This window comes from Thermogutta hypogea (assembly GCF_055386265.1).
The window spans coordinates 1153431-1268773 of sequence record NZ_AP042425.1; the positions used below are offsets into that span (position 1 = coordinate 1153431).

91 protein-coding genes, 5 tRNA genes and 1 pseudogene (2 of these 97 cut by a window edge) are annotated in these 115343 nt (G+C 60.1%); 70 read left to right on the forward strand and 27 right to left on the reverse strand.

The window, feature by feature from the left end; translation table 11 throughout:
- On the reverse strand, positions 1–492 hold the start of the coding sequence (locus ACZ5B4_RS03985) for a glycoside hydrolase family 140 protein (RefSeq protein WP_464913144.1). It extends 1428 nt beyond the left edge of the window; 492 of the gene's 1920 nt are visible here — the first part of the coding sequence; its start codon is at positions 490–492; its stop codon lies beyond the left edge, outside the window.
- Positions 493–1194: 702 nt separating this feature from the next.
- On the opposite strand from ACZ5B4_RS03985, the gene ACZ5B4_RS03990 reads away from it, so the two are divergent.
- The 5 genes from ACZ5B4_RS03990 to ACZ5B4_RS04010 all read left to right on the forward strand — a co-directional run bounded on the left by ACZ5B4_RS03990 (position 1195) and on the right by ACZ5B4_RS04010 (position 6083).
- On the forward strand, positions 1195–1629 hold the full coding sequence (locus tag ACZ5B4_RS03990; RefSeq protein ID WP_464913145.1) for a hypothetical protein: 435 nt from the start codon (positions 1195–1197) through the stop codon (positions 1627–1629).
- A 176-nt stretch (positions 1630–1805) separates the two neighbouring features.
- Positions 1806–2873, forward strand: a complete 1068-nt coding sequence (locus ACZ5B4_RS03995; RefSeq protein WP_464913146.1) for a hypothetical protein — start codon at positions 1806–1808, stop codon at positions 2871–2873.
- A 368-nt stretch (positions 2874–3241) separates the two neighbouring features.
- Positions 3242–3877, forward strand: coding sequence for a hypothetical protein (locus ACZ5B4_RS04000; RefSeq protein WP_464913147.1), 636 nt, complete (start codon positions 3242–3244; stop codon positions 3875–3877).
- On the forward strand, positions 3817–5079 hold the full coding sequence (locus tag ACZ5B4_RS04005; RefSeq protein ID WP_464913148.1) for a hypothetical protein: 1263 nt from the start codon (positions 3817–3819) through the stop codon (positions 5077–5079). The genes ACZ5B4_RS04000 and ACZ5B4_RS04005 overlap by 61 nt, the downstream gene beginning before the upstream one ends.
- Positions 5080–5447: 368 nt before the next feature.
- Complete coding sequence (locus ACZ5B4_RS04010) at positions 5448–6083, forward strand: HEAT repeat domain-containing protein (RefSeq protein ID WP_464913149.1); 636 nt, start codon at positions 5448–5450, stop codon at positions 6081–6083.
- Between the two features lie 588 nt (positions 6084–6671).
- Here ACZ5B4_RS04010 and ACZ5B4_RS04015 read toward each other — a convergent pair.
- Positions 6672–6745 (reverse strand) — tRNA-Ile (locus tag ACZ5B4_RS04015).
- Between the two features lie 517 nt (positions 6746–7262).
- Between ACZ5B4_RS04015 and ACZ5B4_RS04020 the strand changes: the two genes are divergently transcribed.
- Together ACZ5B4_RS04020 and ACZ5B4_RS04025 are read left to right on the forward strand one after the other, a co-directional pair.
- On the forward strand, positions 7263–9155 hold the full coding sequence (locus ACZ5B4_RS04020; RefSeq protein ID WP_464913150.1) for a redoxin domain-containing protein: 1893 nt from the start codon (positions 7263–7265) through the stop codon (positions 9153–9155).
- 639 nt (positions 9156–9794) lie between these two features.
- Positions 9795–10886, forward strand: a complete 1092-nt coding sequence (locus ACZ5B4_RS04025) for a ThuA domain-containing protein (protein WP_464913151.1) — start codon at positions 9795–9797, stop codon at positions 10884–10886.
- A gap of 134 nt (positions 10887–11020) precedes the next feature.
- Here the strand turns inward: ACZ5B4_RS04025 and nrdR are convergent, their stop codons facing one another.
- Positions 11021–11506, reverse strand: coding sequence for a transcriptional regulator NrdR (gene nrdR / locus ACZ5B4_RS04030; RefSeq protein WP_464913152.1), 486 nt, complete (start codon positions 11504–11506; stop codon positions 11021–11023).
- A 103-nt stretch (positions 11507–11609) separates the two neighbouring features.
- Positions 11610–12020, reverse strand: coding sequence for a DUF309 domain-containing protein (locus ACZ5B4_RS04035; protein WP_464913153.1), 411 nt, complete (start codon positions 12018–12020; stop codon positions 11610–11612).
- 276 nt (positions 12021–12296) lie between these two features.
- On the opposite strand from ACZ5B4_RS04035, the gene nth reads away from it, so the two are divergent.
- The 5 genes from nth (at position 12297) to ACZ5B4_RS04060 (ending at position 18626) form a co-directional block, all read left to right on the forward strand.
- A complete protein-coding gene (nth, locus tag ACZ5B4_RS04040) occupies positions 12297–13064 on the forward strand; it encodes an endonuclease III (RefSeq protein ID WP_464913154.1) in 768 nt (255 codons plus the stop codon).
- A gap of 109 nt (positions 13065–13173) precedes the next feature.
- Positions 13174–13752 (forward strand): dCTP deaminase, encoded by a 579-nt coding sequence (gene dcd, locus ACZ5B4_RS04045; RefSeq protein ID WP_464913155.1) that lies wholly within the window; start codon positions 13174–13176, stop codon positions 13750–13752.
- Between the two features lie 42 nt (positions 13753–13794).
- Complete coding sequence (locus ACZ5B4_RS04050; protein ID WP_464913156.1) at positions 13795–15471, forward strand: glycosyltransferase family 39 protein; 1677 nt, start codon at positions 13795–13797, stop codon at positions 15469–15471.
- Between the two features lie 168 nt (positions 15472–15639).
- Positions 15640–16980, forward strand: a complete 1341-nt coding sequence (locus ACZ5B4_RS04055; protein WP_464913157.1) for a Gfo/Idh/MocA family protein — start codon at positions 15640–15642, stop codon at positions 16978–16980.
- Between the two features lie 161 nt (positions 16981–17141).
- Positions 17142–18626, forward strand: coding sequence for a hypothetical protein (locus ACZ5B4_RS04060; RefSeq protein ID WP_464913158.1), 1485 nt, complete (start codon positions 17142–17144; stop codon positions 18624–18626).
- 30 nt (positions 18627–18656) lie between these two features.
- Here the strand turns inward: ACZ5B4_RS04060 and ACZ5B4_RS04065 are convergent, their stop codons facing one another.
- A complete protein-coding gene (locus ACZ5B4_RS04065) occupies positions 18657–19481 on the reverse strand; it encodes a hypothetical protein (RefSeq protein WP_464913159.1) in 825 nt (274 codons plus the stop codon).
- A 224-nt stretch (positions 19482–19705) separates the two neighbouring features.
- Between ACZ5B4_RS04065 and ACZ5B4_RS04070 the strand changes: the two genes are divergently transcribed.
- The 4 genes from ACZ5B4_RS04070 to ACZ5B4_RS04085 all read left to right on the forward strand — a co-directional run bounded on the left by ACZ5B4_RS04070 (position 19706) and on the right by ACZ5B4_RS04085 (position 25275).
- A complete protein-coding gene (locus tag ACZ5B4_RS04070) occupies positions 19706–20647 on the forward strand; it encodes a sugar phosphate isomerase/epimerase family protein (RefSeq protein ID WP_464913160.1) in 942 nt (313 codons plus the stop codon).
- A 537-nt stretch (positions 20648–21184) separates the two neighbouring features.
- Positions 21185–21907 carry an NAD(P)H-hydrate epimerase gene (locus ACZ5B4_RS04075; protein WP_464913161.1) on the forward strand — a complete coding sequence of 241 codons (723 nt, stop codon included), beginning with the start codon at positions 21185–21187 and terminating at the stop codon, positions 21905–21907.
- A gap of 12 nt (positions 21908–21919) precedes the next feature.
- Positions 21920–22867: a GNAT family N-acetyltransferase gene (locus ACZ5B4_RS04080; protein WP_464913162.1), complete on the forward strand. Its 948-nt coding sequence runs from the start codon at positions 21920–21922 to the stop codon at positions 22865–22867.
- Between the two features lie 467 nt (positions 22868–23334).
- Positions 23335–25275: a DnaA ATPase domain-containing protein gene (locus ACZ5B4_RS04085; RefSeq protein ID WP_464913163.1), complete on the forward strand. Its 1941-nt coding sequence runs from the start codon at positions 23335–23337 to the stop codon at positions 25273–25275.
- 145 nt (positions 25276–25420) lie between these two features.
- Here the strand turns inward: ACZ5B4_RS04085 and ACZ5B4_RS04090 are convergent, their stop codons facing one another.
- From ACZ5B4_RS04090 to ACZ5B4_RS04105, 4 genes are all read right to left on the reverse strand, one after another.
- Positions 25421–26773: a Gfo/Idh/MocA family oxidoreductase gene (locus ACZ5B4_RS04090; RefSeq protein ID WP_464913164.1), complete on the reverse strand. Its 1353-nt coding sequence runs from the start codon at positions 26771–26773 to the stop codon at positions 25421–25423.
- A gap of 170 nt (positions 26774–26943) precedes the next feature.
- Positions 26944–28002 (reverse strand): DUF1570 domain-containing protein, encoded by a 1059-nt coding sequence (locus ACZ5B4_RS04095; protein WP_464913165.1) that lies wholly within the window; start codon positions 28000–28002, stop codon positions 26944–26946.
- A 174-nt stretch (positions 28003–28176) separates the two neighbouring features.
- Complete coding sequence (locus ACZ5B4_RS04100) at positions 28177–29568, reverse strand: SPFH domain-containing protein (RefSeq protein ID WP_464913166.1); 1392 nt, start codon at positions 29566–29568, stop codon at positions 28177–28179.
- Between the two features lie 126 nt (positions 29569–29694).
- Complete coding sequence (locus tag ACZ5B4_RS04105; protein WP_464913167.1) at positions 29695–30204, reverse strand: hypothetical protein; 510 nt, start codon at positions 30202–30204, stop codon at positions 29695–29697.
- Between the two features lie 270 nt (positions 30205–30474).
- Here ACZ5B4_RS04105 and ACZ5B4_RS04110 point away from each other — a divergent pair.
- Both ACZ5B4_RS04110 and ACZ5B4_RS04115 read left to right on the forward strand, forming a co-directional pair.
- Positions 30475–30546, forward strand: a tRNA-Gly gene (locus ACZ5B4_RS04110).
- 54 nt (positions 30547–30600) lie between these two features.
- Positions 30601–30673: transfer RNA gene (locus ACZ5B4_RS04115), tRNA-Ala, on the forward strand.
- 67 nt (positions 30674–30740) lie between these two features.
- Here the strand turns inward: ACZ5B4_RS04115 and ACZ5B4_RS04120 are convergent.
- The 6 genes from ACZ5B4_RS04120 to ACZ5B4_RS04145 all read right to left on the reverse strand — a co-directional run bounded on the left by ACZ5B4_RS04120 (position 30741) and on the right by ACZ5B4_RS04145 (position 36415).
- Positions 30741–31937, reverse strand: coding sequence for a tyrosine-type recombinase/integrase (locus ACZ5B4_RS04120; protein ID WP_464913168.1), 1197 nt, complete (start codon positions 31935–31937; stop codon positions 30741–30743).
- A gap of 98 nt (positions 31938–32035) precedes the next feature.
- On the reverse strand, positions 32036–32452 hold the full coding sequence (locus tag ACZ5B4_RS04125; protein ID WP_464913169.1) for a hypothetical protein: 417 nt from the start codon (positions 32450–32452) through the stop codon (positions 32036–32038).
- Positions 32449–34995, reverse strand: a complete 2547-nt coding sequence (locus ACZ5B4_RS04130; RefSeq protein WP_464913170.1) for a DUF3987 domain-containing protein — start codon at positions 34993–34995, stop codon at positions 32449–32451. Before ACZ5B4_RS04130 ends, ACZ5B4_RS04125 begins: the two co-directional genes overlap by 4 nt.
- A complete protein-coding gene (locus ACZ5B4_RS04135) occupies positions 34992–35243 on the reverse strand; it encodes a helix-turn-helix domain-containing protein (protein WP_464913171.1) in 252 nt (83 codons plus the stop codon). The genes ACZ5B4_RS04130 and ACZ5B4_RS04135 overlap by 4 nt, the downstream gene beginning before the upstream one ends.
- A gap of 162 nt (positions 35244–35405) precedes the next feature.
- Positions 35406–36017 carry a hypothetical protein gene (locus ACZ5B4_RS04140; protein WP_464913172.1) on the reverse strand — a complete coding sequence of 204 codons (612 nt, stop codon included), beginning with the start codon at positions 36015–36017 and terminating at the stop codon, positions 35406–35408.
- A gap of 164 nt (positions 36018–36181) precedes the next feature.
- On the reverse strand, positions 36182–36415 hold the full coding sequence (locus ACZ5B4_RS04145) for a hypothetical protein (RefSeq protein ID WP_464913173.1): 234 nt from the start codon (positions 36413–36415) through the stop codon (positions 36182–36184).
- 580 nt (positions 36416–36995) lie between these two features.
- Between ACZ5B4_RS04145 and ACZ5B4_RS04150 the strand changes: the two genes are divergently transcribed.
- The 7 genes from ACZ5B4_RS04150 (at position 36996) to ACZ5B4_RS04180 (ending at position 45169) form a co-directional block, all read left to right on the forward strand.
- Positions 36996–37130: a hypothetical protein gene (locus ACZ5B4_RS04150; RefSeq protein WP_464913174.1), complete on the forward strand. Its 135-nt coding sequence runs from the start codon at positions 36996–36998 to the stop codon at positions 37128–37130.
- Positions 37131–37145: 15 nt separating this feature from the next.
- Positions 37146–37739 carry a LemA family protein gene (locus ACZ5B4_RS04155; RefSeq protein ID WP_464913175.1) on the forward strand — a complete coding sequence of 198 codons (594 nt, stop codon included), beginning with the start codon at positions 37146–37148 and terminating at the stop codon, positions 37737–37739.
- A gap of 138 nt (positions 37740–37877) precedes the next feature.
- Positions 37878–38963, forward strand: a complete 1086-nt coding sequence (locus ACZ5B4_RS04160; RefSeq protein ID WP_464911496.1) for an IS630 family transposase — start codon at positions 37878–37880, stop codon at positions 38961–38963.
- A 122-nt stretch (positions 38964–39085) separates the two neighbouring features.
- Positions 39086–41122: a M48 family metallopeptidase gene (locus tag ACZ5B4_RS04165; RefSeq protein ID WP_464913176.1), complete on the forward strand. Its 2037-nt coding sequence runs from the start codon at positions 39086–39088 to the stop codon at positions 41120–41122.
- Positions 41123–41409: 287 nt separating this feature from the next.
- The gene (gene ndk, locus ACZ5B4_RS04170; protein ID WP_464913177.1) at positions 41410–41868 is read left to right on the forward strand and encodes a nucleoside-diphosphate kinase; all 459 of its coding nucleotides are present in this window, start codon (positions 41410–41412) and stop codon (positions 41866–41868) included.
- Between the two features lie 165 nt (positions 41869–42033).
- Positions 42034–43257 carry an outer membrane protein assembly factor BamB family protein gene (locus tag ACZ5B4_RS04175; RefSeq protein WP_464913178.1) on the forward strand — a complete coding sequence of 408 codons (1224 nt, stop codon included), beginning with the start codon at positions 42034–42036 and terminating at the stop codon, positions 43255–43257.
- A gap of 412 nt (positions 43258–43669) precedes the next feature.
- On the forward strand, positions 43670–45169 hold the full coding sequence (locus tag ACZ5B4_RS04180) for a hypothetical protein (protein WP_464913179.1): 1500 nt from the start codon (positions 43670–43672) through the stop codon (positions 45167–45169).
- A gap of 21 nt (positions 45170–45190) precedes the next feature.
- Here ACZ5B4_RS04180 and rpsR read toward each other — a convergent pair whose 3' ends face one another.
- Both rpsR and ACZ5B4_RS04190 read right to left on the reverse strand, forming a co-directional pair.
- Positions 45191–45433, reverse strand: coding sequence for a 30S ribosomal protein S18 (gene rpsR, locus ACZ5B4_RS04185; protein WP_464913180.1), 243 nt, complete (start codon positions 45431–45433; stop codon positions 45191–45193).
- A 295-nt stretch (positions 45434–45728) separates the two neighbouring features.
- Complete coding sequence (locus ACZ5B4_RS04190; RefSeq protein ID WP_464913181.1) at positions 45729–46406, reverse strand: O-methyltransferase; 678 nt, start codon at positions 46404–46406, stop codon at positions 45729–45731.
- Between the two features lie 227 nt (positions 46407–46633).
- On the opposite strand from ACZ5B4_RS04190, the gene ACZ5B4_RS04195 reads away from it, so the two are divergent.
- Both ACZ5B4_RS04195 and purB read left to right on the forward strand, forming a co-directional pair.
- On the forward strand, positions 46634–48058 hold the full coding sequence (locus ACZ5B4_RS04195; RefSeq protein WP_464913182.1) for an HD domain-containing protein: 1425 nt from the start codon (positions 46634–46636) through the stop codon (positions 48056–48058).
- An 86-nt stretch (positions 48059–48144) separates the two neighbouring features.
- Entirely contained in the window at positions 48145–49584 is a 1440-nt protein-coding gene (gene purB, locus ACZ5B4_RS04200; protein WP_464913183.1) for an adenylosuccinate lyase, read from the forward strand.
- A 65-nt stretch (positions 49585–49649) separates the two neighbouring features.
- Here the strand turns inward: purB and ACZ5B4_RS04205 are convergent, their stop codons facing one another.
- The gene (locus ACZ5B4_RS04205) at positions 49650–50699 is read right to left on the reverse strand and encodes a protein arginine kinase (RefSeq protein WP_464913184.1); all 1050 of its coding nucleotides are present in this window, start codon (positions 50697–50699) and stop codon (positions 49650–49652) included.
- A gap of 82 nt (positions 50700–50781) precedes the next feature.
- On the reverse strand, positions 50782–51300 hold the full coding sequence (locus tag ACZ5B4_RS04210) for a UvrB/UvrC motif-containing protein (protein WP_464913185.1): 519 nt from the start codon (positions 51298–51300) through the stop codon (positions 50782–50784).
- A 370-nt stretch (positions 51301–51670) separates the two neighbouring features.
- Here ACZ5B4_RS04210 and trpE point away from each other — a divergent pair, with 370 nt between their 5' ends.
- The 3 genes from trpE (at position 51671) to ACZ5B4_RS04225 (ending at position 56873) form a co-directional block, all read left to right on the forward strand.
- On the forward strand, positions 51671–53206 hold the full coding sequence (gene trpE, locus ACZ5B4_RS04215; RefSeq protein ID WP_464913186.1) for an anthranilate synthase component I: 1536 nt from the start codon (positions 51671–51673) through the stop codon (positions 53204–53206).
- 111 nt (positions 53207–53317) lie between these two features.
- Positions 53318–54598: a Gfo/Idh/MocA family protein gene (locus ACZ5B4_RS04220; RefSeq protein ID WP_464913187.1), complete on the forward strand. Its 1281-nt coding sequence runs from the start codon at positions 53318–53320 to the stop codon at positions 54596–54598.
- A gap of 61 nt (positions 54599–54659) precedes the next feature.
- The gene (locus ACZ5B4_RS04225) at positions 54660–56873 is read left to right on the forward strand and encodes a HEAT repeat domain-containing protein (protein ID WP_464913188.1); all 2214 of its coding nucleotides are present in this window, start codon (positions 54660–54662) and stop codon (positions 56871–56873) included.
- Positions 56874–56920: 47 nt separating this feature from the next.
- Here the strand turns inward: ACZ5B4_RS04225 and ACZ5B4_RS04230 are convergent, their stop codons facing one another.
- Entirely contained in the window at positions 56921–57703 is a 783-nt protein-coding gene (locus ACZ5B4_RS04230; protein ID WP_464913189.1) for a choice-of-anchor N protein, read from the reverse strand.
- 781 nt (positions 57704–58484) lie between these two features.
- Here ACZ5B4_RS04230 and ACZ5B4_RS04235 point away from each other — a divergent pair.
- Positions 58485–59453 (forward strand): exosortase/archaeosortase family protein, encoded by a 969-nt coding sequence (locus tag ACZ5B4_RS04235; protein ID WP_464913190.1) that lies wholly within the window; start codon positions 58485–58487, stop codon positions 59451–59453.
- 205 nt (positions 59454–59658) lie between these two features.
- Here the strand turns inward: ACZ5B4_RS04235 and ACZ5B4_RS04240 are convergent, their stop codons facing one another.
- Complete coding sequence (locus ACZ5B4_RS04240; protein WP_464913191.1) at positions 59659–60792, reverse strand: hypothetical protein; 1134 nt, start codon at positions 60790–60792, stop codon at positions 59659–59661.
- A 592-nt stretch (positions 60793–61384) separates the two neighbouring features.
- Between ACZ5B4_RS04240 and ACZ5B4_RS04245 the strand changes: the two are divergent.
- The 22 genes and pseudogenes from ACZ5B4_RS04245 to ACZ5B4_RS04350 all read left to right on the forward strand — a co-directional run.
- A pseudogene (locus ACZ5B4_RS04245) lies at positions 61385–61771 on the forward strand (tyrosine-protein kinase family protein); the annotation flags it as partial.
- Between the two features lie 3 nt (positions 61772–61774).
- Positions 61775–61963, forward strand: a complete 189-nt coding sequence (locus tag ACZ5B4_RS04250) for a hypothetical protein (RefSeq protein ID WP_464914047.1) — start codon at positions 61775–61777, stop codon at positions 61961–61963.
- A gap of 54 nt (positions 61964–62017) precedes the next feature.
- Positions 62018–63601, forward strand: coding sequence for an MraY family glycosyltransferase (locus ACZ5B4_RS04255; RefSeq protein ID WP_464913192.1), 1584 nt, complete (start codon positions 62018–62020; stop codon positions 63599–63601).
- A gap of 115 nt (positions 63602–63716) precedes the next feature.
- On the forward strand, positions 63717–64481 hold the full coding sequence (locus ACZ5B4_RS04260) for an exosortase C-terminal domain/associated protein EpsI (RefSeq protein WP_464913193.1): 765 nt from the start codon (positions 63717–63719) through the stop codon (positions 64479–64481).
- Between the two features lie 40 nt (positions 64482–64521).
- Positions 64522–65562 (forward strand): ABC transporter permease, encoded by a 1041-nt coding sequence (locus tag ACZ5B4_RS04265; RefSeq protein WP_464913194.1) that lies wholly within the window; start codon positions 64522–64524, stop codon positions 65560–65562.
- Between the two features lie 322 nt (positions 65563–65884).
- A complete protein-coding gene (locus tag ACZ5B4_RS04270) occupies positions 65885–67153 on the forward strand; it encodes an ABC transporter ATP-binding protein (protein ID WP_464913195.1) in 1269 nt (422 codons plus the stop codon).
- Positions 67154–67157: 4 nt separating this feature from the next.
- Entirely contained in the window at positions 67158–67964 is an 807-nt protein-coding gene (locus tag ACZ5B4_RS04275; protein WP_464913196.1) for an FkbM family methyltransferase, read from the forward strand.
- Between the two features lie 358 nt (positions 67965–68322).
- Positions 68323–69513 carry a glycosyltransferase family 4 protein gene (locus tag ACZ5B4_RS04280; protein ID WP_464913197.1) on the forward strand — a complete coding sequence of 397 codons (1191 nt, stop codon included), beginning with the start codon at positions 68323–68325 and terminating at the stop codon, positions 69511–69513.
- Entirely contained in the window at positions 69510–70553 is a 1044-nt protein-coding gene (locus tag ACZ5B4_RS04285) for a glycosyltransferase family 2 protein (RefSeq protein WP_464913198.1), read from the forward strand. The genes ACZ5B4_RS04280 and ACZ5B4_RS04285 overlap by 4 nt, the downstream gene beginning before the upstream one ends.
- The gene (locus ACZ5B4_RS04290; RefSeq protein ID WP_464913199.1) at positions 70523–71740 is read left to right on the forward strand and encodes a glycosyltransferase family 4 protein; all 1218 of its coding nucleotides are present in this window, start codon (positions 70523–70525) and stop codon (positions 71738–71740) included. The genes ACZ5B4_RS04285 and ACZ5B4_RS04290 overlap by 31 nt, the downstream gene beginning before the upstream one ends.
- A 3-nt stretch (positions 71741–71743) precedes the next feature.
- Entirely contained in the window at positions 71744–72988 is a 1245-nt protein-coding gene (locus ACZ5B4_RS04295; RefSeq protein ID WP_464913200.1) for a glycosyltransferase family 4 protein, read from the forward strand.
- Positions 72989–73007: 19 nt separating this feature from the next.
- Entirely contained in the window at positions 73008–74225 is a 1218-nt protein-coding gene (locus ACZ5B4_RS04300) for an O-antigen ligase family protein (protein ID WP_464913995.1), read from the forward strand.
- Complete coding sequence (locus ACZ5B4_RS04305) at positions 74222–75463, forward strand: glycosyltransferase (protein WP_464913201.1); 1242 nt, start codon at positions 74222–74224, stop codon at positions 75461–75463. The genes ACZ5B4_RS04300 and ACZ5B4_RS04305 overlap by 4 nt, the downstream gene beginning before the upstream one ends.
- Positions 75456–76262: a glycosyltransferase gene (locus ACZ5B4_RS04310; RefSeq protein WP_464913202.1), complete on the forward strand. Its 807-nt coding sequence runs from the start codon at positions 75456–75458 to the stop codon at positions 76260–76262. Before ACZ5B4_RS04305 ends, ACZ5B4_RS04310 begins: the two co-directional genes overlap by 8 nt.
- A gap of 12 nt (positions 76263–76274) precedes the next feature.
- On the forward strand, positions 76275–77267 hold the full coding sequence (locus tag ACZ5B4_RS04315) for a glycosyltransferase family 2 protein (RefSeq protein WP_464913203.1): 993 nt from the start codon (positions 76275–76277) through the stop codon (positions 77265–77267).
- 6 nt (positions 77268–77273) lie between these two features.
- Entirely contained in the window at positions 77274–78272 is a 999-nt protein-coding gene (locus tag ACZ5B4_RS04320) for a glycosyltransferase (protein WP_464913204.1), read from the forward strand.
- 203 nt (positions 78273–78475) lie between these two features.
- A complete protein-coding gene (locus tag ACZ5B4_RS04325) occupies positions 78476–78973 on the forward strand; it encodes a hypothetical protein (RefSeq protein ID WP_464913205.1) in 498 nt (165 codons plus the stop codon).
- Positions 78974–79020: 47 nt separating this feature from the next.
- On the forward strand, positions 79021–81183 hold the full coding sequence (locus ACZ5B4_RS04330) for a bi-domain-containing oxidoreductase (RefSeq protein WP_464913206.1): 2163 nt from the start codon (positions 79021–79023) through the stop codon (positions 81181–81183).
- A gap of 3 nt (positions 81184–81186) precedes the next feature.
- Positions 81187–81912 (forward strand): glycosyltransferase family 2 protein, encoded by a 726-nt coding sequence (locus ACZ5B4_RS04335; RefSeq protein WP_464913207.1) that lies wholly within the window; start codon positions 81187–81189, stop codon positions 81910–81912.
- Positions 81909–82292 (forward strand): DUF2304 family protein, encoded by a 384-nt coding sequence (locus ACZ5B4_RS04340; RefSeq protein ID WP_464913208.1) that lies wholly within the window; start codon positions 81909–81911, stop codon positions 82290–82292. Before ACZ5B4_RS04335 ends, ACZ5B4_RS04340 begins: the two co-directional genes overlap by 4 nt.
- Before the next feature lie 69 nt (positions 82293–82361).
- Positions 82362–83081, forward strand: a complete 720-nt coding sequence (locus ACZ5B4_RS04345; protein WP_464913209.1) for a class I SAM-dependent methyltransferase — start codon at positions 82362–82364, stop codon at positions 83079–83081.
- Between the two features lie 2 nt (positions 83082–83083).
- Positions 83084–83899 (forward strand): glycosyltransferase, encoded by an 816-nt coding sequence (locus ACZ5B4_RS04350; RefSeq protein ID WP_464913210.1) that lies wholly within the window; start codon positions 83084–83086, stop codon positions 83897–83899.
- A 193-nt stretch (positions 83900–84092) separates the two neighbouring features.
- On the opposite strand, the gene ACZ5B4_RS04355 is transcribed toward ACZ5B4_RS04350, so the two are convergent.
- Positions 84093–84698, reverse strand: coding sequence for an oligosaccharide flippase family protein (locus ACZ5B4_RS04355; protein ID WP_464913211.1), 606 nt, complete (start codon positions 84696–84698; stop codon positions 84093–84095).
- 317 nt (positions 84699–85015) lie between these two features.
- Between ACZ5B4_RS04355 and ACZ5B4_RS04360 the strand changes: the two genes are divergently transcribed.
- The 10 genes from ACZ5B4_RS04360 (at position 85016) to ACZ5B4_RS04405 (ending at position 97382) form a co-directional block, all read left to right on the forward strand.
- On the forward strand, positions 85016–86605 hold the full coding sequence (locus ACZ5B4_RS04360; protein WP_464913212.1) for a glycosyltransferase family 39 protein: 1590 nt from the start codon (positions 85016–85018) through the stop codon (positions 86603–86605).
- A 118-nt stretch (positions 86606–86723) separates the two neighbouring features.
- Positions 86724–87875, forward strand: coding sequence for a glycosyltransferase (locus ACZ5B4_RS04365; protein WP_464913213.1), 1152 nt, complete (start codon positions 86724–86726; stop codon positions 87873–87875).
- A 41-nt stretch (positions 87876–87916) separates the two neighbouring features.
- Positions 87917–88903, forward strand: coding sequence for a GDP-mannose 4,6-dehydratase (locus ACZ5B4_RS04370; protein WP_464913214.1), 987 nt, complete (start codon positions 87917–87919; stop codon positions 88901–88903).
- A 23-nt stretch (positions 88904–88926) separates the two neighbouring features.
- Positions 88927–90261: a glycosyltransferase family 4 protein gene (locus ACZ5B4_RS04375; protein ID WP_464913215.1), complete on the forward strand. Its 1335-nt coding sequence runs from the start codon at positions 88927–88929 to the stop codon at positions 90259–90261.
- A gap of 24 nt (positions 90262–90285) precedes the next feature.
- Positions 90286–91425, forward strand: a complete 1140-nt coding sequence (rffA, locus tag ACZ5B4_RS04380) for a dTDP-4-amino-4,6-dideoxygalactose transaminase (RefSeq protein WP_464913216.1) — start codon at positions 90286–90288, stop codon at positions 91423–91425.
- Positions 91422–92189, forward strand: a complete 768-nt coding sequence (locus ACZ5B4_RS04385) for a GNAT family N-acetyltransferase (RefSeq protein WP_464913217.1) — start codon at positions 91422–91424, stop codon at positions 92187–92189. Before rffA ends, ACZ5B4_RS04385 begins: the two co-directional genes overlap by 4 nt.
- Positions 92190–92192: 3 nt before the next feature.
- Positions 92193–93164, forward strand: coding sequence for a glycosyltransferase family 2 protein (locus tag ACZ5B4_RS04390; protein ID WP_464913218.1), 972 nt, complete (start codon positions 92193–92195; stop codon positions 93162–93164).
- 54 nt (positions 93165–93218) lie between these two features.
- A complete protein-coding gene (locus ACZ5B4_RS04395) occupies positions 93219–95000 on the forward strand; it encodes a heparinase II/III domain-containing protein (protein WP_464913219.1) in 1782 nt (593 codons plus the stop codon).
- A 589-nt stretch (positions 95001–95589) separates the two neighbouring features.
- A complete protein-coding gene (locus tag ACZ5B4_RS04400) occupies positions 95590–97170 on the forward strand; it encodes a 2-isopropylmalate synthase (protein WP_464913220.1) in 1581 nt (526 codons plus the stop codon).
- Positions 97171–97296: 126 nt separating this feature from the next.
- A tRNA-Leu gene (locus ACZ5B4_RS04405) sits at positions 97297–97382 on the forward strand.
- 9 nt (positions 97383–97391) lie between these two features.
- Here ACZ5B4_RS04405 and ACZ5B4_RS04410 read toward each other — a convergent pair.
- The 3 genes from ACZ5B4_RS04410 to ACZ5B4_RS04420 form a co-directional block, all read right to left on the reverse strand.
- Positions 97392–98312, reverse strand: a complete 921-nt coding sequence (locus ACZ5B4_RS04410) for a prenyltransferase/squalene oxidase repeat-containing protein (protein ID WP_464913221.1) — start codon at positions 98310–98312, stop codon at positions 97392–97394.
- 187 nt (positions 98313–98499) lie between these two features.
- A complete protein-coding gene (locus tag ACZ5B4_RS04415; protein ID WP_464913222.1) occupies positions 98500–100317 on the reverse strand; it encodes a polyprenyl synthetase family protein in 1818 nt (605 codons plus the stop codon).
- Between the two features lie 74 nt (positions 100318–100391).
- Entirely contained in the window at positions 100392–102323 is a 1932-nt protein-coding gene (locus ACZ5B4_RS04420; RefSeq protein ID WP_464913223.1) for a prenyltransferase/squalene oxidase repeat-containing protein, read from the reverse strand.
- 147 nt (positions 102324–102470) lie between these two features.
- Here ACZ5B4_RS04420 and ACZ5B4_RS04425 point away from each other — a divergent pair, with 147 nt between their 5' ends.
- The 4 genes from ACZ5B4_RS04425 to ACZ5B4_RS04440 all read left to right on the forward strand — a co-directional run bounded on the left by ACZ5B4_RS04425 (position 102471) and on the right by ACZ5B4_RS04440 (position 108973).
- Positions 102471–103658 (forward strand): radical SAM/SPASM domain-containing protein, encoded by a 1188-nt coding sequence (locus ACZ5B4_RS04425; protein WP_464913224.1) that lies wholly within the window; start codon positions 102471–102473, stop codon positions 103656–103658.
- A 266-nt stretch (positions 103659–103924) separates the two neighbouring features.
- Entirely contained in the window at positions 103925–107428 is a 3504-nt protein-coding gene (locus ACZ5B4_RS04430; RefSeq protein ID WP_464913225.1) for a HEAT repeat domain-containing protein, read from the forward strand.
- Between the two features lie 192 nt (positions 107429–107620).
- Complete coding sequence (cysK, locus tag ACZ5B4_RS04435) at positions 107621–108580, forward strand: cysteine synthase A (RefSeq protein ID WP_464913226.1); 960 nt, start codon at positions 107621–107623, stop codon at positions 108578–108580.
- Between the two features lie 320 nt (positions 108581–108900).
- Positions 108901–108973, forward strand: a tRNA-Lys gene (locus ACZ5B4_RS04440).
- 254 nt (positions 108974–109227) lie between these two features.
- Here ACZ5B4_RS04440 and ACZ5B4_RS04445 read toward each other — a convergent pair.
- On the reverse strand, positions 109228–110406 hold the full coding sequence (locus ACZ5B4_RS04445) for a cysteine desulfurase family protein (protein ID WP_464913227.1): 1179 nt from the start codon (positions 110404–110406) through the stop codon (positions 109228–109230).
- Positions 110407–110781: 375 nt separating this feature from the next.
- Between ACZ5B4_RS04445 and ACZ5B4_RS04450 the strand changes: the two genes are divergently transcribed.
- Positions 110782–111900 (forward strand): DUF1570 domain-containing protein, encoded by a 1119-nt coding sequence (locus ACZ5B4_RS04450; RefSeq protein WP_464913996.1) that lies wholly within the window; start codon positions 110782–110784, stop codon positions 111898–111900.
- 13 nt (positions 111901–111913) lie between these two features.
- Here ACZ5B4_RS04450 and ACZ5B4_RS04455 read toward each other — a convergent pair whose 3' ends face one another.
- Positions 111914–112726, reverse strand: a complete 813-nt coding sequence (locus tag ACZ5B4_RS04455; protein ID WP_464913228.1) for a nucleotidyltransferase family protein — start codon at positions 112724–112726, stop codon at positions 111914–111916.
- 296 nt (positions 112727–113022) lie between these two features.
- On the opposite strand from ACZ5B4_RS04455, the gene ACZ5B4_RS04460 reads away from it, so the two are divergent.
- Positions 113023–114624 (forward strand): glycosyl hydrolase family 28-related protein, encoded by a 1602-nt coding sequence (locus ACZ5B4_RS04460; protein WP_464913229.1) that lies wholly within the window; start codon positions 113023–113025, stop codon positions 114622–114624.
- Positions 114625–115072: 448 nt separating this feature from the next.
- Positions 115073–115343, forward strand: partial view of a glycoside hydrolase family 172 protein gene (locus ACZ5B4_RS04465; protein ID WP_464913230.1) — the start only. 1097 nt of this gene lie beyond the right edge of the window; only the first 271 of its 1368 coding nucleotides appear in the window; it begins with the start codon at positions 115073–115075; the stop codon falls past the right edge of the window.

Here is a 115343-nt window from a genome sequence, read left to right on the forward strand (position 1 = left end):
CCGGCCCGACTTGTCGGATTCGGCAATCGTGAATTGGCCGCTCACACCGTGGTACGGCGGCAATTCGGTTCCGCCTCCGCCGATGGCCGCGTGCTTCCCTTTCAAAAACACAACCCGGTAATGCCACACGCCCGCCTTGTCCGGCGCGAGATGGGCACGCCAGCAAGCCCCGGCCTCGGCCGAGGTTTCCGCCGCATTCCCATCAGCCGCAAAATAGCCGGGAACACGATACACCGGTTCGCCGGAATCATGCCGAAACTCCACCTCAAAGGCGTAGTCCGTGAACGGATTGGGATCGTCGTCCCTCTCGTGGGCGAAGGGACCGGCCAGCGTCAGAGTGACCTTGTGCCATTGCTTCAATTCCCCAGAGATCGTAACCCGCCCATCGCCGTCGTGCCGATCATCGGATCGAACATGCGATGCCGAGATCGAAGCGATAGTCCATGCCAGAATGAAACCAGCCGTTGCGAACGTGTGTCGTTGCGTGATCATGGGAGGCCTTTCCAATGGCTTTCAAGCTGGTGTTGATGGTACTAATGGCGTGGGGGTTTGCGGGTATGGTGTCCGGAAGATATGGTTTGCAGCGTTTGGGATCGACATGGTTCGGCAAGAATGGAACCCCATGGTCTTCCGTGAAACCATGGATTGGTTCGCGAAGCAGAGTGCTGCCAGTGTGATATTTCTCGCACCCTGGAAAACGTCACCACGGCGGAATTGCCGGCCGCGATCTTTGTCGAGACCGCCAAGCGGACGCGTGCCGGGGAATTGCTCTTTTCCTCAATAGTGGACTTGTCGGCGATGGTCGCGACGGGAGTCGCAAGTCGGTTAACGAAGCCTACCAAGTCAGGATGAACCCTTTCACCGTGTCCTTGACCGGAAAGTATGATAAGCTCCACGGCGTGGAGACGCAAGCTTCCCGGCAGATGATCCGTCAGATCGCGTTGGCCGCGGTCCATCCGAGGGAAGCCCAACGGGAGAGCATCTCCGGGTACCGCTTCGCCGCCGCTCACAAAACGCTATAAGACGCGGTGGTAAGAGAACTCGGACGTCGCGGAATCACGTCGGGCGTGTTCACGGACGTAGAGGTGGTACTAGAGGGGCAAAAAATCATCGTCACGGGCTGGAGTGATCCTTCGGGAATAGTTCGGATCGGCACCGCTTCCATTCCGCGTGGTACTCGCTGAATTGATTTAGATGGATGACTCTATTCCTCTTTCTGAACTAGAGCGAACTGTAGTGGAGATGCTCCTTGCAGGCGATCAGCCTATTTTGGCAGTTCTCCGCGCGCAGTTCGATCGCGCGAACGTGGCACAACGTGAATTCAGCGGAGTGGGTTTCTTCACCCATTTTGAGATACCCCCTGATGTCCCGAGGCTTCGGGGGCGCAGATCCTTCGAACTCGGTGACGTTCACGCTGACATTCCGGGACTCAGTGTGGGCGTTGATTTCATTCTGTTTATTAGGGAAGGCGCTATCGATTTCCTGGAGGGATTTACGTACGGCGATGACCGTTGGCCCGACAAAATCGAACAATATACCCTATGCTACGAGAAGAACATTGGTGGCACCATCGCGCCAGCCGTCGAACGCGACTGGGAGTCGCTGAGGAAGAAGCTTGAAGAGCTTTAGTCACGAAGGTCAGTCTGTCCCTCACGGCTGCGCGATACCGGCCATGCGCGGCGACCTGGGACAGCGGCGGCAGCTACCAGAACGCCACTTACGACGACCACAATTACGAGTACGAGTGGACCAAGACCTGGCAGGGCCAGGGGGCCGGCGCCGCGAGCAGCTCGGCCAGCAACCACGTGACCGGCATCGAAAACGGCTCGGCGAGCTATTGGTGGAGGCACACGTACCCGGTCGAGGAAGGAACGCAGACCGACGAGGAGTCGTCCTCCGGCCCGTGGAACCGCTCCTACGACACCACCGTCACATACCCCGGCTTTTACGCGGGGGCGTACTACGGCATGGATCAGGGCGGCGGCCGGGAAGAGTACTTCGCCTACCTCGGCGATGCCTTCAGCGACTACCCCGGCAGCGACTGCGGCATGTTCCCGTTTGCCTATAGCGACGAGGAACTGCTGCTTCGGCAGGGACAAGTTGGCGGCTCGCCTGGGTCCTCGGCAGATGGGCAGCGGGCAGGTCTCGAAAGCAACGTCGCGGGGCCCAAAAACCCAGCTCAACCTGCTCAGATAGCGGCCCGCGAGGGCGGCGTCACGACCACTCAGGCAACGGGTGGTGATGATTCAGGAGGGGTTTTGGGTGCCATTGGGTATTATGCCGGTCTTTACGCCTATTATTTCAGTCAGAACCTGGACTACTATCAGACCGGCCTGGACGTAGCGGGCACTCTCCCTGTCCTCGGCGAACCCTGCGACGCAGCTAATGCAGCCATCTCCGCTGCCCGCGGGGATTGGACTGGTGCTGGGCTCTCCGCGGCCTCGATGATCCCCGTCTATGGGGATGCCGTGGGCAAGGGTGGTAAGGCTGCCCGGTACCTGGCAAAATACGGCGATGACGCGGCCGCGGCCGTCAAGGGTCTCGATAAGGCGGCGGACACTGCCAAAGCAATATCACCTAGAAGCCTCCGGGCTCTGAGGCCCGACCCGCCGGCGGGCATGGTGAAGCCGCAATGGCACCACGATTTACCGCAGGCGAGGGAGTTCCGAGATCACTGGGAGCGAGTTGGGCTCAATATCGAGGACCCGGCTTATGGCCGTTGGGTGGAAGGAGGACCTGTCGGCGACCACCAGAAATGGAGCCGCAAGTTCAATGATAAGTGGCGGGAGTTCTTCAAAGCTCATCCGAAGGCTACTCGCGAGCAAATTCTGGATTTCATGTATAAGCTGCGCCGATCGAGGAAGTACAAATGACACGGTTCTACTACTTTAGCGACAATTCCTCTTATAATCGTGGGATGCCTGTGATTTATAAGATCGCGGAGGGTCTCATTGATCATGGGCCCTGCCCGAAATGTGGGGTAGGCAGGAGGGAACCATCGGGTGATCTGAAAGTCGTTTTGCCCAAACAAAGGGGGAAGGCCTGGCCTGACGCGATGGCCTGCGGCGGCTATCCGTTGCTGGTGGTTTCAGAGCGTTTCGTAAAGGCGATGCAGGAGTGTGGGATACGGCTGGAGTTGGGGGGTAAGATCACGTTTATGGGACCTTGCCCGAGGGGTTTGTCGCTAGACGAGGCACCGCAATATTTCTGGGTCGACGGGAGGCGTCATTTTGCGGGACGGATGGATTTCGAGGCCAGTGGCTATGTGGACGTGCGATTCTGCGAGGAATGTGGGAACCGCTCCGATAATGTTGCGGAGACATATAGTCGTCGGCAGGGTCCTCCGCCTTTGCCCTATGTGTTCGAGTACGATGCGAGCAAGGGGCACGATTTGTTTACCACGGACCTATCGCCGACGGCGTTTTTTGCCACGGATCGGGTCTTGGAATGTGCTCGCAGGCATCGTCTTATCAATCTTCGCTTCACGCCGGTCGAAGCGGGGGATGCCAGTTGGAGCAAGGGGATCGACTATTTGGGCAAGCGCTGGCCGCCATACCATCCTCTTCGAGAGAGTGAAGGCAGGACACTGGAGGAGTGGGTGGCATTGTTACGAAAACCTAAAAAGAGGTACGAAGCCAAGTGTGCGATCTTAGATTTAGGGCCGGAGGCTGCTCCGGCCGTGCCCACATTGATTAGCATGCTGGAGGACGAGGACCTCGGGCTGCGGCGAACGGTAGCGAGTCTGTTAAACGGGTTAGGAGAGATGGGAGTTCCTTTAGGTCCGAAAGGGGAGGCGGCTGCGCGAGAGTATGAAGAATGGTTCCAGCAGACGCTTGGCCGACCTGCTACGCGTCCGGATGGGGAACACAATTCGTAGACGGCCTAGAGACCTGGGACACCGGCGGCACCTGGCAGAACGCCACCTACGACGACTACGATTACCGGTACCGGTGGACCAAAACCTGGCAGGGTCAAGGGGAGCCCGACGTGAACGAGTCGGCCACCAACCACGTCACCGGCCTGGAGAATGGCTCGGCGAGCTATTGGTGGAGGCACACGTACCCGGTCGAGGAAGGAACGCAGACCGACGAGGGCTCGTCCTCCGGCCCGTGGAACAATTCCTACGACACGACCCTCACGTATCCCGGCTTTTCCGACGGGGCCTATTACGGCATGGGCTACGGCGGCGGCCGAGAGGCATACTTCAGTTACCTCGGCGACGCCTTCAGCGACTATCCCGGCAGTGACTGCGGCATGTTCCCGTTTGCCTATAGCGACGAGGAACTGCTGCTTCGGCAGGGACAAGTTGGCGGCTCGCCTGGGCCGGCGGCGACCGTCCAGCAGGTAAGTCTCGACAGCAACGTCGATGGGCCCCAAAACCCAGCTCAACCTGCTCAGATAGCGGCCCGAGAGGGCGGCGTTGCGACCACTCAGGCAACGGGTGGTGATGGTTCAGGAGGGGTTTTGGGTGCCATTGGGTATTATGCCGGTCTTTACGCCTATTATTTCAGTCAGAACCTGGACTACTATCAGACCGGACTGGACGTAGCGGGCACTCTCCCTGTCCTCGGCGAACCCTGCGACGCGGCTAATGCAGCCATCTCCGCTGCCCGCGGGGATTGGACTGGTGCTGGGCTGTCCGCGGCCTCGATGATCCCCATCTATGGGGATGCCGTGGGCAAGAGTGGTAAGGCTGCCCGGTACCTGGCAAAATACGGCGATGACGCGGCCGCGGCCGTCAAGGGTCTCGATAAGGCGGCGGACACTGCCAAAGCAATATCACCTAGAAGCCTCCGGGCTCTGAGGCCCGACCCGCCGGCGGGCATGGTGAAGCCGCAATGGCACCACGATTTACCGCAGGCGGAGGAATTCCAAAAACATTGGAGGCGAGTTGGGCTCGATATCGACGACCCCAAGTATGGCCGCTGGGTGGAAGGAGGACCTGTCGGTAACCATCAGAAGTGGAGCTACGATTTCAATAAGGAGTGGCGCGAGTTCTTCCGCGACAATCCCCATGCCAGCCGTGAGGAAATTCTAGATTTCATGTATAAGCTGCGCCAATCGGGGAAGTACAAATGACACGGTTTTACCGCTTCAGCGACAATTCGTTCGATAATCGCGGGATGCCTGTGATTTACGAGATCGCGGAGGGCCTCATTGATGCTGGGCCTTGCCCGAAATGTGGCCGAGGTAGGAGGGAGCCGCGTGGTGATCTTAAAGTCGTTTTGGGGAAACAGCGCGCGAAAACCTGGCCTGACGCCATGGCCTGCGGCGACTATCCGTTGCTGGTGGTTTCAGAGCGTTTCGTAAAGGCGATGCAGGAGTGTGGGATACGGCTGGAGTTGGGGGGCAAGGTGACGTTTATTGGGCCTGGCCCGAGGGGTCTGTCGCTTGACGAGGCGCCGGCATACTTCTGGATTGACGGCCGGCGTCATTTTGCGGGAAGGATGGATTTCGAGGCCAGTGGCTATGTGGACGTGCGATTCTGCGAGGAATGTGGGAACCGCTCCGACAATGTTGCGGAGACATATAGTCGCCGGCGGGGACCTCCGCCCTTGCCCTATGTGTTCCAGTACGATGCGAGTACGGGGCACGATTTGTTTACCACGGACCTATCGCCGGTGGCCTTTTTTGCCACGGATCGGGTTTTGGAGTGTGCTCGCAAGCATCGCCTTATCAATCTTCGCTTCACCCCGGTGGAAGCGGGGGATGCCTGTTGGAGCAAGGGGATCGACTATTTGGGCAAGCGTTGGCCGCCATACCACCCCCTTCGGGAAAGTGAAGGCAAGACATTGGAGGAGTGGGTGGCATTGTTGCGGAAACCTAGCAAGAGGTACAAAGCCAAGTGTGCGATCTTAGATTTAGGGCCGGAGGCTGCTCCGGCCGTGCCCACGCTGATTAGCATGCTGGAGGACGAGGACCTCGGGCTGCGGCGAACTGCCGCGAGTTTGCTAAACGGGTTAGGAAAAATGGGAGTTCCTTTAGGTCCGAAAGGGGAGGCGGCTGCGCGAGAGTATGAAGAATGGTTCCAGCAGACGCTTGGCCGACCTGCTACGCGTCCGGATGGGGAACACAATTCGTAGACGGCCTAGAGACCTGGGACACCGGCGGCACCTGGCAGAACGCCACCTACGACGACTACGATTACCGGTACCGGTGGACCAAAACCTGGCAGGGTCAAGGGGAGCCCGACGTGAACGAGTCGGCCACCAACCACGTGACCGGCATCGAAAACGGCACGGCGAGCTGGTGGAGCTGGTCTTACGCCGGCGGCGCGGGTTCAGGTTCGGGTAGGGGCATCGGTTCAGGCAACGGTACCTCGTCGGGCCCCAGTTGGAGCGAAACCGGGATCCCTCTCGCAACACAACGGTCACCTACCCTGGCTTTTCCGACGGGGCCTATTACGGCATCTGCTTCGGCGGCGGGGCGAGCCGCTGCGGGAGCGATTACAGGGGTAGGCACGGGGGCGATAACCGTGCTGAGCGTTAACATGCTAGCGGTTGCGATCCGTAAGGACGGCGCACGCTTGCGAAAAGGGGAATCGGCGACAAAGAGACTCCATTGCTGCCGGCAGGAAAAGAAGGGGATTTGGAACCCGTGCCGGAATGCCGCTTGAACGGCGACTTCGCGCAACGAACCCTAATGCACGGCCTTAATGCAAATCAAGCCAATGGGCGCACGTGGATTCGAACCACGGACCTCGTCCTTATCAGGGACGCGCTCTAACCAACTGAGCTATGCGCCCGTTTTTGGGTTTTCCGGCGTGACCGGAGCCACGTCCGCGACCAGAGGCGAAATTACCGGTCACGCGCCACAACCCATGGATACCGATCGGACAACCAAAGCTTCGCGCCAAGCAGCGTCACGAGTTCGATATGTCAAATCTAGCCTATGTTCTCTAATTTCGCTACCGTCCGGTCTCTCGCCGGCCCGACATGCGATTTGGAGATTCTGCCGAGTTGGGCGAAACACAGTTAATTCCAACCTGTCGGAACTGCTATTGTAGCTTGTTCTGCCGCCTTGTAAAGTCGGGGACGGTCGTCCTACGTCAGCGGAACCCGCGCAGGCGTGGTCCGGCCGGAATGGTGACGGCCATGCCAGGTTTTTGGTGGGCTTGGCGTCGCACGCGGCTGCCTCAAATTCGGGGTACTATGAGACGACGCTGCGGAGTTTGGGAAGCCGCTGCCCGGCGACGGAGACAGGGTAGTCCTTGCGAAGGCAAGGCGATAGGGAAATCGGCTCGGCACGGAGGAGTGTCATCGATGTTGCTGCGATTCTGGATGCTTTACGCGTTTACGACGGCCGTTTGGATGGCTACAAGCACGATGGCCGCCCCCCCACCCGTGGAGCAGACCTTGCTGTTTAAGCCGGTGCAAAAGGGGGTCGTCATCGACACTCCGACGGGCGACGAGTTGGCCCAATGCAAGGTCGAGGCGGAAAAGATCGGTCAAGCTACCGGCTGGACGGTGAAAGACGGTAAGGGGTTCGTGCTCCGCCGTTTTCTGGACACCAATGGAGACAATAAGGTCGATTCATGGTGCTATTTTCAGGGAGGCCTGGAGGTCTACCGCGACATCGACTCCAACGGAAACGGCAAGGTGGATCAAAGCCGGTGGTTGAATACCGGAGGCAGTCGCTGGGGCGTGGACGCCAATGAGGACGGCGTCATCGATCAATGGCGGCAAATCTCGGCTGAGGAAGTGGCGGAGGAGGCCGTGGCGGCCTTTCTCACGAAGGACGTGCCGCGATTTCGGGCATTGCTGGCGACTCCGGCGGAACTGAATACGTTGGAATTGGGGCCGGCGTATACGCGAGAAATCACCGAATTGCTGAAGACCGCGGAGAATCGTTTCGCCGAGAATGCCGCGAAAGCTCCCGCCGTGGGGGCGCTGAAATGGATTCAATTCGCCGGTCATCGGCCGGGGGTGGTGCCGGCGGGGACCGCGGATCTGACCCGCGACATCGTGGTCTATGACAATGCGGTGGCCTTTGCGGAGTCGCAACAAGGCACGATCCAAGTTTTTCTGGGGGCGATGATCCAAGTGGGAAATGCTTGGCGGCTGGTCGATGCCCCGTTCGTGTTGGACGAGAATGCGGCCGATTCCTTGGCGGGCGGGCTGTTCTTCCGGCCGCCCACTCCGGTCGTTCCCACGTCGCCGGCTGAGGGCGCTCCCAGCGAAGAAATGCAGAAATTGCTGGCCGACTTGGAAAGCTTGGAAAAGGCCCTGGCGGAGGCCAAATCGCTCGAAGAGCAGACCAACTTGAACGGCAAACGGGCGGATCTGCTCCAGGCACTTGCCGCGGCTGCAACGCGGCCCGAAGACCGCCTTACGTGGCTAAAGCAATTGGCGGATACGTTGAGCGCGACCGCCCAGGGCGGGACCTTTCCGGAGGGAGCGGCGAGGCTGAAGAGCCTGTACGAAGAAGTCGCGAAGGATCCTGCCCAAAAATCTCTCGCGGCGTACGTAAGGTTCCGCCAAATGGCTGCGGAATACGGCCTCAGCCTGCAAGCACCTAACGCAGATTATAACAAGGTCCTTACGGGTTGGATTGCCAATCTGGAGCAGTTTCTTAAAGACTTCCCCGATGCGCCGGATGCCCCCGAGGCGATCATGCAAATCGCCGTCGGCAAGGAATACCTGGGCGACGAGGAGGGGGCGCGACAGCAGTATCAGTTGTTGGCCACGCGATTTCCCGAAACGCCGGAAGGCATCCGTGCGCGCGGCGCGCTGAAGCGATTGACGATGGAGGGCCAAGTTCTGGATTTCAAAGGAAGAGACCCGCAAGGCGGCACGGTGGACATTGCCGGCTACCGCGGCAAGGCGGTCGTCATCCAGTACTGGGCCAGTTGGTGCGAGCCTTGTAAGGCCGAGATGGCGATCCTGAAGGACCTCCTCTCTCGCTACGGCAGTCAACTAGCGGTGGTGGGTGTGAATGTCGATACGGATGCGGCGGACATGACCGCGTATCTCCGAGACGCCAAGCTCCCGTGGCCGCAGATTCGTGAGGAAGGTGGTATGGAAAGCAGGCCGGCCTTGGAGTTGGGAATATTGACGGTTCCCACTACCATTCTCTTGGACGGCCAAGGACGCGTAGTGGACCGTAGCGTGGTGGCGACGGAATTAGAAGCGAAACTCAAGCAAATCATTCGCTAAGTCCTGCCGATACACTGAGACCGCGCAGCTGAAGCGTCGGTCCGCAATCGTTCGCGCGTGACGCCGCGTCATTGGAAACGCGGCGTCTTCTTTTTTTTGCGAGACACCGAGCTCCGCTCGAGCGGAACCCGAGGGGACGTCCTCAGGCGATCGCAAACAGGGAAGAGCTCCGGGTTGGAGAGGGGAGATCATTGCGGCCGGTCGCCGGTGTTTCGCCTCGGCCGACACCCGGACGGATGCCGGGACGGATGAATCAAGCGGGAAGGCCTCGCGTACGCTCGCAGGGAACGAGCGATTCCGACCGCGAAATTTGAAAACCGAGTTTTAAAAATTTGAAAAACGAGTTTTACCCAATTAGACTAAGCGCGTAAAAGGTGGGTTATCCGGGGCTTTTTGGGGGCTTCTTTTCGGGCATGGCGGCTTGTCTTTCGCCGAGGGTATGGGGTGGCGAATGACCGTCAATCGAAATCGGTCGCAATTGTGTGCGGCCTTCTTTCCGTCGACTCCATGCGAGACTTTCCAGGGGAGGTGTGATCGGTTGGCCGAGAAACGTCGCCGAAGGTCTCGGCCGTACGTCGTTGAGAAACGGTGGTGCGGTTCCGCCATGCGTTTCTCGGGCTTCAAAACAGGGGGCATGTCATGGGAGCTCGATCCTCAAGGGGAAAAAAGGGGCACTTGGGATTGATTTGGGGTACGGCGCTGCGAGCCGCGGGGCTCGCACTGGTGCTCATGTCGCGGGTGGCCGCGGAGCCGTCGGACCCCGCCGTCGCCGAGGCGTTGAATCCGCCGGATTTCTTGACCGTCGACTCGTTGCCGGAGGAACAGCGCATTCGGCTGCGAGATGCCGTGGCCTACCAGATATCCATGGGGCGTTCACCGGATGTGGCAGTCCGTGAGATCAAGGCTCTTGATTCGTTTCCAAGGGAATGGTCCGAGCCTCAATTGGCTGCTCTCGTTGGGGGGATGTATCAGCGGCTGACGGCTCCGCCGCAGACGCCGTCGCGGCGTCCCCGGGCGCTGGCCTTGATCGGTGACCGCTATCACGATCCGGCCTACATTCGACCGCCGCTGGAGGATGCCATGGAAAGGGCGGGGGTGGCGGTAGCGTTTCTGTACGACGTTCGGCATCTTATGCCGCGGGTCGTGTTTCAATACGATTTGCTGATCATCCTGCGGGATGGAATGCTTTGGCCCGATCCCCAGCCGAATGGATCCTTCGGCAAAGCCGTCTTCTGGTTGACGGAAGAGCAAGAGATGACCGTCGCCTCGTTCGTATGGGGCGGCGGCGGATTCCTTGCGCTGCACAACGCAACGGCCTTGAAGGCCCTGGACGCAAAGGAGTCGCTCTACCTTCGCGTGCTGGGTGCGAGTTATGCGGGCCACGGGCCGGCCCAAGAAAGCTATTACGTTCGCGTCCTGAACGGCTTGCATCCCGTAACGGCGGGAGTCCATGACTATTTCGTGGAGGACGAGCGCCACTGGCCGCGCTTGCATGTTTCCGACGCCCTCGTCTTGCTGGAGTCCGCCTCGGGGGAACAGACTTCCTTGCACGGTTTTGTTCGCACGTTTGGTTTGGGCAGGGTGTGCTACCTCGCCAATGGACACAACCGACGTGTTTTGGAAAGCGATGCCATGCAACGGATGCTCCGCAATGCCGCTCGCTGGTGCCTCGAGCCGCGGTTGGATGCCGTGGCTCAGGATGTGGCGAGCGCGGAGGATTTGCGACAGTAGCCGTCGCAAGGGTGTCGCCTCATGGCTCCGCGAGAGTGTCGCATGGACGTAGGGCGCAGACTTGCCATCGTTACTCGTGCGTCCCGATGACGGCCGAGCACCCGGGGTTTAGCGGAAACGAGAGGTTTGCAACTTCACTCCGGCATGACGGGCGGCAACAGATCGTCGTCGCGTCGCAACATGGGACGGAGCTCCTCGACGAAGTCCACGGCGTCTTCAAAGCGCCGGTAAACACTGGCAAATCGCACATAGGCAACCTGGTCCAGCCGTCGAAGGTACTGCATCGCCAACTCCCCGATGTGGCGGCTCTCCACCTCGGATTCGAAGTCGGTCTCAAGCTCCTGCTCGATCTGATTGACGATTTGTTCCAACTTGGCGTCGCTGACGGGCCGTTTCCAGCAGGCCTTTTCCAGGCCGGACTTGAGCTTGTTTCTGTCGAAGGGTACTCGGGTTCCGTCCCGCTTGACCACTTTGAGCGGGCGGCGCTCCAATCGCTCGTAGGTTGTGAACCGTCGCCCGCAATAATTGCACTCTCGGCGGCGGCGAATCGCCGTACCGTCCTCCACCACGCGACTGTCGATCACATGATCGTCGTCATGTTTGCAGTACGGGCATTTCATCGGCAGGATCCCTCCGTGTCAGCGATTCCGCTCTGCGGCTTTATCCATCAGTATGCCGTTCCGGTTCCGAGTTCGCCTAGCGGCCGCCGTCATCGGTCGCAGTTTATTCCGGGCATGGCTGGATTTCCAATTTCGGCAACGGCAGGGCCAGCCACTCGTGCCGGGTCAGGCAGCGCTTGGCTGCGGGGGTTCGGGATCGAATCATCTCCGTCCCCAGCATTACGCAACGGCCCGCGAGGTCCAGCAGCACCCGGCAATCGATCCCGTGATACGGGGACGGCAAATCCGCGAGATGGACCTCGGCACGCTCCATCAGACTTCGGGCGCCGGACGGATTTCCACGACTGAGGTGGTGCAGGGCCACCGAAACCTGTATCAGGCCCTGCAAAAACTCTCGCTGGGGACCGTTCGAGGCGATCCAAACGGATTCCCAAATCTCATGGGCCTCGAAGTATTCTCCGCGATTGAAGGCGGCGATTCCGCGCTCAAATTCCCTCCGCTGCTCTTCGGTCATTCAGACGCTCTTCCAAACTGGGCGGCGACGATCACGGGAGCCTATCGACGGCGGCCTTGGCATGCACTTCCTTCGCACTTCCCTCAAACCATCCTATTCGTGCCCCCGGGTGCGGCCAAGACCTGCTTGGGATTCAGGCGGTACCGTGCCTTTCCGGAACCTGTTGCCGGGCAGGGACTTGTCTCGCCGGCTTGACAGCGGTATTCGCCAAGGTAACAATCCTGCTTTTGGCACGCGGAGACGTTGTCCGAAAACACTCCTCGATACGAAAGTGCAATGTCGCCGAAATCGCGCACGCCGGAAATCTTGTCGATTCTGAACGCGGAATACCCCGACGCCTCATGTTCGCTGGACTTTCGGTCTCCCTTGGAGCTTCTCATCGCCACGATTCTGTCGGCTCAGTGCACCGATGAGCGCGTCAACCAGGTCACGAAGTCCTTGTTCAAAAAGTATCGGACGGCGCGGGACTATGCCTCGGCCCCCCTGTCCGAATTGGAAAAGGACATCCAGAGCACCGGTTTCTTTCGCAATAAGGCCAAAAGCATCCGGGCATGCTGCGAGCGACTGGATCGGGAGTTCGGCGGAAAAATCCCGCCGGAGATGGACGTCTTGGTTGAGCTTCCGGGCGTCGGCCGGAAGACGGCGAACGTGGTGTTGGGAACGGCGTTCGGCATCCCATCGGGTATTGTGGTGGACACGCACGTCGCCCGGATCAGTCGCCGGCTCGGACTTACCAAGCACAGCGATCCCGTCAAGATCGAGCAGGACTTGATGGCGATCATCCCGCAACCGGAGTGGATCGCCTTCAGCCATCGCATGATCAAGCACGGCCGCCGGTATTGTCAAGCGAAAAAGCCGAAGTGCCGGGAGTGCCCGTTGGAGAACGTGTGCCCCAAGATCGGGGTCGCGGAAGAGGTTGACGCCCAGATCCCGGGGGCAGGCTCGCGGTCGCCCGGCCGGCGGGGACGATCCAAGCCGGCGACTTCCCCGGGGCCGCACGCCCGAGGCGCGGGGAGTCGCGGAAAAGACCAAGGCAAGCGATAATAGGTTGGTTGCCTACGGCCCCGGTGGGCTTCGTCTCCGGTCGGGCGATAGGTTGGGGACGCTCTCCGTTTCACACCGCTTTTCCACAAGCCTTGGTCTGGAAAACGCCATGATCCTTTCCGGCAAAGAGATCCTCGCGAATTTGGGCGGCAAGATCATCATTGATCCGTTTCGAGAAGAACATCTCAATTCCAACAGCTACGATCTGACGCTGCACCACGAGCTTTTGCTGTACGAGGAAGTGGTGCTCGACATGCGAAAACCGAATCGCGTCCGCCGCCTCGTCATTCCGGAGGACGGATTGGTACTCACTCCGAACCAACTTTACCTCGGGCGAACTGTTGAGCGGACCGAAACCTATGATCTGGTTCCCATGATCGAGGGCCGATCGTCGATCGGGCGACTGGGGTTGTTCGTGCATGTCACGGCGGGGTTCGGCGATGTCGGCTTCCGCGGCTTTTGGACGCTGGAAATGTTCGCCGTGCAACCGGTCCGAATCTATCCGGGCGTGCCCATCTGCCAGATTTTCTACCATGAGATTCGGGGTGAATACGAAGAGTACCGCAACGGTAAGTATCAAGATAACAAAGACATCCAGCCCAGTCTGCTTTTCCAAGAGCTGAACCCCGGCCTTCGTCGACGTCCTCGCGCGCGACTGCCGTTCGGAATCGAGGAATCGCACGGTTAGAACGAATAACCGGCTCGTGCCGGTCGCGTTTGGGAGCAGAACATGCAGACTCCGCCCGCGGAAAAAGCCGCTCGGCTTCCCGTTTTTCTGGCATTGGGGATCATTGCCGCGGCGTTCGCCCTGGCGGATATCGCGCCGGACCGGACCGGACCGGGCGTCACTTGCGACGAGCTTTATCACATCGGCTACGGAAAACGGTTGGTGGCGTCCGCGTTGATCTCGGGATTCTGGACGACCAATGCCGACCGGATTCGCGAGACCTACTCATGGACGGCGAGCGGGCCGCCCGTTCACCCACCGCTCGGAAACTGGATTCTCGGTTGGACGCACTGGGTCTTCGATCCCGAGCCGCTTGATCTCACCGTGTTGGCCATTACTCCCGCACGGTTCGCGACGGCCTTGGGCCTCGGCGTCTTGGTTTTTCTGGTCGGTTGGTTTACGGCGGTAAGACAAGGCATCGCGGCGGGGGCTGCGGCCGCACTTGCCGTGGTGCTCATGCCTCGTTTGTTCGGGCACGCCCATTTGGCGACGCTCGACCTGTTTACCGCCCTTGCTTGCGCCGCCGCCGTAACAGCCGTCGGAGAGGCCCAACGACGCGGCGATTCCTTGCTTTGGTATGCCTTGGCGGGAGGGGTATGGGGCCTGGCCATGCTGACTCGATTCCACGGGTTGCTCGTCGGCATCCCCACCGGCATCTGGATCCTTTGGGCCGCCGAGCGCCGGAGATGGACAGCCTTCGTCCTCTGGCTGATCACCGGGCTGATGGTGTTCTTCTTGGGCTGGCCCTGGCTCTGGCTCGATCCGCTTCGTAACCTCCGTTTGTACGTCATCGGATCGACCCTGCGGACCTCCATTCACTCTTTCTATTGGGGACGGACTTGGAACGACGTCGCGGTCCCTTGGCATTACCCTTGGGTCATATTTGCCGTGACGATCCCCCTTGGTCTGTTGCTGTTGGGCGCCCTGGGAGTTCGGGGGGCGTTTCTGCGGCGCGCCGGGCTTCCGGAGCCTGAGAAATCCACCTCGCACGAGAACGGCACAAGCAGCGAGTATGAGGCGAGCGTCTCCCGCAGTTGGTGGCTGGTGTTGGGAACGATCGTGTTCTTTCTCGTCTTATTCTCAGCGCCGCGCGTACCGGTTTACGACGGGGAAAGGTTGCTGCTGCCGGTATTTCCACTTTGGGCGGTATTCGTGGGAATCGGGGCCAAGCGGCTCGTCGACCTTCCTATTGCAAGGTGGCGGAGCGTCCCGACATCCCGACGTTGGGCTATGGTTGCCGTCCTCCTCCTGTTGCAGGGCAGCGGTATTGTATGGTTCCGGCCCGCCTGGCTCAGCTATTACAACGCCTTGGTGGGCGGGTTATGGGGTGCCGAACGTCTAGGCTTCGAGGTCAGCTATTGGGGAGACGGCATTTCCGAGAACCTGTTGCGAACCGTCGCCGAGCGATGCCGGGAAGGCGAAGCTGTTGGTTTTGCCCCGAGTCTTGCTCCGTTTCAAGCGCCGGCCGTCGTGCTTGCTTCTCCTTCGCTGGCCGAAAAACAAGTGCGGTTGATCGGCTGGAACGGCGAAGAGCCTCGCCCCAAATGGTTGGTTCTCTATCATCGGCGCGCCGATCTCGACGGACTGCCGGCAACCCTTCTGGATCGTCCGCCCGACGCCGAAATCCGCAAGCAGGGCGTTTGGTTGGCACGCATCATCGCGCTGGCTGAGCCGGAGTGAACGGTGGGGATTTGCAATCGTGCGGCACGGGCTGTTGACGTGCGTACCGCGGCAGCGCATCATCATAGGCGTTGAAACCGGTACGCCCCCCGGAGGGTCGGCCAAACGACCCTTGATCGCCGGCGTGCGGCCGTTGTTCCCTACCACCCTCCTTGAAGGATCCCACCCATGAATCGTTCCCAAATCACCCGCCGTAACGCTTTGAAGTCGTCGGCCGCCGTTGCCGCTGCGATGGTCTTACCCGCCCGACTTGTTCGCGGATTCGAGGCCAACGAGAAAGTCCATCTTGCCGTTATCGCGGTGGGCGGTCGAGGCGGCGGCAACTTGAACGGCGTTGCGAACGAGAATATCGTGGCGATTTGCGACGTGGATCGGCGCCCTCTCGAGAATGCGAAGAGGCGCTTTCCTCAGGCGCGTGCCTATACCGACTACCGCAAGCTTTTGGATGAGGTCAAGGGGCTGGACGCCGTGGTGGTCAGTACACCGGACCACATGCACGCGCCGATTTGCGTTTCCGCCATGGACTTGGGGTTGCATTGCTACTGCGAGAAGCCGCTTACCCGCACCGTGGAAGAGGCTCGCCGCATGGCCGACTTGGCGGCCGCCAAGAAACTCGTGACCCATATGGGGACGCCGGGGCGAGGGGGAGAGGATACGGTTCGTACCGTGGAAATCATTCGGAGCGGTGCGTTGGGCGAGATCAAAGAGGTGCATTATTGGACGAATCGCCCCATCTGGCCGCAAGGCTTCGACCGTCCGGAAGGTGAGGAGGCCGTTCCCGGCTATCTCGACTGGGAGAATTGGTTGGGTGTCGCGCAACCTCGACCGTACCGCGAAAAATGGCCGGAGGGCCACCCCGTCTATCAACTCCCGCCGGAGCAGCGGCACGGCGGCATCGTCTATCACCCGTTTGTCTGGAGGGGCTGGTGGGACTTCGGGACCGGCGCGCTGGGCGATATCGCGCCCCACATGTGGCACTCGGCCTACTGGGGGTTGGATTTGGACGCTCCCCAGTCGGTGGAAGTCGTGGAGATGTCCGGTCCGGTGACGGAGATGTTTCCCTTGGCCTCGGTGTTGAAGTTCACATTTCCGGCCAAGGGTTCGCGACCGGCCGTGGATTTGTTCTGGTATGACGGAGGCAAGACGCCTTCCCCCGACCTCTTGGGCGTGGCTCAACCGCCCAGCGGCGGCGCCTTGTTGGTTGGTACCAAGGGTGCGCTAGGCGTAGGGCACAAGTCGGTGGGTGACTTCCCCGACGTCCCGAAGTCGCTGCGACGTTACGACGACATGTACACCGAATGGCTTCGTGGCATCCGACAGGGCAACCCGGATCAACCGAGTTGCCCCTTCAGTTACGCCGGCCCGCTTACGGAGGCCTATTTGCTCGGAAACCTGGCGCTGAAAATCGGCGGCAAGATCGAATGGGATGCTGCAACCCGATCCGTCAAGAATCATCCCGAACTGAATCAGTACCTCAAGCCCGAGTACCGTCAGGGTTGGGCGGTGTGAGTGCTTCGTTCGCGCGTCGATCATCATCGTGATCGTACTCGTACGACCATGATTCGTCCCACGGTGTCGGTCCGATCTCCGGATCGGTCTCGCGGCTTGAGATCGTGTGTGCGACGACTTTGCATTGTGCTGTGGTGACTTTTGGAGAAAGAGCAGTTCCCATGCCGGATCATTCTCGGAGAATCGCGGGCGGTATCGTTTGGTGCGCGGCAATCGTCGGTCTTGTCGCCTGGCAGCTCGGGGTGGCCGGGGCGGCTGAGAGAGACTCACCGATCGCACTGCACCCCGACAATCCCCATTACTTCCTTTGGCAAGGCAAACCGACGGTCCTTGTCACGTCCGGTGAGCATTACGGGGCCGTGTTGAACTTGGATTTCGATTTCGCCGCTTACTTGGAGACGTTGGCCGCAGACGGCCTGAATCATACCCGCACATTCTCGGGTACATACCGCGAGATTCCCGCCTCGTTCGGCATCACGGACAATCCGCTCGCACCGCGTCCCAATCGCTACATCGCACCTTGGGCGCGAAGCGATCAACCGGGATATTACGACGGCGGGAATAAGTTCGACCTGACCCGTTGGGACGATGCCTACTTTCGCCGCCTGCGGGAATTCCTCGCCACCGCCAAACGGCACGGGGTCGTCGTCGAGTTCAACCTGTTCTGCCCGTTCTACCACGATGATTTGTGGAAGGCCAATCCGATGAATGCCGCCAACAACGTCAACGGCATCGGCACGTGTCCGCGCGAGGAGGTTTACACGCTCAAGCACGACGATCTGACGCACGTGCAACTGGCATTTGTTCGTAAGGTCGTGCGAGAACTCAAGGATTTCGACAACCTCTACTATGAGGTCTGCAACGAACCGTATTTCGGCGGCGTCACGGAAGAATGGCAATGGAAGGTCGCGGACGTCATCGCCGAGACGGAACAATCCCTAGGTGTTACGCATCTCGTCTCCATGAACATTGCAAACGGTTCCAAGAAGGTGGAACGCCTTCATCCCGCCGTCAAGATTCTCAATTTTCATTATTGCGTTCCGCCGGTCGCGGTAGGGGAGAACTACCATTGGAACGTCGTGATCGGGGAGAATGAAACGGGCTTCCGGGGAAAGGACGATTTGCTGTATCGCAGCGAGGGTTGGGCCTTTATGCTGGCGGGCGGGGCACTGTACAACAACCTCGATTATTCGTTCACGCCCGGCCATCCGCGCGGCGATTTGACGGACTACTCTTCTCCCGGCGGCGGCAGCCCCGCGCTGCGAAAGCAGTTGGGCATTCTGAAACGATTTCTGGAAGATCTCGACTTCATCCACATGCGTCCCGCCCCGACTCTCGTGCGATCCGTAAGCCCTAAGCTATCGACGTACGCTCTGGCCGAAGAAGGGAGAACCTACGCCGTTTACCTGCATGTGCCGCTGCCGCACAAGCCGCAGAACCTGCCCGAACTGCGGCTATCGAACGTCCGAGCCTCGCTGGAACTCCAAGTGCCGTCGGGTTCGTACAGCGTGGTTTGGACCGACACCAAGTCGGGCAAACGGAGTCCGGAGCAACCGGCCGAAGCCGAGGCCGGAACGCTGCGCATCACCTCACCGGAATTCGATGACGATGTTGCCGTCGTCGTCAGGGCGAACCGGGGATTGTAACGACGGTGCGGCTGGAATCGCGCCGCATGATCACCGCGGCACGGGGATGTCGCGGCGCGCCAGCATGACGGTCGCCGCCACGTATCCCAGCAGACCGACGCTCAAGAGCGTGCCGTTATAACGCCACATCAGGCGTGCGGCCTGCTCGGGGACAAGAACCAGCAACTGCGGCTCGAACGCCGAAAGAAACGAGAGGTACGCCAGCCATGCGCCCGGTTCCCAAATCCGCGCCACCATCTTGATGATCGTGGCGACGATGAAGATTCCCGTTGCCAGCCAAATGGTCCTCCAGCGATTGTTGTCGGCGGCGGAGAGCGCGGCTGTGATGCCCGATAGGCAAATCGTCATGCAGACCAGGTTGACGACACCGGGAAAGAATGCTCCGGCGCTGATGTCTTTTCCCGAATCCATCACACGGACGCCCACGATCAACCCCAACCAAAGTGCCCCTACCAAGAGACAAGCTTGGCACGCCCAAACCACGGCGGGAATCCAAATCCAGTGAACTCGGCGAACGGGAACGGTTAGCAACACCTCCAAGGTGCCGTTTGCGATGCCGCCGCTAACCAGCTCGGAATTTCGGCCCACAGCCCAGCCCATCAGTATCAACAGCGGGACGATGTGGACGAAAACGACGCTGATGCGTCCCAAGGGGGACGCCAAGGCGCTCAAGGGAATGCCGATCAGTCGCACCGCGAAAGGCGGCAAGAAGTCCAGAAGTTTTACCCAAAGCTCCATATTGACGAGGCTATTGAGCCATACGAAGAGCCAGGCAAAACCGAAAAGGAGCAGGCAGCTGATCGCGAACTGAGAACGACCGTCCCAGATCGCCTTTTTCCAAATTGCCGGATTCATAGGTGCGTTGACGCCGTCCCTCCCCCACAATGGTTCAAACCATTCGTGCTTACGAATCATCCAATGTACGTAGGTTTCAAAAGGGAAACCAGACCTCGCCTTTGCGCACGCCGTTGCAAGTGCGACCGCCCTTGTTATGCTAATTCTAAACTGCGTTCACTCGGCCGACGAAGCCGAAGAATCGATCCGCCCGCGTAACCATTCTTGACCAGGAGCACCGCACCATGATTCGCGAAAACTTTCCATCGGCCGATTCGAACCGCGGACCTACCCGGCGGGAAATGCTGCGACGCGTTGCGGCAGGCGGTTTGGCGGCGGCCGGCGGCGCATGGTTGGCCGGGCCGGCCGGGGCGGAAGCCGGGCCGGCGACGGCCGGCACGTCCGATGGGCTGAAAAAGCTCGGCTGGATCCTCGGCTGCCAACATTATACGTTTCGCCGTTATCCTTTGTACGAAGCCGCTCCCATGATGGCTAAGCTCGGCTTTTCGGTGGTCGAGGGATGCTTCTTCTTGCCGCTGGACAAGGAGCAGCCGGGGCTGATCGTTAACGAGACGCTTTCTTCGGAAAAGCGAAGCGAATTGAAAGATCGGCTCCGTTCGCTAGGGTTAACGATGTCTAACTTCTACGGTGATGTCGGGGCGGATGAAGCCAAGAACCGCCAGATTTTCGAATTCGCCAAGATGATGGGGGTCGCAACCGTTGTGGCCGAGCCGCCGCCCGCCGCTTTCGGGATGCTTGACGAAATGACGGCGGAGTTCGGTATCGATCTGGCCGTCCACAATCATCCCAAGTCGCCCCAATCGCAATACTGGCACCCGAAGAATGTGCTGGAAGTCTGTCGCGGACGCAGTTCCCGGATCGGTGCGTGCTGCGACACCGGACATTGGGTGCGATCCGGCCTGGATCCGGTCGAGTGCCTCAAAATGATGGAGGGGCGAATCAAGACATTCCATTTGAAAGACGTCGCGGAATGGGGCGTGCCGGAGGCGCGCGACGTGCCGCTCGGGCAGGGCAAAGCCAAATATGCCGACGTCTTGGCCGAGCTGCGCCGACAAGGCTTTCGCGGTGTGTTGAGCGTAGAATACGAACACGATTCGGAAAACCTCGAGGCTGAGGTAGCCGAATGCCTCGCCTTCGTGACTCGTTGGGCTGACGAGAACGCTTGACCCAGAATCCATCGCTTGGCCGATCCCGTGGAAAATGGCGTTTCGTCGAGGACACTCGTTCGGCGGTGGCGCCAGGTTTTTCTTGCGGCAACCAATTTTGCCGAACCGGGTTCGCCTTCGTCGGTGGGGCATGCCTGCCGTGTCTTCGCGCCGCGCGGCGGCGCAACAAAGCGATGTCACGGCGAATCGACGAGAGACGCCGCTCCGTCCCGCGCAGCGAATAGCAAGGCGGTTTGGCGAGCCAATTTCGCGGTGTCCGCGTTGCCCGGGCGATACCGCTGCCTACGGCGAGAGAAGCTTCCAGCCTCTACGGCGTCCGGAATCCGGTCCCCAACTGTCTCTCGCATCCCGTGATGCCGGATCATTCCGGCAATCGGCCGCTTTTCCCATACCGTGCCCACGGAATCCGAGGTTTTCCCCCGGCCGCGTTCATGCGATACTTTGAGTTATGCCGCCGGTTGGGGACTTGATGACAGGAATCGGTTCGCTCGCGGGGGCTTTTGTGTTCCATTGGACCTATCCTGACCGGGCCATCCGATGAATGCAAAGATCGTACTCAGTCGCAAATGGATCCGTGAGGTCGATCGGCGCGCCGTCCATGAATATGGCATTCCCAGTATCGTTCTGATGGAAAACGCGGGTCGTGGAACGGCCGATCTGCTTTGTCGTATCGGTATTGACGGGGCGGTGTTGATACTGTGCGGGCGAGGTAACAACGCCGGCGACGGTTTTGTGATTGCGAGACACCTCGATCTGCGGGGGTTTCATCCCGAAGTAGTGCTTTGTACAACGCCCGATCAGCTCAAGGGCGATGCCCTGGTCAATTTCGAGATCGTTCGCAAGTCAGGGATTCGGATCCATGAGCTCACGTCTCCCATTTTCCAGCAACACCTGCCGGAAAGACTTGGGGCTGCCGACTGGGTTGTCGATGCCGTGTTGGGAACGGGTACGGTCGGGCCGGTTCGGCCGCCCTTCGACGAGGTCATTGCGATCTTGAACCGATCCGGTAAGAAGGTGCTGGCGGTAGACCTGCCGAGCGGCCTCGATTGTGACGGCGGTCCTACCGACGGACCAGTGGTCCGAGCGGACGTCACCGCAACTTTCGTGGCTTGGAAGCCGGGCTTCTTGGTAAAGGAAGCCGAGAATTATACGGGCGAGGTGCATGTGCTGGACATCGGCACACCGCGGATGCTGATCGAAGAAATCCTGCGCGAGTCCGCTGAAGATTCAAGCTTTGGGAAAGAGATACGATCTGAATGATGGAGGCGTCCGATGACAGATAACGGCCGATTTTCCGAAGACGCCTCCGACGCGGTTACGATCCATACCACCAAAGGCGAGCGGCTGGCTCGAGCCATCGAATTGATCTGCACCCAATATCCCGAGGAGCACCGAGCGGAGAATTTCCGTTTCCTTTCATCGCATTTGCGGAAGGCACCTCCCGGCACCAGCGGTGTGCTCCATGTCGAGAAGCACGGGCGCTTGGTGGCAGCCGTAATGTGGACCGTCTACCCGGGGAGAATCGCCATCCTGTCCGCTCCCGGCATCGAAACCAACGCGGACTTGCCCGTCGTCTCCACCATTTATCGCGCCATCGTAGAAAGGTTGCGGGCAACGACCACGGACCTGATTTTCACCAGCCTGCCTGACAAACAGAGCCCCTTTGTCGAGCCGCTCCAAGCGTCGGGATTCGAATACTTGACAGAGTTAGTGTACCTTGCGGCACTGAGCAGTGAGTTTCCGTCAGAGCCGCCTTCCACGCCATATCATTTTGTTTCTCCAAACCAGCTTTCCCAGTTTCGCTTTACAGAGATCGTCGAGGCAACTTACCAAGGGACGCTGGATTGTCCCCGGCTGAACGGCATGCGTCAAACGAGCGACGTGCTCGCCAGTTATCGCGCTACCAGCCCTTATTCGCCGGATCTTTGGTTCGCGGTGATGCGAGGCGATCGTCCCGTGGGATGCCTCATCCTGGCGGACCACACCGAGACGAATCAAATGGAGCTGGTATATATGGGGCTGATAACGAGCGAACGAGGCCGGAGTCGCGGTGCCGATTTGGTGCGGCAGGCTCAGTGGTTGTCCCACTGTCGCGGGCGCGACGCACTCTTGTTGGCGGTGGACATCGGCAATTACCCGGCGATCAAGACCTACCGGCGGTTCGGGTTTCGGCAACTGGAAGAGCGAGTCGTTTATCTTTGCTCGTTGCGCCGCGGCTGACCGCCGACGGAGGCTGCGAACCAAAACCGCAGATTCGCGGCAAATCGGGATCAGTAGTCTCCTTCTGCGTTGCAACCAGCGCCGAACCAACGGGTTGCGATCATGAAACCCCCGCGTCTCGAAGTCGGTGGGGTCATCCTCTCGACAATTCATCCCACGACCACGATTCATCTTGAGAGATAGCGGAGGAATCCGCTCTTTAGCGATGGAGGACTGTTTTCTGCCTATTCGCAGCGTGCCGGTGCGACCACAGAAGATTTCCCCTCACCGTCCCCGCGCGGGGCTTTGATTGCATTGCATGCACCGGTACAATCATGCTCATCGGGTGACACACGGGCGGGCCCCGGCGGTGACGCCGTCGCTCAGGCGCAACTCATCTTGCTGCGCAGGCCTGCCTCAGGAATTCGTGATTTCAGCCGAACGCTTTGCGTTAGCGCTGGATTTGCGCGCATCGGGAGCGGCAGACCGTGGCCAAGGACGATATGGACATCGTGTCGGCACTGCGGCAAGCAGTCGCCGACAGGGTCGGACGCGAGCGATTTCATCTCTGGTTCGGAGAGAGCGCTCAATTTCTGTGGGATGGCGTTCGCGTATTCGTCATCGTACCCAACCAATTCTATTTGGATTGGTTGCGAACCCGTTTTCGCAAGCACGTGGACGAAGGCTGTGCGGCGGTGCTGGGGTACTCTCCGGCCATCGACTTTCGACTTAAACCGCCCGCCAAGACGAACCCACGACCCAGCCTTTTCACCCAACCGGAGGTGCTGCGTGCCAATTTGAGAGTGGAGGGTTCTCCTCCTTCGGCAAGCCCGGAAGGGGGCTGGGAAGCGACCGCGGCAGCCGGGGAGAAAAGCCTGTGCGGCCGGACGCACGTGGATATGCGATCGGAGGGATCGCCCGCAACGTGCCTTTCCGGCGACGTTCCGATCGGTTCATCCCACAGCACGGACCTGACCGCGATCTTGCCCGAACCCCGTGACGTGATCTCCGTCTCGCAGAATGCGCAGGTCGACGAGGCTGATAATTCAGCAAGTCGCATGACGGCACGGACTGCCGAAGTTCGCGCCGCAACGATCCGCCGTGCCAATGGTGACGGCGTGCCGCGGGCCGGCGCCGGCGATGACCGACCGAATCGGCCGCCCTTTCAACCGACGTTGTTTTCCATGGACGAGGACTGTGTCGATGCAAATTCGGCGGCCGGCGCGTCGCGGGCGAAGGGAGCCGAACGGTCGCGAGAAGATCGGAAGGCCGAAAACCCGGCCAAGAATTTTGCGCCTCTCGCACCTGCAATCCTGACGTCTTGGGAAACGTCGCGGGCAGGATGCGAAGAGGAATCCCTATCGGCCTCGCGATCCAAAGCCGTCCGGCGCGGCCGGAGATTCGCCAATCTCCGCGATTTCGTCGTAGGTCCCTGCAATCAACTGGCTTTCGCCGCGGCGGAGACGGTGATCCAGCATCTCGGCGAGTATTCTCCGCTGACGATCTACGGACCGACGGGGACCGGCAAGACTCACTTGCTGGAAGGGGTTTGGTCCGCGGTCCGGCAACGCCATCGACATTTACCGGCCTTGTACCTGTCGGCAGAGCAGTTTACGAGTGCCTTCATCGACGCGGTCAAGGGTGGCGGCGTCGCGGCGCTCCGCATGAAGTACCGCGGGGTACGGCTTCTGATCTTGGACGATCTTCAGTTCTTTCGTGGCAAACGTCAGACGCAAATCGAGTTGCTGTACACCATCGACGCGTTGCTCAAGAACGGCAGTCAAGTGATCTGCGCCGCGGATCGCTCGCCGCAAGAGTTGGGCGAGTTGGGATCCGAGCTGATCAGTCGCTTACAAAGCGGAATGGTTTGCCGGCTGGATCCGCCGGACGCCTCGATGAGGATGGAGATCGTGTCCCGGGCGGCTCGGTCCGTGAACCTGAATCTCGCCGAGCCGGTGTGCCGTTGGCTATCGCAGAGGCTGGCCGGCGACGTGCGCCAATTAGCCGGTGCGGTTTGCCGATTGAAAGCGTTCGCCGGCACCTCCGGCGCGCCGATCGGCCGAAAGGAAGCCGAGGAAGTTTTGGCGGATCTCATGGCGTCCTCTTCCGGAGAGGTGCCGATCGAAGAGATTGAGCAAGCGATTTGCCGTACGCTCGGCCTGCCCGACAAGTCCCTCCACGCCGATACGAAGGATCGCCGAATCAGTGGGCCGCGGATGCTGGCCATGTGGCTGGCGAGGAAGTACACGCGGGCTCCCCTCAACGAGATCGGGCGCTACTTCGGTAAGAAGAGCCACGCCACCGTCATCGCTGCGCAGAAGCGCGTGGATCAGTGGTTGGCGGAGAACGCAGAATTGCGGGCGGATCGTCGCGCGTGGAAAGTGGCCGATGTCATCGAGGAGGTGCACCGGCAACTTCGCGTGGGCTGAACCGACTGCCTGTTTTCCTCACGCTCAGCGAACCGGTGTCGGCGCAAAAAAACCGCGGCAGCCTTTCGGGCCGCCGCGGTCGAGTTTTTGTTAGACCATTCGGGCGAGCGTCAACTCCCGCCGCGACGGTCGCCATGACGACCGATCACACGAACTTGGTGATGCCGGGAATGGCGACGGGGTAGCGTCCTTCGGCATCCGGCACGATCGGCGGCGTCGCGTTCCAATCATAGGACGACGGCGACAGGTTTTCCTCCGATTGGGTAGCCTGTTCCCACGTGATGCGCTGTCCGGTATAAGTCGCCATGCGGCCCATGATCGCCATCATTGTGCTGCGGGCCATGTAGATGCCGTTGTTGATCGGCTCTCCGGCGCGGATGGAGTGGAACAATGCTTGATGTTCCGCGACGTACATGTTCGTGTTTTCGCCCTTGTATTGCCACTTCTCGGGGCCGTCGATACGGAAGTCATTCAGGATGACGCCCAATCCCTTGGTGCCGAAGACGTGGTCGGTGGTGTCGTTCCAGCAGTTGGCGTGCTGACGGCAGAAGGAATAAACTCGGACGCCGTTGGCGTATTCGTAGCAGACGGCGTGGTGATCGTAGATGTTGCCGTACTTCGGCATCTCGGTACGAACTTGCCGGCCTCCCAAGCCCCAGGCGGCGGCGGGCGGTTCGTCGTGCATCACCCACAAGGCCTTGTCCAGGCTGTGGATATGTTGCTCGACGTTATGGTCTCCCGAAAGCCACGTGAAGCAATACCAATTACGGACCTGGAATTGCATTTCCGTAAGAGCGGGATCGCGCGGGCGCCCGCCGATGTGACCCGTATTGTAAGTCTCTTGTATCGTCACGATGTCGCCGATCGCTCCATCTTGGATCCGCTGGACGGTCTCGCGGGTGGCGTTGTGATACCGCCAGCACAGACCGGAAACGAGCGACAGACCCTTCTGCTTTGCGATCTCCGTGCTTTCCAGGACGGAACGATAGCCGGGGGCGTCGACGGCCACGGGTTTCTCGCAGAAGATGTGTTTGCCCGCATCCACGGCCGCCCGCAGATGCATCGGCCGAAAGTGCGGCGGTTCGCAAAGCAGAACGACGTCCACATCGCTTTGAATGGCCTTGACGTAGGCATCCAAACCGACGAACGTCGTGTCCGGCGTCACGTCCACGCGGTCCGCGTACTTCTCCTTCAAGGCGGCCAAGCTACTATTGAGCCGATCCTCGAAGGCGTCGGCCATCGCGGTCAGTCGAGTGCGCGGGTCGGCATCCATGGCATTCGCGGCGGCGCCGGTGCCTCGCCCGCCGCAACCGATCAGGGCGATTTTCAGGACCGGGTCCTCTCCGGCGGCGTGCGCTCCGCGAGCCAAGCTCAGGCCGGTCATCCCGATCGCCGCAGCCGCCCCCGTGGTGCGCAAGAAGTCTCGCCGTGAGGTGCCCTTCGCCGCGCGCGTCGGATTCCCGCCTTTACCTGCCATTTCGGATTGTCGCTTCTTCATCGTTCGTTCCTTCAACTGGGATGCAAAAGAACCTATGCCGCGAGATCCGGCAACGAACCGGATCCCTTCGATGGCGGACGTTGACATCTTAGGAAATGCAAGCCGGCGATGCAACCAAGGGACGGCTTGCAGAACCGATCGCCGGGCCGGGATGTCGGGAAGACCGCGAACTATTTCAGACGCGAGATGAAGCGGACGAAATCCGCATCCAACTTTTCCAAGTCGTCGTGCACCATGTCGCGAAAATCGCGAATCCGTTCTTCCGCATCGGCGTAGGCCAGCGGCGGCTTCGACGCGATGTGCTCCATGTAAGCGGTGAATTCTCGGGGACGTTGGAGCAATAGATAGTAGACCAGGGCCCAGCTCTCGGCGTAGGCATCCGTCGCGGTGTCGGTGTTTTGCAACCGCCGATCATCCTGGAGCAACGTGCGCAGCGAATCGGCGGGGCGACGCGAAAGATAACTGCGGAATTGAGCCAAGCGTGCGGTATTCACCAGACCCACGGACGTCACCGCCCGGCTCCCGCGGACGTCCGGCGTCTCGAAGAACATGGCCAAACCTTCGTTGAGCCATTGCGGCGTGTCGTTCCAGCGGCGAAGCAATCCGCAATTGTTGGCCAACTGGTGGGCGGCTTCGTGCACCACGGTTGCGATATTCTGCTGTACCTCGGGCCTCGCCAGCGATCGCGCCAATTCCAACGCCGAAACCGTTCCGCGTGAACCGGTCAAGTCGTAGGTGGTCACCAAATTCGTCTGCAAGTTGAAGTGTCCCTTGATCTGCGAGACCGCGGGCCCCACCTCTTCGCGGCAATGCTCAACGTATTGAGCCTGCGTCGCGAAGACGATGACGATCAAAGGGAATTGCGGCTCGGACACCTGAAACCCTCGCCGCGTGAAATAGTTGTTGAACGAGACGTACAGCCGTTCCAGCAGGCCGCCGCACCAGCGGACGTATTCGCGCGAGGCGTTGTGCAAAATCACGTAGTGGGACGTGCGGTGGACCTCAAAACCGTCGGGCAATCGGGACAACCATAGGGCCGCGGCCTCTTCCGCGGTCAAGGCGGTGAATGGCGATTCGTCGGTGCCTCGCGTCAAGATTTGGTCCGGCTGAATCGTGTGCAGTACCCCGTCTTGTCCGAGAAGAAGGACGCCCCCGTCCCGGCCTTCGGTCAGGATTTTGCCTCGAAGTTCCCGTTGGACGCCTTGCTCTTGAATGCGCAGCAAGTCCATCCCAACGGTCCGGCCGAACCCGAAAAAGCAGCATATCAGGGCAGGCAGCCACGGGAATCGGGAAGGGTACGGAACAACACCCCTTTGGTGGCGAGGAGTTTCGACTTGCAGCATGGTGCCTCCGTGACGCATGATTCCGTGCCGACGGCCGCCGCGCTTGCCGGGAGCGAACCGCTACAAAACGTCTTGCCCGGTGAGCCTTTGCTCGACGGCGTCCGCTTGCCAAGCAATGGCGGACAGGATTCTCAATACCTCAGCCGGCATCAACCCTTCCATCAAGACGTTGGCCTGGAGCACGATCATATCTTGCTCGCCGACTTTGTGGAAGGCGAAGGCGCCGTACAGAATCCGCGCGTTGTAACGCAACAGCGCCGCCGCGTTCTTCTCACCTGCCGGTCCGCAGACGCTCCAAAAACGCACGAATGCACCATGTTCTTGCGTCGGCTCGACAGGTTCCACGTACACGATCTGCTTGCGAAGCTCGCGCACCGGTAAGGTGATTCTCAACCCGGCCCCATAAGGTTCCACAACGTGCCCCGCCGCATCCGCCGTCGATTTTATCATGGCCAGAACGACCTCTTTATCGGACGGAGCGGGCGCCAATTCGACGGGCGGCTCCGGAATACCCGGAGCAGTCGCAGCAGTGGCAGGCGGCACTACCATCGCGCCGACGGGCGCCGATTGGCTCAGCGGCATCCCACTTGGAGTGGGGGCTCCGGCCGCTTCCCGCATCGCTTGCTGCATCATGCCGGGCATCATCATCCCGAAGCCTGCGCCATAACCCATTCCCATGGCTCCCGACGCCTCACCCCCTTTTTCCGCCATCTTGGTCAGACTCTGAGCCATCTGGTACTTCAAGAAGCTGTTCAAGTCGCCGACCGCCGCCATGCCGCTGCGGGTATCGATCATCCGTTGCACTTCATCCGGCGGGGTAATGGCGTTGATGAAGAAGTCCGTCAGCTCCAAGCCGTACTTGGTAAAATCCAGAGCCACCTTGGCCCGCGTTCCGGATGCGATCTCGTCGTATTTGGCGGGCAAATCCAAGAGGCTCATTTGGAGCGTGCCGAGCAGGTCGGTAAGCCGAGCAACGACCAAATCCTTCAAGAAGGCCGTGACCTCTTCGGTCGTGTACTTGCCCTGCGTCCCCACCAAGGTGTTGACCAGCACCTCGGCATCCCGCACCCGAAAGGAATACTTGCCGAAACTGCGGAGCCTCACCATGCCGAACTGGGGATCGCGAATCACGATCGGCTGTCGCGTTCCCCACTTTTGGTCGAGGAAGACCTGCTTTCCGATGAAGTAGACCGAACATTGAAAAGGAGATCTTTCCCACGGAATTGTCAACAGCCGCGTGATCAACGGCACATTGGCAGTCGTCAGCGTGTATCGTCCGGGGCCGAACCGGTCCAGGGCCTTGCCGTCGCGGAAAAAGATCGCCTCCTGATTCTCGTAGACGATCAATTGCGCGCCGACCTTGATGTCGGCCGTCCCCTCCGGCGGTATCCGCTGCACCAAAGATCGATTCGTCTCATCCAGAAACTGGATTACTTCCATTCGGATACCCATGGCCGTGCCGCCTTTCAGATCGCGGGTTCTGATCGTGCCTACCGCCGGTGAGGCAAGCGTAACTATATCGCCCTAATCGCCCATGGCGAGCCGAGTGGGCGAAGTTCGTGGAAACCCCCCCGGCAATCAGTCGATGCCTTCCAAAATCTTGGTTCGTTCGTCCCAGTCCCGCTGCAAATCGTCCAGCCCTTGTTCCACGTCGCGCAGTGGGTCGGACAGATCGGCCTGACATTGGGGGAGGTTTTCCACAAGGCTTGCCAAGCGATCCACCTTCGCCATCAAGGAGACGTCGTGTTGATAGATGCGGTCCAGTACGTCCGTGTCAATCCGTACCAGATCGAAGAAGCCGCTGTACCCTTCCATGGCGCCGCCGATGCGAGCCGAGAGATGATCGATTTTTGCCCGGACGGTATCGACTTTGGGCAAAACGTCGATGTTGCCGGACTCCACAATCAAGCCGGTCAAGTTGTCGAGAGATCTCTTGCACGTATCCATCCGCTGGAGGAGCCAGCGTCGTTGCAGGTCGTCGCTGTCGCGCCGGTACTCCTTTTCCAAGTACCCGCGGAAGCCGGGGATGTAACGGAGCATGGTTTCCAGCCAGTTCCGGTGTCGGGTGTGTTCGAGGGGTTCCGCCATTGCCGCTCTCCCTAATTCAGTAACACCGGCTTGACTTTGGAAACCAAGATGGTGTCCCGGCGCCGGGCCTGCTCCCGATCGCCCCGATCGGACGAACTCGACTCGGTGTAGCACGACGCCTTCATGATAGCAGATTGGCGCGCCCCGAACCAACGCGATTCGTTACCAATGAGGACAGGAGCCGGGAGACCCGAATCAATGACCCGCCAAGGCAATGAGGTTGACGGCGCTGTAGCAACCCCTTAAACTACAAAAAGTATGCTCAATCCTGCGGGAGTAGCTCAGGGGTAGAGCGCTAGCTTCCCAAGCTGGATGTCGCGGGTTCGAATCCCGTCTCCCGCTCTTGTAGCCCGTCATCATGGGTATTGCCGCTGGTAAGCGGCCGTTTGTTTATTTGGGGGTGTAGCTCAGCTGGGAGAGCGCCTGCTTTGCAAGCAGGAGGTCGCCGGTTCGAGTCCGGTCTCCTCCACTTTGCGCTTTTGCATCCCGTGTATCCGAAGCGCACCACGATGCACAAAGCCGCAATCCATCGGGGTTTACGTCAAGCCTTTCACCGTCGTGCAACAGGGTGCTTCCGCTTGCTGTGCCGTAAAATGTGCCAAGAGTGTGCCGGATTCTGTGCCGCGCCGGGCGGCTTGCCGGAAGGCCTCATCCGTCACGTCCACGTAGTGCCGCATGGCGATGACGGACGTGTTGCCCAGCCACTTCGCCGCCGTCGGTAGGGGGTACTGCCGGACGAGGTCGGTTTCGCATGACGCGCGGAGGCTGTGCCACAGCCTCGACCAGGGCTTCAGTCCGGCCCGCTTGATGATCTTCTCCAGGGTCGTCCGCAGATTGCAGTTACGCAGCCCGCGGGGACCCATCGCCCGTTGTCGCATACCGTCGGGGATGACGAACTCCGCCCCCTCGGGCGCCGTCTCGAAGGCCTCCGCAAGGGCTTGCCGAACGCGGGGAAAGAGGGGGACGGCCCGCGGACCGGTCTTGGGGGAATCGACGACGAAACGGTCCTCATCCCAAAGGATGTCCCGCCAACGTAAGGCGAAGGGTTCGCTCGGGGTCCGCAATCCGGCGTAGCGGGCCAGAACGAGCAGCAGTCGCCAAGTCGCATCGGGGCATTGCCGGATGACCCGCTCCACGTCCTCCACGGGGACGTAGGCCCGCCGCTCTTCCGGGCGACCCCCTTTGTGCGTGACGTGCTCGAAGGGGTTGGCGTCCAGTCGTCCTTGCCGGACGGCATCGCGGAAGAACAGCCGCACGTGCTGTAGCCTCTTCTGGATGGTGGTACCCCGCAATCCGCGCTCCACAAGGTGTTGCCGGAAGGCTTGGGCCTCGTCGCGGCCGATCTTCCGCAAAGGGGCGTCATTGCCGAAGAAGCCGATCAGATCATTGACGGACCGGCTCCAGGCATCCCGGCTCGTCGCCTTGTAGTGGCTCCGGGATTGCAGCCAGTCGGCCAGAAACTCGCCAAGGGTCTCGTTCTGCCGCCGTGGGACCAGTCCGGCCCGTGCCAGCCGGTCATGCAGCACGTCGTCGGTGCCGCCCAGCCATGTCGCCGTCGCCGCGGGCAAGGGAACACCGGCCCGCCGACAAGCCAGCACGGTTTCCACGTGGTGCTTGACCGTCTCAGCCAGCTTGACGGACATTTTGCCAAGGTGGATAGTCCGCCGCCGGCCGTCATCATCCACGAACAGGATGCGTTTTCCGCCGTTCGGGTCGCGTCCGATGGATGCCATGATTCCCCTTTCACTTTCCAGCCGTATTCTCGATTTCCTGCCGATCGTGTGTCAACCCTTTTTTGTGTGCCAACCTTTACCAACTTTCGCGGTCGGATTCACGCCGTCCCCGCCTCGGACGCCTCGCCTTGCGCGGGCACGATTTGGCGTGCCGCGGAGCAATACTCCTCCGGGTCGATCTTCAGCAATCGGCATGTCTCCAAGAGCAGCTCGACCGCGCTATCGTGGAAGTTTTCGTAAAGGTCGAACAGCCCCGCCATGTCCGTGCCGGGGGGGCACTGTCCGCGGGGCAGGATGAAGTAGCCTTGGCCGTCGCTTCGCGGTTCCAGCCGCAATTCATAGCCGGCCTTCCAAAGCCGCCGGAGCAGGAGCCAGCCGCCGACCAATCGCTTGCTCCCTTGAAGGGCTTGGACTTCCTCGGGGCTCAACGCCCCCTTGCGGATGCGCAGCCGCAGCTCGCCGCCCGCCCAATCGACCTGCACGCCGTCGCGGTAAAGTAGCGCGATCGGGCTCATAAAGTGATCACCTCCCAGTCGTCGTCGCCCCCCTCTCGTGCAGGGGTAGCAGCCGCTTCAGTGTCACCACCACCTACGGGGGGCATAGGGTTCGGCGGTTCCGGCGTTACAGGTGGCGATGGTTCACCGGCGACACTGGCGACGGCGACGAAACCCTCGTTTTTCGGCCTTTTCTTGAGGTTGTGTCGCCGTCGCCACTCAGGGTTAAGACGAAACACGCGCGTTGAGCGTCCCCCCTTTTGGTTTTCGGGCGACAATTCCCAGCATCCGATACCGGCTTTCACCAGGGCCGCAAGGGCCTCTTCAGCCTCGCCGGGCTTACTCCGAAACTTGCGTGGTCCACGGGTCAAGTCTCGAGCCGCCGCCGCTCCGCCTCGGCCCTCGATCCATTCGATCAGTCGCCTTCGGTCCGCGTCGGCGTCCGTCTCCGAGAACAAGTTGTGAATACGCCTTGCTTCGCGTTTGAACCACGTCGCCAATTCGATCCCGGCTTGCATACTGATGACGTCCACGGCGTCCGTCGTCGCGTGGCCGAACGCTCTTCGAACGCAATGCATCACCAAAGCCAACCGCGCGGCAGCCTCCTCCAGTTTCGCCCATGCCGACGCCAAGTCGCCCTCCAGATCGATCAACTCCGCCGCGTGTGCATCGTAAAAGTTCGTCCATAGGGCTTTGGCGTCCGGCGTCAGACCGAGAACGACCGGGCACGACCTTCCGTCTTCGTCGATCGCCGATTCCAGTGCGAACAACCGGTCAAGCAGTTGTATGATGTCCGCTTGGGTTTCGGGTGCGATCTCAGCTTCCGTCCAACGCTTACGGCGTTTCGGGGGGAATGCCCACAGGATTCGGGCCGCCAGCCCCGATTCCCTATATGAATCCCCCATCAATCGCTTGAGGATTGACGGTTGCACTCCTCCGCAGATCGACAGCGCGGGGTGAGGCACAAAGATCGTCCGCGGCTCCGTTTTGCGATCAACAAGTAGAGCCTCGCCGGCATGGACCGAAAGCCAGCGGCCAAGGTCTCCGCCTTTGGTATTGGCATATCGGTCGAACGACCCGACCCACGCGGTCAGTTCATCGCACGTCAGCAGCAGCCCCCGCGGGTTCGCCAAGAGCAGCGGAGCTAAGGCCTCCAGCGTCGTATCGTTGACGATGAATCGCTCGCATTGCGGAGGTTCCGGTTTGGCCGGCGGTATTGCGGCGGGGTCTTTGGATCGCTTCCACTCCGCCAATGTCTTCTCGTAAACCAGTAGATCGGATTCAAAGCTACGAACGGCCTCGGCGTACGCCTCCAGGGCCTTGCGTTGCCGCTCGCGAACAGGGCGGAGGACCAAGCGTAGTGCGGGCGTCTTCATTTGGCCGGATTCCGCCACGATCACGGTCCACAGCGTGGGAGGCACGGTCCAATCGCGTTTCAGCCGCAGCCGACGCGAATTGCCGATAGCCGCCGCCGCCATCGACAGCAAAGGCAACGCAATGTGGGCATGATCGCATTGCAGGGCGTCCGCTCCCTCGATCACGAATCGCCGCAGCGGTTCCGGAAGGGCGTCCGCGGGGAACGGTTCGTAGTGCTCGTCGAGCGATGCGTCATCCGAGCCGTCGGGATCGTGGGCTTCCGCCGGCGTCCAAACCGGCGTTTCGTCGGCCCATCGCTCGAGCATCGCCCGCAGAGCCTCCGCCGTCGCGCCTTGAGCCAGGCCTACCGCCGTAGGATCGGCCGCAAGATCGGCAGCATCAAAGCCTTCAGGTAGATCAGGAAACCGTAGGCCGAGGTCCAGGATGCGGATTTCCTTCGCCCCGCCCGCGTGAACAAGCCTCGCCACCTCTTCGGCGTACCGCCGGCCAGGGGCGTCGCAATCCGGCACGATGACCACCTTTCGGCCCTTCAGAGGTTGCCAGTCGGTTTTCGCAGCCGCTTGCGACCCGCCCGCCGATGACGTCGCCAGCAAGCCAAGATCAGCCAGCGTATCCGTGCATCGCTCGCCCTCGACAACCCAGGCGGCGGCACCAGGATCGGCTTTGATCACCTCCGGCAGGTGGTACAACGGTCGCGGTTCGGGCATTTGGCCAATCCGCCAGCCGCCGTTGCATCGGGCGATCGGCCGGATTTCCTTGCCTTGGGGCGTGTCCCACCGCACGACGACGCCGGCAGGCTGCCCCTGGGCGTCGCGGTACGTCCACAGCGCCGACCGTTGCCCCAAGGTACGTTCCAAGGCGTGGACGGCCGCGCGGGCCGTAGGAAACACTTCCGGCTTTTTCTCGCGCTTCGCCTTGCCGTTGCCGCCGTGCCTCGCTCTGGAGGGCCGCGGGTCATCCTTGGGCGGCATCAAGTCGGCAAGGGTTATGCCCAGAGCACCGCAAATAGCTTCTGTCGGACAGCCAGTGAAGCATTTGACGAGGATTCGCCCGTCGTCGCCGCTTCCGGCTGCCAGGGATGGGCGCCGGTCCTCGTGGGCCGGACATCTCGCGACCCAGCCCTTGCCGGACCGCCGAGGGCGGCAGCCCCGGGCCTCCAGCAACGCCACAAAGTCGTCGATGGTCATCGCTCGCCCCCCTCGTGGTCTTGGAGGGCCGACTCCGCCCCGCGCCTCTGCGTTTCAATCCAGCGTCGTAGGTCATCGGGCGAGTAACGCACCAACCGGCCGCATCGGACGTAGGGCAGGGAGGGCGTCTCCGCGAACGTCATCGCCCACAACTTGCGGGGACTAACCGCCAACATCTTGGCGGCTTCGCGGGGGGACACTAACAGAGGGTTTGTCGCATAGTCGCTCATTCCGGCATCCTTTTTCATGGACTAACACGCCTTACACGCCGGATATCCTAAGCGACGTTCCGACCAACCGAATTATTCGGAATAATTATTCGGAACGATTTGTAGGCGAAAGCCCGTTTTTGCCGCGGAAAGCGGGGAGAAGTTTTTCTTTCCGAATAATTCGCGCGACTTTCGGAACAATTATTCGGAATGGCGATTTCGCTTCGCGACGCGATCTAACAAAGCGTCCAATTGCTTTATGGACATGCCGTGATCGCGTGCGAAGTCGCCTTTATAGACGCCGCTATCACGCGCCCGGGCCCATGCGGCCGCAAGCGCGGCCTCCCGCTGGACGGTTTCATAGTCGGCCTTTTTTCGGCCGCGTCGCTTGGGTCGCAACAACTTCACGCTTTCCGCGACCGCCTCGGCGGGCTGTTGGGCACCGCCCGGGGCTTCGCCTGCCGCCGTCAGTAGTTGCACCGCGCGAATGGCCAGATTCGCCGCGTTCGCGGGGTCGATGTCACCATCTAGCATTCGCGAGTCCGCCGGCATCCGCGGATCGGAAAGCATCATACGGACGAGGACGGACGCTTTATCGTTCAGAAAGCCGAGAAACAGCTGTACGTAGCGATCGGCGATCCGGTGGAACGTCTCGGCTTCATCCGTGAAACCCGCTCCGTCGGCTTCAACGGCCCAATGCCGGTATCGCCGCGCCCTTTCCTTATGCTTGCGCGCGACTTCCCATGGCACCCAGTGTGTAAGGGGTAGCAATTCGGCGATGAGCCGTTCTTTCGGCGTGGGCGACTTAGACACGGCACCGCTCCGTGATGTAAAGACACCGCAATAAAAGAAAGGGGGCGGGCACCGCGTGCGGTAGCGCGGGTTCGGGCCTAGGCTCCCTAGCCCGCCCTTGAGCTCTAATCCGATTCTATGGGCGCGCGACTAAGCGCCAAGGGGACCGCCACAAGAAGGGGTGATTACTCGCCTGCGGCTTGTTGCAGATCGCGCAGCCGTCCATCCGCTTCGGCGATTCGCTCTCGGGCCGCCTCGCGGGCCGCCTTGAGGGTTTGATACTCGCCCCGCGTCGGCTCGACCCAAAAGCCTTGGCGTCGCGCGCCGACGGCATACGGCAGCCCCGACAAGTGCCGTTCTTCGCCGTTCCACCAGATTGCGATCTCATCGCCTACGTGCTCCACGATTTCCCAGCTCATTGCTCGCTCCCTTTCCCTAGGTTCGGACCACGAAAACAAACTCTACCGGCGACGGCGACCGTTCCCGCCGGCCACAAAAAACAAGTTTTCGCCGGTAGGACCCGTTGGTTCTATCCGATAGTCGTCTATTGTGCCGCATCGTCGCGAAGTGTGCCGGATTCCGTGCCAATAGTCTTAGTCGCGAATATATAAGTGCCGCTCCTGCAAGGATTTACGGAAACCGCTTCGAGACCGGTCTCCTCCACTAAGTCTTGATCGGCCCGGGAGTTGCGCAATCATTGCGTAACACAAAGTCGGCTAAAGGTGCCTACAGGAAATAGATAAGGCTCTTCGGCACCGTTCGCGATTCCGTGCTTTTCCCCCGGGCTCTCCCGCTACACTTTTCGCTTCCCCTACCACGGTTTTGACGAAGTCGGCGGCCGACTTCCTGTAAAGGTTTCCTACGATCCCCGCCGGATTGCCCGAAAAGCATCTTCAGTGGACCGAAAAAGTGGGCTGTGCATCCGGCAAGTTCCATTTCGCCAAGGCGTCTGCTACGCTAAATTGAAGCTGGGATCGGTCGGGCGGACGCGCAGGCTCGATGGTCTTCTTGGACCGAATCAGCCGGATCGTGGTCCGTTTTTTGGTGGTGAGTCTTCTCGCTAGAAGGCCGGAGGTGTTGGCCGGGGCGGTGCACGAGCATCGCCGGGTGTCCTTGGTTACCAATCGCCGTTGAATGGGGGTTCATCCCATGGGTATCGGTTGGGGAGTTGCCATCGTAGTCGTGCTGCTGGTGCTGGTGTTGTTGGTCATCGGCATTTACAACAAATTGGTGACCTTACGAAATCGGTACCGTAACGCGTTCGCACAGATCGATGTGCAACTGAAACGCCGCTACGACTTGATTCCAAATCTGGTGGAAACCGCAAAGGGTTATCTAAAGCACGAACGTGAGACCTTGGAGGCTGTGATTCAGGCCCGGAACCAGGCGGCCGCCGCAGGGCAAAAAGCGGCTGCTCAGCCCGGCGACCCGAGCGCCATGCGAGACCTGGCCGGTGCCGAAGGACAGCTCACCTCGGCGTTGGGACGACTGTTCGTCGTGGTCGAGGCGTATCCCGATCTCAAGGCCAACCAAAATATGCTGGCCTTGCAAGAGGAATTGACCGCCACGGAAAACAAGATCGCCTTCGCGCGGCAGGCGTTCAACGATGCGGTAACTGCTTACAATATCGCGAGGGAGACCGTCCCCGCGGTGATCTTTGCGGGAATGTTCGGATTCCAGCCGGCCGACTTGTTCGAGATCGAAGAACCCGGCCAGAGAGAAGCCCCCAAGGTTGCTTTCTGAGGGCGGAATAATCTCCGATGGTGCCTACGAAGACGGGCGGAGTTTTCGGCCACCCAAAGACTAGTGTAGTGTCTTGTAATTGAGGGAACTTATCCATGGCCGCCGGCGTCTCACTCTCAGACCGAGGAGGATGACGCCATGCGAGTTGCGAAAGCCATCGAGTTGAGTGACGCGGAACGAACGACGCTGACGAAATGGTCGCGGGGTCGGAGCACGCCGGCACGCGTGGTGTTGCGTGCCAAGATCGTCCTGGCCGCGGCGGCGGGCAAGCGTAACGACGAGATTGCCGCCGAACTCGGCTGCACGCGTCGCACGGTGGGAACGTGGCGGACCCGCTTCCTGGAGGCGGGCCTGGCGGGCCTCGACAAGGACAAGCCGCGCGGCGGTCGCAGACCGAAGGTCCGCGCCGCGAAGGAGGCGGAGATCCTCCGCAAGACGACGCAGGAGAAGCCCGCCAACGCCACGCACTGGTCGACCCGCTCGATGGCGAAGGCCGTGGGGGTGAGCAAGGCGACTGTGCATCGCATTTGGCGTGACCACGGCTTGAAGCCGCACTTGGTGAAGACCTTCAAGGTCTCCAACGATCCGCGGTTTGTCGAAAAGGTCGTGGACCTCGTAGGCCTGTACCTCAACCCGCCCGAACACGCCTTGGTGCTCTCCTGCGACGAGAAGAGCCAGATTCAGGCGCTCGATCGCACGCAGAAAAGTTTGCCGCTGTATCCCGGCCGGTTGGGTACGCTGACGCACGACTACAAACGCCACGGGACGACGACGCTGTTTGCGGCCATCGAGGTGGCTGAAGGCAAGGTCATCGCCGAGTGCATGCCGCGACATCGCCATCAGGAATGGTTGAAGTTTCTCAAGAAGATCGATGCGGAGACGCCGCCCGAACTCGACTTGCATTTGATCGTGGACAACTACGCCACGCACAAGCATCCGAAGGTGCAGCGGTGGCTGGCACGGCACCAACGCTTTCACATCCACTTCACGCCGACGAGTAGTTCCTGGCTGAATCTGGTCGAACGCTGGTTTCGCGACATCACGGATCGCCGCATTCGCCGCGGCGTCTTCAAGAGCGTTCGGCAGTTGGAACGGGCGATCTATGAATACATTGCCGATCACAATGCCAATCCCAAGGGCTTCACGTGGACGGCCAAGGCCGAGGCGATCCTCGCCAAAGTCCGTCGCGCCCGCGCCGCACTGGATAAGGCCCCATCTGAGTGAGACACTACACTAGGATATCCGCCGTACTGCGGAATGGCCGCTGCGCTACTGCCGCGAAGGGAGGCTCAATGCGCGCGTCTCTCCGAGAGTGATTTCATTCCGAAAACGGGATTCGGCCGCCCATGCCAACCGATTTCTTTCAGCAGCAGGATGCCGCGAGGCGGAAGAGCTTCCGGCTGGTGGCGCTCTTCTTTGCGGCAGTGTGCATGATTGTGTTGGCGATTTATCTGGTCGTCGTATTGCTGCTGGTAAACGTTCCGAGCGACATTGCCGGCCGGCATTCCGGTGACGTCGCCGGCCGTCTGTGGAACCCGGAACTCCTCGTCCTGGTTTCGCTCGGTACGCTGGCGGTCATCTCCCTGGGCAGCCTGTACAAAATCGCGGAGCTTTCAGCCGGCGGCGAGAAGGTCGCTTTGATGCTCGGAGGGCGACGCATCGACCCGAACACGCGCGATTTGGCGGAACGGCGATTGCTCAACGTCGTCGAGGAAATGGCCTTGGCGTCGGGAATGCCTGTTCCGCCGGTCTACGTCTTGGACGAAGAGCGGAGCATCAATGCCTTTGCGGCGGGGCATGCTCCCGGTGACGCCGTGGTGGCCGTGTCTCGCGGAGCCTTGGATTATCTTACGCGAGACGAATTGCAGGGGGTCATGGGGCATGAGTTCAGCCATATCCTCAACGGCGACATGCGGCTGAATCTGCGACTGATCGGACTTTTGCACGGCATCTTGCTTTTGGCGATATTGGGCTATTATGTCATTCGCTTCGCCGCCCACGGGGCTTCATCTCGCCGATCCAAGAACGAGGGCGGCTTGCGTGCGGCCATCCTTCTTTCCGGCGCGGCTCTCGTTGTGATCGGATATGTCGGCGTGTTTTTCGGCAAATTGATCAAAGCGAGTCTGTCTCGCCAGCGAGAATACCTGGCCGATGCATCGGCCGTGCAATTCACTCGCTATCCCGACGGTATCGCCGGGGCGTTGAAGAAGATCGGCGCCATCAGCGAGGGTTCTCGAATTCGCGATCCGCACGCCGAGGAGTGCAGCCATCTGTTTTTTTGCGACGCCCTCAGCGGAACGATCATGAACCTGTTTTCCACTCACCCGCCGTTGGTGGATCGAATCAAGCGGCTTGATCCGCATTTTGACGGCACGTTCCCGCCGATCGTGGGGCCGCTGGAAACCGATAGCGACGCTGTTAGTCAAGTGCGAGGTCGTCCAAAGGCATCCAAACGGTTGCCGCCGCCCCTCGACCGAACAGCGACGAACGAGGGTGAAAGATCGGCGAAAAGGGACGTGGGCGATCTCTTGAATGCGACGCTCCTGCCGAACCTCGTTGGCATGGGGGCGGTGGGACTGGAGCCGGCCGCGGTGATTCTCGACGGCGTTCCGCAGCCGATCCGCAACGCCGCGAGCGACCCGTTCTCGGCTCGGGCCGTGATTTTCGCACTTCTGCTGAGTTCGGATCGGACTGTCCGAGCGGTGCAATTGGACGCATTGACATCCGGCACCGAGCCGCTTTGCTATCAGCAGACGGTCGATCTGGCGGTTCTCATCGATCGCCTGCCCATCGAAGTTCGTCTGCCGTTGGCGGATATTTCGCTTCCGGCGTTGAAACAGCTATCTCTCCGGCAATATGACGCGTTTCGCCAGGCGGTTACGGTGCTCGCGCGGGCCGATCAGAAGATCGACCTTTTCGAGTACATGATTCAGGCGGTCGTATTACGGTATCTCGATCTACATTTCGGGCGAACCAAAGCCCCGTCTGCCCGCTACGCCTCGCTCAGTCCGCTGGCGAAGCCGTTGAGCATCGTGTTTTCGCTTCTGGCGCACGTCGGGAACCGCGACCCAACGGCGGCCGAAAGGGCGTTCCAGCAGGCCCGCGAGGCAATAGACCGTCCGCTCGAAAGGCTCGCACCGGCTTCTTGTTCGCTTGCGAATTTGGAAGCGGCTTTGCGGGAATTGGCGCGAGCTACGCCGCCTATCAAGAAGCGAATCCTGATGGCGGCCGCGGCCTGCGTCAGTTCCGATGGGAAAGTGACCGTGCAGGAATGGGAGCTGTTGCGGAGCATTTCGGCCATGATGGATTGCCCCATGCCGCCCGGTTTCGCAGTCGAGGATGCACTCCCTGCGGTAAGCCCGCACGGCTTGCCGAATGCCTAGCCGACGGGGCATGCGGTTACGCGGCGGAACGCCCCCCGTTTCGGTGTCTCTTGAGCTGGGATGCCGAGAAGTGCCGGCCGATTATCCGGCAGCGAAAGCGGTTGTGCGATCGCTCCATGGCCCCCGACACCGGTCCTTGAAGCCGGCCGCAACGGGCCGCTACACTAAGGCTTCGCCAAGTGCGTCCGAACGGCGGATCTCGGGCCCATCAAGGCGAAAGCGGATTCGCGGCCGACCGCCGCGATTGTGGTGCTTTTGAAACAGGCCAGTCTTTCAGAAAGGAAACAATGGAACGTACGCTGGTGTTACTGAAGCCGGATTGTGTTCAGCGGCGTCTGATGGGACGCATTATTTCGAGATTCGAGGACAAAGGCCTCAACATCGTCGGTATGAAGATGTTGCGGGTTACGCCGGAGTTGGCCAAACGGCACTACGCCGAGCACGTCCAAAAGAGCTGGTATCCCGGCCTAGAAGCGTTCATCACGTCCGCGCCCATCGTCGCCATGGCGGTGGAGGGACCGGAGGCTATACGAGTGGTTCGCGAGATGGTGGGGGCCACGAACGGCCTCAAGGCGACGGCCGGCACCATTCGCGGCGATTTCAGTTCCTCGCGGCAAATGAACCTGGTCCACGCATCCGACGGACCGGAGTCGGCGGAGCGCGAACTGGCGATCTTTTTCGGGGAGAACGACATCTGCGAGTATGTTCCCATGATGACGCCGGCCCTCCGGGCTGACGACGAATGAAACGTTTCGGGCGAAACGCCACCTTTCCGAAGGCAGTCTCTCATGACTATTCCCGGCACACGTCGGTTCGGCGCTTGGAGGGGACGGATCCGGCGCGCGGCATTGCAGGCTCTTGGTTGGCTCGCGATCTGCTGGGGAACGGCAGTTTCGGCCGAGAATTGGCCCATGTGGCGAGGACCTGCCGGTACGGGGGTGTGTCGCGAAACCGGCGTTCCCTGGAAGTGGTCGCAGGGGGAAAACATTTTGTGGACGGCCGAGATTCCAGCATGGGGAAATAGTACGCCGGTGGTGTGGCAGGATCGGATTTTTCTCACCACGCAAGACGACCAAAATGATTTGCTGCTGATCTGCCTGAGCAAAACGAACGGCAGAACCCTTTGGACGCGGAAGGTCGGAAACGACGAAGCTCCGCGCGAAGCGCCGCGGGGGCGGCAGAAATTCCATGCACTCAATAATCTCGCCAGCCCCTCGCCCGTTACGGACGGCCGTTTCGTGGCAGCCCATTTCGGCAACGGCGATTTGGCCGTCTTCGACATGGAGGGAAATCCCCAATGGAAGCGAAATCTACAATCGGACTACGGTCCGTACAGTATTTGGTGGGGACGCGCGAACTCGCCCGTGATTGTCGGAGACCTCCTCATCTCAATCTGTATTCAAGACTCGCTGGCCGATATTCAGGAAAGGCCCAACGTGAGCTACGTGGCGGCTCATGATCTCGAGACCGGTCGCCCCGTATGGTTTACGGAACGCATGACCGGTGCGGAAAAGGAACATGGCGACGCCTATACGACGCCGCTGGTGCGGGAAGCCGAGGGGCGCACGGAAGTGATCGTCATGGGCGCCGAACAAATGGACGCCTACGACGCGGCCACAGGCCGGCAAGTGTGGGTCTTGCCGGGTTTGGCCGGCAATCGCGTGATCACCGGGCCGACCCTGCACGATAATGTGGTTTATGCGACCATGGGCATGCGCGGACCGGTCTTCGCCGCCAAAATCGGCGACAGCGGTACGCTTCCCGCGGAGCGGATTCTATGGCAATATCCGAGCAATACGCCGGATTCTCCTTCACCCGTCGTGTGCAACGGACTTCTTTTCATTGCCGCCGACAACGGCGTCGCACAGTGTCTGGATCTTGCGAACGGCGAGATGTGCTGGCGGGAACGGATGGGCCGCGAATTCAAGGCCTCTCCCATCGCGGCGGAAGGCCGGGTTTACTTTCTTGACACTTCCGGGCGCTGCACCGTGGTGGAAGCGGCAAGGGAATACCGCCCCTTGGCCGTCAATGAGATCCCGGATCGGATGTTGGCTTCGCCCGCCGTTTCGGACGGGAAGATCTTTCTGCGAGGCCGGGAACGCCTCTATTGCATCGGCGGCGAAACCGCGCCCTAGAGCTGCAAGGCGTCGAAGAGGCCGAGCCTGCGTTCGAGGCACGCTTTTTTCTCCCGCCCGAAGATCAGAAATCCTTGGCGGGCATTTGGTTCGGTCGTTTCTTCACGCCCGAAAAATCCAAAACGGCCGATAAAAACGGTTGTGGTGATGATGCCGTTTGAATCCTCGAGCGGCTGCTGTTTCCACGCGACGACACTGCGGCTCAGACGTCGCTATGGCATATCTTTTCCGCAGAGGGTCGGCAAGAGGCGGATTAGAGCCGATTTGCCGATGAAGGTGCTCGTGCGAAAGTAAAGGTCCGCCTTCTCGGCCGACCGACACAGAGCGTTGCCGAAGCCCTCCAATCGCACCGCCGTATTCCCACACGGGGGCAGGATCAGCCAGGGTCCGTCAATTTCCGAGAGCGACGCACATGCTCGAACTGATCGATCTGAATCAACGCCTTTCGCGGAAGGATTACGACCTCTGGTACCCGCAATTGGAAACCGAATTGGGGAACTGCCAACGTGCGGCTCGCAAAGCCGGCTTGCCCATGATTTGGGTCTTCGAGGGATGGCATGCGGCGGGCAAGGGGGTCCTAATCAACCGCCTGACGCAAACCTTGGATCCGCGGGGGTTTCGCGTGCACCTGGTGACGCGACCCACCGCGGAAGAGTCCCGTCGCCCTTGGTTGTGGCGATACTGGATGAACCTGCCTTCGTCCGGCGAAATCGTGATCTTCGATCATTCGTGGTATTATCGCGTTCTCGAGGAACGCCTCCGGGGAGATATTACCGAGCTGGAGTCGGCGCGTGCCTATGCCGAGATTCTGGAATTCGAGCGACAATTGACGGCGGGCGGCACCCTGATTCACAAGTTCTGGCTGCATGTGGACGCTAAGGAGCAGCGGAAGAGGTTTCGCCGCCTGCGAAAGGATCCCGCCACGGCGTGGAAGGTTACCAGAGATTATTGGCGGCAGAATCGCGACTATGAGCGGTGGGTACAAGCCGTGGAAGAAACCTTGGCCTGCACCAACACGGCAGATGCTCCTTGGACGATCATCGAGGCAACCCAGGCCAAATTCGCTCGCGTCAAGGTCTTTCGGACGCTGACGCAGCGGGTGCGCGACGCACTCGCTGCAGGCCGCGACACCCCTCCCGCGACGGCGGCGCCCGCGCCGGTCCCGGAAGCGAACGCCCTTGTTCGTCCCACGATCTTGGATCGCGTGGATCTGACACTGTCACTGACGCGTGAGGAGTATGAGAGAAAGCTGCGTCATCTTCGCTCCCGCCTCTATCATTTGGAGCACCAGGCCTACCTGGCCAGAATTCCCGTCGTGATTGCTTATGAAGGTTGGGATGCCGCGGGCAAAGGCGGCAATATCAAACGGCTCACGCGGGGGCTCGATCCACGAGGATATCAAGTCGTTCCCATCGGTCCGCCCACGGACGAGGAACGCCGTCACCACTACTTGTGGCGTTTTTGGCGCCATATTCCCAAAACCGGTCACATCACGATCTTCGATCGCTCCTGGTACGGCCGTGTCCTCGTGGAACGCGTGGAGGGCTTTTGTGCGGAAAGAGAATGGAAGCGGGCGTTTTCAGAAATCAACGAATTCGAGCACCAACTCGCCGATTTCGGCACGGTGATCGTCAAGTTCTGGCTTCACATCGATCAAGAGGAACAGCTTCGGCGGTTCCAAGAGCGCGTCAACACTCCCTCCAAACAGTGGAAAATCACGGAGGAGGACTGGCGCAACCGAGAGAAATGGGCGCAATACGAATTAGCCGTCGTCGAGATGCTGGAGCGAACCAGCACCATTTACGCGCCTTGGACGATTCTCGAGGCGAACTGCAAACTCTACGCTCGAATCAAAGCGCTCCAGACGGTCGCGGACGCCATCGACGCCGCCATCAAAAAACGGAAGCACTAGCAGCCGTGACGGCGTCGCTAATCACTCGCCGACAAACGGCAACAAAGCCATGTAGCGAGCACGCTTGATGGCTTTTGTGACGGCGTGCTGGCTGGCGGCAGCGCACCCGGTCTTGCGACGCCCGACGATCTTGCCCTGACGATTCGTCAATTTCTTCAGCAATTCGATGTCTTTGTAATCAACGTACAGCGGACGAGGATACTGTCCATCCACCATCAGGGGATCGCGCTTGCGTCGTTTCGTTCGCACCCTCTTCTTGGCCATGCCGCGCACCTATTTCAATTTTGCTTTCCGAAAAACAATAACCGCACGGGCGGTGTGTGTCGCGAAATTGTCCATCCGCAAAAGATTTAGTGTAGCGATCACGCTTTTTTTGGCAAGGACCGCCAACCGCTTTTTGCCACGCGTTGAGACAGGCGTAGCCGGGTTTTTTGCCCGGCCCCTACGTGAGTGCCCGAAATCGTGACGCAAAATCGTGACGCAAAACCCTGCCGAGCCCCGCTGGATGGGCCGACTGTACATGTTCCGGGGGTAAGTGACGCTGTCGCTGGGTTTATCCTCAGTGCTTTTTGACGGAAATCGAGACACCGCTGCCATCCATATGGAGGAAGACCGTCTCCAACTCCGGATTCGTCGTAATCGCTTCGACAAACCGTCGATCCGCCATATTGGGGGTCATGTTGTGGGCGATAACGATTCCGCCGGGGCGCACCAGCGGCAACAGCTTCTGGAGGTAATCGAGATAGCCGGACTTGTCCGCATCGAGGAAAAGGACGTCAATGGGATCCTTGAGGTCCTTGACTGTTTCGTGGGCATCCCCGAGCACGATCGTCACAATGTCGGCTACGCCCGCCGCTTCGAAATTGGCCTTAGCCATCGCTGCTCGGCGTTCGTCGATATCGAACGTGGTCAATTTGCCGCCCGTCCCTTTCAGAGCTAGGCAGAACCACAGGCCGGAGTAACCGACCGAGGTGCCGATTTCGACCACATTTTTGGCTCCGACCGCCTCCGTCCACGCACGGAGCAAGCGGCCGTCCTCCTCCGGAACGATCATGTTTCCGGCGCGCTGATCGCGTCCTACCCTCTCGATTACCTCGAGGATGCGTTTTTCAACGTCGTTTTTCGGCAACGTCTTCACTTCGTATACCGCTCGGGGAGACTGAGAGCGTTGGGCCCATGCCGGCGTGGAAGCCGCAATCACCGCCAATCCGACCAACATCGCTAGACCGATTCTCATGTTCAATCTCCTAAAAAGGCTCAGGAATCTTCCTACTCGAAGCGGATGTTGCGGAACTCGCAACCAAGGTGAGAGCCCTGCTTGGCACTGAGCCACCGGTTGCATTCGTTCTGCGGGCCTACACAATAACGTGAGGGTGCCGAGGGGACGCTCTCGTATTTTAACCCACCGCGACGCGAAGAGTACCCCTGAAGTTTCCAAACAAGAAAGTGAGGGTTTTAGGGGACATGGACAACGAAGTCCTCGCAAGTGTCGAGCGGTTCGAGAACGAGAGCCTGAGTTATGACCCCATTCATGGGTATATTGACTTTATTCCAAAGAGGGGGCTTCCGGGGCACGAAGTCGCTGAACAGACGATCATCGATCACTCATGGGTTCAGCGTCTGCGACAGATTCACCAGCTTCAGACGGCCTGGTTGGTCTTTCCCACGGCGGTACACACCCGTTTTCAGCATGTCCTGGGGGCCATGCATTTGGCGGGCAGGTGTGCCCGACACTTGTACGACTCGCTGAAACGTAGTGACCGCGGCACGCCCAGCTCGGCTTATGTGGAAACGTTGATGCGGTTGGCCGGGCTGCTGCACGACACGGGCCACGGCCCCTTCGGCCATTTTTTCGATCAGTTCTATTTGTCGCGCTTCGGCCTCAACCACGAGACGCTGGGAGCGGAAATCATCCGTCGTGAGATCGGGTCGCTGTTGAGACATATCCGCCGCAATCCTAACGGCGCATTGCCGGCGGACGAAACCATCGATCCGGAACACATTACCTTTCTGATTACCCGGCCCCGCGGCGACGACGCCGCACGGATGCCGAATTGGCTGAGGCTCTTGCGAGGGTTGTTCAGCGGCATCTACACCGTCGACAACATGGACTTCGTCTTACGGGACGCGTATATGTCCGGATTCAGTTGGCGGGTCTTCGATCTGGAGCGGTTGCTGCACTACAGCTTCGTCACGCCGCACGGTCTGACGATACACGAACGAGGTCTGCCCTCCCTCGTGCGGTTCATCTCAGCTCGGGCCGAGCTGTTTCGTTCCATCTACTTCCATCGCACGGTCCGCTCCATCGATTTGACGCTGCAAGACCTATTCGCAAGCAGTCATTCGCGGCTGTTTCCCGGCAATCCTTTGGAACACCTGGTCAAATACCGGCAGTTGACGGACTGGTCCTTGCTGGTGGACGTCGGACGTTGGTCGCAGTCGGAAGACGCCGAGACGTCTGAACTGGGGGTGAAATGGCAAGACTTCTTGAGTCGGCGGATTCGGTGGAAAATGGTCTGTGAGCGAACAATCTTTTTCCGAAGAGGGCAATCGGAGGATTCGAGCGTCTTCAGCAACGAAAGGCTTTTCGAGGAAGCGGTGCGCAAGCGACTGCCTGAGAAACTGCGAGAGATTCCCCTGCGATTCGATCCCCCCCGGCACGTACACCGGCCGGGGTCTCGTGCGCCCGCGTCGGGGCAAAACTTCCTCTTCGATCCGGCGACGCGCGAAATCCGCCCTTTGGATACGCGAGAATTGTATCGCGAGATACCCTTGAGCTATCGGATATGCCGCATCTATGCCTTGGATTTGAGCCACGCGGCCGAGATCGCGGCGGCTATGGACGATCTGATCGGTGGTGATCAGACGGACGATCCGACGAACATGTGACGGCCCGGCGAGAAGAAATCGGCGGCGATCTTTTTTTGTTAAATGGCGAATCCCGTACTGAATGTTTTGTCCGAGGAACCGACACCGTGAACCTGCCCGTATCCGATACCGGCTATGACAACCCGCTGCTCACCCGCTACGCTTCGGAGACCATGAGCGAAATTTTCAGCCCACGTCGCCGCATCCGCACGTGGCGTCAGCTTTGGGTATTTCTGGCGGAATGCGAGCGGGAGTTGGGTCTGCCGATCACAGCGGAGCAAATCGATGAGATGAAGCGCGGGCTGGACGACATCGACTGGCAGCGGGCGGCGGAATACGAGCGTCGCCTGCGACATGACGTCATGGCCCATGTGCATGCCTTCGGAGATGTTTGTCCTAGCGCCAAGGGAATCATCCACCTGGGAGCCACAAGCTGCTATGTGACCGACAATGCCGATTTGATGCTGATGCGGGACGCCATGCGTTTGCTGGCCGTGCGTCTTGCCGCCGTGATCGACGGGTTGGCTCGCTTTGCGGTGGAGTATCGCGACCTGCCGTGCCTAGGGTTCACTCACTTTCAACCGGCTCAACCGACCACGGTCGGCAGAAGGGCATGCCTTTGGGCCTACGATTTCGTGTTGGACCTCCACGAACTGGAGCATCGCCTTGCCGAATTACGGGCGCGCGGCGTCCAAGGCACGACCGGGACGCAAGCCAGCTTTCTGGCCCTCTTTCAGGGCGATCACGACAAAGTCCGGCGGTTGAACGCGCTCGTATGCCAAAAGATGGGTTTCCGGGAATCGTATGCGCTGACCGGCCAGACCTATTCGCGCAAGGTTGATGCCCAAATCCTGGCGGTCTTGGCGCAGATGGCCGCAAGCGCCCACAAAATGGCGACCGACATTCGCCTTTTGGCCCACCGCAAGGAGATCGAGGAACCGTTCGAAAAGGAGCAAGTCGGTTCCTCGGCGATGGCATACAAGCGCAACCCCATGCGTTGCGAGCGAATTTGCGCCCTGGCAAGGTTCCTGGCGGCCCTGGAGCCGAACACGCTGACGACGCATGCCGTGCAATGGTTGGAACGGACGTTGGACGACAGTGCCAATCGGCGGTTGGTGTTGCCCCAAGCCTTCTTGGCGGCCGACGCCGTCTTGATCCTCTGTCAAAACGTCATCTCCGGTTTGGTTGTTTATCCGCAAGTCATCGCCCGGCACTTGCGAGAGGAGTTGCCGTTCATGGCGACGGAGAACATTCTGATGGCGGCGGCGGCGGCCGGCGGGGATCGTCAGGAATTGCACGAGCGCATTCGACGCCACAGCCACGCGGCGGCCGCCGTGGTCAAGAACGACGGCAGGCCCAACGACCTGCTTGAGCGATTGCAGGCCGACCCGGCATTTTCCGCAGTGGATTTTTCAGCGGAACTCGATCCGCGCCGCTTCATCGGCCGCGCGCCCGAGCAAGTCGATGAATTTGTCGCGGAGCATGTGGAACCGATTCGGCGGCGATATCTACAGGGGGGCCGTCCGGAGGCTGAGGTCCGAGTTTGAAATGGATCTTCGGCGTCCCTCCGTTGCCGGCCTGGGGGGAGCCTTTTCCGCCACGTAATCGCTGGTCAAGTATTGAGCCGCTTCCGCAAGAATCGGGCACGCTCGATATTGCGGTCCGCGCTATCGAGTTCCGCTCCGACGAGCTTTTGGACATGGGCGGGCTGGGTCAACAAGAACAGCTCGTTGAGCGCCGGGGTATCCAGGCCCGAGATCAGACCCAGATGCACGCCCATGCGTACGCTGGAGAGAAGGTGCATCGTCTCTTCGGACGAAATGGTCTGGGCGGTCTTTAGGATGCCGTGCGCGCGGCTGACTCGATCGTGGAGGTTTTCCTGGCTTTCGTTCATCAAGAATTCCCGCGCCTTGCGCTCGTATTCGATAATCCGCGGGATCACGTCGCCGACCTTGGCAATCAGTTCCTGCTCGCTCCGCCCCAGGGATATCTGATTACTGACCTGGTAGAAATCTCCCATGGCCTGCGATCCTTCGCCGAACAGGCCTCGCACCACCAGCTCCAACTTCTCCAGGCCGCGGAAGATCTGATCCATCTGCCGCGTGATGACCACAGCGGGCAGGTGGAGCATGACGCTTACCCGCATGCCCGTCCCGACATTCGTCGGGCAGGCCGTGAGATAACCGAACTGCTCATCGAAGGCGTAGGTCAGATGACGTTCCAGATAGTCGTCCAACTCGTTGATCAGCTTCCAGGCCGGCTCCAAGTCCAAACCGCTCCGCATCACTTGAATGCGGAGATGGTCTTCCTCGTTGACCATGATGCTGAATCGCTCTTGGCGGTCGATGAATACCAGCCGTAATCCCTGCCCCTCGCCGAACTCTCGGCTGATCAATTGCCGTTCCACCAAGAAGTGCCGATCCAGCTCCGACAGCGCGTCGACGCGCACGGGAAGCAGTTCCGGCGAGAAGGGGCTGTCCGCCAAGGCCGCCTGCACCCGTTCCGTGATTTGGCGTCGCTCAGCCTCTCCGGCCAGCCTCACGAACGGAAAATCGGCGAGGTTTCGAGCCAGGCGAATTCGGGAAGACATGACGATATCGGATTCCGGCCCCTCGCCGCGCAACCATTCGCCGCGTCGTGCCAGCAGGTCGTCGAGTTTCACAACGTGTTCACCTTCTTGCAACATGGATCCACCGAACCGATTTCACAACGACGGCTCCGCCTGTTTCCATTCCTGCCGCCGCTTACCCGGCCTCCTCGATCTCCCGGATTTGATCGCGAAGTTGCGAGGCGCGCTCGTACTCCTCGTTTTCCACCGCCTCTTTGATCTCTCGCCGCAAACGAATCAGTTCCGTTCGGCGGGATGCGGCCTCGGCGCCTTTGGACGGGCGCTTGCCCTTGTGCTGCGTCTCGCCGTGAATATTCAGAATCAAGGACTCCAACTGTTCGCGGAACGCCTGGTAATCGTTGGGGCACCCCAGCCTGCCTTGATGGCGGAAGTCGTGAAAGCTGATGCCGCAATACGGGCAAGTCTGCTGGTCGAGCCGCTTCAATTCCTCCGCGGCTTTGCCGACCACCATGTGTTTCACTAAATGCTCCGCCATTTGTTCCGCGATCTGAGTCATCTGGTCCGAGGGCGCCGTTTGCCCGCTCGCGAGGTACTCCCGGGCGTGTTCCTCGCAAAAATGAAGCTCCACCGGCGTTCCGCTCGCCAGCTCCGTGATATGGTACGTCGCCGGGCGATCGCATTTTTGGCACTTCATGGTTTTCCCCACATATCTCTGGGATCCGACATCGCGGCCTTCTTATGATAATTTAGCGGGCGTCTCCTCGGAATGATACGCCTCCCATTGCCCGGCCGACAATCTTCACGCCCCCTGTGCAAGGCGTGCCGCATTTCCTTTTTTCTCTGCGGCATTTTTTCTCTGCGTTGCTGCTTCTTCCGCACGGCCGGGCACGGGCATCGTGGCTCACGGGACTCGGTGGACGCTCAAGCCATGCCTTGATAAGCTGAGGGCAAAGCCGCCGTTCGTGCCCTGTGAGAAGGCGTTTGGCGCGACCAAACAGCCCCATGGATCGCAGCGCCGCGGCAAGATGTCGGCCCGAATCACGAACCACGTGACCTGACTTCCGATGAGCGAATCCGTTTGCCTTCCCGACTTCGACCGCTTCCGCGAGTTGGCGAAACAGGCCGATATGGTGCCGGTTTACCGCCGTCTTGTGAGTGACTCGCTGACGCCCGTTTCGGCCTTTCATAAACTGGATGACGGACGGTGCGCTTTTCTGGGGGAGAGCGTCACCGGCGGCGAAAAGGTCGGGCGCTATAGCTTTCTTGCGACCCATCCGTTTCTGGAGATCGAGGCCTACGAGCGACGAGTTACGGTCAATTCCTACACGGGCATATCCGCATCGGGCAATCCCCTGTTGGAAACCCGCCAATACGACGCCGAAAACCCCGTCGCCGAATTGCGCAAGCTGATCGAGGGGGTTCGCAGCGCGGCCCTCCCGGAGTTGCCGCCGTTTTGTGCGGGCGCCGTGGGTTATGTCGGGTACGATGTCGTGCGCTATTGCGAGCACCTCCCCCATCCACCGCCGGACGACCGACACATCCCCGATATGGCCTTCGCCTTCTACGATCGCATGGTGATTTTCGACAACGTGACCAAAGCGATGGTGGTGGCGGTCATGGCGCACGTGGGCGAGGGCCGATCGCCGGAGGCGGCCTATCGAGATGCCTGCGCTCGGGTGGACGAGATCGTGCGGCGGCTGAGCGGCGGGCCGAGCGACTTGAGACCGTTCGATCTCCCGCCCGACCGCGAACCTCAGATTGCCTATCGTTCCAGCTTCACCAAGGAGGGTTTCGAGGAGGCCGTCCGCCGTTGCATTCGGTACATCGAGGCCGGTGACATCTTTCAGGTCGTCATCAGTCAGCGTCTGGAACTGGACCTCCAGGCCCATCCCTTCGAAGTGTACCGCGCGCTGCGGGTCATCAACCCCAGTCCCTTTATGTTCTACGTGCGCAGCCCCAGCGTCACTCTCGTCGGCAGTTCGCCGGAAATCTTGGTCCGCGTGGTGGATGGGGAGGTGATTACTCGGCCGTTGGCGGGCACACGACCGCGAGGCAGAACCGAGGAAGAGGACCGCCGCCTGGCCGAGGAACTGCTCGCGGATCCCAAGGAACGAGCCGAGCATGTCATGCTGGTGGACTTGGGACGAAATGACTTGGGACGCGTGTGCCGCTTCGGTTCCATCCAGTTGAGCGACGTCATGACCGTGGAACGCTACAGCCACGTGATGCACATCACCTCCAACGTTCGCGGGACGCTGGCTCCGGACAAGACCCCGTTCGACGCCTTGCAATCGTGTTTGCCGGCGGGCACGGTGTCCGGGGCGCCCAAAGTCCGCGCGATGCAGATCATCGACGAGCTGGAGCCTTGCCGCCGCGGGCCGTACGCCGGGGCGGTCGGCTACTTCGACTTCCGCGGCAACATGGATACCTGCATCGCCCTCCGCACGCTCGTGGTGAAAGGTCGAAAGGCCTATATTCAAGCGGGAGCGGGGATCGTGGCGGATAGCGTTCCCGAAAACGAGTGGCGGGAAACCTTGAATAAGGCCCGCGGTCTGCTCCGGGCAATCGAGGTGGCCCAGCAAGCCCGCCCCATTTCTTGACAGCGACGCCCCGTCGTGTCAACATGACGCACGTTCGTGCGCCCATCTCTCATTTAGGGAGAGCCCGTTTGCGGCCATCGAAAAGCCTCTTGTTTCGCGGAGAATTCATCCATGAATAACACGACTCGCGTGTCCCGTCGAACCGTACTCCGCTACGGTTGCGGCGCTTCGGCCTTGCCGGCCCTGCCGACTTTGATACCGGGGCGTGCCCTCGGGCTGCAAGGTGCCGCGCCGAGCGAACGCATCCGTCTGGGGGCCATCGGCGTCGGCAATCGCGGCACGTACGATCTTACATGCTTTCTCCAAGAGCCCGACGTCCATTGTCTTGCCGTCTGCGACATCAAGGAGGCGCGACGTGCGGCCGCCAAGAACATGGTGGATCAAAGAAACGGGAATACGGCCTGCGACGTCTATCGGGACTTCCGCGAACTGCTCGACCGGAACGACATCGATGCCGTGCTGATTGCCACCGGTCCGAATTGGCACGCGACGGCGGCCATCACCGCCGCCAAGGCCGGCAAAGACGTCTATTGCGAAAAGCCGTGTACCAAGAACATCAGCCAGAGCCTGGCCCTGGCGGAAACGTTCCGACGAACAGGTCGGGTGTTTCAAGCGGGAACGCAACGCCGCAATCTGCCGCATTTTGCGTTCGCGGTGGAACTGGCCAGACGCGGAAAGCTCGGAAAGCTCCAAGCGGTGCATGCTCACCCCGCCGGCCTAGCGACGGGCATGAGCGGTTGGCTGCCTGCGGAACCCGAACCGCCGAGAGAGCAGATCGATTGGGATCTTTACCTCGGGCCGGCCGCTTGGCGCCCGTTCAACTCGCGGTTGCTCGACGGTTTCAATTTCGAGAAAGGCGGCGGCATGGTGGGCGGCGGCGTTCTGGAATGGGGGTCGCACTGCGTGGATCTCTGCCAATGGGCGAACGACGCCGACCACACCGCGCCCGTCGAGTACCATCCGCCCGAGGGAGATCGCGTGACCGCTCGATATGCCAACGGAGTCCGCTTGATTATCCGGAATGACGGCTGGTTGCCGTTAGGCTCCTGCCCGGTTCGATTCGAGGGAGACGCCGGTTGGGTGGAGACCGGGGATAGCGGAAAGTTGGCGCTCAGCTCGCCGGCATTGCTCGCCGGTCGGCGCGTGGCCGAGATCGGAGGGTATCCGGCGACATTCCATGTCCGCGATTTTCTCGATTGCGTAAAGACACGCGGCAAACCCAAGGCTAACGCCGACGTGGCTTGCTTCTCGCACATCGCCTGCCATGCCGCGAACATCGCCATATTCCTCGGAAGGACGATCCAATTCGACCCCGTCCGGTGTGAGTTCATCGATGATGAGCAGGCCAATCGTCTCCGCTCGGAAGCCTTGCGAGAACCGTGGCGTTTATGATGGCTCGCTGGTCGGTCCCCTGAAGTCATTTTCGTGCTTTTATATATCAGGAGCCTCCGCTATGAAGCGTTTTTCGAATACCTTGGCGCGTAGCTGCCTCTTCGCGACGCTTGGACTTGCGTTTGCGCTGTCCACCCGGCTCGGACAGTCCTGGGCCGATCCGACGGTATCGGATCAAGAGGCGGAATTGATTGCGGTATTGAGATCGGACGCGCCCAAGGCCGATAAGGCCCTGGCCTGCAAGAAACTGGCGGTGTACGGCGGAGCGTCGGCGGTGCCCGCTCTGGCACCTCTATTGGATGACGCGGAATTGAACTCTTGGGCCAGAATCGCCTTGGAGGCCGTTCCCGATCCCTCTGCCGATCGGGCATTGCGCGAGGCTGCCGAGCGATTGGACGGGCGAATTCTAATCGGAGTATTGAATTCCATCGGCGTTCGTCGCGACACGGAAGCGGTCGACGTCTTGGCCAGGCATCTGAAGGGGGCCGATTCCGAGGCAGCCGCGGCGGCGGCTGCGGCTTTGGGCCGGATCGGCACTGCCCCGGCGGCGAAGCTACTCGAATCGGCCTTGAAGCATTCCGATCCGATTGTTCGCAACTCGGCGGCGGAGGGATTGATCCTGATCGCGGAGCAACGACGGGAGGCCGGCGCGAAGGACGTGGCCAAAGAGCTGTACGCGCGGGTGCGCGGGGCCGACGTCCCAAGCGCCCGAGTGATGGAGGCCGTCCGCGGATTGATTCTCATCGGGGACGACGAAGGGTTTCAGCTATTCCTTTCCTGTCTGAAATCGGAAGATCGCGGACTTTTTGGGATAGCGCTGACGACGGCGAGGGAAGTCAGGAGTCCGCAAGTCGCCGAAGCGATCGCCGCGGAATTGGCGCAACACGCGTCGAACGAGGTCGCGAAAGCCCCGGGATTGACGATTGTCAAGGCGTCCTATGGGGCGGGGGACCGATGGGTGGACGTTACCGACGCATTGGCTGCCATGGTCCGCGGCGGCTCTTTGTTCGTCCAGGCGTCCAATGGATTGGCCGGAGATCCGGCCCCCGGCGTCGTCAAGGAATTGCGGCTGACCTACGATTTGGGGCAAGAGCGAAAGGAGGTCACGCTCCGCGAGGGTGAGGGACTTCAAATCGGGTCGCCGCTGCCGCCGCAAGATATTCGTGCCGTGGCCTTGGTGGAGGCTTTAGGGGACATCGGCGGACCGGTTGCCGTCAATGCGCTCCAGGACGTCGCGACCAAGGGCAGTTGGGATACGCGTTCGGCAGCCGTTCGCATTCTGGGCGAAATCGGTGATGCCGCGGTCGTCCCCGTCTTGTTGGATGCCGCTCGCAGCGGCGGCGCCCTAGCCGAGGCGGCTGTCGAAAGCATTTCCCAAATCCGAGATAAAAATGCCGACATCGTCCTTTGCGAGGCTCTCGAAGCGGCGAAGAACGCGGACCGCGTGCTCGTTCTGGCGGCAATTGGGCGACGAACGGTAACGGCTGCATTGCCCCAAGTGCTGAACGAGCTTAAGCAAGCCGACGCCGAACTGAGAGTCGCTGCAATTCAGGCCTTGGGAATGATTGTTGATTACGAGAACCTGGACGCGCTTCTGGACATTGCAGTAGCTGGTACCTCCGCCGAGGATGTCGATGCTGCAATTCAAGCCTTGGCCACGGCGTGTAGCCGCATGGAAGGAAGGGACCTTACGGCCAAGAAGTTGACCTCGGCAATACGCCGCGCACCGTTGACGCTGCAACCGCGGTTGGCCGAACTGTTGGGCACGGTCCCCGGCCCAATCGCACTCGAAGCCCTACGGGACCTGGGTTTAAAAGGCGACGACGCGGTGCAGGACGCCGTCACCCGAGTGTTAGGGGAATGGATGTCCGCGGATGCGGCTCCCGTCCTGCTTGATCTTGCCAAGAACGGCGGCACTCGATACCGGGTGCGTGCCTTGAGGGGATACCTCCGAATTGCCCGCCAATTGGAAGTCCCGATTCATGATAGAATCGCGATGTGCCGGGAGGCGCTGAGCGCGGCCTCCCGACCGGACGAAAAGAGGCTGGTTCTGGAAGTACTCGTCCGTTATCCGACCGTGGAAGGGCTGGAACTTGCCGCCAGCTTGGTAGCCGATAAGGACGTTAAGAAGGATGCGGGAACCGCCGCCGTGGCGATCGCGGATAAGCTTCCCGCCGATTCTCGGGCGGCGATCGCGGCGGCGTTGAATCGCGTTATCCAGGCGGCACCCGGCGAGGATGTGGTTGAACGCGCAAAGCAGTTAATGGCGAGGTAGGAGGTACCTCGGCGAGGACGTGAAAGACGTGAAAGCATCCGGCCGACTCAGCTTTTCGGAGTCCGCAGAAACCGCCGAGCTCCGAAAGGCAAGAAGGCCGCTAGCCCTATGAGGGCTACCAGGGACGGGGGGGCCGGTACTACGTCCACGGTACCGTCGGCGTCATGCGAAAAGGGGGCAAACTTGTACTTCACGTGATTGGCGCCTTCGACGTGGTTATAAACGTCGAAATGTACTTGAACGCCATGTGCCGAATCGCCGTCGGAAAATTGAATGGCTACATCGTAAACGTTCACCTGAGCGGCGTTTGCTTTCCAAACAGTTGGAAAACCCCCTACGAAGTCGCCGAGGGGCGAGTCTTTTAAGTCGAAGTCTCCAAGCAACCACTCTTGCCAAACGGTGTTTGCTCCAAAAACACCATGGGCCGGCAAGGGGGATCCGTCGCCTAGCAGCGGCACCGTCCCCGCCGCTCCGTATTGGATAAATGTCGGCGCCGTCGGCACGGACGGATCTGAGATGAGGGATGCTGCGGAGGGCGACAACGATACGGCGAGGTCACGTTCGCCGGTGCGGTACTCGGAGGAATAGGCCATCGACAGGCGGACATCGTGGATGATGCCGGCCTGATTGGTATTTCCGATCACCCACAATCGGAACGGCACACCTGCCGAAGAACCCGGCGGGGCGACGTACCAGCTTTCCGTAGCGGTGTCGTATACGCCTCCTTCTAAATACAGTTGCAAAATCGGTTCGGCCCGCGCAGTGCCGGCCGCCGCGAGGAGGGCAAAAAGAAAAACGGCAACGGTCACGGAGCGCGGAGTGGAAATCACCGGTTGTTGCCCTTCCAATCATACGTTCAGTCTTCACTTCCCACTGCCTGGGTTAAATTGTAAACCCGCCGCCGAAGTAATCAATAACCGTTTGGAGGGGGGGAGCGAATCCCCTTTGCCGTTGAAGATGAAGATCCGGTGTCGGCTGCGGGTTGCGCCCGGTAGCGACAACCCAGTCCCCTCAAACTGGTGATAGCATTGGGGTTGAAGCCGGAGTATAGTCGAAACCATGATGCCTTTACAGGGTACGTATGAGGCGTTTACCCCAGGGACGATATTGACGGCAGTCGGAGCCAGGGGGGGTCGGAAATGGGGGCAGATTCCAAGTCCATGGCAGCCGACTCCCATGGGCAATTCGGATGAAGCAATTAATATGCTCTTGCCTTCGTTCGCTTGATTCGACCGGAGTTTCAAGCGTCAAACCTCTCAAGGAAGGCTTGACGGAATCGGATTTGCACGTTTAGGCGAACCCACCTTCACGAGCGGCGGCCGGTTGACGCATGCCAGGTTTTTACCGTCGGATCGGATCGCGCAGTGGTCACGTGAGGGGGGCGGTGAGATCGATCGGCAGGTTGGACACTTGTCGTCCCGGTCCGTTCCTAAAATGGTTCGAATGGGTCGCTGGTGAGCAGGACGGCGTACCCCACGAGGACGGAGTGTTGCTGGGGCAGCCGGGTCGAAGTGACCGGCTCAAACGCTGAAAGCCTGTTATAGGGCCTGCGAAAACGCGAGGGGAAGTACTCGGGGATCTTCAGGCAAAAGGGTTCAGGAGCAACGTGTTGTGAACGACGTGGCAACTGATTCTAACGGCATTCAGCGCTCGAGTACCAAGCAAATCACGATTGCCGCTTCGCTCGTGGTGGTGGCAGGCGTTTTCATTGCGCTATTTTGGGACGCCTGGGGTGTTTTGCTGCAGCGTTGGGCCGGCGACCCCGATTACACGCACGGTTTCCTCGTGCCTTTGGTTTCCGGTTACTTGCTCTGGCAGCGCCGAGGGCTGTTGAAGGGGGCCGACCTCTCGCCGACGTGGTCGGCCGTCGCGGTGGGAGTCGGATGCCTAGCGCTTTCGGGCCTGATTCGTACGGCGGCCCTCATCCTCTTTGCACGAATTCTGGACCCTGCCGCCATAGTGCCTTGCGTCTTCGGGTTAATTCTGCTGTTGGGCGGCTGGGGGGCCTTACGTTGGGCATGGCCAAGCGCGCTGTTTTTAATCTTCATGCTACCGTTGCCGGGATTCGTGTCCACATTGCTTAGCCATCCGCTTCAGCGAGCGGCCACGATCGCTTCGACTTTTCTCCTGCAAACGCTGGGCGTTTCGGCCATGGCGGAAGGGAACGTTATCGTCTTGCGGGACGGGCAATTGGAAGTCGTCCAGGCATGCAGCGGCTTGAAAATGATGAGCCTATTCGTCGCGGTATGCGTGGCCGCGGCCTTCATCATGCGGCGGCCTCTCTTGGATCGGATCCTGGTCGTGGTCAGTGCTCCCGTGAATGCCCTCGCCGCAAACATCATCCGGATCACGGTGACGGGAGTGCTCCACGAATTGAATTTCGTGGGTACGAATATGGAGCACGACTTGGCCGGATGGTTGATGATGCCCGCCGCCGTGATTCTGGTGTGGGTGGAACTCTCATTTTTGGACCGGATTCTGGTGCCGCAGGCGGAGGCAGCACCGGTTGTTGTCTCGGTGGAACGTCCACGGCAACAGGGTGAAAAAAGGAAACCGACGCTTGCCCGCGGATCGGCCTAGGCACGCGTTTGGACGTTCGTTGCGATGGTGAAACGCATGGAACGCCGTTTGCAGTATCGAAGACTTCTGTCGTCCTAGGAAGCGAAAATCTTTAGGAATTTGGTTGACGGACCGAGCTTCGACGGTTGAAAATGGATATTAGCACCATTTCGACGCGGCAACAGGGTCTTTCGAACAGAGAAAAGGCATGAGCGAAAGTAACGTGTCAGTGGGCAGCACGGCGGCCGCACCTGCCGGAACAGGGTCGGTTGCGGTGTTGAATCCGCGGCCCCCGTTCTACATCGATGCCGAGTGGCAATCGCCCGAGCAAGAACGTGCGCCGGGCGGCGGGATCGGTCCTTATCTTCACGCCTTTCGACGGCGGTGGCCGTTGGTGATCTTTCTCGGTCTGCTGACGGCGGCAGTCTGTGCCGTCGGCGCATGGTTTCTGGTGCTGCCCAAATACAGTGCCACCGCTTTGATTCGGGTGTCGGCCGCCAATCAGGCCGTGCTTTTCGCATCTTCCGGGGACGCGCGGAACTTCGACGTGTACAAGAGCACGCAGCTCGAGTACCTTCGCAGCCGTTTTGTTCTCGTTTCGGCGCTGCGCCGCCCGGAAGTCGCCCGACTGGCGAGTATTCAAGATGAACCCGACCCCGTACAGTGGGTGAGCGAGCGTCTCTCGGTTCGTTACCCGGGCAACGCTGAACTGATGCAGGTCAGCTTCACCGGCGAGAAAGGCGACGAGGCGGCCGCACTGGTAAATGCGATTGTGGATGCCTACATGGAGGAAGTCGTCGACGTCGAGCAAAACGAGCGACGCAACCGCCTGGGCGAACTCGATCAGCTGTACGTCGAAAAGGAGAGCGAGGTCCGTAAGCTGCAGAATGATCTTAAGCAGCTCAGTGCACAATTGGAGACGGGCGATTCTCAAGCATTGACCCTCAAGCAGCAGATAACCCTCCAGCAGTTTTCGACATATCGAGGCGAATTGGTCGGTGTGAGCCTGAAAATCATGCGGACCCAGGGCGAAATCGCCCTCAAGAACGCCATCCGCGATAAGGCGGCGCAGATTCAAGTCGCGGAATCGGAGATCGACGCCGCCGGTCGCGTGGATCCGGTAATGGTGCAGTTGCAGATGCGTCAAGCGGAGTTGAAGGCATTGACAACGCAGATGCGGGAGACGGTTCGGCCGGAATTCGCGAATCGATACGAAGGACGATACTCCCGCGAGTTGGCCGAAATCGACGCCAAGATTCAGGCACGGCGGGAAGAGCTCAAGCAAGAGTTGGAAAAAAAGCGTTTGGCGACGCTGGATGAGGATATCGAGAGACTCAAGTTCGAGCTGGCGATCCTCCAACAGCAACAGTCTCAGTTGCAACAGGAGGTGGAGGAGGTTCGAAAGACGGCGGAAACGTTCGGCAAAGGTTCGATCGAGGTGGAGTTTTTGCGTGCCGAAGTCGATTTGGCGAGAAAAACTCTTGCGACCATCGCCGAGGAGCGGAATAAACTACGCATCGAACTGCGATCCAAACCCCGCATCACGCTCGTTCAACGAGCCGAGTCGCCCAGGACTGGCAACCAGGACCGTCGCCTTCAAATGGCGATTTTAGGCGGGCTCGGTGGCTTTTGTTTGCCGAGCTTTGCCATCCTTTGGTGGGATACGCGACGCAAGACCGTCAACACATCCGCCGAGGTCGCCAAGGATGCCGGCGTTGAAATCTTGGGGACGGTCCCACTGTTACCCAGGCGCGCTACCCAGGCTTTGGCTTCCGAAAGCAAAAGGCATCGTCGCTGGCGGGCGGTCTTTTCCGAGGCGGTACGCCACGTTGCCGCCCGGCTGATCCGCAGCCCGGCCGGCGATAAATCTAAGGTTATTCTTGTGACCAGCGCCGTGGGGGGGCGAGGGGAAGACGACCCTGTCTTCGCAACTTGCGGCAACGCTGGCGGAAATGGGGCAGAGCGTGGTGTTGGTCGACTTCGATTTGCGCTCGACACGGTCTTCGGCGTGGACCGAAGCCCGGGCGTCAGCGAGGTCTTGCGTGCGGAAGTCGCCTTGGAGGATTCGATTTGCGCTCGACACGGTCTTCGGCGTGGACCGAAGCCCGGGCGTCAGCGAGGTCTTGCGTGCGGAAGTCGCCTTGGAGGAAACGATCCAAGAGACGCACCTCGAAAACCTTTCCCTCGTCGCGGCGGGAACTTGGACTCGTTACGGCATGGCCGTTCTTGCCAACGGCGCTGTTGGCACTCTGTTCCGCAAGTTGCGAGACAAGTTCGACTTCGTCATCGTGGACGGCAGCCCTCTTCTCCCCGTGGCGGATACGCGGTTCATTAGTACATCCGTGGACGGCGTCATCCTCTCCGTGCTCCGCGACACCAGTCGCCTGCCCAAGGTCGCCGCGGCACGGAGAGTTTTGGACGCCTTCAATATTCGCCTGCTCGGAGCGGTAGTAACGGGCGCGGCGGAAGAGGTCTACTACGATGATCCGCGATACACGGCGGCCGCGGCTGAGGCGGATTCCCAAGGTTGATAAGCGTGCGTAGCTTGCATCCGGAACACTTCGGCATCCGAGGACGCTGCTCCCATGGTTGAGTTCTCCGCGGCTAGCGCTGCGCTCGCCTGCCTGTTGAGTTGCATCTTCACGGCCGGCATGGTCCGTTGGGGCCATCGCTGGGGCTTGGTGGATCGGCCCGACCGTACCCGCAAACTCCACGAGCACGCTACGCCCGTGGGGGGTGGGCTGGCGATTTGGTTGGCCTGCGGCTTAGTGCTTGGCGGAACGTTTCTTATTACCAATCCCTGGGGCTTCCACGTCCGAAAAGATTGGTTCGACCTGCTCGTCGTTTTCGCCGGGAGCACGGGCATCACCGCGTTGGGACTTTATGACGATCGTTTCGCCATGCGCGGTCGATGGAAGCTGGTGGGGCAAATCGCCGTGGCCGGCCTCATGTTTTTCGGCGGTTTTCAAGTGTCTCGCATCAGCGTTTTTGGAGAAACGTGGGACCTCGGTTACGCCGCTTTCCCCATCACCGTGCTTTGGTTCGTCGGCACGATCAACGCCATCAATCTGCTTGACGGCCTGGACGGCATGGCCGCCACGATCGGCATCATTTGTAGTGCCGCGGTCGCCGTTCTGGCTTGTCTCACCGGGCACCTCGGCGTAGCGTTCGTGGCCCTGGTTTTCACCGCGGCCTTGCTCGGCTTTTTACCCTACAATTTCCCGCCCGCCAGGATATTCCTGGGCGACGCCGGAAGCATGCTGATCGGCCTGATGCTGGGGGCCATGGTCTTGCGAGCCTCGCTGAAAGGACCGGCGACGCTCCTGATATCGGCTCCGCTCGCCTTGTGGACGCTACCCCTGTTCGATACAAGCCTGGCCATCCTCCGCCGGAAATTGACCGGGCGCAGTATCTATTCCCCCGATCGCAGCCACCTCCACCACCGCTTGATGCAGCGATTCGGCAACAACGTGTATGTGCTCCTTTGCGTGGCCGGGCTTTCGATCATCACGTGCCTGGCGGCCCTGGGAAGCGTCGCCACCGGCAACGACGTCATCGCCCTGGTTACCATCACCGCCGTGCTGATCGGGCTGATCGCCGGGGGGTGGTTCGGACGGAGCGAGTTGGGGTTGCTCTGGCGGAAGACTAAGCGGCTTGTCAAAAAGGTCTTGCGGCCGGCGCCCGCCGCCGCAGCCGCGGACGAGATCGTGATTTTCCTTCAAGAGGGCGCCCGGCCCTGGGACGCGATCTTTCGGCAAATGTGCGGCATGGCGGAGCCGGCGGCGATCCGTTCCATCGTAGTCGAGTTCCATCACGTCCGCTGCGGCGAGCGATTCCATGCCATGTGGGAATGCCCCTGCGAAAACGTCGAGCTGCCGCTCGTCGAATTGACCGTCCCGCTGATCTCGGAGGAGCGGCCCATCGGCCAAACCCGGTTCCGTATTTGGCGGAACGGCAAACCCATCCAGGATCTCATGCAAATCGCCTGCGAGCAGGTCAGCCACCTAGAACGGCATTTATCCGACTTGAATACACCGGCGAGCAAGGGGGCGGCCGCGGCCGCGTGCGACGGAGTCCGGCAAGAATCGGCAGGCAATACCTCCGTCCGTTTGCACTTGCCGCAACGGAAAGTGCCGACCGCACGGCGAGGAGTGCCGGTACCGAGATGAAGTCGGCCGAAAAACCCGCCCAAGCGTTTCAATCGTAACCTGCCGCTTAGGGGTAACGGTCGCAAGCCTGTTGTCGGTGAATGATGAAGGCCAAAGCGAGACGTGAGGTCCGTTCGTGAGTCGGAAAAACGATAGGGCAAAGAAAATTGCGGTCGCGGAGAAATCGCAGTCCGCGTCCAACGCAACCGGCGAGATCGACCCGCCCGCCGCTCTGCGATTGGGCTCGACACGGGGGTTCGTGTTCCGCGGCGTTCTCGCCATCGTTCTGATGGCTTGCGTCGCCCTCGGTGCTCGTTGGGCGGCCTCGCGATCCGTGCCTTCCACGGTCCGCATTCCCGAAAAGTCCAAACTGGAGGCCTTGCCGCGAGAGATCGGGCCGTGGCGGGGCGTCGATCAAGAGTTGGACCCTGCCGTCTTTCAGACGTTGGGGACGACCATCACGCTCGATCGTCTCTACCTGTCTCCCGGCGGCGGCAACGTCGCGCTCCATGTCGCCGTCTTCACGCAGCCCGAGTTCAAGCTCCCGCACCCTCCGGAGTTGTGCTACGGCGGGACCGGCTGGCGGGTCCGCGGTACCACCGATCGGCCGTTGACACTGAATTCCGGCGAGAAGGGCACCATTCGCGTTCTCTCGCTGGAGCGCGAAGACGGCGCCGCCCGCGCTACCGTGCTATACTGTTATCAATTGGGCGCTTCGTTCGCCGCCGATCGCGATGTTGTTCGCACCTTCTTTTGGAAATATCGCGGAGAGTCTTCCCGGCCTGCGATGCTGAAAGTGATGTTGCACGCTCCTGCCGCCGGGACGATGGTCGAGGATCAGACGCTCGATTTGGCGAAGGAAGTTTTGAGCCGCTTGGCGGTTATGGCCCGAGATTGGTGAAGCGCACGCCCGTAACCATCCGTCGAGCGAACGGTTGCCGATGAAAGACATGCCCCCTACGGAAGGCCGAACGCTGCCGCCCGAAGAGACGCCCGTCTCTCCCCTCGCGGAGGATGTCTCGACCGATTCCCACGCACCGACGGCGGTTACCGTCGAGGACGAGCTCTTCGAAGCCGAACCGGAACCTGCTGCGGACGACGGCCGCGCGGCTCCCGCGCTTCCCCCCTTGCCCGATGACGTGCCCATCACCCGCATCGTGCCGACCGGCGGGTGGCGGTCTCTCGATCTCCGCGAGGTGTGGCGGTACCGCGAGTTGATGTTCACCCTGGCCTGGCGCGAAATCAGCATTCGCTACAAACAGACCATCCTGGGCGCCGCCTGGGCCGTCCTGCAACCGCTCATGACGACCGGCATCTTCAGCGTGCTGTTTACCCTCTTGATGGGCAAGGGCAACGAGCCGACGCCGGAAGGCATCCCTTATCCCGTTTCCACCTTCTGCGCCATGTTGCCCTGGACGTTGTTCGCGCAATCCCTCAACCAGTCGGGCAACATCTTGGTGCAGTATCGCGCCATGATTACCAAGATCTATTTTCCGCGGCTCATCCTCCCCGCTTCCGCGGTATTGTCCACCCTAGTTGATTTCGGCGTCTCGCTGATCGCCTTGTTCGGGCTGATGGCCTACTACGGCATCTACCCCGGCTGGGCGGTCTTCACGCTGCCCGCTTTCATGCTCCTGGCCGTGATGGCCTCGCTGGCGGTAGGGTTGTGGTTGTCAGCGCTCAACGCCCTTTATCGCGATTTCAAATACGTCATCCCGTTCGTTGTTCAGGTGGGAATGTTTATCAGCCCCGTCGTGTATAGCGTGGAATCCATCCAGGCCAAACTGCCGGCCTGGGCGTTTACGTTGTATTCGTTGAATCCCATGGCCGGGGTGATCGAGGGCTTTCGCTGGGCCTTGCTGGGTACCTCGCACGGTCCCGGGCCCATGCTGGCGCTTTCCACGGCCGCCACGGCACTGATCTTACTGGGAGGCATGTTCTACTTCCGGCGGATGGAGCGCCTCGTTGCCGATTTGATTTGATCGCCGCGCTTTCACCACCCACGGCAACGACCCCGCCGGAGCGCGATTCCAACGGTACCATCGGTGCCGGCGGCGCATCCGAAAGCGACTCGCGGCCGATCAACCGAAAAGCGGTGGACCGGCCTTTCCCCGTGCCGATGCCGCAAGCTAGGTTAAGGGAAATGCCATTGCGAAGATCGCCCGCAAGGTCCGAACCCCGGGTTCGGACCCCAGAGGCCCGAAGGGCGCCCCGGCGTAGCGATTGTACCCATTATTCTTCCTAAGACTTTTGTTTCTCCGGTCGCGGCACCGGCACCAAGAACGCCGTCCTCGATAGCAACCCATGTCCGACGTCGCCATCCGCGTAGAAAACCTGAGTAAGAAGTTCTATCTCGGCGAGCGCATTGGGCTGAGGACGTTTCGGGAAGCGCTGCAAGACGCCCTCGCTCGGCCGCTGCGAAGGATCATCCGCGGGGAAAAGAACGCCCAAGCCGCGGAAGAGAAGGTCGATACCGACCGTGAGATCTGGGCCTTGAAAGGTGTTTCGTTCGAGGTCAAGCACGGCGAGGTGCTGGGGGTCATCGGGCCGAATGGGGCGGGCAAAAGCACGCTCCTGAAAATCCTCAGCCGCATCACGGAGCCGACGGGCGGTTATGCGGAAATCCGTGGTCGGGTGGGAAGCCTGCTGGAGGTTGGCACGGGCTTCCACCCCGAGCTGACCGGACGCGAGAACGTGTTCCTCAACGGGGCCATCTTGGGCATGTCGAAGGCCGAGATTCGCCGCAAGTTTGACGACATCGTCGCCTTTGCCGGAGTCGAGAAGTTTATTGACACCCCGGTCAAACGTTATTCTAGCGGGATGCAGGTCAGGCTGGCATTTGCTGTGGCCGCCCACCTGGACCCCGAAATCCTTATCATTGACGAGGTCCTGGCCGTCGGCGACGCCGAGTTTCAGAAGCGTTGCCTGGGCAAGATGAATGAGGTCTCCCGCTCCGGCCGCACCGTCCTCTTCGTCAGCCACAACATGGCGGCCGTGCAAGATTTGTGTACCAGCGCACTATTATTATCCAGCGGAAACCTCGTCCGTAGCGGGCCGACACTCGAGATAGTTGGAGCTTACATCCGCACTGACATGGCGCTTAACATAAACGACCTAAGCCTCCACCCGAGACGAAGTATCTTCGTAAAGCCCGTATTTGTTTCCCTCCAAATCCTTGATAACGCGGGACGAGAGGCTGGTTCCTTAAGCTGTGGATCGGAAATAACATTTGCCATTTCGCTGCAAAGTGACGACACGCTCCACGAACTCAGCATTGGGATTCACATTTATAACTCACTAGGCATTCGCGTTATGACCTGCCACTCTGCCTATCAGTCCCGATCGAAATTCACTCTCGTCGGCCGCAAGGCCATTTGGTGCCGTATCCCAAGCCTACGATTGATGCCTGGCCGATATTATATCACCCTTGGTGCCGCTGCCGGTGGCACGCAGATTGATCGCATAGAATATTGCCGATGTATTGATATCCTGCCAAGCAATCTTTATGGAACTCTGGCACGGATACCCCCAAGAGACGGATTTTGGCTGCCGGAGGTCCACTGGGAGGTTTAGGACAATGACTATTTTTGCGTGCAAGCCTCGCCGTGTCTGGCGCAGCCTTCTGTACCGAATTTCGCAGGCTCACTTACGTCTGGTACGCGAAGAAAGAATACGGGAGTTGGAACGTACTCTGCCGGAACCGTGGCCTCGCGACCTGCCGACGGAGCTTTTGGAAACACTTCTCTATGCTCGGTCGATACTGCCACAGCGTCCAACCGTTCTTATCGATGTTGGTGCCTTCCGGGGCGTCTTTAGCCGTGCGTTTGCAGCTGTATTTCCGACATGTCGTATTGTGTGCTTTGAGCCAAACCCGTCTCTGGTGGGGTGTCTGAGCACACAGCTCGCTTCTCGGGAGGCTCTAGTAATCACCAAAGCTGTTTCCGACGCGGCGGCCGATCGCGCACAGTTTTTTCTGCACAGGGCGCCCTCAATGAGCTCTTTGCTTCCTTCTAACTATGAATGTCTTAGAACTACGTTTTCCGGGGACGCGCCGGAGGGCATGGAGAGAATTAACGTACCTGTTGTAACTCTCGACGACTGCCAGGAGTTGCAGAGGTTTCTTCGAAGCGACGATGTTCTGTTCATAAAAAGCGACACCCAGGGCAATGATTTAGCGGTTCTCCGGGGTGCCGTAGGTACACTGCGCCGTACAGCCGGCATTCTGGTTGAGTACATGTTCTGCACACCGTACATTGGCCAGGCGCGGTTTGAGAAATTAGTAGGGTACCTGGCGGAGCACGGATTCACATGTAGGGGGCCGCAGCACATCTACCGGCGCGTTAACTGCGAGGTTTCCGGTGTGGATTTTTTATTCACTAGGTGAGTGTGGCTGGACGTCGTGTAGGTGGTCTGGGCTGATTGGGATCATGACGTGCTGCAGGTTCTGGTCTTAATGATATCGAGGGAAGCCTCGCATTCTAGTGGCAGCGCGCGGGGTTTGGCACTCACAAAATGTCTGGGGGTACATATGGGCAAGAAGCAGTGGAGAGTTGTGATTGCCCGGAAAGCATACTTCGTGTGGACGACGGCCCGCGCTTGGCGGAAAAGCTCGGCCCGCTGGTGGACTCATCAACCCATGCGGAGCTTGTGACGCGAATCCGCTCCGCCGCCACCCGCCTCCACCGTGAGGTTGAGCAGATGTGGCAAGCTGTGGACGCGGTGGTAGGGTGCAAATAGTCCCCGTGAACCACAAGCGATCAACCGCCGTTTTCGTGCAGTTTACGGCCAAGCCGTCGGGGTCGCCGATTAGCGGCCTGATGGTGGTCGATGCCCTCCGCGAGGCCGGCTACGAGGTACACACGGTGTTTGCCGGCATGGGCGAGCTGGCCGAGGAGTATCGCCGCCGCTGTGCGACGGTCCGGGAGTTGGAGCATGGCCGGTGGCTGGCCGGCGGACCTTGGCATCGGCGTTTCCGGCGTCTTCTTCGCGAATTCCAGGCAGTGAAGCGGTTCGAGCAACTCTTTGAACAGATTAGGCCCGAGTTAGTGTATGTGAATAACCTGACCGGTTTGGCACCGGCTTTGGCGGCCCGCCGCCGGCGCATCGCGTGCGTCTGGCATATCCGGGAGCTTTTTGACGACGTGGGCGGCGAGATGCATCCCCCCTGGCCCGGCGGGCGGCATCGGGTGCGGCGCTACTTGCGTAGTTGTGCTTCGCACGTTGTGGCCATCTCTCGGGCCGTGGAACAGAACGTGCTGGACGGTTGCTGCCGCGACAAAACCATTATCATCCCCAATGCCGTGGACGATTCCTTTTTCGCCGAAAGCCGCACCACTGCCGAGGCCCGGCGATCGCTCGGCCTACCGCTGGAACAACCCTTGGTCGGCGTGCCCGGAACGCTGCGGCCCGTCAAAGGCCACGAGTTTTTCCTGGAAGCAGCGGCCCAGGTCGGGAAAGCCATGCCCGAGGTACTATTCGCCATGACAGGCGATGGCGAGCCGGCATACCGCGAAAGACTGTCGCAACGCGTCGGCCAGTTGGGTTTGGGCGACCGCGTACGGTTTTTGGGCACGGTGGCCGATATGCCGGCATTCTACCGGGCCTGCGATGTGATCTGTATTCCAAGCCGCTCGGAGTCATTTGGGCGCACCGCCGTGGAGGCTATGGCTTTGGGCACCCCCGTGGTGGCGACGGCGGTGGGCGGCCTGGCCGAAACGATCGAAGACGGCGTAACCGGCCTGCTGGTGGCGTATGGCGAAGTAAAGCTGCTTGTCTCCGCATTGGCCCAGGTCTTGGAGGATAAAGGATTTGGAACACCTTTGGCGTCCGCCGCCCGCCGCTATGTCGAGCAGCATTGTCAACAAGATGCGCACCGAGAGAAGATTCGGGATATCGTGAGGCGGATGGCCATGGTGGGAAAGGTGCGCGAGTGACCACGGTTACCATCGTCATTATCGCCTACCACGGCGATCGCTGGATTGAGCCGTGCCTGCGGAGCCTGGCGGAGGTCGCTAGCGGTTATTGGCGGGTGATCCTCGTCGATAACGGCGGTAACAGCGATCTGCCCAGCCAGGTTGGGCAGGTTCCAGCCGGGCGGATCGAGCTGGTAGTCTCCCCCGGCCGCTTGCCCTTTGCCGAGGCTAACAATTTCGCCCTACTACATGGTGGACTAGATAGCGAGGCCGTCTGCTTCCTCAATCAGGACACAGTAAGCCGAACCGGCTGGCTCGATGCCTGCCTCGCGGCGATGGACACGGACCCGGCCGTGGGGGCGGTGACCCCGCTGGTCGAAAACTACGATGGCACCGCCTGGGACGCCGCCTTTTTGACCTGTGCCCGGGCAGCGCGGTCGGCGGCACGGCTGGAGGCCGGGCCCGGGGCCAACCTAGCCGATCTACCGGGGTTCGTCGCTGTTCCGGAAATCACAGCGGCGGCCATGGTGGTCCGAACGGACGCACTCCTTCAGGCGGGGCCATTTGATCCCCTTTACGGTAGTTACTATGAAGACTACGATCTTTGTCGGCGGATCCAGGCAGCGGGTTACCAAGTGGGCATCTGCACGCAAGGGCGAATAGGTCACTTTGGAGGTTCCGTGACAAGTGACCGGCGGGCCTACCTTCGTCGCGCCCGATGGATCACGCGCAACCGAGTCATTTACGCGGCCCGCTGGCAGTGGAAGAATCGCCCGCTGGGACTCCTTCGGTATCTCTTTTTGACGATGCCCCGCAACGGGCTCCGGGCGGCATTGGGCCGCTCGCAAACGCCGCTGCGGGCCTTCGTGGCGGCCCACGGCGATTTATTGGGCCTTTTACCACGATTGGTGTCCATGGAGCGCGACCGCCGGGAGTGGGACAAATATTTGGCCACTATCGGCTGGCGCAGACCGGAGCGGGGGCCTAGCGGCAATAACGTGTCAAGCCAGTCTGTCCGAAGGGCTAATCCTTGCGAGTCCTCCACCTCAACGAACATTTGAACTGGACCGGCGGTGTGGAGACGTACCTGCTCCACCTCCTACCCGTTTTGGAATCGCACGGGGTAGAAAACCACTACGCATTTGCCACCGGCGACGTGGGGCTCGTGCCGCGGGCGCATCGGCTGGCAGAAATCGGCGGAATTGGCCGCCGCCAGGAGGCGGTCGGCTGGACTCGTACGGTAAGTCTTTTAAAGGACCTCCGACCCGATGTGGTGCATATTCACCGAGTGTATAACTTGGGCGTGATAAGAGCGTGTCTGGAATACGGGCCGACTGTCGTCACCTGCCACGATTACCTTTACCTTTGTCCGGCAGGCAGCTTTTTTCACCGGCGGACGGGTACGATTTGCCAAAGGCGGGCCGGCCCGGCTTGCTTTGCCATCACCGCCTGGAAGCACTGCATGACGCCCCGGCCCCGGTATGCGCTGGCGTACTACCGCCGTGTCCGCCGGTTTGTGCGATGGAAAGACCGCTACACCAAAATCCTGTGTCCCAGCGATTCCGTCCGCGAGCGACTGGTAGCTACCGGATTTGCCCGCCATCGCGTCGAGACCTTGCCCTATTTTTGCCCCTTGGAACCGTTGCATGAGCCGCAACCTTTGCCGCGGATTCCGACGATTTTATTCCTCGGCCGAATCCGCCCCATCAAAGGGTACGACGTGTTTATCCGTTCCCTGGGCATGCTTCGCGATGTCAAGGGGATTATGGTCGGTGACTTGACCGAGGAGACAGGTCGTCGCATAGCGGCGCTGGCTCGGCAACACGGGTGCCAAGGCCGACTTGACGTTCGCCCCTGGGCTACGCGCGAAGAACTGAGAGGCCTTTTTGCCGAGACTACCGTCTTTGTCTTCCCCTCGATCTGCCCCGAGACGCTGGGGATTGTAGGCCTGGAGGCCATGGCCTGCGGCGTCCCTGTGGTTGCGAGCGATGTGGGTGGAGTGCGGCAGTGGCTTCGCCATGGCGAAAACGGATTGCTCGTGCCGCCCAAGAATGCCGCCGCGATTGCCCAAGCTGTGGGGCAGTTATTAGCCTCGCCTGAGCGCCTTGTGGCCATGGGACGGGAAGGCATCAAAACCATCCGGTGTGACTTCTTGCCCGAAAAGCACGTGGAGACTCTCTTGGCCGTGTATGACCGGGCGGCGCGGGGAGAATCGTTGCATGCTGAAGCAGGAACCAAGTGGCAGTAAAGTATGCAAGCTCTTGACGCATCCAAAGATTGTCATTGCAATTCAACCGCTGCTGCCAACCGGGTAAGGGTCTTGCACTACTTCGCTTTCCCCGGCGGTGGCATAGGGAGGTACGTGCACGAACTCCTATCCCGAATGGCAAATCGGCCGGGAGTCGAGATCGAGTTGGCCTGCATCCCGAGCTACCATTATCGGCAGTCCGCGAAATATCCGCTCTGGCCGGGCTTGCGAGAGATCAGCCACCACGTGCCATGGCGGCGACGGCTTCGATTTGCAATTAACCTGGTAGTCAACCCGCTTCGGGCGATTCGGCATGCCCGCCGAACGGGGGCTCAAATCATCCATCTTTCGACCATTCCGCACGTGACGTTTGCTTTGTGGTCGCGGGCACTGCGCCGCAGCGGTCTGAAACTGGTGGCTACCGCCCACGACATCCGTCGCTCGCACGGTCTCATTTGGCACTCCTACGAGGTCGAGCAACTCAAGCGGCTATACCGAAGTTGCGAGGCCATTTTTGTTCACAGCGAATACCAGCGGCAAGATCTGGTGGACTTTGCCGGCGTGCCGGCCGATCGCGTGGTGGTGGTCCCTCATGGGCCTTATTACCATGGCCCCCCCACGGCCTCCAAAGAAGAACTCCGCCGCCGCTACGGCATTCCTCTGGACAAGCAAGTCGCCCTATTCTTTGGGGACATCCGTCCGGACAAGAATTTGGACCTGTTGCTGCGGGCCATGGTACCGTATAAGGACAGGCTATTCCTTTTGGTGGCCGGACGTATTAAGGGAGCTAACCCCCATCCTTTAGAGTATTATCATCGTATTGTCGCCGAGAACGGGATTTCGGACGCTGTCCGTTTTGATATTCGGTTCATTCCTGATGACGAGGTAGCGGACCTCTTTACACTGGCCGACTGGGTTGCTCTCCCGTACGGTCGTAGCTTCACTTCTCAAAGCGGCGTGCTGAACGTGGCCGTAGTGTATCGACGCCCCGTTTTAGCTTCGGGGTGTGGAACATTCCGTGAGACTGTTAAAGCCTATGAGATAGGGATTATCGTGCCACCGGACGACGTTGCCGAGCTTACCGCCGGTATTCGCACGATGATAGTTCATTACGAACAACCTTGGGATTTTGATGGCTACTCCAAAGGAATGAGCTGGGGCCAAAATGCGGCCCGGAGCGCACAGACTTACGCCACGGTTCTTTCGCCTTGGGGCGACATTTGCGAACAGGTTTCGCACGCGAAGTAATTAGGAACCGGATAACTTGATGCCGCAGGCAACGCACAAGTCCATTCCTTTACCGTTTTTTTTAGCGGGGGCTTTCTTGATCGTCGCCCCGTTGTCGCTGGCTACCGACCTTGAGGCCGCGCCCACTTTGAAATACGTGCGGGTGGCAATCTGCATGTCGGGTGTTCTTGTGGCCGTGCTCGGTGGCGCAGCCGGTAAATTGGGATCAATGGTTGGTGCGATAATGGCGTTCGCGGTCTTCTTTTCTCTTGCTCCGATGTGGTCCCAGTATCCTCTGCATGGCGTCCTATATAAAACGGTATTTCTTTCAGCATTAATGCTGGGCATGTGCGTAGGAGTCTCGTGGCGCTCACGTGAAGAACTAAAAAATGGTTTGCGGCTGTTGGCCTCGTTGGCCGCGGCGGCGTCCTTAATTGTGCTTTACCAGTATCGTGCATCACCGGAGGCCATGACGCGTATTGGGAGGCTCGCTGCCTTTGGAATGAACGCCAACGCGGTCGGCATGACCGCCGCTGGATATCTAATGATTACGATCTTTCTCGCCATGAACGAAAGGGGGAGCTGGCGCATCTTGGGATCAGTCGGCTCCGGTATCTTGCTTGTCGTGTTGATTGCAACCGCGAGCCGCGCTGCTTTGGCGATGGCGGTTTTGGGGGCAAGCATTCAGTTTATCCCCTGGATGAAACGGCCTGGACGTCTTATCGCGATTGCCGCGAGTCTCGCAGTAATTCTTTTGGTCTTTTCTAGTAATATCGACCCCGCTGCCGTCGATCGTCTCATGTCCGACAAGAACACTCGGTCTGGAATGTGGCAGGCGGGCCTCCAACTCTTTTTCCAAAGTCCTGTAGTGGGGCACGGATGGCTCTCTTCTACCGGACGCAGCACGGCCAATTTACAGAATCTGTACCTACAGATTCTAGCCGAAACAGGAATTATAGGAGGAGTCTTGTTTCTCCTGGGCGTGTTCGCAATGGCTAGACTGATCCGGCGGCTGTCTGGGAGAATCTCCCCTGTCGATCGTCCGGTTTACTATTTCGCTTTGGGCATCGTCGTGGCTTTGGTGGTTCATGGGATCGCCGAATCGGCACTGATTCTGGGTACGACCGTCAATACGATGCTGTTCGGTTTCGCCTTGGGCTTATTCCAGAACATTTTCTCTCAGGCGAAGTTTTTGCATCGGCACCAATCTGAATTCCGGCAGCCTCGTTTCAGTTTAATAGCGGGCCCCAACCGTTGAGATCCTTCGTACACATCCTCCACGTAATCCATAGCATCGATCCGCGCTCTGGTGGACCGAGCAATGCCTTGCGAGGCTTGGTGAGAGAGCAGGTCCTTCGCGGTCACCGGGTGACAGTGGTGGGTACTACTGCCCAGTCGGCTGAGCCTTGGGCGCCGGAGGGAGAGTTTGTAGCACGGATGCGGGCCGACTTGGCCTTTCGAGACGTGGAGTTGCTCCTGGGCCGCGCCTGGGGGCGATACCGTCCGTGGTCCCGATTCTCCTATTGCCCGCAGGTGGTTCACCTATTGAATGGACGGTTAGCCGACCCTGGGACTCGCCCCGATATCATCCACATCCATGGCCAATTCAGCCACCTAACAATCCGCGCAGCTCAGCTTGCCCGTCGGTGGCACGTACCATATGTCATTCGGCCGGCGGGTAGCTTCGATGAAACATGCCTGGCGAAAGGGATGACCCACTGGAAACGCCTATTCCTGCGGCTTTTCCACCGACGCGACCTCAAGCGTGCGGCAGCGGTCCAAGCCACCTCGCAGGCCGAAGCAGCGCAAATTGCTCGACTAGTGCCAGGATGCCGCCTGGCCGTGGTACCGCACGGCGTCCACCTGACAGTCGAGCCCGGCGACCCGGAGCGGCTGGTGGCCCGCTATCCTCAATTGCGGGGTAAGCCAGTTGTGCTTTTCATGTCGCGATTGCACGAGAAAAAACGGCCCCAGTGGGTCGTGGAGGCATGCCGGCGGCTCCATACGCAGTTTCCGGAGCTAGCCCTCGTATTTGCGGGTCCCGATGCAGGCATGGGCGATGGGCTACGCCGACAATGTCAACAGGCCGGGCTGGAAGGTGCAACTGTTTTTTCCGGCTTTTTGCAGGGCTCGGAAAAGGCCGAGGCTTTTGAATTAGCCCATGTCCTCTGTCTGCCTTCTCAAGACGAGAACTTCGGCGTGGTGGTGGTCGAAGCTATGGCTCATGGTGTGCCCGTAGTCGTTACCCCCGGCGTAGCCACCCACGTTTATGTGGACGAATCCGGATGCGGATTCACAGTCGAGGATTCCGTGGAGGGCGTCGCCGAAGGTATCCGCCGCGTGCTGCTGTCGGACCGCCAAGAGCTTGGTTGCCGCGGCCGCGCGTACGTGGAAAAGCATTTGACCTGGCAAGTGGTGGCGGAAAAGGTGGATCAGTTGTATGAGGCTGCGCTATACGGTCCAGCCGAAATCTCTGTGGAATCCAGCAATGACTGACCAGCTCAAAATCCTGGCCTACATCCTAGCAAAGAACGAGGAAGCGAATATTGGTAAGTGCCTGCGGTCGTTGGAACCGCTCAACATTCCGGTAGTGCTCCTAGATTCCGGATCGTTGGATCGCACAAAGGAAATTGCGAAAAGATTTTCCTTCTGTCACATACAAGATTATAAGTACATTGATCACGCCACCGCTTATAATCAGCTCACAACCGACGCACCCCGAGATACCCCGGTTATGATCCTCGACGCAGACATGGAGATATCGGAGCCCCTCTGGATTGAGCTGAAAACGTTAATAAATGGCCCGGAGTGGGAAGTGATCGCAGCACCGGTCCTCATGTTTATTGAGGGGTTACCCTTGCGATTTGGGGCCCTTTACCCACCCAAGGCTTTCATATTCCGCGGGGGTCGGGAGTACTTCACGCCAAAGGGGCATGGCGAAGCCTTACAAGGCAGCGTTAAAGTGACGCGAACGCATAACCGGCTTTGGCATAATGACCTAAAACCTTACGATGCCTACCTGATGAGTCAGGTACGGTACGCACAGAATCTGGGGCGGCGTTTTCGGGCTGGGCAAGTTTCATTCAAGGACTGGCTTCGGGCAACAACGCCTCTGATGGCATTGGTCTTTCCTGCCGTCTCGCTCTTTCTCCGCGGAGGGATTCTGGCCGGCCGTAGGGGGATTCTGTACGCCCTGGACCGCGCAATTGCCGCAATGATCCAGTACCGCGTGGTGTTGGCAGCCCGCCTTGCTGGTCAAAGCCGAGGCCGCGAGGAGTCGCCTACAGATTGTTAGACTGCTTTGAAAATGACTACCATCTGTACTGCCACAACCTTGGATTGTCCCACCACAATCCTGATCCCCTGGGTATCATACCACCTCAATATCGGGATCAATCACATGTTCCTGTTTTTCGACAATCCGGAAAGCCCAGCGCTTGCGGCGGTAGAACAGGACCCTCGCGTCACCGCCGTTCGTTGCGATGCAGATTACTGGCCAGGGGGAGCTGCAAAGCGGGAAAAGTTAACCTTGCACCAGCGTCAGTGGTACAACGCCAACAAAGCCCTGGCTTGGGCACGGGAGAAGGGGTTCGAATGGATCCTCCATATCGACAGCGATGAGTTGATTTATCATCCAGGGCAGCTTCGCACAGCGCTCGCCTCCGTTCCACAAGATATCGAGGTTGTTCGTTTCCGGGTTTATGAAGCGGTCCCTGAACAACTCCATAGCGATCATCCGTTCGCGCACATTCGTTATTTTCGTGTCGGGCCGATGCGACCGACACGCAAGACACGGCCACGCAGCCTTCGCCACTGGACGCATGTTGTCGCTCACCTTTCGTGTTATTATAGCCGACTGGTACTGGCGAAAATTCTCTGTTCAGCGGCTCGCGGTCCCTATCTGAGAGGCCATATCGGCGGCAAGTCGGCCGTAAGAACTACCGCACCGATCGCGGGGATGGGGGTCCACGTACCGGCTGCGCCTCCCGGCCACTTTTATCGTGACTATTTCCTTCCCGACGCGGCAGTGTTGCATTATGACTGTAGCGACTTTGACGCGTGGCTCGCTAAGTGGATGATAAGATCTGAAGAACGTTTCGTGCCACGTAACCGCGACACCAAGCGTCGAAAACAATTGGCGGAGTTTCTAGCAGCGCAGCAGGGGTTGCAGCCCCTCGAAAAGCTATATTGGCGTCAATACGGCGTCAGCCGCTTGGAAATCCGGCTCCTGGTAGCGCTTGACCTAATCAGGCCCGTGCATTTGTCGGGGGAAATGTTTGTTGAACCACAAGCGGAGTAATAGGGCATGCGCGTCAGCATAGCAATGGCTACTTTCAACGGAGCACGCTTTCTTGCGGAGCAGCTTCATAGCTTCACAACCCAGACCCGTCTACCGGATGAACTCGTTGTTTCTGACGATGGTTCTAGCGACGAGACGCTCGCGATTCTTCGGACGTTCTGCGAACGGAGCCCTTTCCCCGTAAACATTCTAAACAACGACACCGGTCTACACGGAGTTTACCACAATTTCGCCAACGCTCTTCTACATGCCACAGGTGATGTCATCTTTTTCTCAGATCAGGATGACGTGTGGGTACCAGAAAAAGTAGCCTGTATCCTATCACACTATGAAGTCGCGGATTGCCCCCTGGCCATTGCATCCAATAGCGAACAAATCGATGCCGAGGGACGCCGGCGTGGTGTCAACACGTGGCGTGATGTAGCGCGATTGACAGAGAATCGCCTTAATTCTTGGCGCGTCGATCCGATCCGTGTGTTTTTGGCGTATCGTGGGATTAACAACGCACATGGTCTGGTTGTGCATCGGGAATTGCGAGATATCTGCCTCCACTCTAACACGACGAATGAGTTTGCGAGCCAATTTCGTACCATTGACGCGTTTCTATTCGTAACAGCCGCCTTGCTTAACAGGGTGGCCTTTGTGTACAAACCCTTGACTTGGCACCGTCGCCATTCTACAAATACTTCCACTATGGAAAGAAAGTCAAACTTCAGCATAGCTATGGGACATACGTGCAGTCGTTGTGAAAACCGGTTGACCCAACTGAAGCTTGCGATAGCCCACCTTCAAGACCACGGTTATTCGATACCGCCAGAGGTCGCCAGAAGGATTTCGTCCCTCGTGAGGCATTACGAGCGCGCGATTGATGCGCAGAAGCGTGGCCTCGCCGGTATTCCCATTTTGGTCGGTATGGCTGCAACAGGGAGTTATTACCGTAATGCAAAGCCCTTGAGAAGCTTCATTGCTGATTGCGTCGCAGCGATTCGGTCGTGGCGAGGGTGACCGAAGGAGCGTCGCTGGGAAGTTGGTGCGGGCATTTTCCCCTCGCGCTTTGGTGGTGAGAGCCTCGCTATCACCCTCGCGTTGCCGGTAAGACGCGATCTGGGGGGGCAGGTTGACTACTTGACATTTGGCTGTGGTGAAATCACATTTCTACGTAGGTTTTCGCGTAACACAGCGTCTTACCCATCCGAAGGGAGACTCTCATGAAACGCTTTGTCCAACAGAAGTGGGTGAATGTGGCATTTGGCGTGCTGATGGCCGCGGGAATCATGGGCTTCGCCTTGCGATCGGCGGCGGAAAATCAACCGGCGGCGGGCGGTTCCCTCCTCGGTCAGGCTGCTCAAGCGGCTCAGCCTGCTCAGTCTGCAGCCGCGCAGCCCGCCCAATCCACAGCGGCACAGTCTGCCCCGTCCGCGGAGGAGGCGCAGCCCGCCTTCCATCCTCGCCTGCCCATGTATTACGCCAAAGTCGTTGACGAAAAACAGCGGCAAAAAATATACGACATCCAGCGAAAGTACCACCCGCAAATCGCCGAACTTCAGCGTCAACTTGAAAAGCTCATCGCCCAGCGGGATGCGGAGATCGAAGGGGTGCTCACTCCGGAGCAAAAGGCCGAGCTCGACAAAATCCGCGCCGAGGCCGCCTCTCGCCGTAAGAGCAACGCCGACGACACGACTGGTTCGGCGACCGGTGGGAATTGATGTTGCGGCGGGATCGTCGGCGTGCCCAATCCCTTCTTATCTGAACTATGAAACAACTCATCCAATCGCTCCGGGACGGCAAACTGGAGCTGATCGACGTCCCGCCGCCGGTGTTGCGCGCGGAGGGAATCCTCGTGCGGACGCACCGTTCCCTGATATCCGCCGGGACGGAGCGCATGCTCGCCCAGTTGGCCCGCAAAAGCCTCGTCGGCAAGGCCCGCGAGCGTCCCGATCTGGTCAAGAAGGTCTGGCAAAAATTCCAACGCGAAGGCTTTTCGGCAACGTGGCGGGCCGTATCGCAGAAGCTCGACCGTCTCATCCCGCTCGGTTATAGCTGCGCCGGCGAAGTGCTCCAAGTCGGAGAAAAGGCCCAGGGGTTTTTGACGGGCATGCTTGTGGCCTGCGCTGGGGCAGGACACGCCAACCATGCCGAGATCAACTACGTGCCCGCGTTACTGGCGGCGGTCGTTCCGCCGGGAGTTTCCGCCGAGGCCGGCGCTTACGCGACCGTGGGGGCCATCGCCCTACAGGGTGTCCGCAACGCGGATTGCCGCGTGGGCGAAACGGCGGCCGTCATCGGCCTTGGGCTTTTGGGGCTGCTCAGCGTCCAACTGCTGAAGGCGGCCGGATGTCGCGTCGTGGGGTGCGACCCCAACCAAGCCCGTGTGGAACTTGCTCGACAGAACGGTGCCGACCTGGCCCTTGCGGGCGGCGATAGCGACGCCGTTATTGCGGCCTGCCGGTCGTTCACGCATGGCCGGGGTGTCGATGCCGTCCTCATCACGGCCGCAACGACCAGCAACGTTCCGGTGGAATTGGCGGCCGAGATCGCTCGCGACCGTGCCCGTGTGGTCATGGTCGGGGTGACGGGCATGCATATCCCGCGAAAACCCTATTACGAGAAGGAGTTGACGTTCATCGTCTCGCGGTCTTACGGTCCGGGCCGCTACGACCCGGATTTCGAGGAGCACGGGCACGACTATCCCATCGGCTATGTTCGCTGGACCGAGACGCGAAACCTCGAGGCCTTCCTCCAGCTCGCCGGCGAGGGACGCATCCAGCCCGAGCGGCTGACCACGCACCGCTTTCCCATCGACCGGGCCGAGCAGGCCATGGAGTTGATCCTCCGCGGCAAGGAGCCGTACTTGGGCGTTCTCTTGGAATATCCGCATCGTCAGCCGGTGCCCCCGTCACGCATCGAACTGCCTGCGGTGATAGCCCGTGGGCCGACCTCGGGCACGGTCGGGGTGTCGTTCATCGGGGCCGGCGAGTTTGCGCGGGCCGTACTTTTACCCCAGCTCAAGCGATTACCCCAAGTGCGTTTTCGGGGGATCGTGACGGCCTCGGGGATTTCCGCGCGGGACGTGGGCACGAAATACGGCTTTGCCTGGTGCGCAACCAACTTGGACGACATCCTCGCCGACTCGCAGACCGACGCCGTCTTCATCGTGACGCGGCACTCTCGGCACGCCGATTTGGTATGTCGCGCTCTGGCGGCGGGCAAGGCCGTGTTTTGCGAGAAACCGCTGGCCGTTTCCGCCGACCAATTGCAGCAGGTTCACGAAGCCCTGCGGCAACCCAACCGGGGTCTCATGGTCGGGTTCAATCGGCGATTCTCCCCATCCGCCCGGAGGCTCAGGGAGTTCTTCGCCGCCCGTCGTCCGCTCTCCATGACGTACCGGGTGAACGCCGGGACGATCCCGCCCGAGCATTGGCTCGCCGATCCGGCCGAGGGGGGCCGCATCATCGGGGAGGCCTGCCACTTCTTGGATCTCTTTCATTTCTTGACGGATGCACCGGCCGCGGCGGTCGAACGGCTTTCGCCCAAGGGGGTTCGCTCCCAGGATGACGGCCAATTCCTGGTGCGGTATGCGGACGGTTCCGTTGCCCACCTAATCTATTGCACGCAGGGGGCGGCCGGCCTCGGCAAGGAACGCCTGGAGGTCCACGGCGGCGGAGCCTCGGCCGTCTTGGACGACTTCCGCGTGCTGGAAACGATCGCACCTACCGGGCGACGCGAACGGCTCCGATCCGCCGGCGACAAGGGGCATGGCGAGGAACTCCGCCGCTTCGTCGAGGCGGTCCGCACCGGCGGCCCGATGCCCATTCCTCCGGCATCGCTGCTCGAAGTCACGCGTGTCGCCTTGTGGGCGGCAGGATGGGAAACTTGCTCTCCGCCGGAAAGCGGCGACGAACAAACGGGGACGTAGCGTATGGCCGAATCACCCCAGGAAAGGCAGGATAGTCCCACCATCGAGCGTTTGCCGCCGGATTGCTGGGTCGTCATCCCAGCGTACAATGAGGCCGGCCGCATCGGGCAGGTCCTGGAGGACCTCCTGCGGGTGGCGCAGAATGTGGTGGTCGTCGATGACGGCTCGAAAGACGACACTTACCAGGTCGCGTCGCAACACCCTGTGTGGGTCCTCCGGCACGTGGTGAATCTGGGTCAGGGGGCCGCTTTGCAAACGGGGATAACCTTCGCTCTGCGGCAGGGCGCGGGCTTTGTGGCCACGTTCGATGCCGACGGCCAGCACGATTCCCGCGATCTGGTCACCATGTTGGAAAGGTTGCATTCCAGCGGGGCCGATTATGCCTTGGGTTCGCGTTTTTTGGGCCGGGCGGAAGGCATCCCCTGGCACCGCCGGTTGATGTTGCGGGCGGCCGTGCTCTTTACGCGGCTGCTGTCCGGCGCCGTTGTCAGCGATACGCACAACGGCATCCGACTGATGACCCGCCGCGGTGCCGAACGCATTCAAATTACGCTCAATCGCATGGAACACGCCAGCCAGGTCATCGACCAGATCGTGGCGTCGGGCTTGCCGTTTATTGAGGTCCCGGTCACGATTCGTTACACCCAAGCGTCCTTGGCGAAGGGGCAGAAGACCTCCGCGGCGGTTCGCATGGGTCTTAAGTTGATTGTCGAAAAGGCCTTCCGATGAACGTTTTTCAACTCATTTTCGCTCCGCTCTGTGCGTTGTTGGCCGCGTGGAACGCCTTTCGCGGTTGGCGGCGCATGACATCCCGCCGGGCGGCCCTCTTTTGGACGATGCTCTGGGGTGGGGCAGCCTTGGCCATCGCGGTTCCGGACCTGCCGGGCCTGGCCGCTCGGGCGCTGGGCATCGGCCGTGGGGCCGACCTGGTGTTCTACCTGGCCATCCTTGCCGGCCTGGTCGCCTGCCGATACTTTTATAATCGCTACCGAAGATTGGAGAATGTGGTGACACATCTGGTGCGCGATTTGGCCCTTAAAGATGCCAAAGCGAGTCCCAAACAATTTCAGCAAAAGCAAGTTTCATCTAGTCCAAAGGGTATTAATTGACTGCGGTATATACACATGTCACACATCCCACGGAATGACCGCCCGTTGTACGAGTTAGCAACGCGCCGTATGGAACGCACTCGCACTGCTCTAGCCCAAAAACTGGCCGCTCAGATCATCGAGACCTGCACACCTTTCGTCGACAAAGCAATTGCCGAATGGGAGGTACTCGACTGCGGATCGGGATATGGTCATACGAGTATTGAGTTAGCACGAGTATGCCGATATGTGGAAGGTATCGAGCCCTGTCGGGGATTGTTTGAAGATGCGTGCAAAGCTGCACAAGCAAGCGATCTTCCTAATCTTGTTTTTCGCAATATAGGCGTAGAGGACTTTGAGGCATCACCCCGGTTTGATGTGGTAGTGCTGGACAACGTGTTGGAGCACATCCAAGACCAACTTTCCGCCCTCCAGCGGCTCCGTGGCGTTTTACGGCCTGGAGGGATATTATTTATCATCGTCCCGAACAAGCTATGGCCAATCGAAGTCCATTATGGATTGCCGTTTTTGTCCTATCTTCCAATCTCAGTGGCTAATGCATATTTGCGGCTGACGGGGCGCGGTCATGATTACTCAGACGCTTGCTACGCCCCAACATACTGGGGTATCCGGCGGCTTTTGCGCGGTAGCGGATTCGCGGATCATCGATTCGTCGTTCCAAGCAACCTGGCTAACACGATGAAGGGAGCGGTCTGGTACTACCGAGTGGGAGCATGGTTGCTTCGGTTGGCGCCGATGTTGTGGGTTGTGTCTAAGGCATTCGTTATTGTCGCTTCTAAGAATGACTGATCATGGGGAATCCATTGGTTTCTGTCAACATCTGCGTGTGGCGGCCGCACGAGGTGTACTTCCCTCTGGCGGTGCGGAGTATCCTCGACCAGACCTTCGACGACTTCGAACTGATCATCGTCGAGGATCCGTCTGAAATCGACGGCCGGGCCATGATTGCAGATTTGCTGGGCGACCCTCGTATCCGGTACGTGCAGAACCCCACGCGTACCGGCCTTGTGTCGCAGAGGAATCAGGCCCTCCAACTCAGTCGTGCCGATCTGGTTGCTGTCCTCGATGCCGACGACATAGCCGAACCGGACCGTTTGGAAGAGCAATGTCAATTTCTCGAGCGCAATCCGTCTATTGCCGTGCTCGGCACGTCACTTCGTATTATCAACGCACAGGGAAATACCATTGGCTTTCGTAGCTACCCAACCTCTCCCGTTGTAGTCCGTAGGTCGTTGCGGCGATATAATCCCATTGCCCAGCCAAGTGTTATGTTTCGAGCCGATGTTGTACAGTCTTGTGGCGCGTATCGAGACGAAACACCTTTTGCCCAGGACTATGATTTGTGGATACGAGTCATGAAGGCCGGGCACGACTTATGTAATCTTCCGTGCCCTCTTTTGCGCTATCGAGTACATAAAAGTGCGTTGAAATGGGTGATGTTGCGCCAGACACTGAAAATCACCATTCAGATTAAACAAGAATATTTCCGCAACGATTTTGACTTCGGTGATAAGCTTCGCTTGGCTTGTGAGCGGGTTCTGCTACACTTACCGCCAAAACTGGTCTATTGGCTGTTTTGTGTTATTACGTACCGTCGCAAGGGCTAAAGATACCCATCATAATCCATAAGTGCTTATAGAAGGTATTATGTCGTGTGACTGGGCGCAAGGTGCTCGGTGTGGGCGTTGCATGGTAAAGCGTGTTGTAGGCACCTCATCCGCCGGCACTCTGTTCCGTTCTAAGGTGATTAGGCGTTTTCATCCAGGTTGGACCGTACGTCGGGTCATCGTTTAATACGCTCTATGTGCGATGGCTGAACCGGCTAGGACGGGTATGGCCGCCTCTGGCGGCTCGGATGCACCAGGCCACAAAGGTCCTTGTGACTCTCCTGAAAAGATTCCCTTCTTGCGATGTGCAGCGCCCGGAGGCGGACACCATCGGCGAGGTGAGCCTTGCCGTCGCCCACCGCACGCCCCCTTGACCAGCCGACGGGGGTGCGCTGGGAGAGCCGCCAAAAACCACCTTTTCCTCGAGCGAAATCGTCTTAAAGAGGACCGTCACGGAAAGCATCAGGGCAACAAAAAGGCCGACCACCCACGCCACCGCCAAGAAAGTGGATGCGATCGGGGCCACTTCGCCCGGCCTCCGCACGGCTTCCCGAACCACGACGGCCGGCATCCCAGCCGTCGCCAACAGCACAATGTAGCCTTGAAGGGCGAGTGCCGTGGCGAAAATGCCGAATCGTTCCGGTCCCAATGCCCGGGTGAGAAGGAGAATCACCCCGACCAGACAGACCTGGCTGATGACTCGGCCGGCCAACATCCAGGCCAAATTGCCCGCCGCCTGCTTGCCCGCCGGCGTGAGGTAGGATTGCAGAAGACGAATCGGGGCAAAACGGTGTCGCATGGCCGCCCGGGGATATAGAGCGAACGAGGGAAGTTCAAAGCCGACAGGGGCAGGAGCTGGCTTCTTCAGAGTATGGCCTATGATCAGCAAAGACGCCAGCCCCATGCAATGACGCTCGACCTGCGGAAGGCAGCTTCCGGCTCCGGACATGATGGGCGCGGCAACGTGGCCGGCGAGTCTTCCTTTGACGCAGGGCCCGGTAGGTCGAAACGTGTAGGGCAGATCTAACAACGTAGAATTGCATCGCTGATGCCCCGTGGGTCTACGGCATTGGACCCGGGTGTTCTGAGGCTTTTGATTAGAGGCCGAAAACTCACATGATTAACAGCCGCCACCAATGGTCGAGCGATCCCCGCTTAAAGAGCGCTGCGGCGCTCTTGGTCATCCTTGCCGCGGGAGTAGGGCTTCGCATTCTACACTGGAGCCCATCAGCGGACGGCGATGAGGCGCGATACATCAACCATGCCGTGGCACTGGCCCACGGAAATCGCCCCGAATACTTTGACGGGGCGGTCGCTGTGCGCATTCCCTACCTGGCGATGCTCGCTGCCTGGGGGAAGGTCTTTGGATATACGACGGTCGCACTTCAGGCCTCGGGAATTGTTACCTACGTACTTGGTACTTGCGTCTTGTGGATTCTAACGGCGCGGCTATATGATCGATCCACCGCGGCTGTCGCTGCCCTGCTATTTACATTGCTCCCCCTTCAGATCCGGCTCGCAACACACGCCCTGACCGATGACTTAGCCTTGTGTGCCGCACTAGCGGCGCTTGCGCTCATGGGGAGGGCCCGCGAACGCGCTGAATTTGCTCAAGCATACGCGGGCACGATGCTTTTATCGGGGCTACTGACTGGCTTGGCCGTGGGAATCCGGCAGCCGTATGTCTTCGTGCCGATCATCGGCCTGATCTGGCTTTCGCTTGAAAAGGCGCCAATGCAGTTTTTAACCAAGGCGGCTATCCCTTATCTTATCGGCGTGATGGTATATGCCGCCGCCGAAATGTTCGCATTTCGACTATGGACCGGCGACTGGCTGTTTCGATTTAGACAGGATGTGGTTGGAGTTCTGGCATCATCAGCTCAGCTCTCGGCAGGCAAACCCCATCTTCTTGCCAACCTGTTCGCATTCCGCGGCTATTTTCCCGCTCTGCTCCCGTCCGGGCCCTTCTCGCTCCTACCATTATTGGGAGCGATAGCAGCTGTCGATCGCCTCAGCCGACGAGACCGGCGAGCGATTTGGCCGCTCCTTGGCTGCACGATCTTTGTGCTTTATTTCGGGTGGGGGTCCACTTCTTTCACTGCATGGAGGCCGCCTGCGGTCAACTCGCGATACCTGCTTCCAGTGATGGCGTTGCTGTGCGTTCTAGTGGCGGCGTTCTTGGTTGACTTGAATCGCGCATATAGATTCGCGCCATTTACAATCGTAGTTGGGGCGGCCGTTTTTACGGGGATTAGTGTTTGGAGTGTAGCGTACAATTCCCGCCCCAACTGCGTGACAGACATGGTAAAAGCGATTGCTACTGTGCCCGGAACGAAGGGGATGCGACTTGGTTATCCTGAGTCGATCAAGCGGTGCTTCCTTCCGATAGAGTTCTGGCCATTGCTCGACAGCTTCCAATTGATTCGCGACGAGGAGCTAGCGAAAATCGAGACTGTGGACCTATCTGAAATCGACGGGCTCATTGTACCGAATGAGACGTTTTATCGTTATGCACACATCGGAGTGGTGGACGCCTTAGAACGAACGAAAGATTGGTGGACGGTTGAGCCGGTTATCGGGCCTAAATGGCCCCGATACCTCACCATCACCGGGAAGCCGAGTGACCGGGTGGTCGGATACATATATTGGCTTAAGTCCGCGAAGGGAGGGGTCGATGGGGCCGAATCGCCAAGCAGGGAGAAGTGAAACATGCCTTTGAAGTCTGTCTGCGCTTGCGGCGTGCCTCGGGCCCCTTGTGTACTTGGATTCCGGTTGGGCGCGAAATGGGCGTCAGGCTTTTCTGCCGGATGCGAGGAGTTGGCCGATGCACCTTGCCGTCATCACGCCGCAGCCGACGCCGTATCGTGATCCGTTTTGGAATGCGGTAGCGGCGGTTCCGGGGATCGAGCTGGAAGTCTACTACTGCACGGCCGCTACGAGTGACCGGCCGTGGCGGGTCGACTGGCCGTACGCCTTTCCGGCCGAGGTTTTACCGCAGCGGCGGCTGCCCGGCCTGGACGGCTGCTATTGGAACCCTCAGGTGGTGGAGCGACTGCGAGCCAAGCGGTTCGACGCCGTGTTGGTCGGCGGGTATAACCATTGGACGATGCTTCGAGCGATGATGGAATGCCGCCGCCAAAGGGTACCATACCTGGTCATGTGCGAGAGTTTTTTGGGGCTGCGGCGTCCGGGGTGGCGGCGGGTCGTGAAACGGCCGTTGGTGCGATGGGTGGTGCGGGGGGCGGCGGGCCTGTTGCCCACGGGGCAACTCGCGCGAGACTATCTGTTGGCCTATGGGGGGCGGGCGGATCGGGTGTGTCTGGTGCCCAACTCGCCCGACATGGCTGCGCTCCGCCGACAGGCGTTCGAGTTGGAGCCGCGGCGAAACGAGTTGCGGCGGCACTTGGGCTGGGGCGACGAGGCCGTGGTGCTGTTCGTGGGCCGTCTCATCTGGAAAAAGGGGGTGGACGTGCTGATCGAGGCGGTCGCCCGGCTCGATACCCCGGTCCGCCTAGTGATTGCCGGTGACGGTCCGGAACGGTCACGATTGGAGCGGCTTGCGGCCGACAGGCTGGGGCCGCATCGGGCCGAGTTCGTGGGATTTCGGCAACCGGCCGAGCTGCCTGAGTGGTACGCAGCGGCCGATGTGTTCTGCTTGCCATCGCTGACCGAACCTTGGGGGGTGGTGGTGATGGAGGCGTTGGCCTCGGGTTTGCCGGTGGTGGTAACTGAGTTGGTGGGGTGCTATCCCGACGTGATCAACGACCCGCGGGTGGGTCAAGTGGTACCGGCGGGCGATGCCCAGGCGCTGGCTCCTGCCATAAGAGAATATGCGGTGCGGCGGCCCGCCCGGGCGGAAATCCATCAGGTCTGGCAGCCTGTGTTCGACCGCATGCGGCACGACGCCGTGGCGGCTAACTTGGTGGAATTGCTGCGGCGGATCGCGTCCGAGACGGCCGGTCCCCGTCCCACGTGAATGGCGCGCGGGCGTGAACCTTCGTCACAAGGGAGATTGAATTGCGCATTCTAGTAACGGGCGGAGCGGGCTTTATCGGGTCGCACCTTTGCGACGCGCTGGTGGCCAGCGGCCACAGTGTTTTGGCATTGGATGATTTCTCGACCGGACGCCACGAGAACATCGCGCATCTGGAGGGGCATGCGCTGTTTTCCCTCGTATCGGCCGACATCAGCGACGAGGCCGTCGTCCGAGAATGCGTGGCGGCGTCGGATCGGGTGTTTCATCTGGCGTCGGCCGTCGGAGTGCGGCTAATTGTGGAGCAGCCGGTACGGACCATTGAAACGATCGTGCATGGCACGTCCATTGTGATGAATGCGTGCGGGCGCTATCGGCGGCCCGTGCTCATTACGTCTACGTCCGAAGTGTACGGAAAATCGACCAAGGTACCCTTCAGCGAGGACGACGATCTGGTCATTGGGCCGTCCACGAAACGGCGCTGGGGTTATGCCGTGTCGAAGGCGTTGGACGAATTCTTGGCGATGGCATACTGGCATCATTCGCGGATGCCGGTAACGGTGGTGCGGTTGTTCAACACGGTGGGTCCGCGCCAGACCGGCCAGTATGGGATGGTGCTGCCGCGCTTCGTGCAGCAGGCCCTCCGCGGAGAACCGCTGACTGTCTACGGAGATGGTACGCAAACGCGATGCTTTTGTCATGTAAAAGACGTGGTCTTGGCCCTAGTACGACTGATGGATTATCCGCAGGCTCGCGGGCAGGTGTTCAATATCGGTAATTCGGAAGAAGTCTCGATCCGGCGGCTCGCAGAACGGGTGCTTGAACTAACGGGAAGCCAGTCCCCCATCCGCATGGTGCCCTTTGAGGAGGCTTACGGGCCGGACTTTGAGGACATGCAGCGCCGGGTACCGGATTTGAGCAAGATTCGGCAGGCCATTGGCTACATGCCGCGATACTCGCTGGACGATATCATCCGCGATATCGTGGAGTATTACGATCACACATTGAAGCAAACGACGCCGACGCTCTGACACTGCTTTAGCCATCGGTCGGGATGCGGATCCTATTCCTTACTCACTACTTTCCGCCGGAGGTCAATGCTCCGGCCGGCCGCACCTACGAACATGCCGTCCGTTGGGTCAAGGCCGGACACGATGTGACGGTCGTCACGTGCGTGCCGAATTGCCCATCCGGCATCGTCTATCCGGGTTACCGCAACCGCTTCCGCCGACAAGTTGAGATGCTCGACGGAATCCGCGTGGTCCGCGTGTGGACTTATTTGGCACCCAACGCGGGCACCGTGCGCCGCATCCTGAACTACCTGTCGTTCATGGTGTCCGCGGTATGGGCAGGCCTGCGTTTGCCGCTGCCGGATGTCGTGGTAGCTACGTCTCCCCAGTTCTTTTGCGGTTGGGCCGGGGTATTGATCCATTGGTTCCGCCGCATCCCGTTTGTCCTTGAGATCCGGGACATCTGGCCGGAATCCATCGAGACGGTCGGAGCTATTCGCATGCGGCCGGTGCTGCGATTCCTGGAGTGGCTGGAACGCCGCATGTACCAGGCGGCCGATCACATCGTGGCAGTGGGGGACGGATACAAACGCAAGATACTCGAGAAGGTCGATATTCCGGATCGTATCTCGGTTATCACCAACGGCGTCGATCTTGAGAGGTTCCCGCTTTTGCCCGTGGACGAAACTCTCCGTGAACGGTGGAATGGAAAGGGTAAATTCGTTTGCACCTACGTTGGGACCGTCGGGATGGCCCACGGATTGGAGGTAGTATTGGATGCGGCAGAGGTGCTTCGTCGAAGAGGCCGTAACGATATAGTTGTTTGGATAGTCGGTGACGGTGCACAGCGCGAATCGCTTCAGAACGAGGCAGATCGCCGTGACCTAGCGGAGCGAGTTGTTTTCACGGGTCGTCAGACGAAGGAGGATGTGCCGCGCATTCTCGCCTCATCCGATGCGTGCCTCGTGCATCTCCGCAAAACCAAGCTTTTCGAGACGGTCATACCATCGAAGATATTTGAAATGATGGCGATGGCCAAGCCGATTATCATGGGTGTAAACGGCGTGGCGAGGGAAATTACGGCACAGGCAGGCGCGGCGGTGGAGATCGAACCGGGATCGGCGGATTCCTTGGCCGACGCCGTCATTCGTCTGGCGGATGATGCCGCGTTGCGCCGGCAACTGTCGTCGTCGGCGAGAGACTACGTCGCCGCGTATTACGATCGGAACCAGTTGGCGGCGGAATTTCTAAAACTGCTGGGGGCGGTGGCGGAGAGACCGCGGAGCGGCAAGGCTCGTGTCGCGGCAGGCAGCCATTCCATTCCTCAGCCGCCCACGCGAACGGATGCCGATGCCTCCGATCCACGAATATGTCTTTGAGCATTCCGGGGCCGGCCCACGAGCATGATTCCGTTCAATAAGCCCTTTATCGCCGGTAAAGAGCTGTACTATATTGCTCAGGCCGTGACGATGGGCAACATCGCGGCGGATGGTTATTTCACTAAGGCTTGCTGTCGAGTCCTCGAGGAGCGGTTCGGCATCAGGAAGGTCCTGTTGGTACCCTCGGGGACCGCCGCTCTGGAACTGGCCGCCATGCTCTGCGATATCCGACCGGGAGATGAGGTCATCATGCCGTCGTACACGTTCGTTTCGACGGCCAGCGCCTTCGTGCGCGTCGGGGCCAGGCCGGTGTTCGTGGACATCCGGCCGGATACCCTCAACCTGGACGAGGCGAAGATCGAGGCGGCTGTTACCGCACGCACCCGTGTCATCGTCCCGGTTCACTATGCGGGTGTTGGTTGCGATATGGACGCCATCATGGACATTGCGCGACGCCACAATCTGATTGTGGTCGAGGACGCCGCCCAGGGCGTCAATGCGTTCTACAAAGGTCGTGCACTCGGCTCGATCGGGCACCTGGGTTGCTATAGCTTCCATGAGACGAAGAACTACATTTGCGGCGAGGGCGGGGCCCTGTGCATCAACGACGAGCGTTTCATCGAGCGGGCGGAAATCCTTCGTGATAAAGGCACGAATCGCCAAAAGTTCTTCCGCGGCGAGGTGGATAAATACACTTGGGTCGATGTCGGCTCTTCCTATGTGATGGCTGAGATTCTGGCTGCATTCCTCTTCGGACAGCTCGAGCAACTAGACGCCATCTCAGCTCGTCGCCGTGAAATCTACGAGTATTACGCCGAGCACCTGCGGCCGTTGGAAGACGCGGGTTCTCTGCGTCTGCCGCGGATTCCGGCGGACTGCCGATCAAACTATCATTTATTTTACGTCTTGACAAACGACGGAAACATTCGTGACGGCCTGATCAAGCATCTGCGACGCGCAGGTGTTTTGGCGGTCTTTCATTATGTTCCGCTCCACAGCTCTCCCGCAGGCCGAAAGTGGGCTTCTTCGATAGGCGAGCTAACGGTTACTCAAGACGCCGCCGAACGCCTTTTGAGGCTGCCCATTTACCATGATCTAAGCAGGGACGAGCAAGGCCGCGTCGTGTACGAGATTGCCGCCTATCTACAGTCCGTCGTACCATGAATGGCGAAAACACCAAGGTGCCGAAAGACGGCGGAACGGAAAACTGCGTTGTCGCGTTACCCTGGGACTCGTCGCATTTCGGATTTCAAATCGGGCGGACGATCTGGAACGGCGCTGCCGGGCAATTGCGTCCTGTTCTGGAAAAGGCGAAAAGCGATGGATACCGGCTTCTCTATATTGACGCGCCTCGCGGCAGCGATGTCGGCCGGGAATCGGCCGGAATCGCAAGCCGGGTCCTTGAAACCGGGCGCGTGGAGCTAACGAAACGTCTGTGCCTCCCTCTGGAACGAACGCCGCCAAGCGTCACGATTCGGCATCTGGACAAGAGTTTCCGAGATGTATCGGCGATTCGGCGCCTCGGCGTCATCGCCGGCGCTCACTCGCGTTTCTTTCGCGATCACAGGATAGATCGGCGAAAAGCGCATGCGCTCTTTGAGGAATGGGCGGAAAAGAGCCTGCACGGGGTACTGGCCGATGCTACATTCGGAGGCTTTTCCGGCGGCGATAGGCTGGTAGCTTTCGTGACTTTGCGAATGGAGTCGGCAGCGGTTCGCATCACATTGCTGAGCGTGATGCCGGAATATCAAGGCCAAGGGTACGGTACGGCACTGATGCGACAGGCGGAGCGTTGGGCCGTCGAAAGGGGCATCCATTCCCTGGTTGTCGCGACGCCGGCGGAGAACCAAGGCGGCGTAGACTTTTACCAGCGCTTCGGTTATACGCCTTCGGCCGAGTCGACGGTTGCGCACGTGTGGCTGGAGTGACCCATGCAGCATCCGTCACCCGATCTATCGATCGTTATTCCGGTATACGGCGGCAAGCGTTTCATTCGAGAGATCGTAGACCGGATTGTGCAGTTGTACGCCAGGGATAGACGTATTGAAATAGTCCTTGTGGACGATGCCGGACCGGACGATCCATGGCAGGAACTGGTGCGCCTGCAGCGTGACTATCCCGAGCACGTTACCATTATTCAGTTGATGCGTAATTTCGGGCAGCACAATGCGGTGATGTGCGGCCTCCGTCACGCTCGAGGGAACTATATTGTTACCATGGACGATGACGGCCAGCATCCTCCGGAGGAGATCGGTCGACTGATTCGTGGTTTAGAGGAAACGGGAGCGGACATCGTTTACGGGATCCCGCGGCGGCGGGGGCACGCTCGGTGGCGTAACGTCGGATCAGCTATCGTTACCGCCTTCTATAGGCTGGTGTTCCGAACACGCATCACGCCCAGCGCCTTTCGCATCTTGCGAAGAGAGGTGGTCGCGTCCATCTTGCCGTACGATCTAAACTATACGTATGTGGATGGACTGTTGGCTTGGAGCACGAATCGCATCGCAGCGGTGGAGGTGGAACATCGTCCGAGATCAGAGGGACGAAGCGGCTACTCGCTTGCCAAGCTGATTCATTTGGCTCTTAATCTCTTCACCAATTTTTCGTACCTGCCGCTTCAAATGGTGTCAATCTTAGGTTTCGCGGTTGCGGCGTTCGGTGTGGGGATGGGTACCTATTACGTGATTCGTTACTTGACGGGCACCATCACGGTACCGGGCTACGCCTCGATCATCGTGGCTATTCTGGTTTTGGGCGGACTCCAAATGCTGGCCCTGGGGATTATCGGCGAGTACCTCGGCCGCGTGCACCTGAATATCAATCGCAAGCCGCAGTATGTGGTGCGCAATATTATCGTCGCCTATGAGCCGCCGTCCGAGCGGCCTGAAGATGCGTCGCCCTAGGCCGGTTCAGGCCGTCGGCCCGCGGCCGTTGAAAAATCCAGCCCTGCTCGAAGCGTGAACGTCGCCGAAGCCTTACTCCGCCGCTTATACACGCTTCGTTATTATCGGGTCGGCCAGATATTTGCCCGATTGGCGGCGCTTGCGAGAAAACGCTCCGCCAAGGCGAGGTGGGAACGGATCGCCCGCTTGCCCGCACCGGAACCGCGAGGGCAGCGGCTTGATATAGTCTCGCCCCCCATCGCATCAGCCCGGTTGGTCCGTGGTTCAGACGGGGCTTTCCTCGAAATCTTCGGCCGCGGCGTACCGGTTTCACGGCCGTTGGATTGGCGATCGCTGGATGCGTCGGCGCCTACGCGGTTGTGGCGATTCCATTTGCACTACCATGAGTTCGTAGAGAACCGTTTAGGTGAGGATTCGGAGAGCGAGCCTACTACAAGCTGGGAGTTCATCGACGCTTGGATTCGAACGTTCGGCGGGAGCGTCCCTGGGGGGGGCGGGGACGCCTGGCACCCCTATGTGGTTTCTCGTCGGATTGCGGTTTGGGTTAAGCTTCTTCTCCAGCATGGGCCGCCGCCGGAACCCTTGCGGCAACGCGTGGCGGCGTCATTGGCGGCTCAAGCGCGGTGGGTGGCTGAAAACCTGGAATGGGATCTTCGGGGCAATCACCTTTTGCAGAACCTTCGCGGCCTGGCCCTGGCGGGCGCGTTTTTTGGCGGGCTGGAGGCGGACCGCTGGTTGCGGCAAGTCGCTGTGATCCTCCCCGGCCAATTGCGGGAACAAATCCTTCCGCACGGCGAGCACTTCGAGCGTTCACCGGCCTACCATATCGATATGCTTCTGGCGTTGGCGGACATCCGGGCGGCCGGCCGGAGCTCGTGGGCGTCTCAGCTTGACGAACCGATCGCACGGATGGCGCGTTTTCTTTCCGAAATCCTCCATCCGGACGGGCAGATTCCCCTGTTTGGTGACAGTACGTTTGATCAATACCCCGCGCCGAGGGATGTCCTGGACGCCCTGGGCGTGGAAGCAGTGTCGGCGAACGATGAGCGAGAAAGGTCGGGCCGGCTGGGCGAGTATTGGATCTTTCGGCAAAAGGCGGACTGCATCATTTTCGATGCCGGCCCCGTGGGACCTGACTACCTTCCCGCCCATGCGCATGCCGATTTGCTGACCATCGAGGCCTCGTGGAACGGAAGTCGCCTGTTCGTGGACGCCGGTGTGGCCGACTACGAGGATTCGCCGGAGCGAGCGTTTTGCCGAGGCACTGCCGCCCACAATGTCTTGCAAATCGACGGTCGGAATCAGTGCGACGTCTGGTCGCGGTTTCGGATGGGTCGCCGCGGGTGGCCGGAGCCGCTGCGATTCGGGCGATCCGGGCCGTTTCACTGGGCTTGGTGCGCTCACAACGCCTACCGGTTCGTAGGGGTGCCGCGGGTGGGACGCCTGGTCATATGTACCGCCGAGGGGCCGTGGATCGTCTTGGATTGGGCGGAGGGGCGGGGGGGCCATCAGTTCGTAAATCGGTTACGTTTGGGGCCGGATTGGCAGGTGTCCATGCAGGGAGGATCCCATCTGGCCGTCTCGAATGGACGCGAAACGCTGGCCGTGCGTGCCCTCTCGGGAGCCGAGATTCGCTGTCAACCGTCGCCGTATTATCCGCTTTTCGGCCGACCTATTCAGGTGATAGCCTTGGAGCAGGCACGTCAGGCCTCCCCGCCGTTCGTGTCCGGTTGGATTATTTCGCGCCTCTACGATGAGGCTCCGGCCGTAGAGGTTCACGGCAGATCCGTTCGCGTGCATTGGAGAGGCTCTAGTACCAAGATCGACTTGGTCTAGACGGCTTCTTAGTGGCGTTGTTCCAACTTGGCTTCGTCCGGGACGCGGCATGGGCACGTTTGGACGGCCGGTCCCGCTGTGGTTCATAGATGGAAGTCGGCGCGTCGGTTGATCATCCTGGGTTGCCGCGCCGATTGCCTAATACGGGGCACACCTTGACCGAAAACGGACCGAGAGTTACATTTATCAAAACGAGGTTGAGAATCGCATGAAAACGACGAACCTGCTTTTGGGACTGTTGTTATTGCCTCCGTTTTGAGGCCGGTCTGGCGGTTCGTCGATCCTTCGTGCGACAAAATAAGAACCCAGGGCCGGCAAGCCCTGGGTTTTTTCGTGTTGTTCCGCCGTGTTTTTGTGAAGGGGAACGGGACCCGCGATGGTGCGAAAAAGACGTTTGCGTCCTACCCGCGCTTGGTTGGTGTTGTGAAGCCGACCGATCGGTCGGCATTCTGCCCTTGGCCGGGGGGCGGCGAGATCTGCCACAATTGCCGGTCATCCCGTGATTCGTCCGGATGGCGAACCACTCCGTTACTCACATTGGAGGCCGCAAGTTACCCGTTTCCTCTGCCAACCAAGTGGACCGAAGCCCATGAATCCTTCCAAGCGACCGATTTCAGATACGAAGCGAAGAATCGTCATTTTCGATACGACGCTGCGGGATGGCGAGCAGTCACCCGGATGCAGCATGAACCTCCAGGAAAAGCTCGAAGTGGCGCATGCCCTGGCGCAACTCGGTGTGGATGTCATCGAGGCGGGGTTTCCGATTGCCTCGCCGGGTGATTTCGAGTCGGTCAAGACCGTCGCCCAAGAGGTTCGCGGCCCCGTGATCTGCGGCCTCGCGCGCTGTCGGGAAGAGGACATCGACTGTGCCTGGGATGCCTTGCGGTGCGCCGAATCGCCGCGCATCCATGTTTTCTTGGCGACCAGCGCGATCCATCGGGAACGCAAATTGCGGATGACGAAGGAGCAAATCATCCAACGAGCCGTGGCGGGGGTAAAACGGGCGGCGGGTTATTGCTCCAACGTCGAGTTTTCTCCGGAAGATGCGGCGCGGACGGAAATCGATTTTCTGTGCGAAGTGGTCGAGGCGGCCATCGATGCCGGTGCCACGACCGTCAATATTCCGGATACCGTCGGTTATGCCACACCGGAACAAATGGCTCGCGTGATCACCACGCTGCGCGAGCGCGTTTCCAATATCGACAAGGCGGTCATCAGCGTACATTGCCACGATGACCTGGGGATGGCCGTGGCCAATAGTTTGGCCGCCGTTCAAGCCGGTGCCGGGCAGGTCGAATGTACCATCAATGGAATCGGCGAAAGGGCCGGCAACTGTGCCCTGGAAGAGGTCGTGATGGCCCTCCGAGTGCGCCAGGACGTTTTCCATGCGGATACCGGCGTCGTCACGCGACGATTGGTGCCGACCAGCAGGCTGGTGTCGGGCATAACCGGCATGGTCGTGCAGCGTAACAAGGCCATCGTAGGGCAGAACGCTTTCGCTCACGAGGCCGGGATTCACCAAGATGGCATCTTGAAAGAGCGGGCTACCTACGAGATCATGCAGCCGGAGGACGTGGGCTTTTCCCGTAGTGATCTGGTGCTGGGAAAACACAGCGGGCGCGCCGCTTTGGCGGCCCGTGCGCGAGACTTGGGATACGACCTGTCGCCGGAGCAACTCAGCCGGGTGTTTCACGACTTCAAGGCATTGGCGGACAAAAAGAAGGAGATTTACGACGGCGACCTGACCGCGCTGATCGAACAGCAGATTCGCGTGGTCGAGGACCGGTATGCCTTGGAGTCCTACGAAGTTCAGGTAGGAACCGGAAAACGTCCGACCGTGTCGTTGACGCTGCGCCGCTCGGACGGGGAGGTCTGCCGGACGCAATTGCAGGCCGGCGACGGCCCGGTCGATGCGGTGTTCTTGGCGATCGAGCAAATCACCGGTTTGTCCGCCGTGTGCCGAGACTTTCGCGTCCACAGTCTGACCGTGGGAAAAGACGCCCAAGGTGAGGTCCAAGTGCAATTGGAGCACGAAGGAAAGCTGTACCGCGGGCGAGGTGTCTCCACCGACAGCTTGGAGGCGAGTGCCAAGGCCTTTCTCAACGCCATCAATCGAATCCTTGCCGTCAACCATGTGCCGTCGGAAACGAAGCACGATGGATCGAATTGAGGCACCGCGTGAGCCTTGGGGCCTTGCTCCCGGCTTTTCGATGAGGGTGAAGCCGAGCTGAGCCTAACAGGAAAACCGAATCGAATCGAGATGAACCCGGGACAAGGATGGACCTTTCCCGGGTGAGGCCGAGTGGCGGAATAGGCAGACGCACAGGACTTAAAATCCTGTGGGGAGTAATCCCCGTGCGGGTTCGAACCCCGCCTCGGCTATTGGAAAACTCATTCGCCCAGCCATGCCGTTGCCGCCAGGCCGTAAAAGGTGTATTCCGCGTCTCGCTGATCATCCAGCGTTACCCCGCGGAATCCGCCCTCCGGGTGTTCCAGCTCGGAAACATAACGCAATGCGGCCTCTGCCGTGGATTCTTCGAGGGCATCCATAAGATCCAGACTGACGACGGCGGTGAAGGTGCTGAGGAGATCGGAGCAAGGCGCGCGAGCGCTGGCGGCGAAGCCGCCGTCGCGTCGTTGCATGGTGCGCAAAAAGCCGCACGCTTGCCGGCGAGTCTGGTCGCTCAGCGCATCGAGGTCGTATAAGACGGCCAAGGCTGCCGCGGTGGTATTCGTACCGCTTTCCCGCAAGACCGGCAGATCGACGAAGCCGCCGTCTGACGCCTGTCGTTGCCGTATCATATCGGCTACCCGCTGCGGTTCGGGAACCGCAAGGTCCGCCAATTCCAGACATCCCAGGGCCAGGAAGGTGTGGTAGGTACTGCTGAGGCCCGAGTTCGATGATTTGGCCCAGCCGCCGTCCGAACGACGATACGGCAGGAGGAGGGTCGCCACCCACTCCTTACGTTCTTCCGGCGATCGATCGTCGATGGAAACGCCCGCGAAGAACTCCGCTGTGAATGCGACTGTGAGGTAGGACGCCAAGTCCACCGTCGCGAGGGAGCTGCGAGACTGCCGCCGCAAGTACGGTAGCATGTCGGTCAGGAGGCCGGCGTCGAGGCAATCCAGCAGCAAGGCACATCGGACGCCGAAAGCCGTGTAGTAGCGATCGGGCAGGTCGCTTCGGCCCCGGAATCCGCCTCCTTCCGCCCGCTGGGTGAGTAACCACGCCGCGTGTTTTGCTTTGCGTTCCCGGGGAATCCGAGGCGCGGCCGCCATCAATCGTACGGCAAACTCCACGGCGAACGACATGTGTCGAGTACTCCTTTCCCTCAGTCGTCCCTGAGGCCCACCGTACATCCGGCCCGATTCGATCCCCTCGAACTCCGCAGGAAGGAGAAGGCGGGACCAGCCTTCCATTTCCCGGTATAAATCGAAGCCGACTCGGGGTGCGTCCGCGCGTCCTCACCCGCAAAAAGCAGCACGTCGCGGAGCGGGTTCACGACTTATCAGCGGGCTCGATTTCCTCCTGAGGACGAAGATGAGCGAAAAGGGAGTCGGTGAGATAGGTCAACAGATATGTCAATTCAGGGACGGAAACTCTTTCAGCCTCTTCCCGAGCGCGGTCGACGTTTCGGGCCATCAATCGACGCACGTGGGTAAAGATTCCGGCCTCCTCCAATCGTGTTCGCACGCGTTGAACCCAGAGGGTCTCTCGCCCGACGCAATCCTCACCGATCTCCGAGATAAATCCCGACCAAGAGCGATTCATGACGTGGGATGCCATGGCTTGGATTACCGTGGGACGCCCCGCCAGCAAGTCCCCCCCGATTCGTTGCTTGTTTTCTTTCTGCCACGCCCAATCGTCGAGATCGTTCTGAATTTGGAAGGCGATTCCCAAATATCGGGCGAAACGGTGAAGCGGCTCATTCAAGGAGTCATCCCCTCCCGCCAACTTGACCCCGGCCGATACGGCCACCTCGAAAGCCGGTGCCGTCTTCAGGGCATAAACCCGCAAGATATCGGGGACGGCAATGCGTTCGCCGGCATGCCTTTGCAACCACAGCTCGGCACCCTGTCCGGCGGAGAGCCGTAAGTGAGCCGCGGAAAAGCGTTGCGTCAAGTCCGCGGCGAGTCGGTCATCGGTGCATGATCGCAAGTCGGCTAAGAGACGGTAGCCCAACCCCACTAAAAAATCTCCCACGTTGAGCGCTAAAGGCACTCCCCACTGGGAGTGGAGTGTAGGACGTCCGTAACGGTACGGGTCGCCGTCCTCGATGTCGTCGTGGATCAGGGACGCTTTATGGAAGACCTCGACGGCCAGTGCCGCTTGTTTGACCGGGCGCGGTAGCGGTGGCGCGAGATGGTGATCAGCCCGCGCTCGAGGGCCGCCCAAGACGGCGTCGTAGGCCGCGAGCGTAAGGAACGGTCGATAGTATTTCCCCCCGCCGATCAAAAATTCATACGCGATGGCTTCCGTCACTTCCACGGCGTTGCTCAGTACAAAATCGCCGTCGTGTTGGGGCGCGGGCGAACCGCCGGGGAAGAGACGCGGGGCCAGGGCTTCCAGTTCAGTCGCTTCGAAGAGAGACGTTGCCGCCCGCATCAGCGGAAGATAACTCCGCCGTACCGTGGTTCCCGGCACGTAGGGCGTACGGATCATCTCCAGAATGCAATCTTCTTCGCCGGTCGTGTCGTGACACGAATCCATCAACAGCGGTACGGCCAAGGAAGGCACGCCTGCCATGAGAATTTTTTCCAACGATCGCTCCAAGGCGTTTAGACAAGCCACTCCCAAGACGGCCTCGGCGCGACCCGACAGTATCCACTTCATGACCACGGGTGAGCCTTCGGCGATCATGATCTGATACCCGAGTGATTCGGCCTGCGTTCGGAGGTAACCCAAGCGGCAACCGCCGCAATTGACGCAGGTCAGGCCGTCCGGCGTGTATTCCGCCGGGCAGGTTTCCGCAGCCCGCATGCAGTGCGGCAGGAGCAAGAGGCGCCGATCGTACGGAATTCTCATGACTTGCGGACGCCATAAGGCCGAGCCCACGGCCACCATGGTCCAGCCCAAGTACTCGTAACCCAGCCCCAAATCTCGTAGCAATTCCCGCGCCAACCGCTCGATGAGCGGCCTGCCGATATGTTTCTGTTGCTCAACCCCTGCTGCTCGTACTTCCGCCTCTTGCCGGATTCGGTCCCGGATGGATCGTTCCCTGGGAATTTGCTTGAGGCCCGAGTAGGCCGCCAGTCCGAGCGTCTGTCCTTGATCGCTGCGGGAGGGCTTTGGAATGCGTTGGGCCGAGTCGTTCACGGTGGTTTCCACTTAGACGGGACGGGCTTTGAGATGTCACTCAGCGGCAAATCCGCTCATCATCTTAATTCGGGTCAGTCCGACGAATCGCTGCCAGGATAGGGATCGAGGTGCGGCGGCGGTATTCCCAGGCGGCGGAGTGCGCGACCCACCGCCTCCAGGGCGAAGACGATCGGATACATCCGTTCATAATACCACAGGCGAGCGAAATACAAACCGATCGGCGAAGCCGTGCGATGCCTCCCCTCTCGTACGGCCGCCGCCAGGGCCGCCAGCCCGCGGGCGTAGACGCGCGATTCATCCGGCCCGTCGCAAAACTCGGAAAGCGCGGATAACGCCAAAGCCGTTTCTTCGATCCCGTTGCAGGGAGGCACATCTTGCTCCTGCGCGCTGAAAGGGCGATCGTTGAAGGCGTGCCATTCCCCATCCGGACCTTGACGCTGCTTGAGCCAATCCACAGCGCGTAGGACGCACGGATCCGTCCTCAAGCCGGCATCGATGAAGGCCAAAATGGTCCGTGCGGTGCCGTAGATGGGATTCTCCTCATGATTCGCCCATTCATTTCCGAACCACAAAGGCAACCAGGAACCGTCGTCTCGCTGCTTCCTTCGTAAAAAGGCCAGGCCCGCCGCAATCGCCCGATCCATGGCGCGGTGCATTTCATGGATTTCCGATCTGCGATCAGGCTCGACGGAAGCGGCCGCAATATCACCGTGAGAGACGGTGTGTTTCCACGCCGTCAAAGCCCGAATCGCGTGGGCCGTCAGATCGACGCCGCTGCGATCAAAGGGCAATCGACCCCAACCGCGGCAGAAGGTGGGCCAACCGCCGTCGCTGTTTTGCAGTGCGAGAAGCCATTGCAGGCCTTGGCTCGCCGCTCGGAATATCTTCGAGCGCTGGGCGTGTGATGCCTCATGCCGCATGCCGGCCAAGGCTAACAGGGCCCCGGAAGTGTCGTCGGCATCCGGTACGCCGCCCGGCAGGTCGGTCCACGCCCAACCGCCCGGCGCCGCCCCCGTGAAAGGGTGGCGCTCACGATGCTGGGATGCGAGCAACCATTCCAAGGATACGAGCCGGGACAATTGGCTGACGCCGCAAACACGCAAGGCGTTTGCGGCCAAGGTGGTCGTCCAGACGGCGAGATCGGAATCGACGGGCCAGGCCCCGCAATCCCGTTGCAGGCGGAGCAGGAAGGCGACTCCCCGGGTTACAACGTCGTCTTCCGTCCTGCCCATACCGCACAGGGACATGACGACGAAGGCAGTGAGCGGCACAGCCTCCAGAAAGCCGCCGCTTTCCGGGAGCATTTTTCGCACGACTGTAAGCGTGAAATCGCGCACGGCTCGACGTACCATGCGCCAGGGAAACACACCCGTCGGAGCGAAGTGAAAGCGGACCTGCCCCACGGCGACCAGAGCCGGAATCGCGTAACTTACCACCGGCAAGCGCAGAAAACGATACATGCCTTGCGGAAACGCCGCCAATTCAAAGGGCAAGGCCGGTACTTCGCGCCAAGCGATCAAACCCGCCAGAGCCAAGTTCGTTGCAATGGGCGCGACGAACGTTCTGTCGGTACCATAGCGGGCGCGAAGTCCTTCCAGCTCCCCTTGCCGACGGATGTAAGCCTCCAGGGCCGGCAACGCGCGGTCGATCCCCTGCAATTCGTGGACATACGGCTTGGCCAAGAGGAGGGCGGCCTGTGTTAGATAAGCCGTCGCGATGTTCGAGCGCGAGCGATCGGTATCACCCCAACCGCCGTCCCTATTTTGCGTGCTCAAAAGATAGGCCGCCCCGCGGACGATGGCGGCGCGGATCGCCTCCCGTTTGGTCGGGCTGAGAGCATCTTCGGAACTCTTCAGACGCACGCACAACGCGCTGACCGCCGTTGCCGTTGCCAAGGGTGAGGGGGCCAGTTCACCCCGCCAATGGCCGCTGGAGCCTCGCAGTTCGAGCAATTCGTGGGCCAATCCGGCCCAGATCTCGCGAAGTTCTGGCTCATCCGGCATATTTCCACGTCCGTCGCTGATGGAGACCAAGAAACATGAGTATAATCGATGAGGTCGCCTTCGGCACTGAGCCTACGCGGCGTCGGGGTTGTGCCGACCGAAAGAGAGATTGGCGGGGAGCGACGCCGGCGCCGAGCGGAAAGGTTTATGCTGTTATATTACCCGATTCGATTATTGAGGCATGTGTCACCCCGCCTGTTATGGAAAGCGGCGTGGCTTTGGGTACGTCCTTCCCTCGCTACGATGCGGGCGTATCGCAAACGATTGAAAAGCGGGGAACTCTTTCCACCCTTTTGGTTCTTGTCGCTAACGGATGCCTGCAATCTGCGTTGTCGCGGTTGCTGGGTCGATTACCCGGGATCGCCCCGGACACTACCCTTCGACACGGTCATGCGGATTATCGATTCCGCAAAGCAGCAAGGATGCCGATTTTTTACGTTGCTAGGCGGTGAACCGTTTCTTTATCCCGATCTGTGGCGCATTCCGGAGCGGCACCGCGACTGCTATTTCCAGGTGATCACCAACGGATTGTTCTTGGATGACGACGCGGTACGGCGAATCCGCGAACTGGGGAACGTAACGATTCTGGTGAGCCTGGACGGAGGCAAGGCCAACAACGATGCCCGGCGGGGCGACGGCGTCTTCGCACAAGTTGTGGAAGGCATGCGGCGGCTGCGGCGTGCGGGCATTTTATTCGGCGTGGCCACGACCGTCACGGCTCAGAATTGCGAAGAAGTTCTCGGCGACGCGTACGTTCGTTTCATCTGCCGCCTCGGCGCGGCATATTTGTGGTACTACGGTTATCGACCGGTCGGTCCGGATTCCGCCCCGGAATTGGCGTTGAGTGCCGCCATGTTCGGCCGTTTTCGCAAACGACTCCTGGAACTGCGGCGCCGCCATCCCATCGTCATTATCGATACGTATTGGGATGCGGAAGGCAAAGCGATCTGTCCCGCTGCGCTAGGTTTGGGTTTTCACATCGGTCCCTCCGGCGGCGTCGAGCCGTGTCCGCCTCTATCGTACGCAGCCGATTTCATCGAACCGCGCAGCGATGTTTTCGCGACCATCAATGGAAGTCGGTTTCTGCGCGACTTCCAACAATTCGCGCCCCAAAAGACTCGCGGATGCGTGATTTTGGAACGCCCCGGGGAACTGGCCGATTTTCTTGAATCCTCGCAAGGGCGAGACACCAGCGGCAGGAACTTGGTCTGCGAGCTACGGGCGTCACGGCCATGCCCCAGCCACTCCACTCCGGAAAGCGAGATTCCGGAGGAGAGCCGTATCTACCGATTCCTCAAACGGCGGCTCTTTTTCGGGCTGGCCGCCTATGGTTAAGGTACGTCTTGGCTCAAGACCCCGATTTATCCGGATTCAGCCGGCACCCTGGCTCGCCTGCGAGACGGACCTCCGAGTCGCGCCCCTTATCCCATTTCGCGGTGGTGGATGTTGCCGCTTCGCGCTGATATCATAGGCGGCGAAACAGCGGTGCGACCCGCGGGCGGTCAACACGGAGTACCTTGTGCTCCGGCCTGCGTGTCACTTGGCATCATCGTGGGCCGTGCACGGCTTTCGACCGGCGTAATCAATCGGAGTAGAAGAACATGTCCCGCACGTTATCGTCCGCGTTGCGTCTCTGGCCGGCGGTCGCGGCCGCCGCGATTGCGTTTTCGTCGGCCCAACCCGGCCGGGCGTCCGAATCCGTAAATCAGTCGGCGCGACGGATTCCCGTGGCTCAGGAGGTGGACGTCCTGGTGGTGGGAGGGAGCACGGGAGCGGTAGCCGCGGCCGTCCAGGCGGCGCAGTCGGGAGCCAGGGTATTTTTGGCCGCGCCGCAACCGTATCTCGGCGATGACATGACCGCGACTTTGCGACTGTGGCTGGAACCGGGCGAGGAACTCACCACACCGTTGGCCCGACGAGTCTTCGATGACCCGCTGCGCCGCGACTCTCTGATTCACGCGGACCGTTACGACTTTCAATACACGGCCGATCTACCCGCGGACCCCAAACACGCCGATACCGACCCGCCCAGGCGGCTTTGCGACGGGCTGTGCAGCGATGCGCCGAGCCAGAGCGTGCAATACAATGGCGACGTGTCGATCCTCGTGGAACTGGATGCGGCCCAAGAGATTCACGGCATCCGCGTGGTGGCCTTCGGTCGCGTTAGCAGCGATCCTGCTTCCGCTTTTAAAGTCGCCGGGTTCTCGTACAGTCTGGAAAACGAAGACGGCTCATGGACACCGCCGCAGTGGGCGGAGCCGGCTGCGACGGCCGTGATCGGCAATGATCTTCCGTATGTCATCGAAGCCGCGATCGAGGGCCGGAAGGCACGCCGCATTAAATTGCAAATCAAGAAAGCGGAGGATTGCGAACGGATTCTGTTGGGCGAGATCGAGATCATCGGGCCCCCGCGACAGGAAGACGTGGATCGGCTCCGAGCGGCTTTTCCCGCGCCCCGACCGATGCATGTGAAGGAGGTGCTGGACGACGCCTTGCTGGAGGCCGGCGTTTCCTTTCTCTACGGCTCCTATCCGACGGATGTCATTCGAGATGCGGAAGGCAAGATCGCGGGGGTGGTGATTGCCAATCGCGCCGGGCGGCAGGCCGTGACGGCCAAAACGGTCATCGATGCGACGGATCGTGCGATAGTCGCACGGCTGGCAGGCATCCCCTTCTCACCGTATCCTAAGGGCATCCATCGTTTCACAAAAGTCGTTATCGGAGGCAATGTCGTCGAAGCCCCGAATGTCTCATCTCGCGTGATCGACCCTCCCTTCGTCGGTCCGTTTCCCAACCGGGCCAAGACCTCGAGCGGCGTATTTCCGGTGATCGAGTATACGTTCGATTTGCCGATGGAAGACGACCATTGGGCATCTTGGGCCAAAGCCGATCAAACAGCCCGCCGCCTCGTTTATCACCCCGAACAACAGTTCGTTTCCGACGTGTTGTTCGAGGTTCCCCCGGACGCGATGCAAGGAGAGGCGACCGGTAGCGGACCTTGGACCGGGGCGGACGCAATTCCCCTCGCCTGCTTTCGCGCCAAGGGAGAAAGCGGGCTGTGGGTCCTCGGCGGGTGTGCCTCCGTTTCGCGCGAACAGGCGGCGGCTTTGCTGCGGCCGGGCAACCTGATGGCGTTGGGAGAGCGACTCGGCAAGGAGGCGGCGAGGGAAGCCGCACAGCGCGAGGCGATCCAATTCCCGCGGGTGGCTGCTCACGCCGCCGACGATGGTGCTCCGTATGACATCGGCGAGCTTCTCTCCGGCGTTCGTCCCTTTCTAAAGTGGCCGACCGTGACGCAAGAACGCTCCACCTTGCCCATCCTAGGGCGGTACGACGTCGTTGTGGTCGGCGGCGGTACCGGCGGAGCAGCGGCGGGAATCGGTGCGGCACGCCAAGGGGCCAAGACACTCGTCATCGAGTACCTGGCCACCTTGGGCGGAGTCGGAACCGCCGGGGCCATCTCTTCCTATTACTGGGGCAATCGCATCGGCTTTACGGCCGAGGTCAATCAAGGCGCCGCTGCTTGGGTGATCGAACAGAAATCCGAGTGGTGGCGCAGCGAGCTATTGAAAGCCGGCGCCGATATCTGGATGAACTGCCTCGGAAGCGGGGCCGTTGTTGATTCCGGCACAGTTCGCGGCGTCGTGGTCGTCACGCCCTTCGGCCGCGGAGTGGTTCTTGCCGACGTCGTTATCGATTCCACCGGGAATGCCGACATAGCGGCCGCGGCCGGTGCCCAAACGATGTACACCGACGACACCGAGCCGGCCGTTCAAGGGACCGGCCTTCCTCCGCGCAATCTCGGCGCCAGTTACATGAACACCGACTTCACGATTACGGATGACACGGACGTCCTGGACATTTGGCATGTCTTCGTTTACGCGAAGAAGAAATACCGCGACGCCTTCGATCAGGGGCGTTTGATCGACAGCCGGGAGCGGCGGCGAATCGTCGGTGAATTCACCATGACGATTCTGGATCAGATGCTGGAACGTACCTATTCCGACACCATTTGCATCGCGTACAGCAATTTCGACACCCACGGCTTCACCGTGGACCCCTATCTGGAGCTGGAACATCCCGAGAAACGCGGCTTTTACGTGCGAATACCATATCGCTGTCTGATCCCCAAGGGCTTGGAAGGGATCCTTGTGACCGGTTTGGGAATCAGTGCCCATCGCGACGCCATCCCGCTGATCCGCATGCAGGCCGATATCCAGAACCAAGGGTTTGCGGCGGGGACGGCTGCGGCATGGTTGGCACAACGCGACATCGACGTTCGCGGGCTGGATGTGCGCGAACTGCAACGGTTCCTGGTAAAGATCGGCAATCTTCCCGAGACCGTTCTTGCAGAAGACGAAATGCCCCCCTTGCCGGCTTCCAGGATTCGGGAGGCCGTTGAGAACCTCAAGACTGATTATCGCGATGCGGCGGTCATCTTGGCGTACCCTGAAATCGCCCGGCCGATGCTCCGCGAGGCATATCAGGCGGCTGAGCTGCCGGAACATCGGCTGATCTACGCCCACGCTCTTGCCGTGCTGGGTGACAATACCGGCTTGGAGACGTTGATCTCCGCCGTGAGGAGTTACAACGCTTGGGATCAAGGTTGGAATTACGTCGGCATGGGGCAGTTCGGCAGCGCACTCAGTCGCCTGGATCAGTTGATCGTGGCCCTGGGCAGGACTCGCGATCGCCGTGCCCTCCCCGCGATTCTCGAAAAACTCCGTCTCCTCAAACCGGATTCGGAGTTCAGTCACCATCGCGCGACGGCGTTGGCGCTGGAGATGATCGGTGACCCGCAGGCTGCCCAACCCCTGGCTGAGTTGTTGACGACGCCGGGGATGACCGGCTACGTCCATCGCACGGTGCAGGACGCGATCCGCTTTGACCAATCCAGCCCGGGCGGCACCAATCAGGTCAAGGCTCGCCGCGATTCAATCGTGGAATTGTCGCTGGCACGGGCGCTATTCCGTTGCGGCGATTACGGTGGGATCGGGGAGCAAGTCCTGCGGGCGTATACTCAAGATCTCCGCGGGCATTTGGCGCGTCACGCGGCCGCCGTTCTCGCAACGGCTGGAAAGGCCGTCCCGCAAGGGGAACCGTAACCGCGGCCGGGATTTCTGATCAGGAATTTTTGCTCATTGGGGCGATAGGTTTGGTCTTGACTAGAATTGGAATCAAGATTAACATTATGATATTAGTAAGGTATGTATCGGGTTGGCTCGGATGTCGGAGCGGCTCGAGTCGGTAGCTGCCTGTTAGGCCCTTCATTGAGCGGATCGTTGGGAGAATCTGGGATGACGCCTGTTGCGAATGGTCGCATTTTTGACGAGATCACACACTGCATCGGAAACACGCCCCTGGTTCGGCTGCGCCGAATCACCGAGGGAGCGGTCGCCAATGTTTTCGGCAAGCTCGAGAACTTCAATCCTTTGTGGAGCGTTAAGGATCGGATCGCGCGTGCCATGATCGACGCGGCAGAGCGACAGGGCTTGATCAAGGAGGGCACCGTCATCATCGAACCGACGAGCGGTAACACGGGCATCGGCCTCGCCTTCGTGTGCGCCGCGCGCGGCTACAAGCTGATGGTGACCATGCCGGAGAGCATGAGCCTCGAACGGCGGCGGTTGCTCAAGGCTTTTGGCGCGGAATTGGTTCTCACGCCGGCCGCCGAGGGGATGCCGGGTGCGGTGCGACGGGCCGAAGAGCTCGTGAAGGAAAACCCGAACTTTTACATGCCGCAACAGTTTAAGAATCCGGCGAACCCGGAAATCCACCGGCGCACGACTGCGGAGGAAATCTGGCGCGACATAGGCGGCAAGGTCGATATCTTCGTAGCCGGCGTCGGTACCGGCGGAACGATTACCGGAGTCGGCGAGGTTCTCAAGTCGCGCAAACCGGACGTCAAGGTCGTCGCCGTCGAGCCGGCCAATAGTCCGGTAATCTCCCAAAAATTGGCTGGTCAGGAACTCAAACCCGGCAAGCATCTCATTCAGGGAATCGGCGCCGGCTTTATTCCCGACGTTCTCAACCTATCGATTATCGATCAGGTAATCCAAGTCGAAGACGAAGACGCCCTCGAAACCTCCCGCCGACTCGCGCGCTCCGAAGGATTCATGTGCGGGATTAGCTGCGGGGCCGCCGCCTGGGCGGCTTTGCAATTGGCTAAGCAACCGGCGAATGCCGGCAAAAACATCGTCGTGGTCTTGCCGGATTTGGGAGAACGTTATCTCTCCACGCGGTTGTTTCCCGAATGAGCGGCCCTGCGGCGCATTTTTGCGGCGGCCCGGGGTTGCTTCCGCATGCCACGGCATGGGGATGAATCACAACGAGAGACTGATGCTTCGCCGCAGGAAAAGCACCGGTCGATTGACGATCGAGGGCTAACCGGGTAGACTTTTTTTTATCGCCGTCGGCGGGGAGGACAAACATCTCGCCGGTGGATTCGGTGGCACCCGTCGGGGCTGGACCGGCGGGTGATTTCATTAATCGGTCGAGTTTTTGAGGACGACGGGCCGCAGGACATTTCCCCCGATCGGCGGCCGGTGTCGGGATTCCTCAATACATCGGAGACTTCGGGGCTGTAGCTCAGTCGGTAGAGCAACGGACTTTTAATCCGTAGGTCTCGGGTTCGAGTCCCGACAGCCTCATTATCGTAAAGCGACCCTTCGATACGATCGCGTTGATACGATTGCGTTGCGTCTCGAAGGTGGATTTGCGTCGCTGCCGGTTCTTTGCACGCCCGACCGGCCTGCCTTTTGTACTCCACGAATCGGTAAGCGGCGATGGCTGTACTTCGAGGCCTGGTCTTTCGGTCTCTCCACCGTGCGTCGACAACGCCGTCAATGTGATGTCGAATTCGCGGGCCATGCCGCATCGTTGACCGATCCCGAGAGGGCCGATTTCAGGAGTTGCGAGCGAAGGTCACTCCTCGTAAACCGGCGGTCAATCGCGACAAGACTTCCACGGTGTAATCCAGGTCTTCTCGGGTCGTATCCGGACCTAAGCTGAATCGCAAGGAACCGCGGACTTCTTCTCGACTGGCGCCGATTGCCAAGAGCGTGGGGGAAGGCTCGGGCGACCCGCTCGTGCAAGCTGAGCCGATGGAACAAGCGATTCCCGCCAAATCCAGGCCGGTGAAAAGTACCTGATTGTCAGCGCCCGGGATGCCCACACTGACGGTTTGGCAAACTCGTGGCGCCGATTCGCCGCGGATGCGGATGTTCGGAATCGTCTGCTTAAGTCGCTCTTCGAAATACTGCCGCAAGTCGTTGAGGCGTCTCACGGTTTCTTCCAGCCGTGCAACGGCCAGTTGCAACGCCTTCCACATGCCGAGGGCCAGGGCCGGGCATTCCGTGCCCGGTCGTAGCCCCCCCTGTTGCTCACCGCCGAACAAGATGGGGCTGATCGGCGTCTCCCCGCGCAGGACCAAAGCACCGATACCCACAGGGCCGCCGAGTTTGTGGGCGGCCAAGGTCATGGCGGAAACGCCCCAACTACGAAATTCCAGCGGGATCTTTCCGGCGGCCTGCACGGCATCGGTATGGAAAGGGACGCCCGCTCGTTCGCAAATTCGGCTCACCTCCCGAATCGGTTGAATCGTGCCCAACTCGTGATTCACCGTCATGACGCTTACCAAGGCCGTCCGCCGGGAAACGGTGTTCGCCAGCCATTCCGTCCGAATCAGGCCCTCTGCGGTTGCGGGGACGGTGTGCAGTCGCCACCCCAAGTCCAGCAAGTGTTCCGCGGGCCGAAGAACACTGGGGTGCTCTAAAGACGAAACGATGCACTCGCCGGGCAATCCGTTCGTTCTTCCCCAAGCTATCCCCAGCACGGCGAGGTTGTTTGCCTCGGTTCCCCCACTGGTGAAAATCAACCGGTCCCGATCTTTTCCTGAGGTCTCCGCTCCGACCAGCGACAAAATGCCTTCCCGGGCATCCTCCAGCAACGCCCTTGCGGCTCGTCCCGGTTGATGTGCTGAAGCCGGATTGCCGGTCGTCTTCCGCCACGCTTCAGTCATCGCGTCCAACACCTCGGGGTGTATCGGCCGCGTGGCGTTATAGTCCAAGTACACCGATCGCATAGGTTCGTGTTCCGCTCATGTTTTCGGGGCGTAAACCGAATACCATCCTCAATTTACCGATGATCCGTACGGCTCACCAGGTTGATCTCACGTCCGGCTCCCTTCTCCGCGAGGCCGCATACGTAAGCATTACTAACGGGGTCATGATTCGACCTCGTGAGCTAGACTTGTAATGCGGATGCTGCGGTTGGTTGGCGCGGCCAGACACCGAGCCGGGAGAACGCCTGGGCACGGTTCGTGAAGCCTTCGATTTCCCGGCTGCGGGCCGGTCAGTCGGCGGAGCGGGCGTTCGCGTGCAGACGCCGTCCTGCGTCTTGGGATTTTGCGGTGTTCGTGTCGCTTCGATCTACGGGGAGAGACGGAGACGTGTCGGCAATGCGTTTCCTTGGCACATGGACCCGACTCTCACTCTCCAAATCCTGGGCACTTGGCGCGTTCCTGGCGTTATTGTCGGCGAGTGACGGAGGGCTGTCGGCTCAGTCTCCGCCCGCGTGGATGATAGACTTTTCGTACTTGGGAGAACGAATCCAGGGAACGCCTTTGGCTTGGTCGGAGAACACGCTTTGCGTTCTTTGTCGCGACGGCCGCCTGCTCTACCTCGATCGCGATAAGGCTTCCGACTTTCGCAAGATAGCGGATCGTTTTCAAGCCCTCGATTTTCCCAACTTCAAAGCGGCCGTGCTGCGAGAGTTCGGCAGCGACTTCAGCGTGACAAGCTCGACCCACTACCTCATCATCAGCCCGCAGGAGATATCCGATGGCTGGAAGGACCGGCTGGAGGAGCTGTTCCGCTCGGCGACACGGTATTTCGCGACGCGAGGATTTCCGCTTCGAAAGCCCGACCTCTTGCTCCCCGCCGTGATCTGTACCAGTTGGGAGAGTTTCCAACGCACGGCTGCGCGACAAGGAGTGCAACTACGGCCGGGGACGCTGGGATACTACGACCGGCTGTCCAATCGGATATTGCTGTGGGACGTAGGATCGGGCAACCCGCAGGATCGCGGCGGCATCAATGTCCTGGCCCACGAAGGGTTTCACCAATGGGCGTTCAACGTGGGTTTTCACGATCGCGTGAATCCGCCTCCGCTTTGGGTGGCGGAGGGATTGGCCACGCTCTTCGAATCCGCCGGCGTTTTCGGCGGAGATCCGTATCGTTCCGCTCACGGGCGCGTTCACTCCGCCAGAATGGCCGCCTTTAGGTCGGCCCGCGCCGGGCGGAATCAGACCCCATGGCTACGCAACCTGGTCCGCAGCGATGCTGGTTTTCGAGAAAACCCGGCCTTGGCCTATGCGGAGGCTTGGGCGGCCGTATTCTATTTTACGGAACGTGAACCGGCGAAGCTGGTCGCTTACCTGCGAGCCGTCAACGATGGTGCGACGTCGGCCGGAATTCCCCAACGCGATCGCGAGGCGGAATTCACGGGCGTCTTCGGCTCGGACTGGGTAGGTCTAGAGCGGCAAATCGGTCGGTTTCTGAGCGAACTGCGGCCGTAACCGCCGCCGGTTGTCAAGGTCGCACTTGGACGCCTTTCAACCGCTCCTTGATCGCGGGGATATCGGCTCGACTCGTCATGTCCAGCACCGGGCGAGACACGCGCACGATCTGGAATCGGACGCCGAGTCGATCCATGCAGTACTGTACGGCGTCGGTAATTTCATACTCGCCGCGAGGTGAAGGGGAAATTCTGCGACAGGCCTCGAAGATGGCTGGAGAGAACCGCCAGCAATTCATGCTCAGCCAGAGGGGGCGCGGCAGCGACGCCAGCGTCTTCTCATCGGGCTTTTCCAGAATTCGCACCAAGTTGCCATCCTCGTCCGCCAATCCGACGGCGAATGCCTTGATCCTTTCCGGAGCGATGTTGCTCTCGCGGAGCATGGCCTCCTGTTCGAAGAGCGCCACCGCCGATCCCGAAACCTGCCGCAGTTGCCGCAGTGCCTCCAAGGGGTAGTAATTATCGGAGTTCACCACCAGGATGTCATCGCCGTCGGCAAACGCTTCGCCGGCGGCCACGGCGTCCGCGGTTCCGCGCGGCACCTCTTGTACGGCAAAGTCGATCGTCAGCCTTTGAGGCGGCGATTCCTCTCGGTAGTAGCGACGTATCACCTCGTGGTCGGGAGCCACCACCAGGCAAACTTTGCGGTAGCCCGCGTCCGCCAGGGCGCTCAGGACGTAATCCAAGAACGGACGGTCGATGGGGATCATCGCCTTGACGCCCGTCGCCGCCGCGCGGGCTTCCGCTTCGCTGAGAGCTACGGACTGATCGTCTTTTCTCATTCGAGTGCCCAATCCGCGGGCCAGAATCAGTGCTTTATCAGTCATCGTTCGAAACAACCCCAATCGGCGGTGCCTGTCAAACCGTGGCCGGACGGCCGCAGCGTTCCGGAAACGGGCCGGGTTAGCGTCTTCCCGCGATCCGGACCACAAATCGTCCAGCACCAGTTCCAGTGCCAATAACCCGTCCAGGTTGCATTACAACTTGTTTCGTATCAAACTTGTGTCACAACCGCAATGGCAGAGCCTTGAGCGGCAGCGTGGGAGGCCGCCGGGGGAGTCCTCTACCGTTTTCGGATCAGGACCTTGAAGTAGCGGCCCACCGTCATAGGAGGAGGCGAATCATGTCGATTCAGCAGCGTTTGGGTACCGAGATTCACCCTGGTAACCTTGCGATCTTGGTAGCAGCGGTGATTCTGGTCAATTTGCCGGGGAGTCGTTCGACTTGCCTCCCGGCCATTGCCGAAGAGGGAACCGTGCCTTCCCGATTGTGGGGCGTCGACGGCGAGTTGTGGTCTTCCCGAAGCCGCCTGCCCGACTTCTCCTTCGCAGGGTATCGACGGGGCGAAGAACCTTATCGCATTCCAAGGGAAAGCATTTCCGTTAAAGACTTCGGCGCGGCGGGCGACGGCGTTACGGACGATACGGAGAGTTTTCGCCGTGCCTTGGAGGCGGGAAAAGGCAAGCTGATCCTCATTCCCGCGGGGCGATACGCACTCCACGATCTCTTTCGGATCGAAGCCTCCGGGACCGTTTTGCGTGGGGCCGGCCCCGACAAGACCGTGTTGGAATTCCGCAAGCCCGGCGTCGAAATCGAGCCGCGACCTTCGCGGACCGACGGCGGCCAATCGACCAGCAATTGGTCCTGGGCCGGAGGATTGATCTCCATCGGTCGCGGGGCCTTGAGTCCGGGTCGAGGCGTCCGCGTGATTTCCGAAGAGGTACGCGGCAGTTATCGACTTACACCGGCCTCGGTGGCATTCAAGCCGGGTGACGAGATCATTCTGACGCTTCAAGACGACGAGCAAAAATCGTTGGTGAAATACTTGTACCGTGATCAAGCGGGTGACATTTCCGGGCTGAACAACTGGCGCGTGGTTCAGGTGTTTCGAGTGAGAAAGGTGGAGGATAACGCGCTCGTCCTGGACCGTCCCTTGCGTTTCGATGTCCGCGCTCAGTGGCAGCCCACCGTTGCGCCCTTCGTTCCCGCCGTCACGGATGTCGGAATCGAAGACCTCGCTTTCGAATTTCCCGTGACTCGTTATCAGGGCCATTTTCTGGAGGTCGGCTTCAATCCGATTGAGATCGCCCGATCCGCGGCTCATTGCTGGTTGAAAAACTTGACGATTCGGAATGCCGATAGCGGGCCGTACGTATTCGGTTTCTTTTGCACGGTGGAAGGAATTCGATTGCAAGCGGATGCGGAGCGTCTTTCCTCGCAAGGCTACGCGGGACATCATGGCATCTCTTTGCAAGGCAACGATTTGCTGTGCAAGGACTTCGACATCGAGACGCGTTTCATCCACGATCTGACCGTGCAGTCGTCCGTGGGTTGCGTGTTTTCCCAAGGCAGAGCGGTGGATCTCTGTATGGATCATCATCGCTGGGCGTCCTACGAAAACCTGTTCACGGACATCGACGCGGGAAGCGGCCGACGGCTCTTCGCCTCGAGTGGAGGCGGCAATCGCGGCAATCACAGCGGCGCCGGAGCCACGTTTTGGAACATCAGGTCCGAGCGAGCCGCCCCCTGGCCGAACTGGCAAATGGATGCGATCAATATCATCGGCGTCCGCATCGTCGACCCGGCCAAAGTGGTGCCGCAACTTCCGGAACCGAGTGACTTGAAGGCTCGATGGCTGGAAGCGGTGGAGCCGGAACGACTCCGGCCGGCGAATTTGTACGAAGCGATGAAGACCCGACGCCTCACGCAAGGGTCGGCATCGTGAGGAGGTTTGGGCTGGTGCGGCGATCACGTGGAGAGCCTCCCGGTCATCATTGCGGTTTGCGGGACGCCCCATCGGTCGCTGGATGTCCTACGTATTCCCGCTCATGCGCAAGGCTTTACCCATGCGAGTCCCAAAACTAGGTTCGGATGCATCGAGGCCGTTCTCTGTTCGGCGGCTTCGGTGGAACGCTGCCTTGATTCCTGCGGTGACGGCAATCGCGATTACGTTTGCCGCCGTGTCCTTCGCCGAGGAAGCCGCGTTTCCATCGGACTCGCCTGCGGTTTCTGCGCTAAACGCAGGGCCGGCGTCCTCGCCGAATCTCGCGGCGGGGCTTCCTCTCTGGTCGCTGTTGCGGCCGCTTCCAGGGCGATCGGGCCGAATTTCGTCGGCGGCCCCGCAGCGCTCGAGTAATTTCGACAATCGATTCATTGCGCCGGGTGAGACGCTGGTGCTTGCCGAAATCTCCGGCCCGGCCGTCATTCAGCACATTTGGCTTACGTTTCCCGGTCCCGAGCCAAGCTGGCTGGGGAAAGACGGCAATGCCGACCACTCGGAATTGGTCCTCCGAATGTTTTGGGACGGCGCCGCAGAACCGGCGGTGGAAGCACCCGTGGGCGACTTCTTCGCGGCGGGCTTCGGCAAGAGAGCGGCCGTCAACTCTGCGCCGATCATCGTGGAGGGCGGAGACGCGTACAACTGCTGGTGGCCGATGGCCTTTT

Excerpts from the sequence above, each read along its gene's own strand:
- ACZ5B4_RS03990 (WP_464913145.1), top strand. The coding sequence starts at position 1,195 with ATGGATGACTCTATTCCTCTTTCTGAACTAGAGCGAACTGTAGTGGAG.
- ACZ5B4_RS04000 (WP_464913147.1), top strand. The coding sequence starts at position 3,242 with ATGGATTTCGAGGCCAGTGGCTATGTGGACGTGCGATTCTGCGAGGAA.
- ACZ5B4_RS04005 (WP_464913148.1), top strand. The coding sequence starts at position 3,817 with ATGGTTCCAGCAGACGCTTGGCCGACCTGCTACGCGTCCGGATGGGGA.
- ACZ5B4_RS04010 (WP_464913149.1), top strand. The coding sequence starts at position 5,448 with ATGGATTTCGAGGCCAGTGGCTATGTGGACGTGCGATTCTGCGAGGAA.
- ACZ5B4_RS04020 (WP_464913150.1), top strand. The coding sequence starts at position 7,263 with ATGTTGCTGCGATTCTGGATGCTTTACGCGTTTACGACGGCCGTTTGG.
- ACZ5B4_RS04025 (WP_464913151.1), top strand. The coding sequence starts at position 9,795 with ATGGGAGCTCGATCCTCAAGGGGAAAAAAGGGGCACTTGGGATTGATT.
- nrdR (WP_464913152.1), bottom strand. The coding sequence starts at position 11,506 with ATGAAATGCCCGTACTGCAAACATGACGACGATCATGTGATCGACAGT.
- ACZ5B4_RS04035 (WP_464913153.1), bottom strand. The coding sequence starts at position 12,020 with ATGACCGAAGAGCAGCGGAGGGAATTTGAGCGCGGAATCGCCGCCTTC.
- nth (WP_464913154.1), top strand. The coding sequence starts at position 12,297 with ATGTCGCCGAAATCGCGCACGCCGGAAATCTTGTCGATTCTGAACGCG.
- dcd (WP_464913155.1), top strand. The coding sequence starts at position 13,174 with ATGATCCTTTCCGGCAAAGAGATCCTCGCGAATTTGGGCGGCAAGATC.
- ACZ5B4_RS04050 (WP_464913156.1), top strand. The coding sequence starts at position 13,795 with ATGCAGACTCCGCCCGCGGAAAAAGCCGCTCGGCTTCCCGTTTTTCTG.
- ACZ5B4_RS04055 (WP_464913157.1), top strand. The coding sequence starts at position 15,640 with ATGAATCGTTCCCAAATCACCCGCCGTAACGCTTTGAAGTCGTCGGCC.
- ACZ5B4_RS04060 (WP_464913158.1), top strand. The coding sequence starts at position 17,142 with ATGCCGGATCATTCTCGGAGAATCGCGGGCGGTATCGTTTGGTGCGCG.
- ACZ5B4_RS04065 (WP_464913159.1), bottom strand. The coding sequence starts at position 19,481 with ATGAATCCGGCAATTTGGAAAAAGGCGATCTGGGACGGTCGTTCTCAG.
- ACZ5B4_RS04070 (WP_464913160.1), top strand. The coding sequence starts at position 19,706 with ATGATTCGCGAAAACTTTCCATCGGCCGATTCGAACCGCGGACCTACC.
- ACZ5B4_RS04075 (WP_464913161.1), top strand. The coding sequence starts at position 21,185 with ATGAATGCAAAGATCGTACTCAGTCGCAAATGGATCCGTGAGGTCGAT.
- ACZ5B4_RS04080 (WP_464913162.1), top strand. The coding sequence starts at position 21,920 with ATGACAGATAACGGCCGATTTTCCGAAGACGCCTCCGACGCGGTTACG.
- ACZ5B4_RS04090 (WP_464913164.1), bottom strand. The coding sequence starts at position 26,773 with ATGAAGAAGCGACAATCCGAAATGGCAGGTAAAGGCGGGAATCCGACG.
- ACZ5B4_RS04095 (WP_464913165.1), bottom strand. The coding sequence starts at position 28,002 with ATGGACTTGCTGCGCATTCAAGAGCAAGGCGTCCAACGGGAACTTCGA.
- ACZ5B4_RS04100 (WP_464913166.1), bottom strand. The coding sequence starts at position 29,568 with ATGGGTATCCGAATGGAAGTAATCCAGTTTCTGGATGAGACGAATCGA.
- ACZ5B4_RS04105 (WP_464913167.1), bottom strand. The coding sequence starts at position 30,204 with ATGGCGGAACCCCTCGAACACACCCGACACCGGAACTGGCTGGAAACC.
- ACZ5B4_RS04120 (WP_464913168.1), bottom strand. The coding sequence starts at position 31,937 with ATGGCATCCATCGGACGCGACCCGAACGGCGGAAAACGCATCCTGTTC.
- ACZ5B4_RS04125 (WP_464913169.1), bottom strand. The coding sequence starts at position 32,452 with ATGAGCCCGATCGCGCTACTTTACCGCGACGGCGTGCAGGTCGATTGG.
- ACZ5B4_RS04130 (WP_464913170.1), bottom strand. The coding sequence starts at position 34,995 with ATGACCATCGACGACTTTGTGGCGTTGCTGGAGGCCCGGGGCTGCCGC.
- ACZ5B4_RS04135 (WP_464913171.1), bottom strand. The coding sequence starts at position 35,243 with ATGAAAAAGGATGCCGGAATGAGCGACTATGCGACAAACCCTCTGTTA.
- ACZ5B4_RS04145 (WP_464913173.1), bottom strand. The coding sequence starts at position 36,415 with ATGAGCTGGGAAATCGTGGAGCACGTAGGCGATGAGATCGCAATCTGG.
- ACZ5B4_RS04150 (WP_464913174.1), top strand. The coding sequence starts at position 36,996 with ATGGTCTTCTTGGACCGAATCAGCCGGATCGTGGTCCGTTTTTTGGTG.
- ACZ5B4_RS04155 (WP_464913175.1), top strand. The coding sequence starts at position 37,146 with ATGGGTATCGGTTGGGGAGTTGCCATCGTAGTCGTGCTGCTGGTGCTG.
- ACZ5B4_RS04160 (WP_464911496.1), top strand. The coding sequence starts at position 37,878 with ATGCGAGTTGCGAAAGCCATCGAGTTGAGTGACGCGGAACGAACGACG.
- ACZ5B4_RS04165 (WP_464913176.1), top strand. The coding sequence starts at position 39,086 with ATGCCAACCGATTTCTTTCAGCAGCAGGATGCCGCGAGGCGGAAGAGC.
- ndk (WP_464913177.1), top strand. The coding sequence starts at position 41,410 with ATGGAACGTACGCTGGTGTTACTGAAGCCGGATTGTGTTCAGCGGCGT.
- ACZ5B4_RS04175 (WP_464913178.1), top strand. The coding sequence starts at position 42,034 with ATGTGGCGAGGACCTGCCGGTACGGGGGTGTGTCGCGAAACCGGCGTT.
- ACZ5B4_RS04180 (WP_464913179.1), top strand. The coding sequence starts at position 43,670 with ATGCTCGAACTGATCGATCTGAATCAACGCCTTTCGCGGAAGGATTAC.
- rpsR (WP_464913180.1), bottom strand. The coding sequence starts at position 45,433 with ATGGCCAAGAAGAGGGTGCGAACGAAACGACGCAAGCGCGATCCCCTG.
- ACZ5B4_RS04190 (WP_464913181.1), bottom strand. The coding sequence starts at position 46,406 with ATGAGAATCGGTCTAGCGATGTTGGTCGGATTGGCGGTGATTGCGGCT.
- ACZ5B4_RS04195 (WP_464913182.1), top strand. The coding sequence starts at position 46,634 with ATGGACAACGAAGTCCTCGCAAGTGTCGAGCGGTTCGAGAACGAGAGC.
- ACZ5B4_RS04210 (WP_464913185.1), bottom strand. The coding sequence starts at position 51,300 with ATGAAGTGCCAAAAATGCGATCGCCCGGCGACGTACCATATCACGGAG.
- trpE (WP_464913186.1), top strand. The coding sequence starts at position 51,671 with ATGAGCGAATCCGTTTGCCTTCCCGACTTCGACCGCTTCCGCGAGTTG.
- ACZ5B4_RS04220 (WP_464913187.1), top strand. The coding sequence starts at position 53,318 with ATGAATAACACGACTCGCGTGTCCCGTCGAACCGTACTCCGCTACGGT.
- ACZ5B4_RS04225 (WP_464913188.1), top strand. The coding sequence starts at position 54,660 with ATGAAGCGTTTTTCGAATACCTTGGCGCGTAGCTGCCTCTTCGCGACG.
- ACZ5B4_RS04255 (WP_464913192.1), top strand. The coding sequence starts at position 62,018 with ATGGTTGAGTTCTCCGCGGCTAGCGCTGCGCTCGCCTGCCTGTTGAGT.
- ACZ5B4_RS04265 (WP_464913194.1), top strand. The coding sequence starts at position 64,522 with ATGAAAGACATGCCCCCTACGGAAGGCCGAACGCTGCCGCCCGAAGAG.
- ACZ5B4_RS04270 (WP_464913195.1), top strand. The coding sequence starts at position 65,885 with ATGTCCGACGTCGCCATCCGCGTAGAAAACCTGAGTAAGAAGTTCTAT.
- ACZ5B4_RS04275 (WP_464913196.1), top strand. The coding sequence starts at position 67,158 with ATGACTATTTTTGCGTGCAAGCCTCGCCGTGTCTGGCGCAGCCTTCTG.
- ACZ5B4_RS04295 (WP_464913200.1), top strand. The coding sequence starts at position 71,744 with ATGCAAGCTCTTGACGCATCCAAAGATTGTCATTGCAATTCAACCGCT.
- ACZ5B4_RS04300 (WP_464913995.1), top strand. The coding sequence starts at position 73,008 with ATGCCGCAGGCAACGCACAAGTCCATTCCTTTACCGTTTTTTTTAGCG.
- ACZ5B4_RS04310 (WP_464913202.1), top strand. The coding sequence starts at position 75,456 with ATGACTGACCAGCTCAAAATCCTGGCCTACATCCTAGCAAAGAACGAG.
- ACZ5B4_RS04315 (WP_464913203.1), top strand. The coding sequence starts at position 76,275 with ATGACTACCATCTGTACTGCCACAACCTTGGATTGTCCCACCACAATC.
- ACZ5B4_RS04320 (WP_464913204.1), top strand. The coding sequence starts at position 77,274 with ATGCGCGTCAGCATAGCAATGGCTACTTTCAACGGAGCACGCTTTCTT.
- ACZ5B4_RS04325 (WP_464913205.1), top strand. The coding sequence starts at position 78,476 with ATGAAACGCTTTGTCCAACAGAAGTGGGTGAATGTGGCATTTGGCGTG.
- ACZ5B4_RS04330 (WP_464913206.1), top strand. The coding sequence starts at position 79,021 with ATGAAACAACTCATCCAATCGCTCCGGGACGGCAAACTGGAGCTGATC.
- ACZ5B4_RS04335 (WP_464913207.1), top strand. The coding sequence starts at position 81,187 with ATGGCCGAATCACCCCAGGAAAGGCAGGATAGTCCCACCATCGAGCGT.
- ACZ5B4_RS04340 (WP_464913208.1), top strand. The coding sequence starts at position 81,909 with ATGAACGTTTTTCAACTCATTTTCGCTCCGCTCTGTGCGTTGTTGGCC.
- ACZ5B4_RS04345 (WP_464913209.1), top strand. The coding sequence starts at position 82,362 with ATGGAACGCACTCGCACTGCTCTAGCCCAAAAACTGGCCGCTCAGATC.
- ACZ5B4_RS04350 (WP_464913210.1), top strand. The coding sequence starts at position 83,084 with ATGGGGAATCCATTGGTTTCTGTCAACATCTGCGTGTGGCGGCCGCAC.
- ACZ5B4_RS04355 (WP_464913211.1), bottom strand. The coding sequence starts at position 84,698 with ATGCGACACCGTTTTGCCCCGATTCGTCTTCTGCAATCCTACCTCACG.
- ACZ5B4_RS04360 (WP_464913212.1), top strand. The coding sequence starts at position 85,016 with ATGATTAACAGCCGCCACCAATGGTCGAGCGATCCCCGCTTAAAGAGC.
- ACZ5B4_RS04365 (WP_464913213.1), top strand. The coding sequence starts at position 86,724 with ATGCACCTTGCCGTCATCACGCCGCAGCCGACGCCGTATCGTGATCCG.
- ACZ5B4_RS04375 (WP_464913215.1), top strand. The coding sequence starts at position 88,927 with ATGCGGATCCTATTCCTTACTCACTACTTTCCGCCGGAGGTCAATGCT.
- rffA (WP_464913216.1), top strand. The coding sequence starts at position 90,286 with ATGATTCCGTTCAATAAGCCCTTTATCGCCGGTAAAGAGCTGTACTAT.
- ACZ5B4_RS04385 (WP_464913217.1), top strand. The coding sequence starts at position 91,422 with ATGAATGGCGAAAACACCAAGGTGCCGAAAGACGGCGGAACGGAAAAC.
- ACZ5B4_RS04390 (WP_464913218.1), top strand. The coding sequence starts at position 92,193 with ATGCAGCATCCGTCACCCGATCTATCGATCGTTATTCCGGTATACGGC.
- ACZ5B4_RS04400 (WP_464913220.1), top strand. The coding sequence starts at position 95,590 with ATGAATCCTTCCAAGCGACCGATTTCAGATACGAAGCGAAGAATCGTC.
- ACZ5B4_RS04410 (WP_464913221.1), bottom strand. The coding sequence starts at position 98,312 with ATGTCGTTCGCCGTGGAGTTTGCCGTACGATTGATGGCGGCCGCGCCT.
- ACZ5B4_RS04420 (WP_464913223.1), bottom strand. The coding sequence starts at position 102,323 with ATGCCGGATGAGCCAGAACTTCGCGAGATCTGGGCCGGATTGGCCCAC.
- ACZ5B4_RS04425 (WP_464913224.1), top strand. The coding sequence starts at position 102,471 with ATGCTGTTATATTACCCGATTCGATTATTGAGGCATGTGTCACCCCGC.
- ACZ5B4_RS04430 (WP_464913225.1), top strand. The coding sequence starts at position 103,925 with ATGTCCCGCACGTTATCGTCCGCGTTGCGTCTCTGGCCGGCGGTCGCG.
- cysK (WP_464913226.1), top strand. The coding sequence starts at position 107,621 with ATGACGCCTGTTGCGAATGGTCGCATTTTTGACGAGATCACACACTGC.
- ACZ5B4_RS04445 (WP_464913227.1), bottom strand. The coding sequence starts at position 110,406 with ATGCGATCGGTGTACTTGGACTATAACGCCACGCGGCCGATACACCCC.
- ACZ5B4_RS04450 (WP_464913996.1), top strand. The coding sequence starts at position 110,782 with ATGCGTTTCCTTGGCACATGGACCCGACTCTCACTCTCCAAATCCTGG.
- ACZ5B4_RS04455 (WP_464913228.1), bottom strand. The coding sequence starts at position 112,726 with ATGACTGATAAAGCACTGATTCTGGCCCGCGGATTGGGCACTCGAATG.
- ACZ5B4_RS04460 (WP_464913229.1), top strand. The coding sequence starts at position 113,023 with ATGTCGATTCAGCAGCGTTTGGGTACCGAGATTCACCCTGGTAACCTT.